Consider the following 115,343-nt stretch of genomic DNA (forward strand, 5'->3'; position numbering starts at 1 on the left):
CGAGGTGATTTTGGATGCTATAGTAGCCCAAAATTTTGGATGTAACAAATTAATTATCGGTAAAAACCACGCAGGCGTAGGGCTTTATTACGATAAAAACTCTATAAAAAGTGTATTCGACACTATAAAAGGAGTCAATATAGAGATAGAAACCATTAGCGAGTTTGTGTACTGCAACGAATGCAAAACGCTTGTTAGTACAAACACTTGTCCCCATGGAAGTCATCACCATATCTCATACAATAGCGAATCGATTCTCGAACTTCTAAAGCTAGGCATACTGCCGCCGGCCGTTTTAGTAAGAAAAGAGATAAGCGCCATCATGCTAAGCGAGCTTTTTCCAAATAGATTTAAAAACCTTGAAAAGCTATATTATAACTTTATACCTTTTTCGGGTATTATGGAAGAGCACAGTGAAAAGGATTTCTATATAGAGCTTATGAAACTTTATCAAACCACATCCTTAACGTAATCAAGATAGAGGAAAAAGGGAAAAGATGGAACTTAGAAAATGTTTTTTAACAGGCTGCTACAGCGGACTATTACCTGAAGCTCCCGGAACATGGGGAACACTTTTTGGTGCTTTTATCGCCCTCTTGATACTACAAGTTTTTCCCCAATCGACTCTTTTTTTGTTGGCTATTTTAATAACGGTAATAGCCGTTAGAGAGATTAACAAATATGAAAAAGAGCACAAAACCCATGATGATAGTATTATAGTTATAGATGAAATAGCAGGAATATGGATAGCAATAAGCCTTCTTCCTAAAACATCTTTGGTCTGGATAACCTTAGCTTTTATTTTTTTTAGAGTTTTAGATATCTCAAAACCGTCATACATAGGTAAAGCGGAAAAAAAATTTAAAGGCGGCCTAGCGGTAATGGCCGACGATCTACTTGCTGGAATCTTTGCCGGACTTTTAACGGGAGTAGTTTACGTACTATGGAGTAATTTGGTGTGAATATAGGATTTGATTATCCTCTCTTTTTTCTACTTTTACTATTGATTCCATGTTTTTTTAGATGCAAAAGAGAAAATATAAAAATATACTTTTCAAAAACAGATTTTTTGCCAAAGTTTTGGCTGCCCAAAAAAGATTTTTTAATAGTTTCGATATTTATTCTTCTTGTCGCTTCACTAACTTCGCCTTTTTTATACTCCTTTATTCAAACCAATCAAAAAAAAGGAAGAGATCTGGTTTTAGCCATTGATGCTAGCGGTTCAATGGGCTTTGATATGGACGGCAAAAGCAAATTTCAAAGAGTTTTAGAACTTTCAAAAGATTTTTTAAAAAAGAGATTTGATGATAATATCGGAGTTGTGGTATTTGGCTCTTTTGCCTATATCGCTTCTCCCGTTACTTACGATTTAAAAGCGCTCAATTTTATACTTGATTATCTTGATACGTCCATTGCGGGAAATAGCACGGCAATAGGAGAAGCTATATATCAGTCCATTAAAGCACTTGAAAAGTCAAATGCAAAAAACAAAGTCTTAATTCTTTTAACTGACGGATATCACAATAGCGGACAGATTTCTCCCAAAGAAGCTATAAAACTGGCAAAAGAGAAAAATATAAAAATATATGCCATAGGGATAGGAGATGAGTTTGATAAAAAACTTTTGCAAAAGATAGCCTCCAAGACAAAAGGCAAAATGTTTACCGCCAAAAATAGTGAAGATTTAAAAAATATATTTGATGAACTAAACACCCTAGAAAAGAGTCCTATAAGAAGCGGCAATTATATAAATAAAAGGGAACTGTTTATTTTTCCGTTATCGATTGCGCTTTTTTTAATATTTTACTACATAATTAAAAATAGAAGGTTAACATGAGTTTTCTTTATCCATGGTTTTTGGCCTTTACACTGCCTTCACTATTACTCTTTTTTTATATTAAGAAAAAGCAAGCTAAAATATATTTCAATGAAAAGATTATTATTGAAAAAAGTGATTCAAAATTTAAACTTTTACCCATTGTTGTCGTACTTATCTTTATATCTTTAGCCAGACCAGTTATAGAAAAAAGTGTTACGGACAATAAATCTCTAAATACTATTTTTATCGCGCTTGATGTCTCTAACTCAATGCTCGCAAGAGATTTCAAACCAAACAGATTAGCGCAAGCAAAAAAGATGATAAAACAGTTTATAAGTATGTCAGATCTTAAAACCTCTCTTATAATTTTCACAACTAACCCTTTGATCATCACTCCTCCAACAAACGACAAAGAGATATCAAAAATCGCTCTAGATAGTATAGATACAAGATATATTCTCTCAAAAGGAACAGATTTTGAAAATCTTTTAAAATTTGTCGCAAATTTTGAAGGTGAAAAAAATCTTGTAATTTTCAGTGACGGAGGAGAGTTTAAAAATAGCGAAGAGCTAATACAACTTGCAAAAAGAAACAAAATCAAAATATTCGGTGTTAAAGTTGCTACAAAAGAGGGAGAACTTATACCAACTGATGAAGGCTTTTTAAAGGATTCTGACAATAGATTGGTAGTGAGTAGATTAAACCCAGATTTTATCAAGTTATCTAAGCTTAGCAGCAATGAGTTTTATGATGAAACAAATTATCTAGATATTTTAGATGGTATTAAAAAAATAGACTCTAAAGATAAAGAAAAAATCTATATAGAGTTATTTTTTATCCCTCTTTTTATAGCCACAATGATCTATCTTTACATTTTTACTACTATCTTTTCAAAAATAAAATTTATAAAAAATCTCCTGCCTCTACTTCTCATAGTTTCACTAAACGCATCGGTTTTAGATGAGTATAAAATAAAAAAAGGTTATGAAAAATTTTACGAAAAAGATTATAAAGAGGCTGAAAAAATTTTTGAAAACCTTAACTATCTAGAGGCAAAATTCGCTCTTGGCATCACCAAAATAAAAGAGGGAAAATTTCCTAAAGCTATAAAAATATTAAAATCCATAAAAACAAAAGATAAAAAGATAAAATCAAAAATATATTTTAATATCGCATACGCTTATGAAAAGATGAGAAATTATGATAAAGCTAAAAAGTTTTATATAAAATCGATGCAGCTTTTTCCAAAAAAGAGTACTTTTAAAAAAATAGAGAATCTTGTTTTTAAAACAAATCAAAAAAAACCGCTTTTACCCTTTTCTAAACAAAAAATCGTCCCAAAAAAAAGTGAAAACTCAAAACAAAAAAGCAAAAATGCCGGCTCGGCTAATATGAACCTTGCTATAAAAAGTTCTAGCGACAAAGGTGGTAAAAAAGCAAAAAATAGTTCCATCTCCTTTAAAAAAACGAAATCTATTCCCGTTAGTTCAAAAGTGTATGAACTTATAAATAAAGGTTACGTAAATGAAAAAAATCCTTGGTAGTATTTTAATTGTTTTAAAAATCTTCGCAGCAAACTATCAGATCGAAATCTCAAAAGAAGATCCATATATCAAAGAGCCGATAACAATCAATCTGAAATTTTTTGAAAAAAAGAAAGAAGAGGTGGACTGGATCAATTTTGAGCCAATAAAAAGTAAAAACTACGATGTAGTTTTATTAAATAAAAAGAGCAGAGATTTCGGATATGAGTTTTTATACCTTGTTTTTCCTCTAAAAGAGGGAGAGATCAAAATAGATTATAAACTTCGCGTAAAAAAAGCGCCTTTCGAAGAGATACAAAACAAAATACTAGGAACAGGCTACGAGCAAACAACTCCCATTGAAGGAACAATTTATACCATAAAGGTTGAACCATCGATTTTAAAGGTAAAACCGGTAAAAAAAGTTGAACTTTACGGCAATTTCCGTATAAAAACTTTCACCGATAAAAAAACGGCCCAAGAGTATGAACCTATATATTATACTTTTAATATAACAGGAACCGGATACCCTCCCCAGATAAAAGATATTTTTCCAAACAAAGACAATCTAAAAATATTAAAAGATAAACCCCTCAAAAAGATAAAATATACCAAAAACGGCGCCCAAATAGACTACACCTTTCAATATGCGATAATATCTGATAAAAGTTTTACAATTCCATCCGTAAAATTTAAAGAGTTCGATTATAAAGAGTATTTAGTTCTAAAGACAAAACCTATTTCTATAGAAATTAAAAAAAGCCAAATCAAAGCAGATAAAATAGACGATCCACCCAAAATAGAGCCATTTTATAAAAGTTTAGTTTCGATTTTAAAATATTTTGCTATCTTTTTTGCAGGCTCTGTTAGTGGGATACTGGTTTATCTGCTTCTTAGAAAAGAAGAGTTTGAAAAAATAATGAAGGCAAAAGATGAAAAAGAGCTTTTAGCTTTTATAACCGTAAAATATCCAAAATGTTTAGAAAATATAAAAAACAGATTAGACGAGGCTATCGTAAATAAAACAGATATAAATCTTTTAAAGATAAAAAAAGAGATAATTAAAGAGATTAGGAAAAAGGGTTGCAAATGATTTTTCAAGATATAAAAAAAGAGATTTCAAAAATTATTGTGGGACAAAATGAGATGATAGAATCGATTCTCATTGCACTCTTGACCCAAGGGCATCTACTTTTAGAAGGGCTCCCGGGACTTGCAAAAACCACAACCGTCAATATCTTAGCAAAAACACTAGGTATCGATTTTAAAAGAGTACAGTTCACTCCCGATCTTCTTCCAAGCGATATAATCGGAGCCCAAATTTATGATATGTCAAAGAATAGTTTTTATATAAAACAGGGACCCGTTTTTACAAACTTACTGCTAGCAGACGAGATCAACAGAGCGCCTGCTAAAGTTCAAAGCGCTCTGCTTGAAGCTATGCAAGAGAGGCAAGTAACAATTGCTGAAAATTGTTATAAACTTCCAACTCCTTTTATCGTTATGGCTACGCAAAACCCCATTGAGCAAGAAGGTACCTACTCTTTGCCTGAAGCTCAGCTTGATAGGTTTATGATGAAAATATTATTAGACTATCCGGATATTAGTGATGAGTTTGAGATCCTAAACAGAGCCGAAAAAAATTTCAACATAGAAATAAAGCAGGTAGCCGACGCAAAGACGATAGAAAATGCAAAAAATGAGGTTGAAAATGTTCATATAGATGATGAACTTAAAAAATATATACTAAATATAGTCTTTTCAACAAGAAAACATCAAAACTTGATGTATGGAAGCAGTCCGAGAGGAAGTATCGATCTCTTAAAAACTTCAAAAGCCAAAGCCTATCTAAAGGGAAAAGATTTCGTTACACCTAAAGATATACTAGAAGTTGTAAAACCTACTCTGCGCCATAGAGTCATTCTAACGTATGAAGCAAGAGCAAAAAATATCACACCAGATTATATTTTAGATGAGATAATAAAAGAGCTGCCGATACCATAGGATTAAGGGCACTTATAATGGATATAGAAACACTTATAATAAAAACTAAAAAAGAGGTTTTTTCAAACTCGGTAGGAGTTTACAGTACAAATGTTAGCGGTGAAGGATACGACTTTTTAGAGCTAAAAGAGTATGATTTTGAGAGTGACGCTAAAAAGATCGACTGGTTAATTTCGGCCAAAATGCAAAAACCCTACGTTCGTGTAAATCAGGAAGAAAAAAGAAGAAATATAGTAGCAGTTTTTCTGTTATCAGGTTCTCTCTTTTTTGGCTCAAAAAGATTAAAAATAGAGACTCTTCTTGAGGCTTTTGCCATTTTAGGCTTTTCATCGATAAAATCAGGAGATATTTTTAGAAGCGGATATATTTTACAAAACAGTATAAAACTATCTTTACCTTATAAAAACATTTTTAATGTGGAAGAAGAGTTATATAACATAGATTCAATAGAGTTAGTAGGTTTAAAGCCTGCCTTTAACTCTATAAACGAACTCTTTTATGCAATAAAAGAGAAATCTTTTGTTATATTTTTAGGAGATTTTCTATATGATATAGATTTAACGCTTTTTAGCCAAAAACATGAAATATTAGCCATTGTAGCAAGAGACAGTATAGAAAAAGGCATCAACAGGGGCGATGAAGCTGAACTTGTGGATAACGAAAACTTTAAAAACATAAGCTATATGCTAAATAGTAAAAATTTAAAAAAATATGGTAAAAATATCGAAAAAGAGCTACAAAAAAATTATATAAAGTTTAGAGAAAACGGGATAGGTTTTATTGAAATTTTTGATAATGATGAAATTTTTATAAAACTTCAACACTATTTTTTAGGAAAATAATGGAACTTTTACCTTTACCTAACTTTTATCACAATTATTTATTGGTACTATTTTTTGGTTTTATTTTCATATTTATTATTGTTATTTCAAAATCTAAAAGACAAAAAAACCTCTACAAGCCAAAACTTAAAAATAAAGAGGATTTGTACAAATTTTCTATAGTTTTACAAAAAATAGCCCCAAACGATAAGGAGGTAAAAAAGTTTTTAAAAAAGATAGAGTTCTACAAATATCAAAAAGAATCCAAAAAAATACCGCATAATATCAAAAAAGAGGCATTAGAGCTATATAAAAGAAAGAAAAAACATCAAGTTAAAATAATAGATTAATTTTTTTAGTATATATCTTTTGTGTAATCTATCTTTAGTCTAACTGTAGAAGATCGTTCATAATTCCGTATCAGCACCAAATAGTTCTTAAAATTGTATCATAACTCAAGAGCACTTTCTAATCTTCCTTCAAAGAATATAGCCAGCTGTGAAAGTATCAGTTACCAGTTTTTGATTGGCATTGTCCATTTTTTCTGAGCATTCTGTATTCCCATATAGAGCAACTTTAATAGTGAATTTTCATTTGGGAATACTCCTTTTGTTTTTGTCAGTTTTCTGAATTGCCGATGTACCGATTCGATGATGTTTGTGGTGTAAATGATCTTTCGTATAGGTTCTGGATATTTGAAATAGTTTGATAGATTCTCCCACTTATTTTTCCAGGAGTTGATGACGATGAGATATTTTTTGCCCCATTTCTCTTCAAGTCTTTCAAGCTGTTCCTCGGCTGCCTCTTTTATCCTCACTTCGTTGCGGGGTTGTCGCTTCGCTCGGACGAGATAGCTTGATATATAAGTTTGAGATCTTTCATAAACTCTTTCTGGTCTTTTGAGGCAACATAGCGTATTGAGTTTCTAATTTGATGAACCACGCATAGCTGTACTTCTGTTTTTGGAAATATTGCATTGATAGCTTCTGGAAATCCTTTAAGCCCATCAACTGAAACTATTAGGATATCTTGAACTCCTCGATTGTTTAAATCTGTTAAAACTTGTAACCGTCCGAGCGTAGTGACAACCCCGCACGAAGGAGGACTATACTCCGTCTTTACCGCTTATCTTCTTCCCTGATAGCAATTCTTTTACTGCTTTTTCAAAATTAAACTTCTCTTCCATGTCAGTCCTTTCTCTTCCTTATTTTATCTAACTATCAGACTAACACGAAATTTCTAACGCTCTCGTTGAATCTTTCTATGTTTAAAGATACAAAATTTATCTATCTATTTCAATACATCATATGTATCGGTTGAACTTCACCGCTTGGCTCGATATCAAAGCTTATTTAAAATTTCAATACATCATATGTATCGGTTGAACGTTTTGCTATGTTGCTTATAATAGAGCCGTCTCTTTATTTCAATACATCATATGTATCGGTTGAACGTCTATATTTACAACCTCTTTGCCGTCTATCTCTTCCATTTCAATACATCATATGTATCGGTTGAACTGAACCTGAACTGATACTAAAAGGCAGTTTTAAAAAATTTCAATACATCATATGTATCGGTTGAACTTTACGACGAGGTCTTGAAAGCCAATATCCATATAGCATTTCAATACATCATATGTATCGGTTGAACTTTAGCGTAGGGTTACAGTCTATATATTCACTTAATATTTCAATACATCATATGTATCGGTTGAACCAATTAAAAGAGGCGATATAAAAGAGTTTGTGGATAATTTCAATACATCATATGTATCGGTTGAACAAATTCGCTCTTCCATCACCTGCCCTTTTCTATTTTATTTCAATACATCATATGTATCGGTTGAACCATATCAATTAAGGCTATCTTGATATTTTCAGGCATATTTCAATACATCATATGTATCGGTTGAACGAGCCGTAAGCGGCATTTGATAAGGATGTCATTCCGATTTCAATACATCATATGTATCGGTTGAACTTTCATAAAACGACAAGCGTGTAGGTTGTTTTTGTAAATTTCAATACATCATATGTATCGGTTGAACTTGTTACAATTCCACCTTCTGCATAAGGGGTTATTATTTCAATACATCATATGTATCGGTTGAACAATTTCATAAAAAAGCAAAAAAAGAGTAAAAATGGAATTTCAATACATCATATGTATCGGTTGAACTATGTTGGAGGCTATCCATATTGATAACAAGATCAAATTTCAATACATCATATGTATCGGTTGAACATTGGGTAATTTCACTTTGCAATTGTGCATCAAGCATTTCAATACATCATATGTATCGGTTGAACTTGGAAGCTTTAAATAATTTTGATGAAGATATATTATTTCAATACATCATATGTATCGGTTGAACCCAAGTTTTTTCCTGCTTGCAATAGACAATCCAAGCATTTCAATACATCATATGTATCGGTTGAACCTCTTTGGAGTTTAGAAACTTTAGCACAGGACCTGAATTTCAATACATCATATGTATCGGTTGAACATAATAAACTATTTTAATAACTCAAATAATTTTAATTATTTCAATACATCATATGTATCGGTTGAACATTAAAGATGTCCAGTCATTATTACCTAAAATCAAATTTCAATACATCATATGTATCGGTTGAACACTATACATAGAGAGTTTCTAACTTTTTTTAAAGAATTTCAATACATCATATGTATCGGTTGAACATAGAAAGTTTGCCATTGCTTACCCTTTCCACATCTATTTCAATACATCATATGTATCGGTTGAACGTTTCTTAAGTCCACCAATACTTGCGCCATATCGACATTTCAATACATCATATGTATCGGTTGAACAAACCTATTCCGATAGTTTTACTGCTGTAAAGACGGATTTCAATACATCATATGTATCGGTTGAACGTAACAAGCAGTACTCCACCAGATAATTATAAAGTATTTCAATACATCATATGTATCGGTTGAACCGTTGGAGACACTCTTGATAAGCTGTTTACTTCAGAATTTCAATACATCATATGTATCGGTTGAACAGTTTTCTTTTTTTCTTTTGTTTTTGTGTAGATGTATTTCAATACATCATATGTATCGGTTGAACCCAAAATTACCTGAAGCTCTCCAGCCTATATAAAACATTTCAATACATCATATGTATCGGTTGAACGGTAACCCTGTCCAAGAAGTAGAGCCAGGTGTGTTATTTCAATACATCATATGTATCGGTTGAACCAGCTTAACAAGTTTAACTGTTTTAGGGATTTATGAATTTCAATACATCATATGTATCGGTTGAACATTAAACGGTGCGCCGTTGCTTTTCAACCATAACCGATTTCAATACATCATATGTATCGGTTGAACGAGTCAGACGATACAACCAATCAACATTTTACAAATATTTCAATACATCATATGTATCGGTTGAACGCACAAACCTCAAAAGAGAAACTTCACCCCAGCATCATTTCAATACATCATATGTATCGGTTGAACTATCACCCCATGCAGCAGCCGGTCATTATTAAAAGTATTTCAATACATCATATGTATCGGTTGAACTTTCTACCACCCCGATAACTTCATCACGGTTATGGTATTTCAATACATCATATGTATCGGTTGAACATTGAGTGGTTAATTGCCAAAGGCTTTATGAAGGTATTTCAATACATCATATGTATCGGTTGAACGAGCCTATTGCAGAGGCTAATCCAGCCGTAACGCTATTTCAATACATCATATGTATCGGTTGAACTTTGGCACAAATGATCATCGTCAAGTGCCATTATGCCCATTTCAATACATCATATGTATCGGTTGAACCTAAGAATACTTAATCCTAATTACAAGAAAATAGCATTTCAATACATCATATGTATCGGTTGAACCCGTACTCTCCGAATTGTTCGGTGGCTAACATAATTATTTCAATACATCATATGTATCGGTTGAACTATAGAGATGAAAATAAAAGGCGGGACCATAAGCAAATTTCAATACATCATATGTATCGGTTGAACCTAAATACCAATGTGAAAAGTGCGGTAGCTTATGGAGATTTCAATACATCATATGTATCGGTTGAACGAGGGGATAGCTTCTAATTAGAGATTAGAAGTTACCTATTTCAATACATCATATGTATCGGTTGAACTGTATCGGTGGGATATACGATACATGAAATGGTTATATTTCAATACATCATATGTATCGGTTGAACCAAATAACACATATTTTTAGACTAACAAGAGACCCATTTCAATACATCATATGTATCGGTTGAACTGAACTGGGCAAAGTTTGTCAAACCGCCTAAAAAAAATTTCAATACATCATATGTATCGGTTGAACTTTCTATATCGCAAGTTATAGGAGCTTCGGTAGGAAATTTCAATACATCATATGTATCGGTTGAACAAGTATCTTTATAAAGACTACATAAAGGATTGGCTAATTTCAATACATCATATGTATCGGTTGAACAAGCAGAATTTAAAGGCGTTGCTGGTTTTTGGTTAAAATTTCAATACATCATATGTATCGGTTGAACAGAATCACAACACAAAAGACCGCCTGCGTTTAAACCATTTCAATACATCATATGTATCGGTTGAACCAGATTTAATTGTTGGTATGTGGGGCGGACTTGATCATTTCAATACATCATATGTATCGGTTGAACACAAAGCTGCTATAAATGGCGCTGGTGCAAACGGATTTCAATACATCATATGTATCGGTTGAACTCAAATATTTTATAGAAGATAGCGAAAAAATACCATATTTCAATACATCATATGTATCGGTTGAACACTAAAAGCAAGAAGAGAATCTATCGAGTTTGAATAATTTCAATACATCATATGTATCGGTTGAACTTATGGATAGCTGGTATAGTAGTGGATATTCTGCTGAATTTCAATACATCATATGTATCGGTTGAACGCAATTGTTCAAGTTGTAGGCGAAAAACTTAAACATATTTCAATACATCATATGTATCGGTTGAACTAATGGGCGGCGATATAGACACAACCTATATCACAAATTTCAATACATCATATGTATCGGTTGAACGGAGATAATTATAGATATATGTATTTGTATGTAAAATTTCAATACATCATATGTATCGGTTGAACTTAAAAAAACCAGCGCTGTAACATCTATAATCGCTCATTTCAATACATCATATGTATCGGTTGAACGTGCAGACAAGCATATTTAAATATCTAAATGACGGAATTTCAATACATCATATGTATCGGTTGAACAGTTACTGATAAAGCAGCTTCGCAAGTCAAAAAACTATTTCAATACATCATATGTATCGGTTGAACAAAAAGGCAAGCAAGAAAAAAAACAGGAGCAAAAGAATTTCAATACATCATATGTATCGGTTGAACACCATAGCGCTATGTAACCAGGGCACGCCTCTTGTTATTTCAATACATCATATGTATCGGTTGAACCCGTTGATTTTACAAACGATACTTACATAGAAACATATTTCAATACATCATATGTATCGGTTGAACAGAATGCTGTCTGAATGTTTGCAAGGCGACAGCGAACATTTCAATACATCATATGTATCGGTTGAACACGCAAAGATAGTCATAAGAGCCAAAACGGACGAGGATTTCAATACATCATATGTATCGGTTGAACGATAAAATCTGTGTGCTGTCTTGCTAAACACATCTATTTCAATACATCATATGTATCGGTTGAACCTTGCACCCCTGCTTCTTCCATCTTTGCCTGAATGAATTTCAATACATCATATGTATCGGTTGAACGATTTTCGATACTGCTGTTCCAGTCGCTGTTTTGTTATTTCAATACATCATATGTATCGGTTGAACGCAGAAGCAAGAAAAGCCGAAAGAGAAAGAGTTAGAATTTCAATACATCATATGTATCGGTTGAACATCAACAATTGTTAATATAGGCGAATAATCAAGGATATTTCAATACATCATATGTATCGGTTGAACGAAAATAATTTAGGTATTTTGCTATTATTCATTTTCAAAAAAAGTCCTAGTCTAGGCCTTTTTAAAATATTTTTTCCAATCATAAAGAAACTTGACAATAAATTGACAAAGAACTTCATCTACAGTCTATTATACCGATAGTTTTTTCAAATTGTCAAAAAAAATCGATTGGAAATCTAAATAAAAATAGATTCGCCGTCAATTTTTTTTGTACCTATTTTCTCTTCGCAAAATGAGGATGCATTTGGAAGCTTTATAATCGAAATATAATCTAACTCTTCATCTATAACGGTTTTTAACTCTTTTATTAACTTTAAAAGATTTGCTGGAGTTATCTCTCCTCTAAATACGCTTTTTTGATGGTGAGAAAGATATCTTTTGCATATTTTAAATACTTTTGCCACTCTATATTTTCCCGCTTCACTCTCTTCATCCGCAATATCATACATCAAAAAAACGTAGTTATACTTATAACTCTTCACTTTTTATCCTTTAGCAAAAATGGAACAAACTCTTTACCCTCTATTAAAAACTTTATAAGTTTATAACCATCAAGCTTGATGGCTCTATTGTAAGAGACGAGACGTTTTAAAGTAGTATGTTTAAACTTCTCGTTAATCCTGTTTTCAAAAGCTTCTAAAAAGATCTTCTTTCCATCATCGTTTAACAGAGCATAATTTAACTTTTTCTCAAAATGTTTTGAAACTTGTAATTTTCTACGATTTACCAACTCAAAAATCGTCTTAAAAACTATTATAGGTTTAAACGCTTCACTCAAATCCAAACTCAAGCTAAACCTTGCCTCTCTCGGTTCGTGCAGATAGCTGATAGATTGATTTAGGTGAGTATGGTAGATTGCGGTAATTGTTTTGGTATATAAAAGAGTATTACCAAAACTTACAAGCGCATTCATTGGATTGTTAGGTGGCCGCTTAACTCGTTTATACATTAGAAAGTCTTTTGGTAAGAAATATTTGAAACTGTCATAAAACCTACTCCAAATTTGCCCTTCTATAAATAGGATCTGCCTTATATGCAACTCCTTTTCAAGTAACTTATCTATGTCCGTTCGCAACCAATCCAAAAAAGGCTTTAACTCTTTATTTCCATGTCGATAATAATGGTATAAAACTTCATATAAATTTTTAGCTATAGCATATACTATCGATTTTGCTATCATTAATCGCTTTTCAACAAAAGCTAAAGATTGTTTAACTGTCAAATCTCCACTGATAAGATAATCTTTAGGATAAAAAGTTCCGCTATACTGCCCATAATAGTTAAAAAAGTGTGCAACGACGCCGGCTCTTGCTAAAAAATCTAGAAATTTAGAGTTTAAACTCACTTCATTGAAAAAGTAAATCTCTCGGACACCCTCTATTGGTATATAGTTCCATCCTTTTTCGTTTTTAAACGCTATTGAATTATCTTTTCTCTTTAACTCACCCATAGATAAAATATATCTTGTTTTCATTCACCATCTCCACCAAAAATAAACCATCCAAGTCCAAAACCTGCTAGAAAACTAAGTAATGTCGTATCTGTATTATGTAGCTTTTCTCTTAACTCATCTATCTCTTTAGATATATCTAACTCAAGCTGTAAACTTCCCTCGCCCCCTTTTAAAACAATATTTTCAAGCTTGATCAAAAATATGTCGATCTGATTAAGGATTTTGGCAACGATTTTTTTATAGATTTTTAATACCTCATCATAAGGCTCATATTTTTTCAAACTTTTATAGACACCTTTAAGTTTCTTAACTTCTTGCATAAATTCTTGCAATACCTGCTCAATCTCACCAAGAATCTCTTTATCACTGTTATAGGTTTGCATAAATTTTCCAGCAAATTTAGTATTTATAAAATCTTTAATACCTGATAAAATCTTCTCAAAGTCCATACTTAGTTGCACATAATCTATGTAGTAGTAGCTCTCATAATCACTCAAATCCGCAATCTTTACTCTATACTCTTCAATGAGCTCTGCCAACTCTATGAAATCATCCATTTTAAACCTCTTCTAAACGAAACAATACTCATAATAAGCACACTTTTTACACTTTTTATTAAACTCGGGCTTCGGAGGCGAAGACTTTGCTATAAGCTTTTCTAGATTGTTTATAACTTCAAGGAGCTTTGCTTCGCTCTTTTCGTTCAAAATCACTTCAAAGCGCTTTTTTTCCTGCCTACTTTTCTCAAAAATCTCCAATCGTCCCTTTTTGACAATCCCCTTTTGCTTGAGTTTATAGAGATAGTAGAGCAATTGCCACTTTGCAGCTTCTAAGTCGCTATCGCTCTTTTTTACCTCGATAACATAATCTTTTGTTATTTTGTCAAGTTTTATACTTTCAAAACTAACCTCATCGACTCTTGTTTCATTGATCTCGTGTAAAACTTTTCCGATTCTTACATCTTCGCTATTGTCTTCAAGGTTTATGCGATTTGCGTGAAGCCAGGCTTGCGTCTTGCAGTGAAAGTAGTAGTTAATGAGAGTACCGGTGATGTTCATGGTCTAAAAACTAAAATATCAAGATCATTTAAAAATTTATAGTGTTTATCATTTGCCGCAACAAGTGTTAGTCCATGTTTGGTACATGTAGCACCTATGAGGCTATCTGCCAACTCCAATGAATGGCTCAAAAAATACTCTTCCATATAATGTGTAGCCTTTGCTGAAATCTCCTCATCTATATAGACCACTTTGATATTCCAAGAAGTGATCATCTTTTGAAACTGCTTCAATTCATGCTTGTTTCGCATATCTTGCAAAAGCTCCATATATGTCACACAAGAGATAGCAAAATCGATTTTATGAAGCATTTCTCTAGCATTTTCATTTCCACGAAAATACCATATCATTACATCCGTATCAACAAGATAATCATATATCAAATCTTCTACCTTTTCTCATCTTTCGTACTATCTCATTTACCTCTTCACTCTGATCACGCCACATTCCAAATGCAATATCCTCTTTCTTTTTTTGCTTATTGAGGCCTATCAACTTCGCTTTAGCTTTACCTCTGTAGGTAATGATAATATCCTCTCCTTTACTTAAAACGTCAAAAATCTCCGCGGTATTAAATCGTAAATCTTTCGCTGTTATTTCCATTTCATCTCCTAAAGTTTATATTTTAAGTATAAACTAATTCCACTCGAGTGTCAAATATCACAAGAAGCCAAACTTTTTATTTTGTTCTTCCATAAACTTATCTCTATCAAACTTATAATCCTCATCGATATACTCCTCAAAATCAGCAAAAAGATATATCCCGCAGCACTCATCACTGAATCTATCGAGCTTTTTGACAAATGGAAGATTAAAAGTAAAAAACTGCATATAAAACCAAAGCTTCGATTTTTCTATCTCCTTTTGCGCGTAATTTTCTATAGCGCTTAGTTCTTTGAGTCTTTGCCAGATCATCTCACCATCCAAATAGCCATCCTCGATATACTCTCTTTCAAAATATCCTCTAAACTCCTCATCAATCTTTAAGCGATATGGGAAAAAGATTGTAATACCACTTGAGCGAATGAGTTGCATTTTCTCATAAATCTCTTTATACTCCAATCTTTGCAAGAGTTTTATAAATTTATCTTTTATAGTTTGCAGCCCGCTATATTTGTTCTTTTTCTCATCAAGTCTTTTAAGCACCACTTCATAACATTTGCCAAAATCTTTTTGCAAAAAATAGTCTCTAACTTCTTTATTTTGCAAATTTACATCGAGTCTATTGTCTCCTCTATAGATATCTTCAGTTTTGTCATAATTGAAAAAATAGGCTCTGCCTTTTCTAAGAGCATTTCTATTTATCCTGCCCAAAAACTGTTCATCGCTATCAAAAGTAGATATATCTTTTAGCCCCAGTTCCATATCGATATCCACACCAGCCTCTATCACTTGCGTGGCTACGATGACGATTTTTTCAGCCATCCTTGTACGCTCAATGACCTTTTGTCGAAAGAGTTTATTGTCATCACCGCTTAGCTCATATACCTCATAGCCATCCAAATCTTTGATATACTCATAAAACTCTCTCGCGCTTCTTTTTTTGATAAACTCCACCAAAACCTTGTTGGCTTCTAAAACTTTTTCTTTAAGTATCTCAAAATCGATTTTACGATCAAGCAGAGAAAAATCTACTTCCACTCTATCTTTAAAAAGAGGATGTATGAAGTATTTACGGCTATCAAGCAGCTCTACAAACTCATCTTTTTTCTCAAGAAGTCTATCGATTTTTGGCAGTGTAGCGCTCATTATGATGATCTTGAGATCCAAAACCTTCGCATAGGCGTTTAAAAACTCCACCATATACCACCAAAGGTTGTTGTCATAACTTTGGATCTCATCGAGGATAATTACGCTTCCATAGAGCTGCCAAAGTGGAAAGTTCGCCTCTTTGCCTATGCCAAAGAGTATCTCAAAGAGATTGACGTGCGTCGTCAAAATCAGCTCATAATGATAAAAGAGGCGCTGTAGATAGGTTTTTTCATAGAGATTAGGATCATTCTCTTCATCCAAAGCAATAGGAGTAATAGAGTTGATAACCGCAAAATCAAGAGAACTAAAAATCTCTTCTATCTTCTCTTTTGTCTGCTCTACTAAAGTATTAAACGGGAAAATATAAAAGATCTTTTTTGGCTCAAGTTTTAGAGCGAGATTGAGTGACATAAGAGTTTTACCTGCCCCTGTAGGCGCTTGGAGATAAAATATGTTTTTGGATTTATCGAGACTCTTTTGGGACTCCAAAAACATCAGGCTTCTTAGCTTATCGATCTCTTTTTCATAGTCTCCTGCTCTGATGTTTCGCACGATCGCAAAATCTTCAAACTCCTCTTTGGCTTTTTTTATATCAAGGAGGCCGAAACTCTCCGTTTTAATATCCGTCATATACTCCAATGTAGCGTAATAATCGGCACTAATAAGCAGCGAATAGATAAGCTTAATAGCTATGAAAGTCTCGATATCAAAGTAGGAAAAATCAAGCTCAAACTCTACATACGCACTTCCCTCTTCTTGAAGTTTGCTTTTTAGCTTTTGCACAAACTTTTCAAAATCATCGAGCTTTGCGTGGTGCTTTGATATGATGAAGCAAAGAGTCGTAAGCAAAAAAAGCTTTTTGTAAAACTCCTCATCCTCCACCTCGCTTGCCACCTCATCTATATATTTTTCAAAAAACATCTTCGCACCCAAAAACGAGTGTTTGGAACTCTTTACATCCATCTTTTCATAGGCTTCTTTAAAATCTTTGTTTCCCATCTTTAGATACTGAAAAGCGGGATTTCTCTTCCCCTCATCATGGGAGACAATAGCATCAAAAATGAGCTTTTTAGCAAACTCCCTATCTTGCAGTTTGAAACTTTCGATGATTTTTTCTAAATCTATCTCTTTTTCTTGGAAGATTTTTTGGAGGTATTTTTTGACTAAGGCTTTGTGCTCTTCAAGCTTTTCTGGTGGTTTGGTTGGGTGGGTGTGGGAGAGGATATTCATTTTTCTAATTTCATAATATGATAAAGATACCATTCATCAGAAATATAATTTTTTATTTTTTCAATTAATTGATCTTTATTCGGATTATTACTAATCATTGCCATAAATATAAGAAACTTATAAAATGGGTATTGTTTTCCATTTTTATAAACTTCATTAAATAAATAAGAATTAATCTTTTTATCTAAAGATATTCTTAATATAAGATTTTTAATATTTTTTGCAACAAAAGCACTATTAGGAAATCCATTAGCTATTTGTTCTTCTAATAGATTATCTACATAATCCTTTTTGAAAAAATAAACTCTAGGTAAAGTAGCTATAACTTGCCTAGATAGAAAAGAATCTTTAATCCATATGTCTCTATTATTTTCTATTAAAGTTAATAATTCATTATCTTCACCATATTTCCCATAAAACCATAAATTACAATAAAAACCAAATTTATTTGTTTGTTCATTAATATATCTTCCTTTGAGACTATTAATGAATATTTGCCCTTTATTATTGTTTGGTATTTTATAATCAACAAGAAACTTTGTTAATATAAATAATGTTAAATCATCATAAAACTCCACATTATGATATAGTGAATATATTGTATCTATTATCTTTTTCGTAAAATTAAAATTGCTTAAAAAATATAATATATGTTGTCGAAAATTAGGCCTACTAATAAAAAGCTCTTTGGCATATTTTATAAAATTTTCCGCTTTAATTTTTCCTGCAATTGTAAAAAAACGTTTTGTAACTTTGTCCCAATTTTGGGAAGATACATTTTTTAAATGTTTTCTAAATAAAATATTAATTTGTTGTCTATCATTTTTCGTTAATGAATTATTTTTTATCTTTTTTTCTATTTCATTAATAAATAAATTTTCATCAACCAAAAAATGATATTTAACTTCATCTTGAGAATAAATATTTGTTTTTGCTAAATTAAGTGCCAAACCTCTACTTTTTAAAATATCATTCATACTACCTAAAAATTTTTTAGCCTCCATTTTATCATTACATCCAATATTTATATCATCCATCCATCGCACAAAATTATCATTTGCATCTTTTTTTAAATACTCATCTAATTCAAAAAGCATAATATGTGCCAAAAAACGAATAGCTTCTAAATTAATAGTAGGTAATCCTTTATAAGAATATGGAAGATAATCGGGTTTCCAAGAAAGTTCTTCAATCATTTTAAATAATAAATCTAGAATAACTTCTTCTACTCTAACATATCCTGACACAATATGACGCAATTCTTTCAATCCAATGTTATCAAAATAATTTGTTACATCCGTTACAACAAGATATGGATAAGTTTCAGAAAATTTAAAAATCTGTTTTTGAAAACTCTTCCATTTTTCTCTCCATGTGTAATCAGATGTATCATGTTGGTGTGGTAATTTTAAATCATGTCTATCTCTTGAAAAAAAAGCTTTTTTACTTGGCTGTTCTAATCCTTGTTCAATTATATAATCAATTAAAACTTGAAAAACTAATGCATCTTTAGGAGTTGGAATCATTAAATGCCGACAAATTCCAAATTTTTTCTCTAATTTATATATTAAAGGTTTATCAGTTTGAAATCTTCCTTCAATAATTTCATATTTTATATGTTCAGCAATTGTTTCAATGTTATAATTAAAATCATAGTAATCATGGATATCATTAATATCTAAACTTCGCATTTGTTTTTTTACTATTTTTCTCCAAGTATCAATAAGCCTTTTCTTAGTAAAGACTTTTTCTAAAACTTTTTTTCTTTGTAATTCAAATCTTTTTGTTATATTCATATTATAAAGATTACCCCTTTCCCCTCATACTCAAAAAACTTTTCACTTCTCCCCTCAACAACCCAACTACTCAAAATCATCTTTTCATATTCATATATCAAAAACTTATCTTTAAGCCTTACAGGCAGATACTCTTCATAAAAGAAGTTTGCACCAAATCGTGGGGCTTTTTTTAAAACCAAATCATCTTTTTTTGCTAAAGAGATGCAAACTAAACCGGTCGTTGCCTCTTTTAGCTCTATTTCTTTAACTTCATCGATATTTGCAAAGTGGTCATTTTTTCCAAGATATGGCACATAGGCAAACTCTTTTTTAAAAAGTCTCTCTTTTAGCTCCCTAAACTCATCACTCTCATTATCCAAAACCAATATCTCCCAAGCGGGATTTTCAAGCCACTGCTCTCTCACGATCAGATTGCCGCCTTGCTCCTCACTTGCATAGCCTACAGAGTTATTAAAAGTGACGATCTTTTTGGTAAAGTATGGCTTTTGAGGGATGATAGAGACTTTGAACTCTTTTAGTTTTTCATAAAACTCCGGTAAATCTCCCTTGCTATTTCCATATCCTTTAAGTCCCAAAATAGAGCCTAAAATACCTAATAGCGCCACTTTATGGATATGAGAATAGGTGAAATAGGTATGGCTATTGACATCAGGCTTTTTGAAGTGTGCGAATCTACCGCTTAAATTAAAACTAATTGCTTTCATTTTTTGCCTCTATTTTTTGCAACTGGCTTTCTATCTCTTCAATTGATGGCAAAGTATTTTTTAGCTCTTTTGGAAGCTCTTTAAAAAGTTTATATTCACTAACTCCTATTGGTTTTTCTATACTGTTTAAAGCATACTCTACAATGGTATTATTTTTTGATTTACAAATGAGTATGCCTATAGTTGGATTGTCATCATCGCTTTTTATCTCTTTATCAACTGCTGTTATGTAAAAGTTTAATTTTCCTGCATATTCAGGCTTAAACTTTGTAGTTTTTAACTCAATCACTACAAAACACTTTATTAGTTTTATGTGATAAAAAAGCAAATCTATAAAAAACTCCTCTCCTGCAATTTCTAGCCTGTATTGTCTGCCTACAAAAGCAAAACCGCTACCAAGTTCTAAAAGAAAATTGGTTAGATGATCCATCAAAGCATTTTCAAGCTCTTTTTCATTATATTTTTCATTCAAACTTAAAAAATCAAAACAATACGGATCTTTTGTAATCTCTTTTGCCAAATCGGACTGAGGAGCAGGTAGCTTTTTGTCAAAATTGTTTATTGCTTTTTTGCTTCTACTGTATAAATCACTTTCTATTTGATGCACTAAAACTGCTCTTGAGTATCCATTTTCAATAGTTTTTTTTACATAAAAGAGTGCTTCTTCAATAGTTTTACACTTTGTAATTATTACAATATTATGACCCCAAGGTATCTGAAAAATTTGGGCAACAACTTGTTGCCCTTTTACCCAGAACAAATACCATTGCTTCATATACTTTAAGTTTCTAACTGAAAACCCCTTTAAATTTGGAAACTCTTGCTTTAAATCTCTACTTATTTGCTCAATTATCCCATCACCCCAAGAAGAGCTTTTTTGTTTATCTACAATCATTTTTGCAATATCCCAATAAAGCCGTAAAAGTTCCTCATTTACTTTTATAGCTGCTTTAATTTGAGCTTGTCTGATCTTGATTTTTATATCACTAATAAATGATATATACTCTTTATCTAACATCTTTTAGCCTTAAAAAATACTCTTTACTTCCCATTTCGTTTTGACTTTGAGTTTATACAAATCTGCATAAACTTCCACTTTGGCTTCTTCTCCCACAAGCTCTTCGATAGTACTGAGATCTACCTCTTTTTTTTGACTATCAAACTTGATATACTCGCTTAAATCCGGTAGATATTTTTCAGTATCATACTCCACAAAAAGAGCAAATTCGTTATCGCATCCATACTTAGAATTGGTAGCAAATCTTGTGACGGCTTGCTTGGCAACTCTTTTAAACTCTGCAAAATCCTCATCTGTATAACCTGTAAAATCATCTAAAATATCTTGGTATTCATCATAGTTTTTAGGATTGATACTAAAGCCATAGAAGTAGTGCGCCTCATCTACCATGATCTTGGTGCCAAGCGTTGATTGATTGACATCCTCTCCGCTTTTTACCTTTTTACCATCGCTAAAAGGACTGAGGATATCTTGAACTTCTACATTGGTATCTTCAAACTTATTAAATCCTTGTCCTATCTGCACTGCTCCGGTTATAGAGATATTTTGCCCCTCTTCCGCAAAAGTCACCCCGAAATTTTTTATATCTGTGCAGCTAAAGAGATTTTGCAATATCTCTTTTGTAGGCGTTTTTTTGTCAAACTTACCAAATAGCTCCTCATATCTCTCTTTTAAACTCTTAGGCCTCAAAGAACCTTTGTCTTCGATATAGCTTTTAAGATACATCACCTTCCTGCCCTCATCTGCCCACATCCTCTTCATAGGATATTTCAAAGCCTTATCACTGCCAAATATCTCGCCTTCGCTTGTGGACTTGGGACGACCTGTAAAATCAGCATTCCAATTGCTCATAATAGCTCTAACGCCTATCACTCCATATGCTCGTTTCATTTCTCATCCTTTTTATAAAACATATTCTCACTCAAAATACCAATCAAAAGCTTATCTTTTCGCACTCTTTCATCCTTATCATAAGCCTCCACCAAAGCTAAAGCGCTATTGAATTTTTTGAAATTGAGAGGTATCTCATGTTTGTAGGCAAAAAAGAGCGTCTCTATCTCTTGCTTGAGCTTTTTAGCCTTGCCCGTTCGTAAAAACGGCTCGATCATATCGGCTCTTTTATCACTCTTTTTGCTTTTATCAAGCAGATATTTAATAATCTGCCCTGCTAATACAAAAAACTCCACACTTTCCAACTCATCCAAACTCTCTATCTTTTGCTCTATATTTTTTAATGTCTCTTTAATATCCATCTTTTCTCCTTCGTAAGCTGCAAGCGATAATTTGAGGTTGAGCGCATCTTTGGCCTTGTGCCACCTATCTTGTTTGAGATGATATAGTATAAAATCATCCCCATACCGCCTATTGATAGCAAGTAGTGGCTTCATCTCACCTCTTTTAAGCGATATCATCGAATCACGAGTGAGATAGATCAGGTTTTGTAGGGTGTTAGGTAGTTTGCTATACACATCGCCATAAAGGTTGTTTTCTAAATTGCCGTTATAAAAAACTTCATCTACTACTTTAAACAGTGTATAAAAATCTTTTATCTCCTCATCCTCGCTTTCACTGAGATAATCTCTTAATATAAAAGGCTTAGGGAGAAGATTTTCGTTGGTAACAATATCAAAGTCGATGATTTCTGCTTGATCGTTGCTGGAGTGTTTGGTGATATAAACTCCGCTGCTATGTCTAGAAGCTTCTTTTTGCAATAGATTGTTTTGGAATTTTAAAAAATCAAAAAGCGCTTTAAAAGTATAGATTTTATCCTTTTTTACCATAAATGGCAGGTTAAAACCTCTGGTTTTGTGCTCCAAATATGGCTTTTTGCTATTTAGCCCCATATTAAAATCACTCAGGCCGTAAATTTGGCCATCAATATTGACTACAGTCTCTATCTTGTTGTAGATTTTAAGCGCATAGTAGATTTGCGCCTCTTTCTCATATTTTCGCAAATCTTCATCGAAAAATATCTTGATATATTCACCCTCTTTGATAAGCTCTTTTTTTTGTACAATATCATCAAAAATAGCCAAAAATCTCTGTTTCTTTTGCTCTATATCTTTCTCTCTTGTGGCATCGAAGATATATTTATGAAAGCTTTTTAAAACTTCTTGCTCCTCTTTTTTTGTAAAGGATGCAAAAGTTTTGAGATTGTCATAGAGTTTGGTGACAAAGTGCTCTTTGTTTGCTTCATTGAACTCTTTTGCCTTGACAAAGAGCGTGAGGTAGTTGTTGTTATGGATCTTCTTTTTTGGAGGATCAATGGCCTTGTTGGAGTTGAGATAGACGCTTACATAATCCCTTCTTGCAAACCACTCATATTCGCTCGCTCTGATATTTCCCTCTAAGTCTTTAAGTCCTATCTCTTTAGAAGACTCTTTGTCTCTTGGCTTTTTGTAGATAAAATACTCTACTCTCTCTTGGCCAATACGCACATAGAGCCCATCTTTGAGCTGGTAATTATCGATAATCGCTTTTTGAAAATCGATATCGAAATTATCTAAAATATCTTTAATCATCCCTCGCCCTTACTACCATTCCAAAACCTAAAGGATTTTTCTCTAATATTCCTACACCGAAACTAAGTCTTGCCAATTTTTGACTAACTTCATCACTATTAAAACCGATTTGAAATCTATTGGCAAAGATCTTTCCGCCTTTATAGTTAAAAACTAGCGGCTTTTGGTTCACTACCTTAAAAAAGCCGACCATATCACTAGGGGCTTTTACGCTTTTTTTAAAAAACTCGATATACTTCTTTTCAAGGTTATCCACAATTCGTTTTTGAAGTAAAAGCGGGTCATCCTCAATAGTCCAGTATCTAATCTTTCCATTTTGATCCGTTATGGTTAAAACAGCCGGGGTGATTGTATATATTTTATCGATATAGCTTAGTTTTAACTCTCTAGATTTAAAACCTTCAATATCAAAATCAAGATTTGTAGTTTTTTTAGAAGCTTTATAAAACTCGCCAACTACCGCCTCTTCTATAGTTCTAAGCGTTAGAGTGTAGATAGCATCTTGTTTATAAACTTTCTCTTTTTTATTTACCGGATATAAACTACCTACAACGTAAGGTTTAAAACCTCTCTTTTCGTGTAGGGCTCTTAATATAGTGGAGTTGTAAAATATATAATTTACATTTTTAGAAACAAAGTTTATATAATCTTTAAAGGGGAGATCTTTTTTCAGGCGAATTTTTATTTTCAGCTCATGTATTTGCATATTTTCTACCGTTATATAGAGATAATTTATTTTAATAATTAGACTTTTAAAGATATATTAAACTAATAACAAAAATAAAAATATTTGAAGATATGAAACGTGATAGGATTTTTTAATATTTAGTCAAACTTACATTTATGGAAGAGCACATAGTGGTAGAAGATTTAAAAAGTTTTTTTAGAGTTTAAATCTTGTTTTGTCAAAAAACGTATCGTCGTGAATGTGTCTAAAGGAAGCTTTGATATATTTCATAACGTCGGGAAATCTCTTTTCCAAATCTGCCACAAACTCTTTCATATTTTCCCTAACATAAGGCTCTTTTATATCAAACCTCATCGCAGGGCACATCTCGTCTCCGATCGCGAAAAAGTTATTTCTCTCCACAAAACCTCTTAGCTGTCGCTCTCTAACTTCTATCAATGGCCTTATAACATACAATCCTCTTTCCGTTTTGTAAATAGGCGGCATACTTCTCATCGCACCGTTATAAAACATATTCATAAAAAAACTCTCTACGGCATCGTCAAGATGATGTCCAAGAGCCAACTTGTTAAAACCGTTGTTTAGAGCGTACGTATAAAGAGCGCCTCTTCTCATCCTTGAAAAAAAGCTGCAGTACGAAGAGTTTTTTCTTATTTTCTCTTTTGCTATATCAAAAATCTCAGTCTCGTAAACCTCATAATCTATACCAAACTCTTCGCAATGCTTTTTTAAATGTTCATAATTTTCCCCCATACCGTAACTGACGGTAACCGCTTTAAAGTAGAAGTTATAAGGAGCTACTCTTTGTATATGTTTTAACGCATGTATTAACGTTAGAGAATCTTTTCCGCCGCTTAAACCGACTAAGACTCTATCTCCATCTTTTAAAAGTTCAAACTCAAAGTTTGTTTTTGCTATCTGTTTGATTAACTTTTTAGTAAATTCCGCTCTTTTCATCATACCATTTTATCAAGCATAGAGATTATAAAATCTGCACTTATTTTTGAAGAACTCTCTAAAAACTTATCAAAATCAAACCCTGCATCCATATCAGCCGCATCACTAATTGCTCTAAGTATAAAAAATGGAACGTCAAAGGCATCGCAAACAACGGCAACAGCTGCTCCTTCCATCTCCAAAGCGTCGGCACCGAAGGTTTTTTTGATCCACTCTTTTCTCTCTAAGTTCGCTATAAACTGATCTCCTGTAGCTATAACTCCCTCTTTTAACAAGATATTTTTCTCTTTTGCCACCTCTTTAGCCAAAAAGAGAAGCTCGGCATCACTCTGGATAAAAACTTTACCCTCAGGTACAAAACCGTATGGATGGCCAAAAGCGGTTATGTCGAGGTCGTGCTGACAAAGCTTGGTTGCCGCTATTAGATCTCCTATTTTTAGCTCATCGTTAATAGCTCCTGCAACTCCACTAAAAAGAAGCTTTTGAGCTTTGAAATGCTGGATCATAACCGAAGCGGTTAAAGAGGCAAAAACTTTCCCTATTTTACTATAGGCGATAACAACTTCCAATCCTTTATATTTTGCCTCATAATATCTATTGTTTGCCACTTCAAAAGATTTTATATCTTTCATATAGGATAGTAACGGTTCTATCTCTTCCGGCATTGCTCCCATAATAGCTATTTTCATCTTAACTCCCAATCTTAATCGATATCGATATTAATTATCCTTCAAGCTCTTTTATAGCCTTTTCCATACTCTTCATATCAGTTACGCTTAGGGTAGGAACTTTAGTTAACCTTCTATTTAGCCCTTTTAAAACCGTGCCGCCAAACTCTAAAAAAGTGTCTGCTTCACTCTCTACATTTTTGATAGATTGTTTATATAAAACAGGTTCTACAAGTTGTCTATCAAGCAAAGAAAGAGCTTCATCTTTACTAGAGTACGGTTTTGCGGTTACGTTTGAGACGACGGGGGATATGAAGTTATCTTTTAAAAATCTATCCAAATATTCTTTTAAAGGCGCTCTTGCACTATCTAACAACGGACAGTGGCTAGCTACCGACATATTTAAAAGAACTGTTTTTCTAGAGCCGGCTTCTTTAAGTTTAGGCTCTATTGAAACTATATCCTCTTTTATACCGGCTAATACTATCTGACCTTCACTATTATAATTTGCCGGCCATACCTTTTTTCCCTCTTCCCTTGCCTCTTTGCAAATCTCTTCAACTTTTTCGTCATCTAGACCCAAAACCGCCAACATTGCAGCCTCTACTCCTTTTGAAGCCTGCTGCATAAATTTCCCTCTATTGTGAACGAGCTCAACCGCGTCTAAAACATCAAGTGCATCGACACTTGCTAATGCGCTAAACTCTCCCAAAGAGTGACCTAAAGAGTATTTAGGCTTTATCTCTACGGAAGAAGAGAAAATCTTTTGAGCAATCAAACTAACAAGCAGTATTGCCGGCTGAGTAAAATCGGTTTGAGATAGTTTATCATTCTCTTCAAACATCAACTTTTTAAAATCTATTTTTAGTCTATCGCTTGACTCTTCAATCAAATCTTTTGCTAGTTTACTATTTTCGTAAAAATCTTTTCCCATTCCGAAACTTTGGCTTCCTTGTCCCGGAAAAAGAAAAATAACGTTTTTCATAACTTCTCCTCATAATCTTTAATCTTTTTTCTAAGAGTATTTCTGTTTAGCCCGAACATTTGAGCCATTTTAAGCTGACTTTTAAATTTTTTAAAACCGGCTTTGATCAAAGGAAGCTCATAAAGATATAAAAACTCTTTATAGTCGTTTTTCGTACCGATCTTTTCGAAAAGAAATTTTTCTATACACTCCATGATCTGATTATCTTCGATATTTTTAATAAAATAGTTGAAAAAAATAGATTTCTTAATCGAATCTCCGTTTTCACTCAAATCAAACTCAATAGATGTTAAATCCATTTCTATTTCTTCAGAAAACACCTCTTGAGCCTCTTGCAAAAACTTTTTTGCCAAAGGCAAAATATCCTCTTTTCTTTCACTCAAAGGCGGCAGATAGATTTTTATAGGAAAAATTCGATCAATAATTTCACTTTTTGTCGTTTGATTTGATGTAGCGATAATTTTACTTTTTTTTGAGATAGAATCTAAAAAATGGAGATTTTTACACTGATCGATATTTAATATTATTACGTCGCTACTTTTTTCACTTATTTTATCGATTTCATTTAAATCTTTTTTGATTATTGAAGCTTTTGGAGAGATATATCTGGCTAATGTCTCTTTACCTGAGCCTTTAGGCCCTTCTATCAAGACATTGATATTTAAACTTTTTAATATATTTGCAGATTTGAGAGCCTCTTTTGAGGCCCTCGAATAAGCTATAAAATTAGCAACAGCCACCTGTACCACATCCGCAAGACTCATTAGGATCAATAACCTGTCCAGTCATCGCCTCTTCCGGAGTCGCTTCTCTTATACCGATAATTTTTACTGTAAAAAGAAGATCTTTTCCGGCTAATGGATGGTTAAAATCTATCACAACCTCTTTATCATTGAAAGATTTTACTGTAACTTGAACTGTTTCACCATTTTCGCCCTGACCATAAAGAGTCATTCCTTCTTGCAAATCTATCCCTGCAAACTGCTCTATTGGAAGAGTTTGTACCGCATTTTCATCTTTTTGTCCATAAGCCTCTTCCGCTTTAACTAATACATCAGCCTCTTCATTTTCGTTCATCTCTTTGATCTTACTCTCAAGACCTGGAATGATTTGTCCCTTTCCAGTAATGAACTGTAAAGGTTTTTGCCCTCTGTTTGAGTCTATTATCTCGTTCGTAGTCGCATCTCTTACTTCATATTCCATAGATACAACTTTGTTATCTGCAATTGCCATTCGTAACCTTTCTTTTCTTTAGTTTAGACTTTTGATTTTATCAAAAATTTCTTGCAATAAAATTAATTTAATATTTTAGACTTTTATTGCAATTTTTTTAAATTATTTTTCGCTATTTTTGCAGCTTTAGTTTTAGGAAACTTTTTAATCAAATTTTCATAAAAGATTTTAGCTTGCTTTTTTTCTCCCAACTTTTCTAAAGATACTGCTGTATGTAGCATCAAAGTAGGCATAAACGAAGATTTTGAATAAAGCGAAGCACTTTTTTTATAATACTTCACAGCGCAATCATACCTCTTTTGATAAAAACAAATCTCGCCGATATAGTAAGAAGAGGTAGCAGGTTTATAATGTTTTTTGATAGAAACCTCAAAATACTCTTTAGCTAAGTCATACTTTTTTTCCCTAAAAAGCCTCTTTGCTTCTTTAAATACGTAGGCTCCACTTTTGGACATCAAAGAGTTTTTTTGTTGCAATTTTTTTATAGAGGTTATTTTTTTATCTATATATGAGTATATACCATCCATCTCTTTTTTAAACTCTTCTTTGCTAATATATGAGTTATTGATGTTGTCTATTAAAGAGGTTAACTCTTTTAAGACACTCTTTATCTGCTCATAATTCTCTTTTTGCAAAGTCACTGTTTTGTTTAAATCCTCACTTAAACTCTTTATCTCGTTTTGAAGTTCATCTTTATCGGACTCTTTATCTTTAAGAAACTTTTCAAACTTCAATCTTAAATTGTTTAGATTCGTATCGACGCCTTCAACTATACTTCTTAATCCTTCAACTTTCTCTTCTAATTCTTGTATCTTTGAAGAATTTACAATGCTCTCTTTTTTAAGTCTCTCTATCTCTTTTTTGTTTTGAAGTATATATTTTTCAGTAGTAGTTAGACCATAGGGAGTTGGGCTATCTAAATTTCCAGCTTCAAAAGCGGATGGTTCATTCGCAAACAGAGAGAGGGAAAAAAGAAGAGATATAATGATATTTTTTTTCATTTTCTTCCCTCATTCACAATTAAGGCAAAAGCGTAAATTCAACTCTTCTGTTTTTTTGCCAGCAAGCTCTGTTATGTTCCGTACATACAGGATTGCTTTCTCCGTAACTAATCAATGTCATTCTATCTTTCTCAATACCTCTAGCAGCAAGCGCATCTCTTACGGTTTTTGCTCTTTTAAGACCTAAAGCATAATTGTATTCGTCGGTTCCCCACTCGTCACAGTTTCCTTCAATTCTTATTTTAAACTCTTTGGCATCCTCACGACTAAAAAGCTTTGCATCAAAATCAACGTTTTCAACCTGATCAGCTCTTATATTGTATTTATCAAAATCAAAATAGATCTTTTTAGCTTCAGACTCTACAGCTTTCATCTTTTGTATTTTTATCTCTTGTTCACTCAAAGTCTCTAACGTTCCGCTCTCTGGAGACACTTCTGAAATACCTTCTCCTTCAGTCACAGTAGTTGCCTGCTCTTCTTGAACCTGCTGAGTCTGCTCTGTTGGCGTTTCTATCTCTACACTTTTTTTTGCACAACCTCCAAAAATCAAAGCAGCCGCAAATAAACCGATCATTAAACTATTTCTCATTATTTCTCCTTCTCAAAAAACTTTTTTTTATTTTACCACTATTTTTCTTAAGTACACCTCTACCTCATCCTTACCAATCTATAGATTGGATTTTACCCACTTTTAAAGGATATAGATAACTTTTATTATAGTTTAGTCTAATTATACCGAGAGCACTTTGATTTTTTAGATGTTTTATGTAAAGTATCGTTTCTCCATCTACGGAAAATCTAGGAAACTGATTGACTCCGGTAGCCGTTAACCTTCTTATATAATCGCTTTTAGTCGAAATCAAATATAGATTGAAAATATTTTTTCCAAACTCATTGTCCGTTTCCCTACTTGAATATACGATATAGTGTCCATATGCCGAACAAGAACTGTTATTTTTTCCGTGATACACAAGTCTTTCAACGGCGCTTCCCTCTATCGATTTTGCAAAAATGTTTGGATATCCCAACCTATCAGATATAAAAACAACTCTTTTGTCGTTTTCTATAAAGTTTCCATTAACATCAATCCCAGGATATCTTGTCACTCTTTTTAATCTTTTCGTTCTCAAATCGTAAATATAAATATCCGGTTGATAGCTAGGCGCCATAGTAACAAGAAGTTTTTTCCCGTCTTTACTAACATCGGAACATACTATCATACCTTCACTAGAGAGAATCTTTTTTCTCTCGCCTGTATATAGATTTACTCTGTATAGAGTCGGTTTTCTCTCGTAAGCCGTATAATAAAAAGTTCTTTGGTTTTTATCACCCCATTTAGGAAAGACATTTAGTCCACCCTTAATAATCGTTTTTTGATACGTTAAAGTATAGTCGCTCACAACAATTTCTGCATTTTTAGCGGAAGTATATTTTGAAAAGATCACAAATCTTCTCATCCAATCGACTGGTGGAGCGCCTATGTAATCATTGATATCACATGCTATTTTATGTGCTAAAAAGGGATATCTTTTGATATCGTTAATTTTATATGTTTTCTGAAAGGCTATCTCTGAAGTTTTAATATTAAAAAGTTTAACTCTAGACAATAAACTTCCATAATCATCAAAAGTAAGTTCAAATCTAACTATCAAATCGTTATTTGGATATTTAGAAAAATCAAAAGATGTATCAAATATAGCTGTTCTATAACTCTCATCCACATTAAAATGAGAAGTTACCTTCAAATCGGCTACTAAAAGTTTGAAAAACTTTTTGTTAATAGAATCGCTAAAAATCGCTGAAGCGTCTTCAACACTAATTAGAGGTTTTTTTTCTACCTCTTTGATTATTTCCATTGTTAAATCTTTTGAAAAAAGAGCGATAGAAAAAAATATCAGTAGTAAGATTCTTACCATTTCGTACCTTTCTTTATGGTTGATGGAGATTAAGTTCAAAAAAAATATATTAACAAATCAAGTAAAAGTATTATATATTAATTTTACTCTTTTGCTTCAAAAAATACCGTTATCTCTTTTTTTCCCTCTTTTGGTTGAGGAAATTTTTTAGTTTTTAAATATTCTAGATATTCTACCAATTCTTTGTTAAAAGTTTCACTACTTGAAAAAAATATAATATTATAATCAAAATTGCCATTAAAATCGATTTTTATCATTACTTTGGCTCTATTGCCGGCGCTCTCTTGCGAAGGAAGCCAATATTTATATAATATTTCATATATTTTAGATAGATAAGGATCATCTTCGCCATTCACAGCTTCTATATTGGACTTTGCTAAAACACGGCTAACGTCTTTTATGTTCATTTTTTTCAAGATCTCTTGCGCTGATTCAGTTCTTCTGATATTTTGACCTTTAAACCTGCTAGGCGGAGTAGAACTTTTTTTGGTAGATTTTACTATCTTTTTTTTACTCTTCTTTGGTGTTTTAATCGTGGAAAAAAGTTTTGCAATATCCACTTCATCTTTAGGACTTTTAGAACCAACTCTTTTTTTTACTTTTTGTTTTTTATTTTTTACCGGTTTTTCACTCTTTTTTATCTTATCTTTTTTCTGTTCTATAATCTTTTTAAATTTTGGCGCCTCTACAAGTGATACCTCTACACTTTTTTGTTTAATAGTAAATTTCTTTAACGTTTCTTGAGTTTTAAGAAAATATAACAAAACAGCTAAAAAAACAGCAATATAAATAGCAATAGATACGGCACCTGAAATTAAAAAAAGCTTTTTGTTATCCATCTGTTACCAAAGACACCTTAGCAAAGCCGGCTTCTTTCACGGTTTTTAAAACAAACATAACATCACCGTAAGACAAAGATTTGTCTGCTCTGATATAAACGGGAGATTTTTTATCATATTTTGAAGCTATTAATATAAAATTATCTGCAAAATTGTTAAAATTGAATCTATCTTTCTTAAGATAAATAATCTTTTTTTTATCTACTCTGATCTCTAAGGACTCACTTTTTTGAAGAACCTTAGTTTTTGAGCCTTTAGGAAGCTCTATAAGTTCTTCATAAATTAACGCAGGAGTAGTAACCATCAGTATAGCAAGCATTACTAGCATCACATCAACTAAAGGAGTAATATTTAAATCCGGTTTTTCTTCCCAGTTAAACATATTACCTACTTTGAAAGTAACAGATCACTTTGCATCTGTATATAAGAGATTAGTTCGAAACCTTTTCTTTTTAAAAATAGATGATATGAATAAGCAAATATTGCTACAAATATACCTGCCGCCGTAGCAACTAAAGCTTCACCTATCGCGGGTGCGATTACACCAATAGATGCCTTTGAAGTACCAAGCATGGAAAAAGCTTCCAAAATAGATATAACCGTACCAAATAATCCTATAAAAGGAGAGGTTGATGCAGCTACTGATAGAAAAGTCAATCCTTTAGTAGCCTCTTTTGTAGCGGCAAATTTACAAAAATCGGCAAGTTCTTTACCCTCTTTGCCTATCTCTTTAAAACATTTTGAGAGAACTGAATCGGGAGAGGGTTTCTTTGCACCCATCATTAACGATTTTAGTGATATATCCTCGTGCTTAATCCATTTTTTTAATGAAAAATATCTATATATAAAGACCCAGTTAATAATGATAAAATACAACGATAGCAGAACTAGTACTGCTATCGTGATAGAGCTACTTCTAGAGAGATAATCTAAAAAAACATCTATAGTATTCATTAAAGATTCTTAGCTGCTTTTTCAATTCTCGCTTCTACAGTAGCTAAAGCTGCTTTATTTTCGCTAGCTTTTTCAACTAATTCTTTGGCCTCTTGTATCGCTTTTGCGATTTCACTTTCAGTATCGCCCGCTAACGCTACGGCGCTATCAACTAACACTGTAGCTTTATTTTCGTCAACTTTTACATGACCCCAGTTTATAACAATAGACTCTTTTTTCCCGTCTGCTTTTTCAAACTCGATAACTCCGGGCTTTAAAAGAGAAAGTAGTGAAGCATGTTTTGGCAATACTCCAAATTCACCCTCTTCACCTGGAAAAGTAACATTTTTTACGTCCCCGTCAAAGATTTGTCCTTGAGGAGTGACGATTTCTAATTTTAATGTTTCCATTAAAATCCTTTATAAAAGCAAAGCAGGAGCTTTGCTTAAGATTTTGCTTTTAATTTTTCAGCTTTTTCAAGAGCTTCGTCAATATTTCCTACCATATAAAATGCGTTTTCAGGAATATCGTCATATTTACCTTCAAGAAGACCCTTGAATCCTTCTATAGTCTCTTCTAAAGTAACATATTTTCCAGGTGCGCCTGTAAATACTTCAGCAACGAAGAATGGTTGAGATAGGAATCTCTCTATCTTTCTCGCTCTTTCAACAATTAGTTTATCCTCTTCACTAAGTTCATCCATACCCAAAATAGCAATAATATCTTGAAGATCTTTATATTTTTGAAGCACAGCTTGTACGCCACGAGCCACTTTATAGTGCTCTTCACCGATAATATTTGGATCAAGCATTCTTGAAGTTGAATCTAGCGGGTCAACTGCAGGATATATACCTTTTTCAGCAATTCTTCTGTTAAGAACAGTTGTCGCATCAAGGTGTGCGAAAACTGAAGCTGGAGCAGGGTCAGTTAGGTCGTCCGCAGGAACGTATACCGCTTGTACTGATGTAATAGAACCTTTTTTAGTAGATGTAATTCTCTCTTGTAGTTTACCCATCTCACTAGCAAGTGTAGGCTGATAACCAACCGCAGAAGGAATACGTCCTAAAAGTGCAGACATCTCAGCACCTGCCTGAGCAAATCTAAATATATTATCGATAAACATCAAAACGTCAAGTCCCATCTCATCTCTAAAATATTCAGCCATTGTAAGACCAGTAAGCGCAATTCTGTTTCTAGCACCTGGAGGCTCGTTCATCTGTCCGTAGCATAGTGCAACTTTATCTAAAACGTTTGATTCTTTCATTTCATTGTATAGGTCGTTACCTTCTCTGGTTCTTTCACCAACACCGGCAAAAACAGAGTAACCTGAGTGTTTAAACGCAACGTTGTGAATAAGCTCCATTATAATAACTGTCTTACCAACGCCGGCACCGCCAAATAGACCTACTTTACCACCTTTTGCATAAGGTGCAAGCAAGTCAACAACTTTAATACCTGTTTCGAAAATCTCTTGCTTTGTACTTTGATCTTCAAATGCAGGTGCACTTCTGTGAATAGACCAGTAAGTTTTTGCTTTTAAAGGTTCACCCTCATCTATAGTCTCGCCTGTAACGTTGAAGATCCTACCAAGAACTTCTTCGCCGACAGGAACTTTGATAGGTCCGCCAGTTGCTTCCACCTCAAGTCCTCTAACAAGACCTTCGGTCATATCCATAGCAATAGTTCTTACTCTGTTATCACCTAAGTGAGCAGCAACTTCCAATACCAGTTTTTTTTCTTCGCCTTCTACGTTAAAACTAACGTTTAATGCTTCGTTAATTGCCGGTAGATATGATTCAAAATCAACATCAACAACCGGTCCCATAACCTGAACGATTTTTCCTTTCATTTCAGACATTCATATCTCCTTAGATTTCTTATTTCATTGCTTCCATACCGCTGATTATCTCTATCAGCTCGGTAGTAATCGATTCTTGTCTTGCTTTATTGTATGAAATTGTCAACTGTTCGACCATCTCTTTAGCGTTATTGGTTGCAGCATCCATTGCCTGCATTCTAGCGCTGTGCTCAGCTGCTAAAGAGTCAATCAAAGAGTAATACATGTTATACTCTAGATATTTTTTGATTAAAGAATCAAGAACTTTTTCACCATCTTCTGGTTCAAGCTCCATCATAGAGTTTGACTCTTTCATCTCTATTTTTGAGATGTCTATAGGCAGGATGTGATCAACTTTCAACTCTTGTACAATCATTGTTTTATATCCGTTATGAACCAGGATAATACCGTCTGTTTCACCCTTTAAATATGCGTCAACCGAAACAGAGATAAATTCGGCTGCCTGCTTATAGTCTGGTGAAGCACTGAGCCCGACTACTTTGTCGTGAAGTTCTATTCCTTGAAATTGGAAATATTCTATACCTTTTTTCCCAATAGCTCTTAGTCTTATCTTTACTTTTTTGTTTTCATACTCTTCGATCAAATTTTTAACTGCTTTTATAGTCTGATAGTTAAATCCGCCACATAAACCTTTGTCAGCGGTTATAAAAATAATATCAATTACCGCAGGCAGTTCTATCTCTTCAAAATATCTTCCCTGTATGCCGCCTACTTTATATTTATGTATAGAATAACTTATCTCCGCTAAAGTATCATTTATGGCGTTAGCAAAGGCTCTAGAGCGTTTTGCTAGTTCCTCTGTTCTTCTAAGCTTTGCAGTGGAGACTAGCTTCATTGCTCTAGTTGTTTTTTGAGTATTTTTAACACTCGTAATTTTTCTTTTTATATCTTTTAAGTTTGCCATTTGGTATCCTTATTCGGCGCTGAATGTTGCCTTGAACTCTACTATTGCCTTATTCATTAACTCTTTTAGCTCATCATCAAGAGCTTTTTTTGTTCTTATCTGTTCAAAAATCTGTGGATATTTAGCCTCTACAAAAGGATACAATTCAGATTCAAATTTGGTTACTTTTTCTACAGGAATATCATCTAAATAACCGTTAGCGCCAGCATATATGATAAGTATCTGTTTTTCAACCGCAAGTGGCGAATAAGGTGGCTGCTTAAGTACTTCAACCATTCTTTGTCCACGCTCAAGCTGCTTTCTACTTGCTTCATCCAAATCTGAAGCAAACTGAGCAAAGGCTTGAAGTTCTCTGTACTGTGCAAGGTCTAATCTTAGAGTTCCAGACACTTGTTTCATAGCTTTTATCTGAGCGGCACCACCAACTCTTGATACCGATATACCAACGTTAATAGCTGGTCTAATACCCGCATTGAACAGATCAGACTCCAAGAAAATCTGACCATCCGTGATTGAAATAACGTTAGTAGGAATATATGCTGAAACGTCTCCAGCTTGAGTTTCGATTATAGGTAGAGCCGTCAAACTACCAGCACCTAAATCATCACTTAGTTTAGCGGCTCTCTCAAGAAGTCTAGAGTGAATATAGAAAACATCTCCAGGATATGCTTCCCTACCAGGAGGTCTTCTTAAAATCAAACTCATCTCTCTGTATGCAACAGCATGTTTTGATAGATCATCATAAATAATCAAAGCGTGTCTTCCGTTATCTCTAAAATACTCACCGATTGTTACTCCGGTATATGGCGCCAAAAATTGTAAAGTTGATGAATCGGAAGCAGAAGCGTTAACAACTATTGTGTAATCCATTGCGCCATGTTCTTCAAGTTTTCTAACAACTTGGGCTACAGTTGACTGCTTTTGGCCTATTGCTACATAGATACAGATAACATCTTGCCCTTTTTGGTTAATAATAGTATCTATAGCAACAGTAGTTTTACCGGTTTGTCTGTCACCGATAATAAGCTCCCTTTGACCTCTACCGATTGGAACTAGTGCATCGATTGCTTTGATACCAGTTTGCAACGGCTCATGAACAGATTTTCTTGCCATAATGCCAGGAGCTTTTTCTTCAACAAATCTAAACTCTGTAGCTTCTATCGGACCTTTTCCGTCAATAGGCTCTCCAAGAGGGTTAATAACTCTTCCTATCAACGAATCACCTACTGGAGTTCTAAGAAGTTTACCTAACCTCTTAACGCTCATCCCTTCTCTAATACCTTCACCCTTACCAAGGACAACCACACCTACTGATGACTCCTCTAAGTTAGCAGCCATACCTTTTTCGCCATTTTCAAACTCAAGCATTTCACCTGCCATTACGTTGTTCAGGCCGTAAACTTTTGCTATTCCGTCGGCGAAAGAGATAACTTTTCCAGTCTCTTCAATGTCGATTTTTATCTCAAAATCTTCAATTCTCTCTTTAATGATAGAGCTAATCTCATCCGCTTGCAATTTATGTGCCACTTTTTCTCCTTTCTATATTGCTTTTAGTATATGTTCTATTATCTGATTTTTAATCCTAGATCTTGAAAAACTTATCTCTATACCTAGGCTCTCAACCTCTACTTTTATACCATCAAATTTATGAGGTACTTTGTGTAAAACAATTTTTGAGCCTACTCTTTTACTTAAAGTGTTTTCAATCTCTTTTAACTCTTTGTCACTTAAGTCAAACTCCGAATAAACCTTTCCTTCAAATTTGTTTTCAACAAAATAGAGTTGTTTTGTTAACTCATCAGAAATTTGAGGAATTAAGTAGACTCTTTTTTTCTCAGCAAGAAGTTTTAAAAAATTTACAAATTTTTTATCTGCATCTTTTAAAGAGTCTATTAGAAGTTCGCCTTTTTTTGTTTCATCAATTTCGGGTGAGAGTAGTATTTTTCTTACATCTTTATCTGCAAAGGCCTTACTTAACTGTTCAAGATATTTACTATATTTTTCCAATTCCTTTTTAGAGGAACTCTCAACTAATGCTTTTACATATCTTTTCGATACCAACTCTACCATTTATGCAACCTTTTTCACTATAAGATTAACGAACTCTTTTTCGTTGATAACAATATTTTTATCTTCAAATGTCTCTTCAAGAATCTTTTGCACAACTTCTCTCACCATTTTTCTCTCTTCAAGTTCGCAGTTTTCATTGAAGATTTTCTCAAGTAGTTTTAGCTCTTCTTCAAGATCGTTTTTAATCTTTTCGCTTAAAAGCATACTCTCTTTTTTAGCGGTTTCTACGATCTCTGCAGCTAATTTCTTAGCATTTTCAAGCTCTTTTTCAGCTCTCTCTTTTTCCTCTTTAGTCTCTTTGAGCTGTGCTTGAACACTCTCTAGTTTCGCTGCTATAGATTCACTTCTGTCTTTGAAGAAGTTTTTAACTCTATCAGCCAAGAGATAATAGATAATAGCAACAAAAATCAAAAAGTTTACGGTTCTCGGCAATATATCCGTAGCACCGCCGCCACTTTCACTTGCAAAAGCGATTGTCCCAAGAGCTAGCACTAAAAACAGTAATTTTGCTTTCACCTTTACTCCTTATTGTAATTTACTAAATTTTGCCTTTAGAGCCTCTCTGAATAGCGGCGCTTGTGAAAGAAGAACTCCTTTAAGCTCCTCCTCTTCACTTTTTAACTTCTCTTTAAACTTTTCATACTCAGAAGCTAGTTGAGCTTTTTTCTCATCTAGTTTCTTTTGAGCAAATTCCTTTGCTTCGTTTACAGCTTCCGCTTTAATCGTAGCTGCTTCAACTTTAGCTTTTGCTATAATCTCTTGAGCCTCTTTTAAAAGCTCTTCTGAACCGCTGCTATTCTCTTTGGCCTTTTCCATGTCTCTTCTTATGCTCTCATCTCTTGCCGTCATAAAACCAAGAAGAGGTTTGTATAGCCATCTGTTTAAGACTGCAATGAGAATAAAAAAGACAACAGCAGTAAAAACCACCAGCCCAAAACTAATATTTAGCATATATTCTCCTTTGTCCCTTTCAAATTGATTGAAATTTTATCATATTAAATTATATATTTTTATTAAACTAATAGTTTTTTCTTAAAAAACTTTGCAAAAAGTAACTTATTTGGTCACTATTTTTAAACACAATTGTTAATTTATTATCTTTGATTTTGTATGAAAGTCCACTGTTTTTCATAGCTTTAGAAATTTCACTTAAGTCTAATCTATCGTTTTTTTCTATTCTATTTTCTCTTCTTTTCTCTTTTCTAACAATATTTTCAACTTCTCTAACGCTTAGTTTTTGGCCGATGATTGAGTCTACTAAAATTTTTTGTTTTTCCTCATCAAGATTTACTAGAACTTTAGCATGTCCCGTAGTAATTTTCTTATCTTTTAAAGCATTCTGAGCATATTTAGACAATGAAAGAAGTCTTAAAGTGTTAGTTATATGTGTCCTACTTTTGTGAACAATATTTGAAAGCTCTTCATGAGTAATTCCATAATCTTCAATTAGCGCTTTATATGAGAGTGCTAAATCGATTGGATCTAAATCCTCTCTTTGAATATTTTCTATAAGCGCTAATTCTCTATATTTATCCTCTTCTATATCGACAATAACAGCTCTAATTTTCTCTAAACCAGCTATTTTTGAGGCTCTGAGTCTTCTTTCACCGGCAATTAGCATAAAACCGTCTATATCTTCTATAACTACAATAGGTTGCAAAAGACCATGTTTTTTGATAGATTCTGCTAACTCTTTTAAACTCTTTTCATCAAATGTTTTTCTTGGCTGATAAGGATTAACTCTTATGGTATCTATGTCTAATTCTAATATCTTATTTTCATCAATATCAATCTCTTTTTCATACGCTTCGGTAACTTCGCTAAGAATAGCTCCGAGCCCTCTTCCTAAATTCTTTTTTCCCATACTACTTTTCCAAAATCACTTTTGCCAACGATTGATAAGCCATACTTCCAGTTGATTTACTGTCATAAAGTATAACCGGTTTACCAAAACTAGGTGATTCGGCAAGTTTAACGTTTCTTGGAATCACTATAAACGATGAGTTTTTTTCATCTTTAAAAAGTTTGTTTTTGAAATGGTGTGAAAGATCGGCAAAAACCTGTTTTGATAAGTTGTTCTGTTTGCTATACATAGTAGGCAAAAAGCCTCTAATAGATAGTTTTGGGTTTATAGTTTTTCTAATAAGTCTTATAGTATTTAGAAGCTGAGCTAATCCTTCAAGAGCAAAAAACTCGCACTGGATAGGAATAATTACAGAATGCGCAGCGCTTAAAGCATTTATAGTCATTGGTCCAAGCGCCGGTGGAGAATCGATAATGATAAAATCGTACTCATCTTCTATTTCGTCTATTTTCTCTTTTAAAACCAATTCTCTTTGTTTCGCCTTAGAACTGTAAAACTCTTTTTCGACCCCTACTAATCCTATATTTGATGGAGCAAGATAAAGATTGTCAACAGAAGTTTTCAAAATTATCTCGGTAAGTTTCTTGGAGCCAATCATAACATGATAGATATTAAATTCATAATCATTTCTGCTATATCCCAAGCTTGTAGTCGCATTTGCCTGAGGATCAGCGTCTATTATAAGTACTTTTTTGTTTTCAAGAGCCAAAGATGCCGCCAAATTTACAGCCGTTGTAGTTTTGCCAACTCCGCCCTTTTGGTTTGCTATAGTTATTATCTCACTCATCTTAACGAATATATCCTTTTATTATTAATCTCTATAGAACCGTCATCACAAAGAATTGCATCTTTTAATGAAACTTTTTTCCCATCAAGATGAAAAGTAAAATTTTTACTCAATTGAAATTCTAACTTATATTTACTAAAAATTTGCTTCCATGAAATCTTTTTTTCTATTTTATATAAAAAAATTTCAACAAGCTCTTTTATCTCTATATCTATATCGAGTTTAGCGAAGTTTTCGGGGCAACTAGCGATATTAAGGCCTATTCCGCATATAAAAACGTCTGAAATTTTAGATGTTATTACTCCTCCGATTTTTCTTTTTCCGATATAGAAATCGTTCGGCCATTTTAACCAGATTTTAGAGCCTTTTTGAGACAAAATCTCTTTTAAAATATAAGAAAAATAAATAGATAAAGATTGAGCGGGCAAATCTGAAGGAAGTTGATACTCTTTTAGAGCAAAAGAGAAAAAAAGATTCCCATCTACCCCTATCCAGCTATTTCCTCTACTGCCAATTCCATTTGTTTGTCTTTTTGCTACAACTGCTACTGGAGGTAACAGTTCGTTTTTTTTTATCTTATCTATAAGATATAGCTGAGTAGATTCAACCTCTTCAAGATATATTGTCTCCAATACCTAATCTCCTTCCCCTTAGATAACTAAAAATATCCATAACTTTTTTAGATGGCGGCTGTACCTTCGCTATCTCCACTTTTCCTCTTTTGCAACCAACTATAGCCCCTTTATCGGTAAACTCCAATATTTTTCCATCTTCGTTTATACTATCACTATCGACCAAGTTTATCTCTTTTAGTTTCAATCCGCTTTTTAGATATATTCCCGGCCAAAAAAAGAAGGCTCTATATTTGTTAAATATGTTTTTGGCATCAGAAAAATCGACTTCACCGTCCATCTTTTTTATCTTCTTACAGTAACTAGCGTCAATATCATTCTGTTTTAATGGCTCAATTTTTCTAAAATTTTTAAGTATGTATGGAGTCAACTCCTTTGCTAAAATAGATAGTTTTTCAAAAAGGATGGGGGCAACGTCATCTTTTTGTATCTCTATAACGCTATAACCCAAAATATCTCCCGTATCTAGACCTTCATCCATAAGCATTGCCGTAACTCCCGTTATCTTATCACCATTTAATAAAGCTTGCTGAATTGGACTTGCGCCTCTATATTTTGGAAGCAATGAGGCGTGAAGGTTGATACAAGGAGATATCTCTAAAATGTTTCTAGGAAGTATCTGTCCGTATGCTGCAACTACTATAAAATCCGGATTTAAATCTTTTATTTTTTCAACAACTTCATTATCTTTTAATGTTTGGGGCTGATATATCGGTATATCATACCCTCCATCTAGCAAAAATCTTTTTACATCCGGTGGAGTGAGTATTTGCTTTCTTCCTACTGGTTTATCCGGTTGTGTAAATACCGATACTACTTTGATATCTCTATCTTCAAGTATACCCTCAAGTATAGCAGTTGCATAATCAGGAGTTCCCATAAATATAACGCGCATGATTTCCCTCTTTTGTTATGAAGTAATGAATAAATAGTGATAGGTAAATTAACCAATAATTTCTTCATTTTTTATAAAAAGTGTTCCCCCTATATGCTCACCTTTCAATAAAAAACTTTTAACATCACTTAAATCAAATCCACTTGCTAAAAACATAGTTTTTCTACGTCTAAGCAAAAAATCAGCAGCTTTAAGTTTAGTAACGATTCCTCCTGTAGCGAAAGAGTAGTTAGGATTGCATTCGGTTGTTAAAAGCTTTGGATCGATTTTTTCAACAACTTTTAAAAGTTTCGCATCTTCGTTTTTCTTCGGATCTTTATCATAAAATCCATCTATATCGCTAAGTATAACCAACATATCCGCATCAAAATAGAAAGCCGCATGTGCCGAGAGTTGATCGTTATCCCCAAAAACCAATTCTTCCGTTGCTGTGACGTCGTTTTCATTTATAATAGGAATAATTTTATGTTTTAAAAGAACCTCAATAGCATTCTTAGCATGCTCGGTTCTTTTTCTACTATCAAAATCATCGGCACTTAAAAGCATTTGGGCACAAAGAGTATCAAACTTTTCAAATTTTTTTTGATATGCTTTCATTAAAAGAGGTTGTCCGATAGCTGCCAAGGCCTGTTTATTGGGAAGCTCTTTTTTATCTAATTTAAGCTTCGTATATCCAGCGGCAACTGCACCCGAACTTACTAAAATAACCTCCATTTTTCCATTAAGTTCGGCCAAAAACTCTACAAGATTTAACATTCTCTCCTTGGCTAATCTATTATTTTCGCTTAAAACGGCACTGCCGACTTTAATCACTACTCTTTTCACTCTTTCTCTCCATTTTTATCATATCATTTAAAGCAAATATCAAAGGTTTTATATTGATATTAGCAACTGCAGATATTGGAAATATAAAATATGGTTGGTTTCTATCAATATTTTCTCTATCTTGTAAAAAATATAGATACTTATCATCAAGTCCATATATATTTTCGCCGCCCGGCTCTTCTTTTAAATCTTTTATAAATTTCTCAATTTTTTGATTTGCTTCTTCAATATCCATAGAGTCTATTTTAGTCAAAGCTATAGCATAACTTCTTTTACTTAAATGCTCACTAAATTTCAAAAGCTCTTTTTTCAATATTTTATATTGGGTTAATAGCTCTCTGTAGCTTGATATATCTATCATAAAAAGCAAAGTCTTGGTTCTTTCTATATGTTTCAAAAACTTCAGCCCCAAACCTTTTCCTTCACTTGCACCTCCAATGATTCCGGGAATATCTGCCATCACAAAACTTGAAAACTCATCTACATCCACCACACCTAGCTTAGGCGTTAACGTAGTAAACTCATAATTGGCAATTTCAGGTTTAGCGTTTGAAACTACGGATATAAGCGTAGATTTTCCTACGTTTGGAAACCCTACAAGTCCTACATCGGCTATTAGTTTAAGTTCAAGTATTATATCTCTACTCTTTCCAGGAAGTCCAGGTTGAGCATACGTTGGTCTTTGATTTGTCGGACTTTTAAAGTGCCAGTTCCCTTTTCCACCTTTTCCGCCTTCTAAAAAAAGAACCCTATCTCCATCTTTTGTTAAATCTAGAAGCAGTTCTCCCGTTTCGGCATCTCTCACTTCTGTTCCTGGAGGAACAACCAAAACAAGAGGCTGGCCATTTTTACCATGTTTTTTTCTTCCCTCACCGGGCCTACCGTTTTGGGCTTTTAAAACTTTTTTTCCTTTAAAGTGAGAGAGAGTATGTGTATTTTTATCTACTACAAAATATATATCTCCGCCTTTTCCGCCGTCCCCTCCGTCAGGACCGCCCTTTGGCATAAATTTTTCTCTTCTAAAACTTACAGCACCTTGTCCGCCTTTACCGGAACTAACCGTCAGTTTTACACTGTCAATAAACATAATTTTTCCTTGGAATTAGTAATTGGGAATTGGGAATTAGAAGAAATATGAAGATTAGGAATCAGGAATTAGAAATACCAATTCCTAATTCCAAATTCCTAATTACTATGATTTTGGGCAAAAGCCCAAAATCATGCGGGATAAACAGAAACTTTTTGTCTCTTTTTATCTTTTCTTTCAAATTTTACGTAGCCGTCTATAAGAGCGAAAATAGTATGATCTTTTCCCATACCAACATTATTTCCTGGGTGAACTTTCGTTCCTCTTTGTCTTATGATAATATTTCCGGCTCTTACAAACTCTCCACCGTATTTTTTCACTCCCAGTCTTCTACCGGCACTATCACGGTTATTCTGGGTACTACCTTGACCTTTCTTGTGAGCCATAAATTACTCCTTAAGCTATTTTTGTTATTTTTACTCTTGTAAAATCTCTTCTAAAACCTCTTTTAAGTTTAGAGTCTTTTCTTCTTCTCTTTTTAAAGATTATAATCTTCTTTCCTCTACCTTCGTTGATCACTTCGCCCTCTACTTTAGCCCCTTCAACGAAAGGAGTACCAACTTTTAGTTCACCGTCGTTTATAGCCAAAACCTCTTTAAATTCAACTTTGGTTTTCGGCTCAAGACCCATTTTGTCAAAGCATATAATATCACCCTCTTTGACTTTATACTGCTTGCCGCCGTTTTTTATGATTGCATACATCTTCCAACCCTCTTGCGTTTTTTTAGCCTTTTAGACATTTTGATGGCGAATATTATCAAAAACTAGTTTAAGTTATGTTTAAATTAAAGCTATAGCTTCTATCTCAACAAGAGCGTTTTTAGGTAATGTTTTAACTGCTACGGTACTTCTTGCAGGTTTATGAGTTCCAAAAAATTTAGCGTAAATCTCGTTTACCTTCGCAAAGTCATCCATATCTGCTAAAAAAATCGTTGTTTTTATAACTTTATCTAAAGAACTGCCCGCAGCTTCCAAAACATTTTTAAGATTAGTCAGCACTTGTTCAGTTTGAATCTCTATATCATTCTCTCTCATCTCACCTTCTGGAGTAAGAGCTATCTGTCCCGATGTGTAAATAAAGTTACCAACTTTAATAGCTTGAGAATACGGCCCTATGGCTGCAGGTGCATTATCAGTCTGAATATACTCCATCTTCTTTTTCCTTTATTTAGCTTTATTAAACTATAAAATTTTATCAAAAAACGGAACAATTTCAATAAAAAAACAGAAGATAAAACAAAATAGTAGTTCGATCTCTCAATACTCTTCCAAATAAAAAAAATTTATAAAATCAAGATAAAAATAAACTTTTTATGATAAAATAAACTAAAATCCAACATTATAAAGGACTTGCCATGGAGTTTTTAAACTTTTTAGATACTATAAAACTGCCTTTTGAGCTGCCGATTCTTCTACATCCGGTTACGGTACATTTTGCAATTACGCTTCCTATCATTATACTTATACTAGAAATCGTTAATCTTTTTATTAAAAGGCCTTATCTAAATATAATAACATCAAGTTTTCTATTTTTCGTTATTTTCATATTTACAGCAGCTTTTTTCGCAGGTAAAGCAGACGGATCTCATGCATTTTCACTTTTGTCTCCAGAAGGTCAGGAAGAGCTAAAGCTTCATAAAACGATAGGTATGTATCTAGTTTATGCAACTGTGTTTGTATTTTTATTGAAGCTTCTATCTATGGCTATAAAAAAAGATGCAGCACAAGCGGTTTACATGGTTGCCTTATTAGTTTTTATAGGCATTACTTTGAAACAGGGAAAAGATGGAGGAGAACTAGTTTACGAATATGGAGCTAACGTAGAAGCCATATCTAAAATGGATGACAAAATTATGGAGCTTGAAGATAAGATTGATGAACTTGAAACAAAACTCAAAGAGTGTTCTCCAGCAAAAGAGGAGAGTCAGCAAAGTACAGCCCAAGAAGTCAACTCGCAACCAACCAAAACAGAAACGGTTGAACAACAAGAGTCAAACGCTACTTTAACTGTACAGTCAGAAAATATAGATCAAAACGCAACGACAGACAACAATACTACTCACTAAAAGATGGTTTCGGCCATCTTTTAGAAACATCTTAAAATCTCTTTGAATACTTCATAAAGTTTTATAACTTCTTCTTTGCCACATCTTTCGTTTGGAGCGTGGATGGTATCGTTTACTACTCCAAACTCTACCGTTTTAACTCCAAATTCACCAAAAAATCTTGCGTCACTTGTTCCACCCGCCGTAGAGTATTTAGGTTTTATTGAACAGATTTTTTGGATTGAGCTATCTAGTAGTTTTACTATTTTGCTGTCTGGATCCGTCATAAACGGTTTTGCGCTTTGTGAAAGCTTAAGTGTATAGTTTGTTTTATCAAAATTTTTATACATAAACTCTTCTACATCTTTTAAAGTAGTTTTAGTAGAGTTTCTTACATTGAACATCATCTTAAGTTTTCCTGGCGTTACGTTCGTAACTTCCATACCGGCTCTAATATCGGTAATAACAAATTTACTAGGTGCAAAAAAGTCATCTCCATCATCAAGATTTGTTCCCGCTATATTAGGAAGTATTTTTGCTACGGCATGTATTGGGTTTACGGCTTTTTCCGGATATGCCGCATGTCCTTGTTTACCTATCACTTCTATAACGCCGTTAATGGAACCTCGTCTGCCGATTTTAATAGCATCTCCAAATACCTCTTCACAAGTAGGTTCAGCTACTATAGCAAAATCTGGAATCAACTCTAGTTCTTTTAGTTTTTTTAACGCAAGCAGAGTACCATACTTGGCTTCACCCTCTTCGTCACTTGTTAAAAGCAAAGACAAAGTACCATTAAATTTTTTTGTCTCTTTTACAGCTTGTACGAAGGCCGCGACGCCACTTTTCATATCTTGGGCACCTCTTGCGTATATCTTTCCATCTTTTTCTATCGGCACAAAAGGATCACTCTCCCATCCAACTCCTGGAGGAACCACGTCTACATGCCCTCCAAAACAGAGATGCTCCCCATCACCGAATTTTTTATATAAAAAAAGATTTTTTACATCTTCTTTGTTTATCCATATAGCTTTAAAATCTTTTAAGTACTCTCTTATAAAATCCAAACTTCCATCGTCGTTAGGAGTAATAGATTTAAATGAAAGAAGTTTTTTAAAAAGCTCTATCACATCCATCATTTCCCTTTTTAATATCGGAATCTATCTATCATACATAAATAATCTTCAATATTTTCAAATCTATGGTTTCCACCATACTCTACTACAACTTTTGCACCTATAAAAAAGTTTAGAGTCTCTTGATAGTTTAAAATCTCATCTTTGCTGTGAAGTAAAACCAGATATCTTGATAAATTAACTTTATCTACTTTTAGATTTATTAGCTCTTTTATATACTCTTCTTTCCAAAAAAATTCCATACCGTCGCAAAATTTGCTATTTTTCCCTATATAAGGATATAAAGTTATATACGGTTTTAAAGAAGGATTTATAAGAACTGCTTTTTTATCAAACTTTTCGGCTAAGTAGATAGCATAAAATCCGCCTAACGAAGAGCCTACAATCAGTTCTATATCGTTTTGATTTATCATGTTAGATAAAAAATCTATAGCCTCTTTTGGCGAAACAGGAAGATTTGGAGCTAAGATCTTTTTTTCTCCAAAATATCTTCTTAAAGCATCACTTTTATTTCCCTTGCCGCAGCTTTTAAAACCGTGAATATATAAAATCACTTTCTATTTTTACCTATTAGGGTTTTCATAAAAGATATAATTTGTAGAGTAGTCGCTAAACTCAAAATAGACTTTTTTTTCTCCGGAATCAACTTTATAGTTAAAATTCTCATCAATATATCCGTAACCGTACCTGTAAGGCCTAGGTCTATTGTCGCTAGTACCATAAGCTGTGGATATTTTGTCTATCTGTATAAATCTCTTTACTAGTTTTCCTCCGCTATACACATCCAAAACACCGTTGGTTCCAGTCCAGTTGACTATGGCTCGTCCTAGTTTATTTTGAGTCTCTTGGGTACAACCCGCAAAAAAAAGTATCGCTAAAACAGAACTTGCCAATAAAGCTTTTTTCATTTCAACCTCTTTTAAGTTTTTTGGTATTATATCATAAGAGATTGACTAAATGATTTAATAGTTAAATAGTTGTATAACAGGTTTATGTTACAACATTTAACTACTCAACTAAATCTAACTCTTTTAGATATTCAACTATCTCATTATCAAACTAAACAGTAAAGGAGCGATATGAGCGGTTGGACATGTTCTTATCAGATAGGCGAATATTGTGATTTACTCAAAAAAAAGTGCGATCCTGGCGACAAAGGATGTGTACTATATGGAAAAGCGATATTTAGCAATCCTCAAACACCTTCAAACGAGGCCGTAAAAAGAAGAGAAGAGATTGAAAGAAAAAGAAAAGAGAGAGGTTACGAATAATTAATTTGAAAATTTGAAATAGCTATAAACTCTTTTTTTATAAAATATTATTATGAAAATGATTATTATAAACAATAAAAGGATTAAGTATGAAGAAGTATTTGCTTTTTTTGGCCTTCTTAGCTTCAACTTTTGCAAATCATAAATTTGCCCCTAACGAAGATTGTAAATCATGTCACCCGCTGATATTTGAAGAGTTTCAAAGTAGTATGCACGCAAACTCCACTATCTTTAAAGATCCTATCCATAAGGCCGTTTGGGATATTCACCCCGCAAAAAAGAAAGAGTCCTACGACTGTGCAAAATGCCACACTCCAGCAGCGGATAATTTAAAAGAATTAATAACGCCAAAAAACGGCATATTGCCCGATAAAAACAGTAAAACTCAAAACGAAGCTATCTCATGCGCCTATTGTCACAGAATAAAAGAGATAAAAGAGGGGCTTAAAACAAACACAAACATAATCTCAAAAGAGCCAAAAAAATATTTTGGAACTTTAAAAGATCACATAAAGTCTCCTTATCATGAGATTGACACCTCAAACCAAAACTTTTTAAAAGGTAATGTCTGTATGGGTTGCCACTCTCATAAAAGAAACAGATTTGGCCTTAACGTCTGTTCAACAAATGAAAATAGAGAGATAGAGAACGCAAACTGCGTTAGCTGTCACATGCCAAAAGTCAAAGGTTCCGTTTCTACTTTAAGAGAAACAAAAACGCACACCTTCCATGGTTTTGCCGGAACTCATGCTCATAACGATAAACTAAGAAAATATATAGATATTGAGTTTTTGCCAAAACTTAGAGATTTTGAAATAGCAGTAAATTCCAAAGTCCCTCACGATCTTTTGCTTCATCCTTTAAGAGTCGCGTTTTTAAAAGTATCTGTTATAAGAAATGGAAAAAAAGTTTTTGAGAAAAAAGAGACTTTTGTAAGAGTAATAGGGGCCGACGGAAAACCCACACCTCCTTGGCTAGCAAAAGAGGTTGTAAAAGACACGATGATAAAAGAGAATGAAAAGAGAGTCTTAAAATATGGCTTTAAACTACAAAAAGGAGATAAGATCGTAGCCGTATTAGGATACAAGTTGGTAAAACCTCCGATGGTTAAAAAACTCAAACTTGAAAATGTGGAAGTTGCAAATAAACCGTTTATATTGAAAAAAGAGGTGTTTAAATTTTAAACTTATAAACAAGGAGACAAAAATTTATTTTTACTTTGTCTCCTTCTTTCTAATAAAAAAATATAAACTTGTGGCAAATATCGATCCCAACCCGTCAGATAACATATCTTTTTGAGCGTCCCAAATATCTCCTTGAGCACTCACATAATCTAGTCCCGCTTCAGGGTCCATATATATAACCGCTAACCACTCAATGATCTCATATATGGCCGCAACCGTAAAAATAGAAAATATAGGAAACAAAAACATAATAACATTTGAATTAACGAGTTTTTTTCTATCTAAAAACTCAGCTATTGCATAAGCGTAAAAACCCACGCTAAAATGGGCTATACGATCATAATTGTTTCTCTCCCAGCCAAAAAGATTGTTGACAAAATCAAAAGGAACGTCTTTAAAAGTATAATGTCCCCCTATAGTGTGCATATAGATCCATATACTCATCAAAAAATAAGCGATATTTGAAAATCTAAATTTTTTATATGTAAAAACTAGAGGCAACACTACTAACAATACCGTTAGATTTTCCGCTATCCAAACGGTCTTATCCTTGGGATTGACAGAACAAAGTAAAAACAAAACAACATATATAATTAATAGAATATGTGGAAAAAATTTTTTAATTACACTCGAATCTAAAACTATCATCTAAATCCTTAGGTAAAATCAAAGTTCTAAAATTTTCATCTCTTGCTTTTTGACACAACTTTGCTCTTTCTTGTTCATCTATAACATATATTTGCGCATATTCGACATTAAAAACAGGCTTACCTTTTTGAATAAACGGAGTTAAGAACTCACACTCATTAAACTCATGGCACTGCTCATTTAATGCAAAATCGAAATAATCCACTAAATCGTTTATTTGCATTAAATCATTTTTTAAACCTATAGAAAGCCCTCTTAAATGCGCTTCCTGCGCCAAAAATTTGTTATATTCCAACTGATCTTCATACGTTAATCCAAATCCCGTATTATTTATATAGCTATCTACATTATCTGGTTCAACCCCGTCACACCCTTTATTTTTAGCGATATCCAATCTCTCCTGCATAATCTCTCTTACAGTAGAATTTCTAATATCTAACCATTTTTCACCTTCCCAACCATCCAAATCGTTTCCAATAGCCTCTTTAGGAAATTTATAAGCATCTTCTCTCCAATTTTCATAACTACCTGCACTAAAATAGCAAATAACCTTTTTCCCTTGATTATGCAATGTTTCTATAATTTCTTCGCTAGTATCAAATAAATCGATATCATATAACTCTACATTATAATCTAAGTTAATTGTACCTTGTAGTTGCCAATGCCAAGTTGTATTTACATCCGGTCTGTACCAATCAATCTCTGGGTCGCTCTCAACGCTTCCGCCTCCTCCACATCCATAGAGAAAAATTATCAAAATAAGAGCCGTCAAAATCCTCATACTATCTTTCCGAATCTTTTTATTCGATAATTAACGAGTAGTAAGTTTAAATAAAATCTACTTAATATACTATTTTATCCAAAATAGAGATTATAAATCTTTTCAATTTTATCTTTAAGTAAAGTCAAACTAACGTTTCTTCCAACTCTAGCAAACTCTTTATTATCAAAAAATATAAGAATCGCGGGAGCACTAAAAATATTAAACTTGCTTCCAACTTCCGATACATCGGCTATATTTGTCTCAAATAGAACAACTTTGGGAAATTCTTTTGAAAAAAGCTCTTCGATTTTGGGTTTCAAAACTTCGCATACGTTACAATTTGGTGCACTCACATAAAGCAAAACTGCATCATTTTGCAAAATCTCTTTTTCAATATCCTGTAAATTCTCAAGTTTTTTCATTTGATTCCTTTATAAAATAGTGGCATTAGGAATTTGGAATTGGGAATTAGTGGTAATAATTCATTGAAAATGGTTGAGTAGTTGAGTTTTTGAATTGAATTTTATAAATTATTTTAACTACTCAACATATTTAACACTTTTAACCAATAACCCAATATACCAAATAATCTAATTACTAATTCCTAATTCCAAATACACCAATATACTAATAAACATTAACTACTTTTCCCTCCTCTTTTATATACTCCAAAAACTGTTTATATATCTCCTCTTTACTCAATGTAGTGCTATCTCCTATACAGATAAGTTTTCTTTTAGCTCTCGTTATAGCCACATTTAATCGCCTTAAATCTTTCAAAAAACCTATTTTGCCCTCTTCGTTGCTTCTAACAAAACTGATAATAATAACTTCTTTTTCTCTTCCTTGAAAACCGTCAACACTTTTAACTTCAGTTAAAATCTCATCTTCACTTAAAACCTGTTTTATTCTCTTAACTTGAGATAAATATGGAGATATTACGCCAATATCCTCTTCTTTCATCCCCATATTTAACAACTCTTTTACCAAATCAACTACTATCTCTGCCTCTTTTACATTCTCATAACTTGTTGATCTATCCGGTAAGCTCTCTGCAGCTTCTATACCTTTTGTATCTAAAAAAACCAAAGGCTCTTTAACATCTAAAATATCTTCATATTTAGTTGGCTCTTTTAACTCAAAATCTGCCAATGTATGATTTTTTACACTTTCATCGGCAACCAACTCACCGTTATAAAACATCTTATTTGAAAAGCCCATTATTTTTTCATTCATCCTGTATTGAACTTTTAACATTTTTGATAGATTTTTATGAGACTCTATCAACTTTTCAAAAAGCGAAATTTTAAGTTTTTTAGCCTCCTCACTGACTACTGTTGGAGGGAGCTGTTTATGATCTCCAGCTATAATGAATCTATTTGAGCGCATTATAGGAATTAAACTAGAAGGGATTATCTGTTGACTTCCTTCATCAATCACTGCCACATCAAACTCAAAGGATTTGAGCATTTCGCTCATAACCATTGAGTTTGTAGCCAAAACAACGTCGCAAGTTTTTATAATCTTTTTATAAGCCTCCTCCTCTTCAAGTCTCAAAGAGCTTACTAGCGACTCTATTTTCCTGTCATATTTTATCCACTTTGCCATAGACTGCATAGTCTGAACACTGATACCTCTTTGGCTTTTTCCCCTAGCAGCAAGCGTTAAAATCCTATCATAACTCATTCCCCTGCTTCTTGCTTGTGTCGGTTTGCTAAACTCCTCTCTTTTTTTGACTAACAGCGCTACTTCTTCCCAACCCTTTTTTATCGCTTCAGCTTCGAAACTCTTTTCATATTTAGCATGGATTGAAAACTCTTCAAGTTCGGACAATATCCTAGCAGGATGACCTATCCTTACTAAAGAGATATCTTTATCGGCTAGTCTTTGTAGCATATTGTCAACCGCCGTGTTGGAATCGGCTACGGCTAAGACTCTATTTTTTCTCTTTACTTCCTGTAAAATTATCTCTATAAGTGTACTAGTTTTTCCGGTTCCAGGAGGTCCATGTATCAAAAATAGTTCCTTGCTTCCAATAGCAAAACTAACTGCCTCTTTTTGCGATCCGTTCAAGTTTTGGTTGAAAACTTCGAAGTCAGATTTTAAGGATTGTGAGGGCTCTTTAAGACCTAAAGCTATGTTTCTAAGATATCTTTTTCTCCCACTAGCGTCTCTTAATTCTTCAAGATTCTCTTCCATTCTTTTAAATGTTATATCGTTTATATATAGATCTATTCTGATTCCAGGCAAATAGACCCATTTAGGAGGATTATTTTCAAAAGCCACCGTAATAAAATGTTTTTTAACTTCACTAACCGTTCCTGTTATATCGCTTTTTAAAGGTTCGCCTCTACTTATTAAAACTATATCGCCTGAACTGATTTCTGTATCTATAGATCTGTTTCTTCCAAACTTAACAAAATAAAGATTTAATCTTTTAGGCTGTTTTTGTCCTTTTAGATCTAAAACTGCCCTTCCGAAAATCTCTCGCTCATATCCGCTAAAACCTTTTATCTCATTTATTTGCTGAGATATTTCGGCAACCCTTTCAAGCTCTATAAGATATTTATTTTCCTCCACGAACTGATGTATACTTTTTATCTCCTCCTCTTCTTCACGTGTAGGTATAATGTTTTTAGGAGGCTTTATCTTTACTCTCTTTTTTAAAACTATAAGAGTATAACCGTTTGCATGATATGTGGTTTTTATATCGCTCTTTTTTAGTTTAAGTTTTTTTAGTTGTTTTATAAACTCTTTATCATCAGTAACTTTTGGTAAAATTATCAGTATACTCAATTTAGTTCCTTTAGGGCACCTCTAAAATTAGTTTGAGTATTATTTTATTACAAAGGCGGAATTTATGCAAAAAAACATTTTCGTTGCGGCATTTGAAGATTTTATGACAACAAAATTTCTAACTTTGACGTTAGCACCCTTTTTTATAACTTTGCTTATCTTTTCAGGTCTAATTTTCGGAGCAGGAAGCGAATTTTTCGATATACTAAATCAACTTAGCCAAAATCCGGATGCTATCAACGATCCCCAAATCAAAGAGTTTGTACAAGAATACCCTATAATCTCGACAATTGCGGGAAGTTTTATTTTCCACGCAATAACGGGAGTTATTTTTGGAATATTGGGAACAGGACTTGCGATTTTGGCATCTACGGCCGTAGCGCTTATCATAGTAGGTTTCTTTACGCCTATAATCGTAAAAGAGATTCACAAAAGACACTACTCTTACATACCAAAAGAGGGAGGAGTAGATTTTATCTCATATATAGTATTGAGTGTTAAATCTATCTTGAAATTTATAGCTGTTTTTTTTATATCAATATTTTTATATTTTATACCGCTTTTAAATCTCATAGCTTTAAATATCCCTTTTTATTATCTCTTTTCATCTTTGTTGACTCTTGATGTGGGAGGAGAGATCTTAACCAAAGAGGAGCTTCAAAGAGTACTGAATGAGAGAAAAAAGGAGATTTTAGGATCAACGTTTATCTTATATCTAATATCTCTAATCCCTTTTGCGGGTATGCTTTTGCAAGTATATTTCGTTTCTGTTTTAGCTCACCAATTTTTTAGAATAAAAGCCGACTTTTTAGATAAAAAACCGAAAGAGACTATAGAGGCCGAAATAGTGGAGTAAACTATATTCCCTTTTCAAGACCTATTAATATCTCTTCGATATCTATATCGTAGATCTTAAAACCTTTATATTTTTTCAAAAGTCCGGATTTTGCATTTTTTAGCTCAACAGGATCCACACCGTTATGAATGGAGGCGGCGGCCTCTATAAAAGCTCCCAAGTGATCGGCAACTTTTATCAAAGAGCCGTCAACACCGTTATAACTGTCTGTATTGTATTTTTTTATCATAAGCTCTTTATCTTCCACTTTTTCCAAAACACCATCAACAAATATTCTGTCGCTAAACTCATCTTTTATAAAGTACCCCATCTCTTCTCTAAGATAAGGAGGCAAAAGAGGAAGAAGCCTCTCTTCAATAACTCTCTCTTCATACTCTTTTAAAATCTTATCAAGCCCTTCTACTCCATATTTAACCGGGCTTATGATATCTCTCGTAAGAGCTTCGGCTAAATCGTGAAATAAAGCGGTAAAAAAATTGTTGTAAAACTTTTTATCACAAGCGCCGTACTCAATACTTAAAAGATATGTTAAAACAGCTACAAAAAACATATGTCCCAAAACGGAGGTTTGAGGGATTCTTGGAGTTTTTGCCCACCTTTTTTGAAATCTAAGCATCGCACAGATTTCAAGAAAACTTTTGCTTTTTATACCAAGTTCTAGTCTCCTAACACCCGTCAAATCCAGATAATCTTCAACTTGAGAGTCGATTTTCTCTTTTATCTCTTGTACACCTACGGCTTTTGGATAAAAATCGTAAATGATCCCAAACTCCCATCTACTAGCCAAAAAGTGAGCCGCGTTTAGCACCCTTCTCTCTAACTCCTGCGGATTGGAAGAGATATAATCTTCAAATTTGCTTTTTACTTTGTCATCAACAATCTCAAACAAAACTTTTTTAACATATTCATCAAGCTCTTTTTTCTTATGTTTTTGAAGATAATGAAACACAGGAGGCTTTAGATCCGTTACTACGGCTCTATACATAAACTCTACCACACCATAATCAATAAGCCTTCGCCAATCTATAGATACTGAGTTTTCACTCTCCTCTATTCTACCTAAAAGCCAGGCAATAACCATTTTATGAGACTGTTTATCAAGTTCTACAAAATCAACCGGTCTTATCTGATCGTTCCATCTGTCAATGCTTGCAGTAGAAAAAAGAAGATATAAAAATTTTGGATTTATCATAAAAGTTCCTTGGTGACTCTACTTAAAAACTTTTATCTCAATCTCGTCAAAAAATGTTTTTGCATCGGCTTTTGTCAAAATTCCAGCCCCGCCGCTGTGGGTTATAGTACTATCTTTAATATCGGCTATCTTTTTTCCGTTTAAAAAAACTTCAATCTCATCGTCGCAAAAAACAACTCTTAATCTTTGCCAACCATCTTTAAGATCAATTTTTTTAGAGTATATCTTTTTAGATTCGCCGTTTTTTAAGGCCTTGAGTATAAATTCTTTGTTTAAAGGATCTATCATAGCTATATAGTAGTTTTTTCTATCTCTCATTCTCCATATAATCGCTCCTCCTTGATTCTCTCTTCCCTTATCGGCTTTAATTTTCGCTTCAATAGCGCCGTTTAAAAAATATACATCTTTGGTATATAAAAGATTAAACTGTTCACCACTGCTTCCTCTTGGATATCTCATATATACACTTTTTCCCTCAACCACTTCCCAGATACCAAGACTTTTTTGGCCTGTAGCGCCCATCATCCAACCTTCGGGAATATCTCCTATTTTTGTTGACTCAAAATCCTGTTTTAAAACCTCTTTTACCTCTTTACACTCACTTGCAAACAGCAAACTAACTGTCATAATAAGCAAAACCCACTTTTTCATAACACATCCTTACTCTATTTACGAATTTTAAGAACCACTTCACCGCTGTTTACGGGAATTTTGAAAGTATAAACTCTTTTTGAACTTACTACCTCATAACCGTCTTTTAGCTTTTTTATTTTAATAGGCGGTTTAGAAAAAGTAAATCTATATTTTCCTCTATCGCTTAAAAAGACTATTTTATTATCTTTATACCAAAAGTACAATATCGGATCTTGATAGTATCTAAGTATCCCCTTTTTCTTAACAAAGCGCAATTCTAACTTGTAAACGTTATCTTTGATAGGAGTTATTTTATATGATTTTAGTCTATATTCTCCATCAGCAAATCCGCCTATAAAGTTATATGTAGCATAAGTTTTATCTAATATTTCAAAATCTAAGCTAGTTCTTTTTATCTCATCCTCAAAAGCTTTATAAATCTCCTCATTTGCGAAAAGATTAAAAATGATTAAAAATAGCAACAAAAATCTCATTTAAAACTCTTTTTTTGTTTATTAGTAAAGCTTAATTACATATATATTCTTAAAAAAATTTTATATTTTTACTTTATAAATTTTAATTGTAACTTCTCACCAAAATAATTTTTTTAAATCATAATTTTTTATTCGCTTTTATACAAATTTTCTTAAAATTTTCATATTGATTATGAGTTTTTACTCAACAAAATAAAGCCTTCTTGAACCAATTTTTTTATATTATATTACTATAATTTTAATGTACCTTTTAATGTACCATTATTTTGTGAGAAGATGATATTATTATGAGGTTTTTGTATAAAAAGAAAAAATTATAATACACTATTTTTTAGGCTCTATTCACTTTACTTGCTAACTTATATCATAAACTTCAAGCAAATGCTTGAAGTTATAGACTTTCAAAAAATCCGCTATCTTCTAACATTACAATTGCACTTTTAACGCTTTGAACAGCTTTATCAAATTTCTCTTTTATTTTTGGCTCGAGTTCTATCTCAATAATTTTATTAACCCCTTTAGCGCCGATGACGCATGGTACGCCAATTGTAACATCTTTATGTCCATACTCACCATCTAAATAGACACAACTTGGAATTACTTTCTCCTCATCACTTAAAATCGCTTCAACCATAACTGAAACTGCTCTTCCCGGTGCGTAAAATGCTGAAGTTTTTAGATATTTTACAATCTCTGCTCCCCCTTGTTTTGTCTTTTGGATAATATCTTCCATATCCTCTTCACTTAAAAGTTGTGGCAAAGGAACGCCGGCTATACTTGTTATTTCTGGATACGGTATCATATCTTCACCATGGTTACCTATTACCATAGGTCTAACTTGACTCATACCAAAACCTATCTTTTGATATATTTGATAAGCCATTCTTGCTCTATCTAATGCTCCACCCATACCAATTACTCTATTTCTCTCCCATCCTAAAACTCTAAACGCCACATAAGTCATAACATCTAAAGGATTTGAAACTACTAAAACTATAGCATTTGGAGAATACTTCTTTATATTTTGCGCTACCTCTTTTACAATCTTTGCATTTATATCAAGTAACTGCATCCTTGTCATATCTTTTTTTCTTGGAACTCCTGCAGTAATAACAACCACATCACAATCTTTAACTTCTTCAGGTTTTACTACGCCTCTAACAACTGTTCCTCTTGGAGAGTAGTTTGTAGATTGGCTTATATCTATCGCTTTTCCTATAGCAACCTCTGGAACAATATCATATAAAAGTATCTCATGACAAGTACCCGTAAACGCAAGTGAATAAGCAGCAGTTGCCCCAACTGCTCCCGCTCCTATAATCCCAACTCTTCTTCCTACCATTCTTCCTACCATATCACCTCCTTTTTAAGCTTTTAATCCAAATGTAAATTCACCTTTTTTTACTCTATCAATGAGTTCAGGCAAAATATCTTCATACTCTCCAACTATTCCAAAATCAGAGTTTCTAAAAATAGGCTCTTTTGGGTTATGATTTATAGCAATTATTGTCTCACTCTCTTTCATACCGGCTAAATGCTGAATCGCTCCACTAATACCTACGGCAATATAAACTTTAGGTCTAACTGTCTTTCCAGTTTGGCCAATCTGCCTTGCATACTCTGCAACACCTTCATCAACCATTACCCTACTTGCAGCCCATTCAGATTTTATCCCTTTTTCTTTTAAAATCTTATCTAACTCTTTTACAAGCTCCATTCTATCACTACTTGTTCCTCTTCCACCTGATACTATAATATCTGCTTCAAATAGACTTTGTAGTCCTCCTTCTCCTCTTACAGTTTTTACAATTTTTGTAACAAAAAGCTCATCACTTAATTTTGGTTTAAACTCACTAATTTTTCCTTCTCTTTTTTCAACCTTTTGTGGAACAGGAAATGTTCCCGCTCTTGCAGTAGAGATTTGAGGACAGGTAAAACCTAAGATAGTTGCAAGCTTAGATTCTCCAAAAGTTGGTCTAATAGACTCAAGTAATGGAGCATAAACAAATTTCTCTTTTGTCTTTTTATCTCTATAGATATGTTTTCCAATTTTAAGCTCTGTACAATCAGCAGTAACTCCAGAATCTGTTTTTACCCCTATTCTTGGAGCAAGCTCTCGCCCTGCAGTAGTAGCAGCAAATAGAGCAATTTCTGGATTTTTTTCTTTGATTATTTGGTAAAAAATCTCTGCAAATGGTAAAATCTGATACTCCTTTAACCTATCATCTTCTACAACTATTACTTCATCGCTTCCATAACTAATTAGTTCTTTTGCCAAAGGTTTTACATCTTTTCCTATTAAAACAGTTATTACTTTTGTATCTTCACCCAACTCTTTAGCTAAGCTTTTTGCAGGAGTTAAAAGCTCTAATGAGCTTCTTGCAATTTTGCCATTTGCAACTTCAGCCCAAGTAAGAATTCCTCTTGCACCATTTCTAAAATCAACTACCTTTAAACTCTCGTCAATTTTTTGCTCTTTTTTCTTTTTTTCCTCTTTTTCTAAAACATTTTTTCCTTCTTTAAACTTCTTGATAAACTCATCAACCACCTCTTTTTCATTATGACCACTTACTATTTTTGCAGGAGCTCTTTCACTTTTAATATCCACAACTTTTGCAACAATTGTAGGACTGCCACTTAATCCAACTTTCTCTTCACTAAGTCCAATATCAGCTATATTTAAAATATTTATCTCTTTTTCTCTTGCTTTTATAGTTCCTGCAAGTGATGGTCTTCTTGGAGGAATACCTGTTGGTGTAAAGCTTAAAACACATGGAATTGGCACTTCCAATATCTGATAGCCACCCTCAATTATTCTTTTTGCCTCTATTTTATTATCTTTTAAATGAGTACTTTCAATAAATGTAGCTTGTGGGACAACTAAATTTTCCGCAACTTGAGATGGTACATGAGCCGTATCCCCATCGCTTGTTTGTCTTCCTGCAACAATAATAAAATCTTCGTTAGCCCCTTTTCCATAACCCAAATGTTTAATAAGTGTTGCTAAAGCAAGTCCTGTTGCATATGTATCAGAGCCTGCAAGTTTTCTATCACTCAAAAGATAGGCTTCATCATAACCCATTGCCAAAGCTTTTTTTAATGACTGTTCAAATGCAGGAGGTCCCATAGAACAAACTATAAGTTTTGCTTCTGGATTCTCCTTTTTTAGCTGAAGTCCAGCTTCTAAAGCAAATTGACAATCTTTGTTTATCATCGATTTTGCTTTTGTTCTATCCATCAAACCATCTTCACCCATTCTCATCTCAGAGGGAACGGGTACTTGTTTCATTAAAGCGATGATTGTTAATGCCATCTTTACTCCTTATTGCTTTTTTATTCGTAAATCGTAATTCGTGAATCGTAAATTGTGAATGGCAATTTGTAATTTAAATTTTTGGTTTAATGAAGAGTGAGTAAGTGAGAAAGTTAGTAAGAAAATCTAACTCTTCACTCTCCCCAATCACCATACTCACCTAACTTCTATTTACATATAGTTATAATCTGGTCCATCTCCTCCATAAGGCACACTCCATATTATCTCTTCATTTACAGATTTTATATCGCATGTTTTGCAATGAACACAGTTTTCTGGATGAAACCTTACCTCTTCCTTTCCCTCTCTATCGATATGAAGCTCATATACTTCCGCTGGACAAAAGTGAACACATGGCGCTCCATACTCTTTTATATTTAATCTTTTAAAACGCTCTTTATCATTTACTTTCAGATGGCAAGGCTGCATCTCATCATGCTCAGTTTTTGAGTAATAAACGTCTGTTACTTTATCAAAAGTTAAATTTCCATCAAATTCAAGTTTCTCTTTGAATCTATCTTTAAAAGACTCCCCTTTAAACTCTTTTAAACTTTTTGTTGTTTCACTATCAGGCTCAAGTTCTGGAACAAATACGCTTGCTCCTTGAGTCAAAAGCTGTATTCCCATCTGAAATCCACCAAATAACATCCCTCTTTTCATAACTGCTCTAAAATTTCTTGTAGGATATAGCTCCTCATAAATTAAAGAGCTATTAACCTCTCTTTCATACACTTTTAATCTATCAATTGAGGTATCGCCTAAAGAGATAGCATCTGCAGCAACTCTGCCTGCAATATTTCCTGACTCAACTGCCAAATGCACCCCTTTTAACCTTGCAGTAGTTAAGAATCCAGCACTATCACCAACTATTAAAAGATTATAATCATAATATCTTGGGATTGAGTTCCATCCACCCTCAGGAAGTGTTTTTGCGCCAAACTCCAAAATTTTTCCACCCTCTATAAATTTTTTTACTTCTGGATGAGTTTTCCATATCTGCATTAGTGCATGGATATCTGTCGTTGGATCTTCATAATCAAGTCCAACTACAAGTCCTAAAGCAACTCTATTTTCAGTTAGTCCATAGATAAATCCTCCTCCAAATTCAACTCCATCTTTTAAAGGATATCCAAAGGTGTGATAAATCTCTCCCGGTTTTATTCTACCTTCTGGTACACTCCATAACTCCTTAACACCCAAAGAGTATATTTGAGGTCTGCTTTTTTTATCAAGTCTTAATCTTTTTATCGCTTTTTTGGCTAAACTTCCCCTTGTTCCCTCTGCTAAAATTGTAACTTTTGCTTTAACTATTGTACCCTCTACAAAATTTTCCATTCTTTTGCCGTTATGATCAATACCTGTGTCTTTCATTTTAGCGCCCACCACTTTGCAATTTTCATAAATAAGCTCATCAGCGCTAAAACCCGGATAAATCTCAACTCCTTTATCTTCAGCTATTTTTGCTAAATATCTACAAATCTCTCCAAGTGAAGCTATGAAGTTACCTTCATTTGACATATATGGGGGATGAAAAGGGAGTTTTTTTACACTTCCATCATCTTCCAATTTCATAACAGTATCTATATCAACTTTACTATCAAATGGAAGATTGTTAAATTCTTCTTCACTGAGTAGTGATTTTAAAGTTTCCGGTTTTATCACAGCTCCTGAGAGTATATGCGAGCCAACATTTTTCCCTTTTTCTATAACCATTATTTTTAACTTATCACCATTTTTTTTCATCTGATTTGCCGCCGATATAGCAGCACTAAGCCCAGCCGGTCCCGCTCCAACAATGAGAATATCGGTATGTATAGTCTCGCTCATATCGCCTCCTATAAAAAATATGCTTTTTAATTAGATAACTTAAATTAATTTAATTTATAATTATTATTGATGTTTTTTTAGAAAAAAAAAGGAATATGTGTAGTTTTTATACATTTTTTTTGATGAAGTTAATCAATTTTTTTTAAAAAGTTAGGAGTATAGAGTAAGTAGGATTAAGAGTTAAGTGTTAAGAGTTAAGTTGTTATTGGCAAATTTTGGAATTGGAAATTAGGAATTTGTATTAAATGACTATCCACATTTCCTAATTCCCAATTCCAAATATCACTACAATTCAACAACAGTTGCTCCAAAACCTCCCATACTTGGAGGAGCATCGCTAAATGACTTTACTCTTGGATGATTTTTTAAAAACTCTCTAACGGCGCGTGCCAACTTTCCACTTCCTACCCCATGATAGATCAAAACTTCGTCAAAACCGGCCAAGAGAGAATCTGATAAAAATTTATCGGTTTTTTCCAACGCTTCGTCTACTCTAAGCCCGTGCAAATCTAGTTTAACCGATAATTTCTTAGGCTTACTTACGCTAACTTTTGGAGCCTGAGTTTTCTTTTTAACAGGATTTATTCTCTTTAACTCGTTTAAAGGAACTCTCATCTTTATCCCGTCAAAATCCACATAAGCCTCTTTAGCTTTTAGACTTAAAACGACTCCTCTGTTTTTTCTATATTTTACGCTATCGCCCACTTTTATATCTTCACTTATCTTTTTCTCTTTGATTTTAGCCTCTTTAGCTTTTTGGTGAGCCTTGTTTAAAAGCCTGTGGGCATCTTTAGTATCTTTGGCCTTGATAGCAGACTTTGCATCGCTTATAGCCTCTTGAAAAATACGAGAAAGTCTCTCTTTTTCTTCTTTTAATTGAGTAAATAGAGAGTGTCTCTCATCTTCTAGCGTTCTTCTCAAAAACTCGACTCTCTCAATCTCTTCTTGCAGTTTAGAGTTTTTCTTTCTAAGCTCTCTTTCTAGTTCGCTTCCTCTCTCAATCAGCTCACTCAGTTTTGCTTGATCTTCACCGTACTCTTCTATAGCTCTTTTGACGATATTTAACGGTATGCCATATCTTTTTGCGGTCTCAAAAGCGTAACTTTTTCCTATGATTCCTTGTAAGAACTCATAAGTTGGCGCACCTTTTTCCTCATCGTAAATTGCCGCTACTAGTTCCACTTCATCATAAGCTGCCATTAAAGAAGCCAATCTTTTATGATGCGTGGTGATAGCTATCTTGATATCTCTTTTCATCAGCTCTTCTAAAATAACCTTAAAAAGAGTAGCGGCCTCGTCGCTATCCGTTCCCAACTCTATCTCATCCACTCCTACAAGAGCCTCTCTTTTTTGAAAAAGCCTGCTAAACTCAAGCATCCTTCCAGCAAACGTAGAGATATCGTTTTTGACGTTTTGGGGATCTTCTATGATAGGGATTATCTCTTTAAATCTTCCTATTCTAGAACTTTTAGGATCAAGTTTCATCGGCAAAAGATATTTTGCCAAATATGTCGCGGCTAAGATAGATTTTAAAAGCATAGTTTTCCCACCGGCATTTACTCCGGTAATAATCAAAACCTTTTTACTAAAATCTACGCTTATAGGCTTTGGATTGGCAATGGCTGGATGGATAAAATCTTTTAAAACTATTTTATCGTCGTTTTTTGGCAAAATGAAAAAAAGATTTTTGGCTTTAGCAAAATTGACTCTTGCTTGATAATGATCAAACCTATCAAAAGCTCTGTTAATATACTCTATAAATTTTATCCATCTTAAAAAAACGGTACTGATCTTCTTTGCCCACTCTAGTCTAACCTCTTCTATCTGACTAATTATAGCGGCTTCTTTCTCTTTTAATTTGGTTATGGCTTCTGGTGCTACGTAAAAAAAACCTCCACTGCTTCTTCCTACGACCGTCCCTTTTAAAACATGATTGAATCCACCTCTTACAAGCAGTGTCTCCTCTTCGTTGACGTAGTGAATCTGCCTATCAACAAGATAGCCTTGTAGTTTGTTTGAGTTAAGAAGAGCTTGAAGTTTTTGACGAATCTGCTCTTTGTTCTGTTTTAGAGCCATCTGCAAAGATTCTAATCTATCGTCTATACTGACTCTTAATTCGCCTTTTTCGTCAAAGTAACCCTCGACCTCTTTTATCTCCTCGGGTATATTGATAGAGTCTATAAACTCTTTTATCTTTCCTTCGAACTTAACTCTTTTTAGATATAAAAAATATCTAAAAATCTTAACAAACTCAAAAATCTCTTCGAGTCTCAAGACTCCCTGTTTTTTTATATGCAAAATCTCAGTATCTAGAGTTTTAACGCTAACGGGAGCTTTAAACTCATACTTTTTTAGCTCATTAATAAAATTAAAATGAAGGTTTATATCCCCTTCTATAAATAGAGGCTTTTCTCTAGCTAAAAAAGATTTAAACTCATTTATAAAATCGACTAAATCTAACGCTTTTACTAACTCCAATCACCATTCCTTATCACAACTTCTTCTATTTTTAATCTTCCATCTTTTTTACTATTTATAAACCTATTCATATACACTACATCTATCTTATACTTTTCGTAAAGGGTTTTAATAAACTCCGTATCTGAGTTACTCTCCATCACAAAACAGCCTCTTTTATCGAGCTTGTTAAAAACTTCATACAATCTTTTTTGCTCCTCTTCCAAAAACGCCATATCTGTATATGAGGTAAAATTGGAAGTTTCATTTAAAGGATAATAAGGCGGATCAAAATAGATAAAATCCTCTTTTTTAGCGTACTCTAAAACTTTACTAAAATCTGCTACTTCTATAGTGGCGTTTTGCAAGGCATACGAAGCGTTTAATATAAGTTCTTCATCATAAATTTTAGGCTCTTTATATCTTCCGATAGGAACATTGAAAAAACCTTTTTTGTTGACTCTATAAAGTCCGTTAAAACAGGTTTTATTCAGATATATAAACCTTGCTGCTCTTAAAACTTCATCTAAATTTTTAAAATCATCTTTTCTATCCCACTCCCTAACCTCATAATAAAACTCTTTTGAGTGATTTGTCTGAAACTCTTTTAATCTTTTTAACAACTTTTCGGGACTATTTTTTACGACTAAATAGCTATTTATTAACTCTTCATTCTTATCAAATATAAATATCTGTTTATCTCTTAATAATCCTAAATTAAAAAGTTCAAAAAAAAGAGCTCCACCTCCAACAAACGGCTCAAAATAGTTATTGAAATTTTTTGGTATTAAAGGTAGCAGTTGCGAAACTAGTCCTCTTTTACCCCCTACCCATTTAACGAAAGGTTTAGCAACTATCTTTTTTTCCAACAACTTAACCATTATTGTTCAACCCTACACAAATCTATAGGTACTACAAGCCCTTCATATTTGGTTTTTTCTTTTCCAACAAAAACGAGTGTACCGCTGACGAAATTGAACTTATCGTTTGTTACGTTTACATCTTTGCATATCAAAACTTTTCCGTGGTTAAAACTATAAAGCAGCTTTTCGTGAAGTTTTCTCTTTTTATCCTGATACAAACTATACCCTAAGATCAAAATCCATCCAAGAAGCAGCGAAAGTACAATAGACACTTTCAATCTTTTTGTAAGTCCGGTAAAAAAATATACAACTACTCCTATAACACCAAAAATTAGAAGCAAAAATATAACAAGATACAAAAACGCCACTACTTCATTCCTCTTAGCTGATAAGTAATATCTCCGGCACCAAACCCCACAATTAAACCTTTGGCTATTTTTGCTATATGATTTTTATCCTTAAAAAGAAGGATTTTTTTATCCTCTTTTTTTACAAAGTCGGCAAATATCGGGTTGTATCTTCTGAAATATTTTTCAAAATCTATTTTTATCTCATCCTCACCGGCACTCCAAACTGGTAAAATAACAAGTTTTGTACTTCCTTCAAAACACTCTACAAATCTATGAAGATTATCAACGGTTCTAGAATATTTATGGGGCTGCCATATAACGGTAATCTCATCAATACCTTTTAATTTTGCGTACTCTTTCAAAGAGCTCATCGTCGCTTCGATTTCGGTAGGGTGATGCCCGTAATCGTCTATCACGATAAAAGAGTCCTCTTTTTGGACGATATCAAACCTCTTTTTTATACCTTTATAACTTTTTAGATTCTCTTTTATCTCATCTAAACCTATCTCGTTCATAGCGGCTAAAATAGCTAAAGACGCATCCAAAGCTATATGTTCTCCAAAACCCCAAACATCAAACTCGCCAAAATCTCTTAGCTCAAACCTGATATAAGGTTCGTCATCTTTTAAAAAATGCTTCTTTACTTTGATATCTTTTTTAGGATTTAATCTTATCGCTTCTAGATCAAGATTTTTCAAAAAGAGATCATCATCATTTATAACTCTTATCTTCGAAATTTTTAAAAACTCTTTGTAGGTATCGTAAAAAAGATCTAGATTATGGTTATAAAACTCCATATGTTCAGGTTCGGCATTTGTAACTATACAAAGATAGGGGTTTGTGTTTAAAAAGCTGGCGTCACTCTCATCCGCTTCAAAAACTACGATGTCGCTTTTTGGATTGTATCTTACGTTCGATTTAAAATCTTTCGATTCGGCACCTATTATAGCATTTGCATCTTTTAAGACAGAAGCCAAAATGGCGCTTGTTGTACTTTTACCGTGAGCTCCGGCAACGGCGTAAACCTTTTTACCTCTAAGTATCAAAGGAAGAGCCTCTCTTCTAGATAGAGTCTTAATACCTCTTTTTTTAGCCTCTTGAAGCTCTACGTTTGAGCTTTTAACGGCGGCAGAGTAGATAACTATATCTTGGTCTTTGATATTCTCTTTTTTTTGAGGAACATCTACTTTGATTCTAAGTTTTCTTAGAGACTCAGTAATAGGTCCTTCAAACATATCAGACCCGCTTACTTCATACCCTTCAAAATGTAAAAATCTTGCAAGTCCGCTTAGCCCTATTCCGCCTATGCCTATAAAATGTATTTTCACTGACTAGCTCCGGATAGTTTTTCTATTTTTTTCAGCTCTTTATTTATCAAATCTCTCTCACTCTTTAAAAACTCTTCGCCTTTTTTCGTAAATTTGTCAAAAAATAGGCTGTTTTCATCTAGTTTTTCATGATCTACGTAATTTTGTATAAATTCATCTAAAGAGACTTTTTTTGCCGTGAGACCAAGAGCCAAAAACATTCCCCTTTGAAGAGACTCATCTCCTATAACGTAAGATAAAATCAAAAAAAGTTCGTTTGCACCTTTATACTCTTTTCTATCCCATCTCTCAAGAGCATGCTCATATATGGCTCTAGCGGTATAGAGATCACTATCTTTGGATATATCAAAAACTTCGCCTTTTGTAAGCATATCCGCCAAAGTATCAAAAGCCTTCTCCAAGATCTTTTGATAAAGCAGATCTATATCTTCTTCATCCATATCAAGAGCCAAGTAAGTATCTAAAACATCATAAAGCTTGACTATATCTTCATTTTTCAACGCCTCTTTTTTCTCTTTTTCCAAATTTGCTAAAAAATCTTTATCCATTTTAAGTCTTGTTAAATTTGCTTCCATTAAAACTTTTCTCCTTTCATTGCCTCTTTAAGTCTTTGTAACGCCTCTTTTGTTTTTTTCTCACTATATACAAGAGCAATTCTAACATATCCTTTACCTATTCCCTCTCTACCCAAAAAAGAACCGGGCAAAACTTTTACGTTATACTCTTTATAAAGTTTTTTAGTAAATTCTAAATCATCTCCTACTTCCAACCAGAGATAAAAAGTAGCCTTTGGAGGTAAAACTCCCAAAATCTCTTTTGCTAGTTTAAAATTTTTTCTATATATGTCTCTATTTTTAACCACGTGAGTCTCATCTCTCCAAGCTTTTGTCGCAGCCATCTGCAAAGGCAAAGGAGAAGCGCAACCTACATAGGTTCTATAGCGCATATAGTCTTGTAAAATCTTTTCATCTCCCGCTATAAAACCGCTTCTAAGTCCGGGCGCTGAGCTTCTTTTTGAGATAGAGTTAACTACTAAAATATTTTTAAATTCACTGTTTCCAACCTCCAAACTAGCTTCCAATAGCGACGCTGGAGGAGCAAAATCGTATATTTCGCTATAACACTCATCGTTTAATAAAACAAAGTTATATTCTAAAGCGGCTTTTACCCACTCTTTGAGCTCATCCATCTCCATAACCGAACCTGTGGGATTATTGGGAGAGTTTATGATGACAAAATCTACCTCTTTTAAAGTTTTTTCGTCAATTTTAGGTTTAAAACCGTTCTCTTTGGTTAGATTTAGATAAAAAATCTTCGCGCCACAAGCTTTCGCCGCACCTTCATATATCTGATAAAAAGGGTTTGTAAAGGCCATTTTCGGAGATAGTTTCTCCTTTAGTAAAAATTGAGGAAAATTAAAAAGCACCTCTCTAGTTCCAAAGGTCGGTATGATTTGAGAAAATTTCAGTTTTAGAGAGTATCTATTTTCTATAAACTCTAATATTGCCTCTTTTAAAACATCTTCTCCGGCACTTTTTGGATATTTGTTCAACAAAGAAGCATTTTTGCACAGCTCATCCTGAATAAATTTAGGAGTTTCAAACTGAGGTTCCCCTATAGTCAAAACTATAGGATGGCAACTTTCGTTGGGCTCTATATCTGACAAAAGCTCATTGAGCTTTTCAAAAGGGTATTTTTCAAATCTCATTTTTCTTCCTCAAAACAGATTTTTTTCTTTACAATTTTACCGTCTCTTTTTATCTTAAGTTGCGCACACTTTTTAATAAAAATCAACTCTAGTCTCAAATCGGCTAGATTTTTTACACTCTTCTCATCAATCTGAACTATTTCATCCCCTTTCTTAAGACCTGCTTTGGATGCGGCGGAATCTTTTGAGACTTTATCTACTACCAATGTTTTATCATCTTTTAGATAGACTCCTAGTTTCTTCTCTTTTGGAAGATCAATATGAGGCGGATAGAGGATAAAATCGGCAATTTTCGGTTTTAGTTTGTCATTTTGCAAAACTATCTTATAGTCTTTGACTCCTCTTCTTTTTATCCTATCTGGTATCCCATAACCAAACCTAAGATGCCCGTTTCCGGCTAAAACCACCATCTGAAAATCGGGGTGGGATTTTAAAAAATTTGCAATATTATCGGCCATCGTCTCATCCCAAAGTACTTGAGCGTAAAAAAAGTTTTCAAAATTTTTAAAACTCTTTTTTGCGTGAGCTTCATAAATCTGTCTCATATACTGTCTATAAACCAGATTTGTAAAATCCATTGATTTGGGAAGTTCTTTCATCTCTTTTTTTGTAAGAGCGTCTATACCCTCTTTAGCCACCTTTTTACTTATCTCTTTTCTTACGTTTAAAGCTACAATCTTGATCCTGTGCTTTTTAGCGTATAAGATAATAGGTCTATATAGATTGTAATCATACTTCCATCTTTTAAAATACTCGGTTTTTTTCAGCATCTCTTTTTCGCTTATTTTGCCATCGATAAACAGATCTAGATACTTTTGAAACGGTTGTTGGAACATCTCCATACCGATAGCCACTTTTTTGCCGGATTCATAAAGAGCTTTAATGATCTTTAACTGATTTACGTGGTTGGAATATAGAGTATGATTTTCTCCTACAAAAATAACTTTTGAATCTTTTATATTATCTATAAGATTATCAAAATCGTCTTTTACGTCCACTTTGACTATATTGGTGGCTCCATCAAGATGATACTCTGCACCCTTTTGAGAAGGCTTGATATATCTTTTAAAATTTTTTCCTTCAAAAACCACTACGGAGTATTTTCCAAGATGTTTTAAGAGTCTGATATTTCTTTGGAGATTTCTATCGCCGTCAAAAACTAAAACAAATCTCCGTTCATTTAAAGGATTTCTAAAAACTTCGACTTTAGAGTCCCCCTCTTTTTTAAAATCTATAGCAAACTTTTTTAAAAAAGGAGTTCTCCCCAATATAAACAGATCGCTCTTTTCCATCACACTATAATCAACATCTTTAGAACTTTTAACGTTTTTGAAAAGTTTCAGAATCGATTTATACTTTTTCTTATCGTCACATATCACTATAAGATTTTCGCTTCCTAAAACTTCGGATATTACCGGCGGTATCTCAAAAGATTGAAGTTTCCTAAAAACTTGATACTCTCTATCCACAACTATTTTTACAGGAGCAAAATCCGTATATAAAGAGTGTTTTGTCTTTTTAGAATCTATCAAAAACTTTTTACACTCCTTTTTAGAGCATACCCAAACCGGCAAATCTATATCATACTCATTTGAAACCAGATCAAAACTGGTTTTATATCGTTCATCCTCAAAAGAGAGTTTGATGTTTCTTAGATGAAAGTCAAATGCGCCTTTTCTATATACCCACTGCAAAAAAAAGTCCTCTAAATCTTTGTTAGAGACTTCTGAAAAGATTTTTTTTAGGTCGTTAAAAGTAGCCTCTTTGAATCTATACTTTTTTAAAAGCTCTCTAACTCCTTTGTTAAAATCTTTTTCGCCTATATAGTTTGATAACATATAAAAAAAGAAAGCCCCTTTTCCGTAACCTACCGCATTTTTATCCTCATAAGTTTTATATTCGAAATCGGCTAGCGTTATTTCGTTATCTTTATTTACGTAAGAGTCGTATTTGATGAGTATATTTTTTCTATATTTCGATCCTTCGCCTCTATTTTTGGCATAAAGCATATCAGAATAGTAGGTGGTAAGCCCCTCTACCCAGTTACCGATTTTTGGAGAGTAAACATAGTTTCCGAACCACTGATGGACTATCTCGTGTCCCAACGACTCGTTCAATACAAAATCTTTGTTGATAATCGGCTCTCCTATTACACTCATCGTAGCCATAGAGTAGCCGCCAGGGTAAGGAATCTCTACTATATTAAAAACAGGATATGGCAAAAATCCGAAAATCTTTTTATAGTAGTCAAAATACTCAAAACTTTTATCGATATATTTTTGACTCAAAAAAGAGTCTTTTTTATAAAAATATGTGGAGATCTCAAGCTCTTTTCTCTTTTTGGTATCGACTACAAAATCTTTGGAAGCTATGATATATAGGTTTTTTAAAGGTTTGTCAAAAACGAATCGATCCTCTTTTTTTGAAGTATATTGCATTATCGGGATATATTTGCCAAAATCGACTTTTACATTATAAGTACATCTTTTCTCAACTTTCGGATACCAACTATCAAGAAGCATCAATGTGCCCATTATCGGTCTAGTTTTATAACTAAACTCTATTTCTAAAGGCTTTTTTGAAGTTTTTAAATATTTTGGATAGTCGCTCAATAACAAACTACCGTTTTTTATACTACTTATCTTGGCTTTTGTAGGATCTAACTCTATAGATTTGTTAAAGTCCAAAAAAGCTTTTCCAAAAATTTTGCCATTTTCAAACTTAATATCAAGCTCGTATCTGCACACTGAAGCCCATATGAAAACTGGCAAAAACAGAAATATAAACACTCTCATACCAATCCTTTATTAAACTATTTTGGCATTTCGAACTTCTGGACTATAAAATCTCCATCAGAATTAAAATATAGATAAAATAGTCTATCTTTTTTAACACTAAGTCCTGCAAGATACCTTATGGCCAAATTTGCCTCGAAAGATGCTACCAACATAACTATAGGTGCTGCAATCCCCGCCGGAGTTCTATCAGTTACTTTGAAAGCTTTGAAACTGCTCTTTTCAAAAAAACATACCTGGCCGTTGAACTCTTCTACACTTCCATAAATCCAAGGAACTCCACTCTCTTTGCTAAACTCGTCAATTTCGGCTCTTGAGTGAAGATTGTCGGTACAGTCGATAATCAAGTCATACTCAAAAGATCTCTTTTTAAATTCAGTAAAACTTTCCGTAAACGCTCTAGCCTTTACATAAGGGCATCTATCTTCTATAAGTTTTGCCAAGACTTCGGATTTGTACTTACCTTCATCTTCTACTTTAAAAGCTATCTGCCTGTGTATATTGTGAACTGAAACTTCATCAAAATCTACAAGATATAACTCTCCAATCCCGCTTGCGCCAAGAGCAATACCAACGGAACTTCCAAGTCCACCGCAGCCTATAACCGCAACTTTTTTATCTTGCAATGAAACCTGAACTTCCTCTCCCCAAAGCTGTATCTGTCTTTTAAAATATTCTTGCATTTTTAATCCTTCCAATCCAAAATGATTATTTTATACAGTTATTCGCATATCGTTCTACCGTTCACAGTTGCTCTAAACCCCCAAGCTTTTTTACACTCCTTTATATATTCTTTATCGATATCACAGATAAGCAGCTCCTCTTTATCGGTAAGAATCGACTCTATTTTTCCGTTTGGATCAACACACATACTCTCGCCATAAAAGTTCCATTTTGTTTTTTTATCTAAATATTCTCCTATTCTATTTGCTCTTAAAATATAATGATTTCCAAGATATGCCCTGGTTTTTAAAATCTCTCTCCATCTTTGATTGGATTCGAAAGTAGAAACAGTAGGAAGAAGTACTACATCCACGTTTTTTTTAGAGAACTGATCGAAAAAGTAATTAAAATGAAGTTCAAATCCACCTATTACGCCAAACTTTACGCCATCTATCATAAAAGTAATGGGAGGTTTTAAACAGTCTGTAGGATTTGCAAAAAACTTTTTTTCGTTCCAGTGTTTATAATCTATAAGTATTTGCTGAAGATAATATTGAGTCTTTTTAGGAAAAAATATAGCTACATTTTTGTAAGCTTTTTCCTTTTGAATCGTAACAAGCGGTGCAACAATAGTAAGTTCATATTTTTTCGCCAACTCTTTTAAATTTTTTATCTGGTGCAAACTCTGTTCTTTGATCATACTTAGCGGAGTCTTTTCAAGCTCTTTAAAAAATCTATTTAAAACATACTCGCCAAGCAACAAAAGTTTTACATCTTTTAGTTTACACGCTCTAAGGTAGTAGTCCAATCTATTCGAGCTCATTCCAAGATAGGCCGTTTGTAGTACCGCTACTTTCATATAGACTCTCTTTATTTTCGATTTAAAAAATGAGTTTACCGTTAACTTTATACTTCCTTACTCACCGTTTTGCGTCTCTTTTTCAACCTCTTCAATCTCAAGCTTCGCGTTTTCAAGGAGCTCTTGCGCCTCTTTTAAAGCTTTAATACCCTCTTTATAAAGTTTAACGCTTTCAGCAAGCGTGATTTCGGGATTCATCAAAGACTCTAACATTTTTTTTGCATACTCAATTTTTTCTTCAAACTCTTTACTTGTCATATCTTTTCCTCGATTATCGCGTTTATATAGTCACTGAACTTATCTACTTCAACCAAAAAGGAGTCATGACCATAATCGCTTTTTACTTCATAATACTCAGCAAGTTCACACTTGCCAACCTTATCCATAGCTTCTTTAATCTCTTTCATCTCTTCTGGCAAAAAGAGTATATCTTTTTCAAAACCTATAAGATAAAGTTTTGATCTGACAACTTCTAATGCCTCTTCCAAAGAGTCAAAACCTCGACTTAAATCGAAAATATTAATCGCCTTGGTTATATAAAGATAACTTAGCGGATCAAACCATTTAGAGAAGTTGTAACCGTTATATTCTAGATATCTTTCTACTTCGAATCTTCCAAAAAGCTCGTATAAACCTTCATTAGCCACATAAGCTCTGCCAAATTTTCTATCCATTGAGTAGTGACTCAAAAAACTTATATGTCCGGCCATTCTTCCTATAGCAAGTCCGCTTAATCCTTGCTCTTTTAGTTCTTCAGGTTCATAGTTTCCATCTTTAAACAAAGGGTCTCTTAAAATTGCTTCTTGAGCTACTTTATTGAAAGCTATAACCCAAGGTCTTGTTGCGTGAGTGGCCGCTAAAGAGATGATATGTTTTGCCAACCCCGGGAAATCAACCGCAAATCTAAGCGCTTGCATACCTCCCATCGATCCGCCGATTACTGCGTGAATTTTATCGATTCCAAGTTTGGAAAGAAGTATGCGTTGAGCTTTTACCATATCTTTAATAGTTACTACGGGAAATTTGAATCTATAAGGTTTGTTATCGGGATACATAGGTGACAAAGGCCCAGTAGAGCCAAAGCAGCTTCCTATTACGTTTGTACAGATAACGAAAAACTTTGTAGTATCTACTGCTTTGCCGTCGCCTATTAATGAATCCCACCATCCAGGTTTTCTATCTCCCTCATATCTTCCTGCGGCATGATGAGAACCGCTAAGAGCATGACAGACCAAGATTGCATTGCTTTTTTCTTCGTTTAGTTCACCATAAGTTTCATAAACAATCTCATAAGGCTCTAAGATCCTTCCGCTCTCTAAATATAGTGGATTTGTAAATTTAGCTTTTTTTGTAGTTATTTCCAATTATAACCTCATCCTATTTTTGAAAATTGCCCTATTATACCCAAGAGCGGTTAATAAAGAGATAAATTATCTATAAGAAATCGAAGTTTTGAAGTTAGTATAAACCCAAAGGGTTTATACATGATAGTTTGGCGCCTCTTTTGTGATAGTTACATCGTGAACATGAGACTCTTTCAGACCGGCTGAAGTGATCTCAACAAATTCTGCTCTCTCTTGAAAATTTTTTATATCCTTAGCACCTACATAACCCATAGATGATCTAAGACCACCAATAAGCTGGTGTACTACGTTGGAAATTTTTCCTCTGTAAGGAACCATTCCCTCTATACCCTCAGGAACAAGTTTATCAGCAGCGGTTCCTTCTTGAAAATATCTATCAGTACTTCCTTTCGTCATAGCGCCTATACTTCCCATCCCTCTGTATGTCTTATATTGTCGTCCCTGATACATTACTACTTCTCCAGGACTCTCTTCGGTTCCAGCTAATAAACTTCCTATCATAACCGAACTAGCCCCAACAGCCAAAGCTTTGGCCACATCTCCCGAATATTTTATACCGCCATCAGCAATTATAGGAACATCATACTCCATAGCAACCTGGGCACACTCGTCAATAGCGCTTATTTGAGGAACACCAACTCCAGCTACGATTCTTGTAGTACATATACTACCCGGACCTATTCCAACTTTTACAGCATCAGCCCCAGCTTCAATCAAGTCGGCCGTAGCCTCCGCAGTAGCTACGTTTCCAGCAATAACATCTATCTCTAAAGTATCTTTTATGGCTTTTAGAGTATCGATAATTCCTTGAGAATGTCCGTGAGCCGAATCTAAAACTAAAACGTCAACTCCCGCTTCAACCAAAGCACGAGCACGTTCAAGCTGATTTACTCCTATAGCCGCTCCAACTCTTAATCTTCCGTAAGCATCTTTATTGGCGTTTGGATACTCGATCCGTTTTTTAATATCTTTGATAGTGATAAGTCCTTTTAGATATCCTTCATCATCAACAATAGGTAATTTTTCTATTTTATGTTTATGCATAATTTCAGCAGCCTCTTCAAGAGTGGTTCCCTGTTTCGCAGTCACAAGAGGAGCTTTAGTCATCACTTCACTAACTTTTTTCGTATAGTCTCTCTCAAATCTCATATCCCTGTTAGTTAAAATTCCTAAAAGTTTTTTGTGCTGATCAACTACGGGAACGCCGCTTATTTTATACTCGCTCATCAATTTTTCCGCATCTTCTAAAGTAGCTTCAGGATGTACAAAGATAGGATCTATGATAACTCCGCTCTCGCTTTTTTTAACTCTTTTTATCTCTAAAACTTGTGACTCTATATCCATATTTTTATGAATTATTCCTATACCCCCTAGTCTTGCCATAGCAATCGCCGCTCTATGCTCTGTTACAGTATCCATAGCAGCGGAAACCAAAGGTATATTTAAAGTTACATTTTTAGTAAGTCTAGTTCTAATATCTACCTCTTTAGGCAAAACTTTTGAATGTTTGGGAACCAAAAGTACATCTTCAAAAGTTAAGGCTCTTTTTCTGATTCTCATTTTCTCTCCTCTAAGTTCGTTTCGTAACTTAACTCTCTATTTATTATCTACCAATACACTAATATACCAATAAACCAATTACTAACCTACTACTAAACTATTTCAACGCTCTTTCCAAACTCATAGCGCCATCAAAAACAGACTGCTCGTCAAAATGTTTTCCTATTAGTTGAAGCCCAACAGGAAGCCCTTCTTTAGTTTCGTCAACAGGCAAACTTATAGCAGGGAGTCCAGCAAGATTGACCCCTATAGTATATACGTCGCTAAGATACATCTCAAGAGGACTCTTTTTACTTCCAAACTCAAAAGCAACAGTTGGAGCAACTGGTGATAGTATAAGATCTACCTCTTCAAAAACTTTTTTATACTCATCTTTTATCAAGTATCTTACTTTTTGCGCTTTTATGTAGTAAGCATCGTAATAGCCGCTAGATAGTACAAATGTTCCAAGAAGGATTCTTCTTTTTACCTCGTCTCCAAAACCTTCGGTTCTAGTTTTTTGATACATCTCTTTTAAACTTTTTGCTTCGGCTCTAAATCCGTATCTAACCCCGTCATATCTACTAAGATTAGTACTAGCTTCCGCCATTGCGGTAATGTAATATGCCGCAATGTCGTATTTTGCATCCATTAAAGAGACTTCAACTATTGTATGTCCCTCTCTTTTTAAAGCTTCTATTGCTTTATCATACGCCTTTTGAACTTCATCGCTCGCATCTTTAATATAGTTCGGAACAATACCTATTTTCATTTTTCTGTTAGGATTTAAATTTGGCGCTACCGGAATATGCTCTATCTGAGCACTTGTGCTGTCTTTTGGATCATATCCCGCTATTATGTCATAAAGAAGAGCGGCATCTTCAACATTTTGAGTCATAGGACCTATCTGATCTAAACTACTACCGTATGCGGCAAGACCATATCTGCTAACTCTTCCGTAAGTAGGTTTCATACCTACGATTCCACAAAAAGCAGCAGGTTGGCGTATACTTCCTCCAGTATCGCTTCCAAGAGCGGCAATAGCCACTCCGGCAGCTACTGCAGCGGCACTTCCACCACTACTTCCTCCAGGTACTCTAGAGTGATCTTTCGGATTTAGAGTTTTTCCGTAAAAACTGGTTTCTGTAGAACTTCCCATAGCAAACTCATCCATATTTGTCCTACCAAATGGCGAAAGTCCGGAACTTTTTAACTTTTCTACAACTGTGGCGTTATAAGGAGCAACATATCCTTGCAAGATTTTACTTGCACAAGTGATACTCCATCCCTCTACCTGAATATTATCTTTTATAGCTATAGGAATACCCTCTCCTGCTTCTTTTACATCAATATATGCATTTATATCTCTGGTCTCTTCAATTTTTTCAACCAAATCTTTTTTAAGTTCTTTTAGTTCATCTTTATTTAACCGCAAAGCCTCTTTTAAAGTAATCAACTCTTCCTCCTATATCTGTTTACAAAAAATATCCCCATACCCGTTATTACTACAAAAAATAGTATCGCCAAAATTATCGCTTCAGCCGAAACCGGTTTAGTTAGATCCATCTATCACCTTTTTACATCTATCACAAAGTCCGTTATCCTCTAAAGCCTTGTATTTCCAACATCTCGGACACTTATGCATTGCAGCTCTTCTTATATCAAACTTCTCTTTACCAACCTCGAAACTTCCCAAAATCTCCTCGCCTATCTCTTTATCCACGCCGCTAACGATAAACCAGTCCTCTCTTTCAGTCTCAGGAAGGCTCAAAACCTTGTTACTATTAGTTGCTATAACAAGTTCAAGAGAGTTTTTAACGATTTTCTCTTTTTTAAGACTATCTACTATTTCATTGAATTTTCTTCTCGCCTCAAGCATAAACTCTTCATCAAAATCACTTTCAATTTTAGGCAAAGAGATATATTCGAAGTCAAAAATATCTTCTTTGTTATCTTTTAACACTTTCGGCGCATGCTCTACTATCTCATCAGCCGTATATGTCAAAACAGGTGCAATAAGTCCTAAAAGCGATCTTGCAATCAAAGCCATAGCGCTTTGACTAGCACGCCTGTGAGGATCATCAAGAGCGTCACAATAGAGTCTGTCTTTACAAACATCTAGATAAATTCCGCTAAATTCGTTAACGATAAAATTATTTAACAGATTGAAACCTTTTGAAAACTCATAATTTTTAAAATTATTCTCAACCTCATCCAGAATCTCTTTTGCCTTTTTAAGAATCCATTTATCTAAAACTCCAAAATCTTCTATAATACTCTCAAGATCGTTAATATTTGCCAGCATAAATCTAAATGTATTTCTAAGTTTTCTATACTGCTCGGCAATCTGTTTTAAAATGTTTTCGCTTATTTTGAGATCGCTTTGATAATCGCTCATCGCTACCCAAAGGCGTAGGATCTCTACACCGAATTTTTTGGCAACATCTTGCGGAGCAACAACGTTGCCTTTGGATTTACTCATCTTTTCACCCTTCTCATCAACCGTAAATCCATGGGTAAGGATCGCTTTAAAAGGAGCTTTATGCTCTATAGCAGAACTTACCAACAAAGAGCTTTGAAACCATCCTCTATGTTGATCACTTCCCTCAAGATAGAGTTCGGCTGGATATCTCCCGCAATCATATTTTCCACTCTTTAAAACCGCATACCAAGTAGAGCCGCTATCAAACCAAACATCTAAAATATCGTTTACTTTCTCTAGATCTTCCGGATTGAGACCGCTTCCAGGGTATAACAGATCTTTTATCTCAAAGGAGTACCAAGCATCCGCTCCAAATTTTTCAAAAATCATTGCTATATAGTTTAAAACTTTCTCATCTAATACGACTTCTCCCGTCTTTTTATTTCTAAAAAAAGCTATCGGAACTCCCCAGTCACGCTGACGGCTTATGCACCAATCCGGTCTATTTTCTACCATCGATTTTAGTCTATTTCTACCCCACTCAGGATAAAACAGTGTTTTTTCTATCTCTTTTAAAGCCAACTCCCTTAAACTCTTTTCTTCTCCTTTTGGAGCTTTGTCAACAGCTATAAACCACTGTTTTGTAGCCCTGAAAATTACAGGTTTGTGTGTTCTCCAGCAGTGAGGATATGAGTGTTTTATCTCCTCTTTTAATAAAAGCTTATCTCCTAAAAGCTCTAAAATCTTATCATTTGCTTCAAAAACGTTAACCCCTACAAACTCCTGAGGGTTAGGCAAAAGATTTTCTCTTATAATAGTTTCATCAAATCTTCCCTCATCATCGACAGGCATTATAATCTCAAGGCCATATCTAAGACCAACTCTATAGTCATCCTCACCATGTCCCGGAGCCGTATGAACTGCTCCTGTTCCGCTATCCATGGTTACATGTTCACCAAGAACTATTTTAGATTCTCTTTTGTTAAGTGGATTTTCGGCAAAAAGCCCTTCCAAATTTTTTGCTTCAATCTCTTTTTTAATATCCCCTTTTACCACACCTTTTTCTTTTAAGTTTTCATACAGTTTTTCGGCAACTATATAGCCGTCCTTAGTTAAAACATACTTCTCTTGAGGATTTAGAGCAACTGCTACGTTTGCAGGAAGTGTCCAAGGAGTAGTAGTCCATATAACTATAGCGGCCTTATCTTCTTCTATATTTTTTAGCGCTTCATCCTTTAGCCAAAAGGCTACGTAAATAGAAGGAGAAACTTTGTCCTCATACTCTACTTCAGCTTCTGCCAAAGCAGTTTTTGCCGCCCAACTCCAGTAAACCGGTTTGTTCCTCTCAACCAAAAGACCTTTTTTGGCTATTTCGCATAATGCTCTGTAGATGTTTGCCTCAAATGTAAAATCCATAGTTAAATATGGCTTTTCCCAATCGGCCACCACACCTAATGACTTAAACTCCTCTTTTTGTATCTGAACAAACTTTTTTGCGTGTTCTCTGCAAAGCTCTCTAATTTTCGTTTTTGGCAAAGACTCTTTTTTCTTAGTTCCTAGCTTTTTTTCTATCTGCTGTTCTATAGGAAGTCCGTGACAATCCCAACCCGGAGTAAATCTCACCGCATTACCGCTAAAATAGTTGAATTTGACTATTATATCTTTTAAGATTTTATTTAGCGCATGTCCAATGTGTATATGTCCGTTTGCATAGGGAGGTCCATCATGAAGCGTAAATAGTTCTCTATTTTCTCTGTTTTTTATCATCTTTTTATAAACATCTTTTTCAAACCAACTTTTATATCTTTTAGGTTCGTTTTGAGGAAGATTTCCTCTCATCGGGAAAGTGGTTTTCGGTAAAAGAAGAGTATCTTTATAATCCATATATTTTCCTCTTTAAGAATATTTTAAAATATGCTTATTTTACAAAAAATGTAATTAAGAAGCGCTGAGATTTGGATATAATATTGAGTAATGAGGATCACCCACCAATCTAAGGAATAAACCATGAAAAACATATTGATAACCGTAGGAAAAAATTTAAAAGAGAATCAGGAATTTATTGAATACATCAAAAGAGAATCCTACGCAAAATTTGGAATAATCGATTCACTAATCTTTTTAGAGGATAACGACAAAGATCTTTTTATAGAAATAAGTGAAGCTTATCAAAAATATAATAATATTTTAATAGCGACAAACTCTTCAACTTACCCTATAGTTAGCAAAATAGTAGCTACTATTTTTGACGATACTCTTATTGCGGAAAATAATATTTTAATACCTTCTAAAAGCCAAAAATTTGAAAAAAACTCTTTTTTAATAGAAGACGAACGAAAAATTAACGTTATAAAGGTTGAAGAACTTAAAAAACTTCCTCCAATTTTTTTAGAGAATAGAGTCGAATATGCTGTTTTAAATATTTTTAATATCGATTTAAATGAGATAGAAAAAAAGCTTTCCAATCTTGCAAATACGTATGAAATTAATCTAACATATACCGAAGTTACGAACAAATGGATAAGAGTTTACGCAAAAAACTCTAAATTTGGCGATCTTGCAATGTTTGTGCAAAATGCAAAACTACTTATGCCAAATAATCTTGTAGTAGCAGAAAATATTTTTGAATACCTAATAGAAAGACTTAGCGCAACTAAAAAGCATATAACCTTTGCCGAAAGTTGTACAGGAGGACTTTTAGCCTCAATGCTAACAAAATTTCCCGGAAGTTCTAACGTTTTTAAAGGCTCTTTGGTTACTTACGCAAACGAGATTAAAAGTGCATGGCTTGGAGTAAAAATAAATACATTAAAAGAACATGGAGCAGTTAGCGAAGAAACCGTACGGGAAATGCTTAAAGGGGCTTTAAAAGTTAGTGAAAGCGATTTTGCATTGGCTATAAGCGGTATAGCCGGTCCCGGAGGCGCCACTCCTACAAAACCCGTAGGTACTGTAGTAATAGGCGCAAAGAGCAAAGACAAAGAGATAGTGGAAACTCTTCATTTTAGCGGTGATAGAAATTATATACAGTTTCAAGCTTCAATGTATGCTATAAAACTTCTATTTGATATTGCTCAAGAGGAGCTTTTTTAGAATTTTGGAAAAAATTTTTGAAATTTTTTCCAAAAAAGTATTGACAAATGAAATTTTTTTGCTTATAATTTCACTCACGTTTGCAACGGAAAGCCCGAAAGAGGGACTCTTAAAGCACTTTGACCCGTTAGCTCAGCTGGTAGAGCATCTCCCTTTTAAGGAGAGGGCCGTTGGTTCGAATCCAACACGGGTCACCACTTAAGCCTTTAGCTAAGATTTTAGTTTTAGCTAAAGGCTTTTTTTCGCTATGACCCCTTCATCTAGTGGCCAAGGATGCCACCCTTTCACGGTGGTCACAGGGGTTCAAATCCCCTAGGGGTCGCCATATATCGGTCGCTTAGCTCAGTTGGTAGAGCGCTTGCCTTACAAGCAAGTGGTCAGTGGTTCGAGTCCACTAGCGACCACCATAAGACTTTTTTTTGACAACTGCTTGTCAAAAAAAGCAACACACTAAGAAGCTTTTTTGTTTAAGTAGAGCTTAAGCGATTGCATAGAAAAAAAGCGGTTAAATGCTGTATTCTTTGGAGCCGTAGTTCAGTTGGTTAGAATGCCGGCCTGTCACGCCGGAGGTCGCGGGTTCGAGTCCCGTCGGCTCCGCCACTAATACTTCCTTACTCTTAAAAATCATTATGTCTTAAAAGTTGTTACTGTAGAGCTCTTTTTTTAAACTTACAAGAAATAGATCTCATTATAAAAAAGCTGTAATTAACTCTTTTATTCTTTCAAATAGCGACTCTTTTTTATTTTTTTCGATTGCAATATCCAATATCACATCTTTTTCCGTAAAATCTTTTTTTACAATCCTTGCTTCAAAATTTTTCAACAGATACTCCAGTTTGGAAAAATTCTCATAACGAGTGCTGACTTTTAGATTTTCATACTCTATATATTTTTCAAATTCCGCGCTCAAAACAGCTTCGGTTACAGCTTTTGTATAGGCTTTGACAAGTCCTGAAGCTCCAAGTTTTATTCCTCCGAAATATCTTACGATAATGACGGCACAATTTATGAGATTTTGGGAAGTTAAAACATTTAGCGCAGGCTTGCCGGCCGTATTTTTAGGTTCACCGTCATCACTCTGGTTTTCCACAATCTGTCCATCTTTAAGATATCTATAAGCCCAAACATAGTGTATAGCTTTTGGGTGCTCTTTTCTTAGTTTTTCTATAGTTTTATAAAAATCTTCATAATGCACTAAATATGTTAAAAACTTTGACTTTTTTATCTCATAACAGATAGAGATCTCTTTTTTAAGTACTCTCATAATCCTCTTATAAAGTCTTTTAAAATTTTTTCATGATCAAAAACAAGTTTATCAAACAAAATCTCTTCTAGTTTATAGACCATAGCTTTTTTTGCGTCATCACTTCCAACCGGAACTCCCATCGCGTTACAAACAAATACGCAAGAAGCGGTATGAAACCTTGGATCTCTATCTGGAGCGCTATAAACACCTAAAAGTCTCTCTATATTTACATCTAATAGAGTCTCTTCTTTCATCTCTCTTATCAATGCCTCTTCAACACTCTCGCCCACATCTACAAAACCGCCGGGAAGAGCAAGACCTAAAGGTGGATTTTTTCTCTCAATCAAAACTATTCCTTCAAACCTGTCTTTGTTAAAAATTTTAATTATCCCATCTACCGTTAAAAAAGGAGTTTGAATGTTCACATTGTCTCCTTCAAATTTTTAAGTACTTCATCATTTTATCGCTCGAGCAATTTTTTCAAACTGTTTAAAGAGTTAGTATTTAAAATATCCTCTTTTTCACACCACCCTCTTCTTGCTTGATAAATACCGTATTTCATATAATCGAGTGTAAAAATATTGTGCGCATCAGTTGATACGGCCATTTTTATCCCCATATCTTTTGCCATTTTAACATATATGTCGCTTAAGTCTAACCTCTCAGGCTGGGCATTTATCTCAAAAAAACAACCGTTTTGTTTTGCATAAGTAAAAACCTTTTCAATATCAAACATATACCCTTCTCTCTCTCCAATAAGCCTTCCTGTAGGATGTGCCAAAATATTAAAATAGGGATTATCCATAGCTTTTAAAATTCTCTTAGTCTGTTTCTCTCTTGAGAGATTGAACTTAAAATGAATAGCTCCAACCACTATATCGAGTCTTTTTAAGACCTCATCACTCAAGTCCAAAGTTCCATCTTCCAAAATATCTACTTCGATACCTTTTAGGATAGTGATGTTTTTAAGTTTCTCATTTATTCTTTCGATCTCTTCAATCTGTTCCAAAACTCTCTTTTCATCTAATCCTTTCGCTACAGTTACCCTTTTTGAATGATCGGTAATAGCAATATATTCGTAACCTCTATCCATTGCGGCTTTTGCCATCTCTTCTATACTGTTTTTGCCGTCCGTATATTTAGTATGGATATGAAGGTCTCCTTTTATATCTTCTAAAGTTACAAGTTTAGGAAGTTTGCCCTCTTGAGCTGCCTCTATCTCGCCTCTATTTTCTCTAAGTTCTGGTTCTATATAACAAAGACCAACACTTTTATATAACTCTTCCTCACTTTTACCGGCAACTCTTTGCGATCCCTTAAAAACCCCGTATTCATTGATTTTAAGACCAAGTTTTACGCCAATCTTTCTTATCGCTATATTGTGAGCTTTGGAACCTGTAAAGTAGTGCAAAGCGGCTCCGAAACTATCTTCGGGAACACTTCTTAAATCGACCTGCAAATTTGATTTTAGTATAACGGTGCTTCTAGTAGGCCCCTTTGAAACAATCTCCTTAACACCTTCATATTTTACAAAATGATTCGTAACTTCATCCCAATTTTTTGCCGCTATCACAATATCAAGATCACCCACTGTCTCTTTTTTTCTTCTATAGCTTCCAGCCACTTCAATGAAGATAATACCTTCTATCTTCTTTAGATACTCTACCAAATCTTTAGCATAATTTTCGGCAACATCATATCTAAATCTCTCTCCCACTTTTTTAGCAAGTTTTATACCCTTTAATATCTTTTTAACCAAAGTCGGACCAAAACCAGGAAGTTTTTCAATCTCTTTACTGCTAGCGGCTCTTTTAAGATCTTCCATAGATTCAATATGCAATTTTTCATAAAGTGTTTTAATCCTTTTGGGACCAAGCCCTTCGATGGCCAACATCTCTACAAGATGAGGCGGTATCTCCTTTTCAAGTTCCTCCAATTTTGAAAATTTTCCTGTAGTTGTAATTTCTCTTAAATATTCGCTCAAATCATGGCCGATACCCGGGAGTTTTGTTAGATCATATCCCTCTTTTACTAAATCCGATATAGATTTTCCAATATTTTCTATAGTTCTAGCCGCATTTCTGTAAGCCCTGATTTTAAAAGGATTTTCTCCTTTTATCTCCAAAAGATCGGCCGTTTTTTTAAAAATTGCGGCAATCTCAGCGTTTGTTACAGCCATAAAATTAGCCTTTATGGGGATTATAAAAAATTATAGTAGATAAAAATAAAAATATAGTTTAAATCTAAATTATTACTTATTAGACTTGATATAAGCACCTAGTGCCATTATCAAAAAACCGGCACCAAAAAGCATATATGAAGAGCTTTCTTCCACTTCAACACAACCTATAGAGAGTTGATTAAAAGCTATAACCATCATTGCAAAACCAAGAAGATAGAGAAGTTCACCCTTACTACATTTCTTACATCCCATTTCTACCCTCTACTTTTTTTGATATTATATCTATTGGTATTTACTTAATACTTAAAAGAGGATTATAATGCAAAAAGCGAAAATATTGCTTTTAGAAGATGATTTGAACTTAAGCGAAACTATAAAAGAGTATCTAGAAGATGAGGGATTTGAGGTGGATACAGCATATAACTCGGATGAAGCTTATGAAAAGATATATGAAAACAGTTATGATATTTTACTTTTAGATGTTATGGTACCGGGGATAAACGGTTTTGAGATTTTAAAAAAAGTTAGAAAAGAAAACAATATCCCAGCTATTTTTATAACTTCTCTAAATTCTGTTGATGATCTGGAAAAAGGGTATAAAAGTGGATGTGACGACTATATAAGAAAACCTTTTGCTTTAAAAGAACTCAAACTAAGAATAGAAACGCTCTTAAAAAGAGAGTTTGACACAAAAGAAAATCTTGTAAAAATCGATGATAATTTTATTTTCGATCTAAACAGTTCGGAACTATTTAAAGATAACAAAACAGTTCCTCTAAACCAAAAAGAGAAAAGACTATTAAAACTCTTTCTAAAAAATAAAAATCGCGTTATTTCTCATGAGGAGATATACAATAATCTTTGGGATTATGAAGAAACTGCAAGCGATAGTTCTCTAAGAACTTATATAAAAAATCTCAGAAAAATTTTGGGAAAAGATAAAATATTAAGTATAAAAAAGCATGGATACAAATTTATTGCCTAGCGAAAAGAAATCTTTAATATATTTTTTATCATTATATATCTTTTTAGCTATTATTATCCTATCACTAGTATCTACTCTGTATTACAATTTTCAAAAAAATCTGATGTTTTCCCAGATAAGGCCCAAACTAACAGAATATGCAAAAGATGTGATATACAGATTAAAAGAGATGCACCAAAGTTTGGGAGAAGATCTTCACTATCCCAGATATAGCGGATTTAAATCGGCTATATATGATGCAGATCATGTAAAAATATTCTCTTTGCTAGAAAACAATAGTGTAAAGCTTGACAAAGTTATCTATAAAACCGGTAAAAAGATACACTTCATAAAAGAGCCAGATGCCTACTATCTAGGAACTAAATATGTTGTTATAGAGGTTGAAGACAACGAAGAGTGGCTAAAAAACACTATAAAAAACATCTTTATTTTCGGTTTTCTGTTTTTGATATTTATGGGATTTATAGGATATTTTTTGACAAAACTCTTTTTAAAACCGATGAAAGAGAGTTTTATGCTGCTAGATAACTTCATAAAAGATACTACCCACGAGCTAAATACTCCTATTAGTGCAATTTTGGCCAATATAGAAACGATAGATAAACACAAAATAGACGAAAAACTACAAAAAAAGATAAACCGTATCGATATAGCGGCTAGAACTATCTCAAATATTTATCAAGATTTAACATATCTTATACTTCATAAAAAAATAAGTTCAATCATAGAAAATGTAAATCTAAAAGAACTTTTACTGCAGCGTGTATCTTACTTTAAAATTTTGGCACAATCTAAAAAAATTGATTTTGTACTAAATATAAACGAAGATATATTTATTGAGGCGGATAAAAAGAAGATGGCAAAACTGATAGACAACATTCTTTCAAACGCTATCAAATACAACAGAGTTGGCGGTAAAATATATATAACATTAAAAGATAGATATCTAAGTATCAAAGATACCGGTATAGGAATACCTAAAGAGAAAATAAAAGATATGTTTAAAAGATATAAAAGATTCAATCAAAGCGAAGGAGGTTTCGGGATAGGCTTAAATATAGTATATATGATTGCAAAAGAATTCAGTATCGATATTGAGATAAAATCAAAAGAGAAAGAGGGTACGGAGGTAATTTTGAGATGGTAAAAATTGTTGGTATTTTACTTTTACTTGTAAGTTTAGGTTTTGGAAATATTTACGAAAAAAACTGCGTAAATTGCCACAAAATCTTCGGCCCAGACCTGAAAAAACTCTTTTTTGCGTATCTTCTTAAATACAGTAGCGAAAAAAGAGTCAAAAAAGCCCTTTATGAGTATCTAAAAAATCCCAATCCCAAAAAATCTATAATGCCAAAAGAGTATCTAAAACTAAAAGGGGTAAAAAAGAGAAGTAAACTCTCTGATAAAGAGCTTAAAAAAGCTATAAATATCTACTGGGAAAAATATAGAGTAATAGGAAGAATAAAATAGTACTCTCCACAATTATTTCACAATTATCCTCTATACTACTCGTAATAAATCAAAAAGGAGGTTGAGATGAAAAAGTTCATAGCACTGTTTCTAACAGCAATGCTTGGTATAAGTTTCATAAGTAGCGCAGCTTTTGCAGACGTAGCGAAAGGACAGAAGCTTTATCAAAAGAAGCTTAAAAAGCCATGTAAAATGACAGGTGCAAAGTTTGCTGCAAAGCATACTCAAGATGAGTGGGAAGAGATATATGAATCCGGCAAATTTAAAGAGGAGATTCATAAAATATGTCCGAAAGTAAAGCCTGAATCTATAAAAGATAGCTGGGTTAAACACCTTTTCGATTTTGTTTACGAGTATGCAAGCGACAGCGGAAACGTTCCAAGCTGTTAATTAAAAAGGGAGAAGGAAGAAGGTAGAAGGTGGTAAATGAGCGAGGGTAAGCCGAAGGCTTAAAACGATAACTGCTTATCGTTCGTGCCCGAGCGAAAACAGCGACTATATGCGAATCCGAAAAGCAAGGTCTTTTCATAATGAGCATAGGAGCTGTTGGTTTACCTTTTACTAACACTAAACACTTACTAACACTAAACACTATAAAAGGAGTCAACTATAAACAAACCCTTTCAAAAATAGATAAGAGAGGTGTTACGCAGTTACACCTTTCATAGCCAATTCCTCGTGAAATGGCATTTTGTTCTTTAACAGCGTAAATAGCAGACGAAGCAATTTGTTGCCCACAGCGACAACAGCTTGTTTGAAGGTTTTGCCTTCTTGACGTTTCTTTTCATAATAGGCTTTGTATTTGGGAAGGCATCGAATCACTCCTATCGCCATCTGCCAAAGGGTTCTTCGAAGCGAGGCGTGTCCCCTTTTGGAGATATGTCCTTTGCTATCAATGGAGCTACCACTTTGACGGATGGCTGGGTCAAACCCAATAAAGGCACAAAGCTGTTTGACTGAAGCGAAACGCTTGATAGAGCCAATTTCAGCAACAAAGTTTGTAGCCGTAGTAGTCCCAATACCAGGGATGGAAGTGAGGGTGTGGATATCATCATCGAGCCTTTCTTCCTTCACGGCTTCTTCGATGGCTTTTTCGAGAGTTTCAATCTCAGATTGGACATGCTCCAATCTTCTGATTTTTGATTGGAGTACTGTTTCTAGATGGGGATTGTTGATGCCTATAGAGTTTTTAGCCAAAGCAAGAATCTCTTTGGCTGAGAGTCTAACTTTGTTGCCACTGGCTTTGTCTAAAATACGCTGAATCTTCTTCTCCTTCAAGTTCCTAACGCGTTTGCGTGAAGGAGCTTGCAGGAGCAGATGCAAGATGCTCCGGGTAAAGATATTGGTGTTCTTTGAAAGTTCTGGAAAGAGCTGATCGACCAAGGCTTTGATGTCTGTTTTGAGTTTGGCTACCTCTTTACTGAGAGCTTCACGCTCTCTTAGAAGAGGTCGGATACTTCTTAAAGCGTCCAGATTTGCAGGCTTCAACGAAGCATGGTGCATCGAGGCAAACCGGGCGATGGCCAAAGCGTCCTTGCGGTCGGTCTTGCTCTTTCTCAGTGTAGAGGATTGGATGTGGTGTTTGAGCAGTGTGGGATTGATCACACTGCATGTAAACCCTTGTTCTAGCAAAAAAGCGAGCAAGGGAAGATGGTAGATGCCGGTTGATTCCATCACGATAAACAGAGAGTCTTTGGGCAAAGGAGTAAGATGCTTCATAAGTGCATCGAGCCCCTCTTTGTCCATTGTGAATCTATCGTGATGGAGTTTGCCACTTTTTCCATCTAACAGTGTGGTATCGAAACTGCTTTTGGAGATATCGATTCCAAGAAACCAACGCATTCCAATCCTCCTTTCAAATGAAAAAAATATAAGCTCAACAGATAAGCAGGCGCCTGCTTTCATCCTGTCTCCATCGTGACAGGGGCTTAGCGCCCAATCAACCTATTGGGATTGTAAGCAGGTGACAAACTCCTTTGAGATTTGCCCTCCTTCCATGGGCAGTGATCTATATAAAATGGGGTCTTACCTGCTTATCTCTTGAGCTATTTTAGCAATTTTATTAGTAGGAGGATAAGATGAAAAAGTTGGCAATTTTAGGATTGATAGCTGCAGGTGCTATTAGCTTAATGGCTGCGGACGGTGCCGCGTTATATAAAAAATGTGCCGGATGTCACGGAGTAAAGGGTGAAAAAAAAGCTTTAGGAAAATCTGCGCCTATTGGCGGATGGGAAAAGGATAAACTTGTTGAGGCTTTAAAAGGGTATAAAGCAGGAACAAGAAATGTTTACGGAATGGGCTCTCTTATGAAAGGCCAAGTGGCATCTTACAGCGATAGTGACATTGAAGCTGTTTCAGAATATATTTCAAAATTTAAATAATCAAAGGTTCGAAGTCCAACTTCGAACCCTCTATACAAATCTACTAACCCACTGTATAATCTGCTGGGTTTGCATAGCTCCTGAAATCCTATCAAGTTCTTGACCGTTTTTGAAAGCAATCATAGTTGGAATACCTCTAATGCCAAATTGTGCACTTAACTGAGGATAATCTTGGGTATTTACTTTAACAAATCTAGCCTTTAAAGGAAAAGTCCTTGCAGCCTCCTCAAAAGCGGGAGCCATCATTTGACATGGTCCACACCAAGGCGCCCAAAAATCAACAATTACGAGAATGTCATTTTTTGATATATGAGTCATAAAAGAGTTTGGTTCAAGATTTACGGGGTGTGTATCTAAAAGATTAGCTCCACATTTTCCACAAACAGCTTTATTATAATGCTCTTTTTTAGGAAGTCTGTTTACACTTAAACAGTTTGGACATACTATATGGATAGTCTCACTCATTTTGATTCCTTCAAATATTTTTCTCTATTGTAGCAAAGTTTACAAATTTTAAATATAACTTTAGTTGCAAAACACAAAAATTATCTAAATGAATTTATCTTATAATTATTATAAAAATATTTTATAGGAGTACTTTTTGAGATATCTACTTCTCATTCTACCTTTTTTACTATTTCTGATTTATACTGTTACTAAAGGGGAAAAAAGTGTATTCAAAGAAAATATTATAAAAAACGAACGCAGTATTACAAAAAGTGAAAAAGAGTATTTAGAAGAGCTTAAAATCATAGATACTCCACAATATTTTGAACAATATACAATAGACGTTATAAACAACGGTTCAAATATTCTAAACTATCCATCAGGTGCAATGGACGGCGGTTATGTTTCAAAAGAGGATGCAAAAAAGATAGCTGCATATATGGCAACTTTGCAAGGTTTTAAGCCATCTCACCCTGAATGGGTAAAAGAGGGGGCAATGCTCTTTTATGGAAACTGTGTTGGCTGTCATGGAGTTGAAGGCAAAGGGCAAAAAGGAGCTTTTCCTGACCTTACTAGAAGACCTCTTTTGGGTATCGAACTAAGAAAGAAAAAGATTTATGAAAAACTAAAAAAAGAGTAACAAAACTCACTCTTCTTGACACACAATAATACTTTTTTAAATCCCATTTTTGGTACAATAGAAAAAATGCCAAAGGATTTAAAATGGCAAACTTTACTATAGAAGAGGTCTACAGAATTTTTAAGATGAAAGACGAAAAGCTCCCATATAGAACTTGGCTACATAAAAAACGTAAAAAACTAAAAGCAAAAAGTGAAGAGAAAAAGAGAGAAAAAAATCCAAAAAACAACGGCCATATCGATATATATGCTTAATATGAGGATTTTTTTAATCCATTAATTGATATAATCTTAAAAAAATATATAAAAGGACGAAAATGAACAGAGTTCTTATCATAGGTGCCGGAGGCGTAGGTAGAGTCGTAGCACATAAATGCGCCTTAAATAAAGATGTTTTCAATGAAATTACATTAGCAAGCAGAACTTTGAGCAAATGCGAAGAGATTAAACAAGAGATAAAAGATAAATGGAATCTAGATATCAATGTTGCCAAAGTAGATGCAGATAATCTAAACGAACTTATAGATCTTATAAATCTTGTTAAACCAAATCTAGTAATAAACGTAGCTCTTCCTTATCAGGACCTTACCATAATGGAAGCCTGTATGGAAACAAAAGTCGATTATCTCGATACTGCAAACTACGAACATCCAGATACCGCAAAATTTGAATACAAAGAACAGTGGGCTCTGCATGAGCCTTACAAACAAAGAGGTATAATGGCTTTGCTTGGAAGCGGATTTGATCCGGGGGTTACCAACGTTTTTGTTGCATACGCCCAAAAACACTATTTTGATGAAATTCACTATATTGATATACTCGATTGTAACGCTGGAGATCACGGATACCCTTTTGCAACCAACTTCAATCCCGAAATAAACATACGTGAAGTTAACTCAAAAGGAAGATATTGGGAAAACGGCAAATGGATAGAAACAGAACCTATGGAACTTAAAATGGTTTGGAATTATCCTGAAATTGGACCAAAAGATAGTTATCTTCTGTATCATGAAGAGGAAGAGTCTTTAGTAAAACATATAAAGGGTTTAAAAAGGATAAGATTTTGGATGACATTTAGCGAAAGTTATCTAACACATCTAAAAGTTTTAGATAATGTTGGAATGACAAGAATAGATCCTATAGAAGTAGACGGATGCAAAGTGGTACCTTTGCACGTTTTAAAAGCTCTTTTGCCAGACCCTGCAAGCCTGGGCGCTAGAACAAAAGGAAAAACGAACATAGGAGTAGTCTGCGAAGGTATAAAAGATGGAAAAAGAAGAAAAGTTTATATCTACAACATCTGCGACCATCAAGAAGCTTACAAAGAGGTCTATAGCCAGTGTGTTAGCTACACTACAGGGGTACCTGCAATGATAGGCGCAAAAATGATTTTAACAAAAAAGTGGTATAAACCGGGAGTATGGAATATGGAACAGTTCGATCCAGATCCATTTATGGAAGAGCTTAACAAGCAGGGACTTCCTTGGACTATCTTAGAAATGGATCCAGATGAAACTAGGGAAATTAAACAGTAAAACAGTTTATAAAACGCCTATAAATCCACTCTAGATTTTAGGCGTTTTATAATCCTATAGTAAAATTTTTTTTAGTAAAAAAGATTATTTAAACACTAAAAAATAACAAATACATTATTCATAATTTTAAAAGAGACCGTTCATAATTTTGTGTCACCGATAGTTCATAGGATTATATCATAGCTCGAGAGCTTTCTCGAGTCTTCCTTCAAAAAATATAGCCAATTGGGAGAGAGTAAGACTCCAGTTTCTAATTGGCATTGTCCACTTTTTTTGAGCATTCTGAATACCAAGATAGAGCAGCTTTAAAAGGCTGTTTTCATTGGGAAACGCTCCTTTTGTTTTAGTAAGTTTTCGAAACTGTCGATGGACAGATTCTATGATATTTGTAGTATAGACGATACGACGGATATCTTCAGGATATTTGAAATAATAGGAGAGATTTTCCCATTTATTTCTCCACGAGTTGATAACAATGGGGTATTTTTTGCCCCATTTCTCTTCAAGCCGATCCAATTCCGTTTCGGCAGCCTCTTTGGATATTGCCTGATACACTTTTTTAAGGTCTTTCATGAACTCTTTGGAGTCTTTAGAAGCTACATATTTAAGGGAATTTCTTATTGTCCTCGGCTTCGCCTGCGGGGTTGTCGCTTCGCTCGGACGATGAATAATGCAAAGTTGCACTTCGGTCTTAGGAAATATTGCATTGATAGCCTCTGAAAACCCTTTGAGTCCATCCACTGATAATAAGTATATCTTCGACTCCTCTATTGTTTAAATCTGTTAAAATAGATAGCCAGAAATTGGCACCTTCAGACTCTGATAGATAAAGTCCCAATATCTCTTTTTTGCCTTCCAAATTTACTCCAAGAATAGTATAAACAGCTTTATTAACATATTTACCATTATCTTTGATTTTATAGTGTATTGCATCAAGCCAAATGAAAGGATATACTGCCTCTAATGGTCTTTGCTGCCACTCTTTTAACATTGGAATAATCTTATCTGTAACAGCACTAATAGTGGCTTTGGAAAATTCAATACCATAAAGTTCTTTAATATGCTGGGCTATCTGGCTATAGGAGTTTCCAAGAGCATAGAGTAATAGTATTTTCTGCTCTATTTGATCGCTCATATAAGTTTGATACTTTTTAACGATTTGAGGTTCGAATGTCCCTTTTCTATCTCTTGGAACCACTAGTTCAAACTCGCCAACTGAACTCTTCATTGTTTTTGAAGATTTGCCATTTTTGCGGTTTTTTATCTCTTTAGCTAGATGTGATTCAAGTTCTGCTTCTAAAGCAGCCTCTGTGAGTTGTTTAATAAGTGGTGCAAGTACTCCATCTTTGCCATCTATTTTTGCTCCAGCCTTGATAGCCTCAAGAGCTTCATTCAAATCTAAGTTTTCCATATTGTGTCTCTCCTTTAGATTATTTTATTCTATCGGATTGACACAAAATTTCTAACGCTCCCTTTTAAAAGGTATTAGTTTTTAATTTTGGAAAAAAATCTATTTTATATAACTATATCTTCCACTCCTTCGAAATCTTTTAAAATCTTATCAAGACTCTTTTTAAATTTTTCAGCTTTTTCAAATTTATCTTTAAATATTTTTTCGGATGCAGGAAAACTTTGTACCAACTCTTCATAAATGGAGAGTTTCGCATCTGTATGTTTTTTTACTATATCAAAAAATTTCTCCAAAGACTTTTTGGAAGTTATAGCTCTCATTATATCTCTAAGCATTCTTTTTCGCTCTCTTATCTGCACATCTTCATCAAACTCAAGCCCTATTACTTTGATATCAAGTCTTGAAAAATAAACACCGCAATTTACAGGAGCCAACATCATCTTCTGAACGCTTTGGATAAAACCTTCATCTTCGATATTTTCGTCGCACTCGTTTTCACAGTTAGTTTTTTTAAAATCTTCAAACTCTTTTTTCAAATCATCAAAATTTATTTCCATATCTTTTTCCTTTCTAAAATAATTGAATGCTCTGAAAAATTACTAAATTTCGCTCAAGCGAGTTGCAATTTTTCCTTTGAGGAACGCTTGAAAATTTTATTAAAAAGTACGAACGCAAGCGCCCCTTCGGGGTTGAGCGCACTTTTTTAGCCTAAAGGCTAACATAAAATTTTCAAGCTAAAATTACAAAGCATTCGCTTAATTTGTAATTTTTCAGAGATATCAATTATATAAATTCAGTATTGTTTACAAGCTCAAACAACTTTGCATCGTCAATCGACTCTTCATTTTCACTTATAATAAACTCTAATTTGCCATCTTTTTTATAACTAACCAACAAAAAATCCTCTTTGCCGAAATATATAGCAGCTTTTTTTTGGTATTCGGGCATAAAAACAGTAACCTCAACTTTAGAGTCGGGTAGGTTTGAAATAAAAAAGTCAAAATCCTCTTCGTTTATATTGATTCCTATAGTCATCAAGTTTTTAGAAATAATCTCTTTGTTTACAACATTTATAAATTTTTTCCCAAACACATCTTTACCAGCTACTGCAATAAGCTTTTTACCGTGAATCTCTTCTGGTCTCATTAAATCATTCTCCCTTTTTCGATTAACCTTCAAAATATCTTAACTTATTCCCCATAAATCTTTTGCTTCTTGTTCCTCTATCTTACATCTTTGACACAGTTTTTCTCCGCCTAAATATGTAAAAAAGTTACCGCAATCGTCACATCTGACTATATTAAAGCTCTTTAATGTTTTCTGCTTCGATTCAAAAAACTCTTCCGTATCAAAATAACTGCTTAGTTTTATGCTTTTCTTTTCACATACATCGTGGCAAAGATGACATTTTACACAAAGCATAGGATCAAAATATATTTTTGAAAATCTACTATCCGTATTTAGTGCCGCTGTTGGACAAATTCTATAGCATATTGAACAGTTATCGCAAGTATCGTCAATAGTTTTATCGGAGATAAAGGTTAAATATTCGTTTTCAAGATATTTATAATTTTTAGGAGTTTCAATCTTTTTTAAAACAGTAAATAAAACTTTTCTTTTATCCGGTATGTTTTTCTCTCTTATGGCTTTTATCTGATGAGTAGGTAGCTCGACTTTGGGATTTTCCAAAGCCTTAACTTCATCTTCTACCTCTTTTACCGCTCCAACAACACCTTTAAGGGTAAAGATATTAAAAAACTCTCTTCTATCTGTCTCTTTATCGACAATTTTGCAAAGATTTTGCGCTTTTATCTCTTTATCAGAAATAGTTGATAGCACATAATTTGCTTCATCGATGTTTTCTAAAATTTTTGGAAAACACCTCTCTTTTATTTCACACTCTTCACAATGTCCTAAATCTAAAACAAACTCCTTAATGAGAGCTAAAGATATTAAATATTCTACATTTAAAGCACTTAAACAGACAAAGTTTGTTTTACAGCTTATAACAGTCTCGTCACTTTTTAAAAAATCAAAGAAAAACTCCGGCATACTTAAATTTGTTAGTTTCAAAGCTTCAACAGGACATACTCCGACACATGCACCGCAAGAGATACACTTATCTTGATAAATTTCTAATGCACTCTCTTTAGTTATTATCGCATTTTCTGGACAAATATATTCACAAAATTTACATTCACTAAATTTTGAATAATACCTTACACAACTGCTTGGATCTACCTTTATCTTCACCGAATATTCCTTAAAACCTCTGTAAATTACAAACTGATAAAGTTTATTTTAGTGTTAGCGTTTAAATAATAAATACGTATACGACAAAATACTGCACTATCACTTATTTAAATATTCATAATCTTCCAATAAAAACTCTAACGCTAATTTTGCGGCATCTTTATAAAAAGGTGTTCTTGCTTGTTCTACAACATTTATAAAGTAAAGTGGTGCAAAGGCTAAAAGATGATCTTCCAAAAATCTTTTTTGTTCCTCTTTTAACTGTTTTACAGCTTCTATATCATTATCTTCTTCAGCCTTTTTTTGAGCATCAATAAGTATCTTCATAAATTCTAGTTCAACACCTATATGATCAGGACTAACAACCCTTGCACGGTCTAAGTCAACTCTATATCCATAATCATTATAAATCTGAACTACTGGATTTGCTCCACCTGTTTCTATCATTGCGTCTTTGCGAGTATAAAAAGTTTCATAAGGTATCAGATGCATTATGGCAATGTCGGTAAAATCTACGTTTAAAATTTCGTTAATAAGCTTGTACCTACTGAGGGTCTGCCTTTTATCCCACTCAAAATAGTTTGGAAACAACTCTTTAATGTTATCAATTTTTTCTATTTTAGAAAGAGTATGCTCATCCATCTCTTGAATAAAGATTCTAGAAATTAAAGAGTATAATGAGCTTCTTTTTTCAGTAATACTCATCTTTATCCTTCTTAAAAAATACTATAATATATAATTATACTATCAAAACTCAACTTTAAACCTGTTTATGGGAGTAAATAATATGAAAAAAAAGATATTGATTTTATTTTTGCCATTTATTCTTTCCGGTATGGAAGGCGAAAAAATCTATACTAAATATGGTTGCTACGGCTGCCATGGCATAGATGCAAAAGGAAACTCAACATTTCCTAAACTTATAGGAAAAAGCAAAAATTACCTGATAGAGAGACTAAAAGGTTATAAAAACGAAACTATAAACTCAAATAGAGCCGATATGATGAAACCGTATGCGAAAAATCTTAGCTATAAAGATATTGAGCTGATTGCAGAATATTTAAGCAATTTAAAAGATGAAAAAAAGAAAAAATATTATGAAGAGTATGATTTAAGCGATGCTATGTAACAACAAGGAGATTATACCTCCTTGTTGCCTTTATACATCGGATTGAGATAAGCTTTTTCACTAAGCGGAACTGCAGGTCTTGGCATATGCATAGGCCTTCTGTATTTGATGTTCTCGTTTAGAGGACGAGTCAGTTTATCTCTCCAAGCTTTATAAGTCTTGAAGTTATTTTCATAATTAACATAAACATCACCAAACTTATCACCCGGTTTTGCTTTTTCAATGATAACTTTTTGATGCCATGCATGGTTACCGGCAATTGGATCTGGATGTACCGGAGCTACGGCATTTTGCCATGCACCTGTAAGACCGTCCCACCAGATATTGTCAAGGTCTTTATTGATCTCTTTAAATTGCCAAGAATCTTTTCTCTTCTTTACTCCCTTATCTATACCCTCTTTCGCTCTCATTTTCCCGATTTTACCGTCCATACTCATCTCATATAGAGGTGCGCCGACACCCATTACTCCTAGTTTATGTTCAAATCCAGGTATCTCTACCGCATTTTTAAGTTTCCATCTACCTGCATGATGGCTGCAAGCTAAAACTCCAGGTCTTGTAGCTTCAGTTGGCACCGCCATCCCAACAAAATATCCGCTCTCCAGTCCGCTAACAGTATCTACAATTCTAACTCTTATCTTATCGCCCCTTTTTATTCCGAGTCTTTTTGCGTCGCTTGTATGAATCCATACAGGGTTATGGTTGACGCTTATCTCCATTAAATGTTTAGAGTTTACACTTCTTGTATGGATCATATAAGGGAGTCTATAGATGGTATTAAGCGCAAACTCATTTTCACCTTTCATATAATCATGGTGAACATGAGTAACGAGATGAACCATCTCTTCTCTCTCTCTTTTGTTTCTTGGATAGATAGGTATCGCATACTCAGCCCACTGATACTCTTTCATCCAATCAACAAAGAAATCAAGTCTCTTATCCGGAGTATGGAATCCTTGATAGATTTTTCCATCTATTTCAACTCCTATAGACTTTTTGTGACCATGACTTTCTACCCAAAGAACTCCCTCATCATCTTTAGTAACTTCTGATTTGTGATATTTATGTCCATGAGAGTAGTAATACTCCCCATCGAATTTAACCTCTTCTTCTTGAGGTTTATAAATATTTGTCTCTTCGGTAAATGCACCTCTATCTCTCATAAACTCATAGCACGGATATTTGCTGTTTGGATATGCAGCTTCCGCCGCTTTTTTTAGATTTGGAAGCAGATTAAACGCTGCTTGATAAAACTCAGGAATTGTTACAGGTCTATTTGGATCTTCTTTGCTTGCCCAATACTTTTTGATACCTAAACTTCCATCAGGATCCACATACCTCACTATTAAATTTGCCCAAAACTCTATCTCTTCCCAAACTTCGCCAAGACCGGCTTTCATATGTGCTTCTAGTGTTGCTCTTGTCGGATCTTTTGGTTTCCATCCCATCTTTTCTAGTGCAACACGAAGAGCTGGTTGTCTAAATGCTACCCACTTTTCAGGCTTTGTTGGCTCACTTTGCTGATCATGTCTTTCACCTGCCAAACCTGTAGGCAGTACATAGTCACAATACCAGTTTGTTTCGCTCCAAGTAGGTGAAAGGTTAAATGTGAGCTCCATTAAATCTTCTCTTTTTAAGCACTCTATCCATCTAAATCCATCAGGATTTATCCAAACAGGATTGTACATCCTTGGAACCCATACCGCTAGCCTATCAGGTATCTTAAACCCTTTTGCCTTCCATTTTCTTTTCCACTCCTCATCCATCAATAGATGCGGCAAAATATAACTTAACTCATAAGTTGCCAATGGATACTCAGGCGGCCAAGGATATTCATTCCAAACATCAACTTTTTCAGGTTTCTTACCGTTACTAACCGTAGCGTCAAACCATTTTCCGTTAACACTTGCTTTATGCCAATGGTGCCAAGAAGTACCGCCTACATCCCCTCTTAAAGCACCTCTTAGAGCAAGAACTAAAAATCCGCTTCTTGTATTCATCCATCCGCCTCTATGGCCGATTGTTCCTGCTCTCCAAAGATATGTCGCAATTTTATCTTCGGCATCTATAACCATTTCAAAAAGCTGCTCTAACTTATACTCTTGTCCTTCAAGTCTACACTCTTTTACTACAAACTCTAATGTATACGGAGAGTATAGCTCTTTTAGCATTGCAATAAAACTTTCATAACTATCGTCTGCAGGCATTTTTGAAATATAACCTCTATCAACCATAAGTTTTAAATACTCTTTATCTTTCATCAACTTTTTCCAGTTGACCCAGTTTTTAACAAATTCATGATCAACCAGATCTTCTCCGTTTTTACCTTTTTCATTCAAAATTCTGTTTGCAAGGTAAAGATACAAGGCGGCTTCTGTTCCTGGCCATGCCGGAATCCAAAGATCTGCCATACCTGCAGAGTTTGATAATCTTGGATCTATAACAACCATTTTAGCACCGCGTTTTCTTGCATCTGCTATCAAACCGGCACTCTGTTGAAAATAGTGACCAGCATCAGCAGCGTGACTAGATTGCAAAAATATAAGCTTTGCATTAGCCCAATCAGGTGAGTTTCTGTCATCGTTTGCCCACTGAATTGAACCTTGTCTTGCACCAGCACTACAAATATTAGTGTGAGAATCATATCCATCAACACCTAAAGTGTGAGGGATTCTGTTACCAAAACCGTTTTCGTTAGGTCTTCCAACATGGTAGATGAACATCTTTTTAGATATCTCATCACCACGTCTTAGCATATCGGCAAGTTTTTTACCGATATCTTTCATTGCATCATCCCACGTCACTCTTACCCATTTACCTTCTCCTCTTTTACTTCCCGGTGCTCTTTTAAGAGGAAAAGGCACCCTGTCAGGATCATACATCTGTGACCATGTCCCGTAACCCTTCGCACAGTTTCTTCCTCTACTTGCGCTATGAAGAGGGTTACCCATATATTTTTTAACAACCAAACTCTTTTTATCTACCCAAGCTGTCAAACCACATCCAGCTTCACAGTTACTACAAACGGTAGGTACAATTATATAGTTGTTAACTTTAATTCCATCAGGATTATCTGCACTTTGAACACCTTTTCTGTTTATACCCCCTCTTTTCCAATCATCACCGTCAAGCTCTTTAAAATCATCCCACTCTTCAAGTGGCGGATAAAACTGCAAAGTTTTTGGAGTATTTGTAAACGTCGTTCCATCTGCCATAGCCGGAACTTCGACTATAGTGCTAAACACACCTTTAGCAACAGCTGCTCCTGCTATCGTTGCAGCGGTTCCTTTTAAAAAATTTCTTCTACTTTCTATAAACATATCTTTTCTCCTTAACTAAGAGGTAGTAGTTGTGGGATTATAAGCCAAACATGTTTAGTTATATAAAGACCCACTATTGCTGAAAAACTTGCAAGATAAAGTAAAGAGCCGTTTCTGTTTTTCAAACTAAAATATACCAAAGCCATAGGAATGATGAAAGCTATCCACTGACCAGTCCAGAATAGAGAATGATATACTCCATTATCTTTTACGTAAGCGATAATAGCCGCAACTTCTTCTGCCTTCATATGACCAAAAAAGTATTCGCCCATATAGATTGTAAAACTCAAAAACGCACTTGAACCCAAAATGATGGCTAAGTCTCTTTTGACTTCATAGCTCCATTTTCCACCAATAAGTAAAAATACGGCACTTCCACAAAGCAAGGCGGCAAGCAGCATCTGAATCAACTCGGCAGGTGTTTGCCAAAGTTCTCTTGCAGTTGATTCACCCATAATCGTTGCGGTATACATAGTCACCGGAATCGCTAAAACAACTGCAAATTTCAATAATGGATCGTAAAGATTTTCAAGTTTACACTCTTTCTTTAAGATATATTTTTTAACAACAATAAGACTCATAACAAATATGATACCTGTAAACAGCGTTGCCATCCAAGCACCAACGGTTATTGCACTAGTAAAGTGAGGATAGAAAAAGATATGCCACATTCTAAAAGGTTGATGCAAGTCTAAAAGAGTAAAAAGCAAAAATATATTTAAAAATACAAATGAGACTATCGGCATCCAAATCTTTACTTTTTCACCTACGACGTTGCTATACCTAGCAAGAAGGTACGCACCGACAAATACGACTCCCGTTCCTATACTTTTTGCCCACATATTTAAAGTAATCATCCACCCCCAAATAACTTGAGGAATAGGTACGTCCAAAGTTACTATCGCATTAGTAGCCGCTACTGTATGTTCAACCATTAGTGACCTCCTATATGGTCTAAATGAGTTATATTGTTAAAAAGATTGTATCCCTCTTCTCTTTTGCTAGCTAGTGGATTAAGCTGAACTTCTCCACCTCCAACATAAAAATGTTTAGGATGAGTATTTTTCTCAGGTTTTCTAACTTTTACTCCACCATCTTTTTGATGAGCCATAATATATCTACTAATATGGCTTGTAGGATCCTCTATATCCCCAAAAATATTTGCTTCTACAGGACACGCAACAACACAAGCCGGCATCATTTCACTTGCGATTCTATGTGCACAATATGTACATTTGTCAGCCGTATTGGTTACTGGATCCATATAGATAGCTCCGTAAGGACAAGCCATCATACAACCGGCACATCCAATACATCTCTCTTTGTCTATATTTACGATACCGTTTTCTAGATAATGTAAGGCGCTTACCGGACATATTCTCTCACAAGGTGCATCTTCACAGTGATTACATCTAAGAGGCGTATATGTTCTTTTCGTTTCAGGATATACACCTACATCGACATACTTGACTCTAAGTCTCCAACTATGAAGCGGTACCTGATTTTCCACTTTACACGCAACCTCGCAACCTTTACAACCCATGCAAAGGTTTAGGTCAACCAAAAAGCCTAATTTCATATGCACTCCTTTTAGTTTAGTCAAGCAGTTAAAATAGTCAAAAATCTTAAGTAGCTAATAAATATCATTCAACCCCTTAACTACTTCAACTATTTAACTACTCAACCAAATATAAGTTTAACTTTTTAAAAGCATAATCTACGATAAAATATCGAAATTACCGCTATTTTGTAGCTATATATAGCTTAACATCACAAACTTAATCATAAATAAAATTAATGTATTTTTGGTATATAAAATGTAAAATTGAAAAAAAAAAGATGTATTTTTATTCTAAAAATAAAACATATTTAAATGTATGATAAAAAAAATTGAAGAAAAAAGTTTTGCGAGAATTATTATAAAAATCTTAAATTCAGCTCAAAGTCTAAAAGAAAAAATTGAACCTTTTCCATATTCGGAATCGATTTTTAATTTTGAGCCATGAAGCTCAAGAATATACGACACTAGATATAGCCCAAGCCCCATAGAGTTATCCCAACTGTTCCTTCTTGCTCTATAAAATTTTCTAGTTATCTTTTCTATGTCCTCATTTTTTATCCCTATTCCTTTGTCAATAACTCTAATCTCACCCTCTTTTATCTCAACTTTTACATCCGTTTCAGAATATTTTAAAGCATTATCTATTAAGTTTATTAAAACCATCTCGATCATTGTTTTATCGGCAATAACTTTATAAGGCTCACATTTTATAACGATTTCTCTATTTTTATATTTATCTTTCATAAGTTTTACCGCATCTTTTACTACATAACATATATCAAATTCGCTTTTTTTAGGTTCTAAATCGTTATTTTCAAATTTTATAGCAATTGATAATCTATCTATCATATTGGATATTTTGTTACTTGCATTGTAAATTTTTTCTAAAAATTTTCGTCTGAGCTTCTCATCCATGCTATCATCTTCTAAAAGAGCTTGAGTATATCCGTTTATAATTGCCACCGGATTTTTAAATTCATGACTTATAGCAGAAATCAACTCGCTTCTTTGTCTACTAATCTGCTTAAGTTTTTTTGTAAACTTCTCTTTTTTCTCTTCTCTTTTTTGAAGCTTCTTAGTTAGGTTGCGCAGATATTCTCCAATCTCTTCAAACTCTTTAGCAAAATTTACTTTCAAACTTTTTTTATACTCTTTTTTTGCAATTGAATCTAAGAAGTTTATAATCTTGTTTATCTCCATCTTTATTTTTTTACTCAAAAAGTATGAAACACCTAATGAAAAAAGTATGAAAAAACCAAAAACCGCTAGAAATTTTAACCAAAGAGCATAAAAGTTGTTTTGAATAGTTTTTAAAGTAATGGCAGCTCTAATATAAACAGGTTCACTATTTTTATAGCTTTTTTTCGCTACATACAAAAGATTTTCTTTAAGAGTCGAAGAGTACCTTATCGAACTACCCCAACCATTTTCTCTTGCTTCTTTAATTTCCGGGCGATTAGCATGATTTTCCATCTCATTTTTATCAAAATCGCTTTCTGCTATAACTTTTCCCCTACCGTCTATTACAGTTATTCTTTGATTTGTCAATGATTTGATGTTTTTTACCAGTCCATCAAGATTGTTTGAACCAGTTATCTGAGATTCAATAAGTATAATACTGTTTTGTAATGTTTTTTGATAATGCTCTATCTCTATATTTTTAAGTGCAAAATAACTAATTGTAGATACAACAAAAAAAAGAATAGATAACAGTAAAGTTAAATGATAAAAAAATATTTGATTTAATCTAAGCATAATCTAACCTATCTTATACCCCACGCCTCTTATTGCTTCAATATAATTTTTCTTTTTTTTGGGATCAATCTTCTCTTTAAGTCTCTTTATTGCTACATTTACAGTTTTGTCTTGATGAATCTCATCTTTGTTCCAAACATTTTCAAGTAAAAATTCTCTACTTAAAACAATATTTTTGTTTTTAATAAATGTATATAAAAGGTCAAACTCCAGCTTTGTCAAATCAATCTTTTCCTCTTCTATAAAAACCTCTCTTTTGTTGAGATCTAGTTTTATATCTCTAAAATAGAGAATATTTTCAAATGTTTCAGGTTTTACTCTTTTCAAAACCGCCTTAACTCTTAAAACAAGCTCGTTCATATTGAAAGGCTTTGTGATATAATCGTCGGCCCCTCTTAAAAAACCTGTCTCTATATCAATATCTGCATTTTTGGCAGTTAAAAGAATTATAGGAGTTTCGACACCTTTATTTCTTAAACTTTTAACAAATTCACTCCCCTCAAGCCCAGGAAGGTTTCTATCTACAATCATCAAATCTACGTCTTCTTCTTCTAAAAAACTTTCCACATTTTTTGTGGATAAAAAACCTTCTACTTCATAACCCTCTTTTGAGAGTTTATACTCAAGTAGTTCTAAAAGGTCTTCTTCATCTTCGATAATAACTATTAAAGGTTTTTTCATATTTCTCTCTATACTCCACACTCAGCATTAATTATTAAAAAATCTCGAGTCTTCCGCCTTTTTTTGCAAAGATAAGAAGTTTCGCAACCTCAACCGCTCTATCTGCCGTTCTTTCAAGCTTTCTGCAAGTCGATAAAATATTTAGATAATCTATAAGTTTGTTTACATCTTCACACAGATTTGAAATTAGCTCTTTTTCAAAAAGTTTGAAAATCTCGTCTGTTTTACTCTCTTCTACTAATGTTTTTCTATACAAATCCTCTATCTCTTCGATATCACTCTCTTCAAGCATAGCCAAAGCAAATTCAAGAGCCTCTATAGCAGTCTCATGAAGCTGCAATATATAAGCGTCAACATCTTCAAATCGTATATCATTTTTTATATGGGTAGAGATATTTTTTGCATAAGTTTTTGCATAATCTCCGATTCTGACTATCTCGTTGGTCAGTTTTATATATGCAATAAGCTCTCTTAAGTGAGTTGCTTCAGGTCCAAACAAAGCTATTGTTTTTACTATCTCGTTATCTATCTCTCTTGCCTCTTCATCCAAGGTCTTAACAAGCTGCAAAACGGACTCAAACTCTTTGATATCTTTTCTCTCAAATGAATCTAAAGCAATTTTATGAGCATTTAAAACTTTACCGGCAACATCCGTAACTAAAGTGTTGATATGGTCTAGTTTTTCCTGGTAGTTTTTTAGCATTTTAACCCCTGATTAATTAATCTTTTTAATGTTTGACGGATTATAAAAAAAAAGAGTTACTCTTTGGTAACAAAGATTTTTACAAAAGTAACCATTTTGTAATTTAATAATTATACTATTTCAATGTCAAGAAAGAGTTGAGTAGATGAGTGGTTGAGTAGTTGAGTGGTTAACCTACTTAACCATTTTAACCTTTTTAACCACTTAGCTAAAATTTATTACTCAGCCTTTATTAACTATTTTAACTATATATTAAAGGAGTCTAAATGCTAAAAAAAGCAGCATTTACTGCTATTGGCTTGGCTATAATATCTGGCAGTGTATATGCAGATAGAATCAGCGGTGCGGGTGCAAGTTTTCCAGCGCCTTTATATTACGACTGGGCTTATGATTATCATAAAGCTACAGGAAATGAAATAAACTATCAGTCAATCGGCTCTGGCGGCGGTATCAAACAGATAAGCGCTAGAATAGTAGATTTTGGTGCAAGCGATAAACCGCTTAAACCAAAAAAACTTGATAAAAAAAGATTATACCAATTTCCGGCGGTAATCGGAAGTATCATTGTTGTTTACAATCTTCCTGAAGTTAAAGATATGGAGTTAAAACTTGAGAACAAAGATATAGCAGATATCTTCTTGGGTAAAATAAAATATTGGGATGATAAAGCTATAACTGAAGATAACCCTGGCATTAAACTTCCACATAAAAAAATCACAGTTATACACAGAAGCGATGGTAGTGGAACAACATTCAACTTCTCTTACTTTTTAAGTCACGTAAGTCAAGACTGGGCAAACCAAGTAGGTGTAGGGAAAGCTCTCGATTGGCCTGTAGGCATTGGCGGAAAAGGAAATGAAGGCATATCAAATCTTTTAAAACAGACACCTTACAGTATAGGATATGTTGAGTATGCATATAAAAGAAAAAACAACTTTAAAGCGGCAACTATACAGACAAAAAGCGGTAAATGGGTAAAGCCTGTAGAAGAGAATTTTAAAGCAGCCGCAAAATACGCTTCTTGGAAACCCCAAAACCACTTTTATCAAATACTTGCACTGCAGCCTGGTGACAACAGCTACCCGATAGTTGCAGGAACATTTATCTTACTTCCTAGAGAAAAAACGGAAACTAATAAAAAAGTTGTCTCCTTTTTTGACTGGGCATTTAAAAATGGTGATGAATCGGCAAAAAGACTCGGATATATACCTCTTCCAAAAGAGACAAAAGATATGATCAGAAATTACTGGAAAGAGAATGGAATTGAACCAAAATCAAGATAATTTAAGTTATTAGAGACTTCTGAAAAATTACAATTTGAACGAAGGCTTTGAAATTTTAGCTTGAAAATTTTATGTTCGCCCTTAGGCGAAAAAAGTGCACTCAACCCCGAAGGGGCGCTCGCGTTTGCACTTTTTAATAAAATTTTCAAGCGTTAGTTTTACTAAAAATTTCAACTCGCCTGAGTGAAATTTGGTAATTTTTCAGAGTATTCACTAAGTAGTTGAATGGTTGAATTTTTACTTATTCAGGTATTTTAGCTATTATAGTATCTTAATAAATTTTACTAAATATAAAAGGAGAGCAAAATGAAAAAAATTACACTTTCTTTTGTAGCAGCAGCATTAGCGGCATCCGTGGCAAGCGCATCAACAATAACACTTTATCAAGATAAAGATACGGGCGCAATATATACAAAACCTGGTCCAAACAGAGTAGAACTTGGTGATTTTGTAAGCGCAAAAGAGGTTTATGTTCAAAATGAAACGATAAAAAGTAAAATGAGCAAAGCTTTAAAAGGGACTAAAGTAAAGTCAAAAGTAAAAACTCTAAAATTTAGCGGAAAACATTACCTTGGTTATACGTTTACTAACGACAAAACATCCGCCAATAAAGACAACAGTGAATTTGAAACTAGAAGAAACTATTTACAAGTTAAAGCATACTGGAATAAAAAAGATTATATGAGACTAACTTTAGATACATTTCAAAACGTGAATGAAACTGACGGTAAAGATAAAAACAGTTGGGAAGTTCGCGTAAAATATGCTTACATATATCTAGACAATATTTTGCCGTATACCGGTGTAGAATTTGGTCAAGTACATAGAACATGGATAGACTGGGAAGAGCACCATGGATGGCTCTATCGTTCTATATCTAAAACATTTATTGAAGATAGTACGGCTGCAGATTTAACTAATTCTGCTGACCTTGGTATCAATTTCAAAACAAAAATGGACTATTTTAGCTCTGAAATAGGAGTTTTCAACGGTGAAGGATATCATGGTGACCACTCTGGAACTGAAATGTCTTATGAATGGCGTTTAACTGCCAATATTCTTGGAACAGGTAAAAAACATGTTCATCCAACAGAAAATGAATATTTTGATCTCTCTTTTACGGGTCAATACAACAACGACAATAACTATAAACCTGCAGATTCAAAAGGTACTCCTTCTATAAAGAAATGGTGGGGTATTCATGCCGTATATAACCAGCCAATGTTTTTGATTGCAGGTATGTATGTTGACTCTTCTTCTAGTACATACAATAAAGGAAAAGGTAGAGGTACCGGCTATACAATCAACGGTGAATTTCGTCCTGCTAAAAAGTGGTCTGTTCTTGGAAGATATGACTATTGGAAAATTGAAAATGACGCATATAGTCATGCAGGCGAAGACAAAAGCCAATATTTAGCGGGCCTAGCATACAAGTACAATAAAAATGTAAAATTTATCGGAAACATAAAATCTTATGATGCAGAAGATATCGACGGGAAAAAAGCTACCCAATATATGTTTACGGCAGAAGTAAAGTGGTGATTTATTACTTATCAGTCTAAAGTCTGTAGTCTTAAAAACTATAGGCTTGCGACTGATAATGAAAATTTCAAGCATTTACTGTAGGCAATCTCTTTCTTACTCCTTTAACTTTGCCTGCACTAAGTGTTTTTACTGCTTATGTAATCTTTTTGTAACCAAAAGAGAGTAAAATCCCCTAAAAAATTAAAGGGATGTCGTGCAAAAAATAGTAGACAAGAGTTTCGAATACTTATCCAAACTCTCTGCTCTATTAGTCTTAGTAGTTTTAGTCACAATTTTTTGGGTACTTTTTGAAGAGGCAAAACCCGCGATAGAAGCCTTTGGAGTTGAATTTTTAACAAACTCAAAATGGGCTCCGAACTTGGAAATATTTGGAGGAGCTCCCGCAATTTTTGGCTCAGTAGTTTCTACATTTTTAGCAATGATTATAGCTACGCCTATAGCTATAGGAATCGCTATATTTTTAACCGAAATAGCTTTTGAAAAACTTAAAACGCCTATTGGGACTGCTATAGAGATGTTAGCGGCAATCCCTTCTATAATCTACGGCATGTGGGGACTTTTTTATTTCGCACCGATTATTCGAGACTGGTTTGGAGGAAATGGATTAGGGCTCTTAACTGCTGGGATTGTACTTTCTATTATGATTTTACCTTTTATGGCCGCTATCACAAGAGATAGTATGAACACCACGCCCGATATTCTAAAAGAGTCTGCTTATGCTCTTGGAGCTACCAAATGGGATGTTATAAAAGATGTTGTCATTCCTTATGCGAAAGCCGGAATCATAGGTTCTATCATATTGGCTCTTGGTCGTGCAATCGGTGAGACTATGGCCGTTACATTTGTTATGGGCAATGTACACAAAATTCCGGACTCTATAGTCAATGCCGCTACGAGTATTCCTGTAACACTAGCGAACGAGTTTACTGAAGCTGATGGAGATCTGTATTATGCAAGTCTATTTTATCTAGCACTAATTCTTTTTGTTATCAGTTTTGTAGTTATAGCCACCGCAAAATTTTACTTTTTAAGAAAAATTAGGAAAGAGAGATGATAAAAAGAAAGATAATTAATAACATAGTTTTAGTGCTATCAACGCTATCGGCTCTAATAGGCCTATTTTTTCTTTTTTGGATATTGTGGACATTGATTTCCAAAGGTCTGGATGCTATGAGTATGAAAATTTTCATATATGACACGGCACCTCCTGGACGTGAAGAGAGCGGTCTTAGAAACGCAATAGTGGGACAACTTATTTTAGTAGGAGTAGCTTCGGCTATAGGTATTCCTCTAGGGATTTTAGCTGGAACCTATTTGAGTGAATATGGTAAAAACTCTAAATTTGCAAATTTTATAAGAGATATTAGCGATATTATGATGAGTGCACCCTCTATAGTCATCGGCGCTTTTGTATATGCTATTTTAGTTGCTCCCGTGGGACACTTTAACGGATGGGCCGGAGCAGCAGCTTTGGCAATTATGATGGTTCCAATTGTTCTTAGAACTACGGACGATATGCTAAATCTTGTACCTCAGCAACTTAGAGAAGCTGCCTATGCTCTTGGAGCGCCTAAATATAAAGTTATCATTCAAATTGTCTACAGAGGTGCTAAAGTAGGCGTCATCACAGGTGTTTTGCTCTCAATCGCAAGAATTGCAGGTGAAACGGCCCCTTTACTATTTACCTCGTTTAACAACAACTTTTTTACTACAAACCTTAACGAGGCAATGCCGTCACTTACTGTAACTATGTTTAACTTTGCTACTAGTCCTTATGAAGATTGGATAAATCTTGGCTGGGCAGCAGCATTTATCTTAGGTGTTTTTGTTTTATCTGTTAATATTTTGGGAAGATTAATTATCAAAAAAAGGAAGGTTAAATAATGGCCACTATTTGCAAAATCAAAGATGAGTTAGAAATCGATATAAAAAACTTAAGTTTTTATTATGCTAAAAGTGATAAACCAAGTCTAAAAAACATATCTATGCCTATTGCAAAAAACAGAGTTACCGCTCTTATAGGGCCTAGCGGTTGCGGTAAATCAACACTCTTGAGATCCCTAAATAGAATCCATGACTTATATCCCGGAAACAGATATGAAGGTGAAGTTATATTTGAAGGTAAAAACATACTAGATAAAAATATAGACCTAATTGATTTGAGAGTTAAAATAGGAATGATTTTTCAAAAACCAACACCTTTTCCTATGAGTATCTTTGATAATGTAGCCTACGGTCTTAGACTCCAAGGTATAAAAAACAAAAGTGAACTTGAGGGAAGAGTTGAAGAAGCTCTAAAGGGAGCGGCTCTTTGGAACGAGGTAAAAGATAGGTTAAAAGAGGACGGAAATGCTCTCTCAGGCGGACAGCAGCAGCGTCTATGTATAGCAAGAGCAGTTGCGGTTAAACCTAAAGTTTTACTTTTTGATGAACCAACATCAGCATTAGACCCGATATCCACACAGGCAATAGAAGAGTTAGTAATTGAGCTTAAAAAAGATATGACAATAGTTATTGTTACCCACAATATGCAGCAAGCGGCACGTATCAGCGATTATACAGCTTTTATGTATCTTGGAGAGCTTGTAGAACTAGGTGTTACCGAAGAGTTTTTCGTAAATCCAAAAGAACAACTCTCTGAAGAGTATATCACCGGCAAATTCGGTTGATAATATAGAGCTATTTGGCTCTACTCTCCAAAAAACCTAATACTTCATATTTTGACACATTTTTATTTGTAGAGCCGTAATAATCTCTTTTTTCTATAAGCTGGCTCATAGTAGCATAATTTTCTTTCCAAAGACCAAGCCTTTTTTGTTTAGCATACTTCATAGCTCTTTTTAGTCTCATCTCAAACATTGCCAATAAATAAGGATTAGTTGCATCTAAAAGAGCGTAACCGTTTTTAACCATTAGATAATTTAACTCTTGATCGCCATTTACTACAGGCCAGATATATTCAGGCCCTTTTTGAGCATTATTTATCTTTATATACTTTATCTTACTTCCAATCGGCATATGCTCCAAAAGATAGTCCATCGCTTCGGTATGAAGTTTTTCTCTCTCTTTATAGGAAACTTTTTTATTTTTATAGTTTACATTGGCAAACAGAGCGATACCTGCAAGCTGAGCCCTTTTCGTAACACCGTTTTGCTCTATCAATATCATATTTTCACTAAGTATCTCTTTTATAACCGCTTCCCTTGCAAACAAAAAAAGATTTAATAAAACCAATAGTAAAAGAACTTTTTTCATATCACTCTCCTTTTTTTTTTATTGTATCAAGAATGAGTTAATTATATATTAATCTCTGTAACAAAACTATCTATAAGCTCCAAAGGAGTTATGTCAAAATAGAAATTTTTCACTTCAAAACACCCTTTTGCTAACTCATTTGGATCTTTTAACAAGGTTTTCGGCTCTTTAAAATCTTTTGGCCAAAACTTGAAAGTAGGAGCTAAAGAAACTACTTTTACTTTACTTTTTTTTGCCGCTAAAGCTATAGCATAAGAGCCTACCTTATGAACCAAGCCAAAATCCCCTACCCCATCTGCTCCAAAAAGTACAATATCAACATTCTTTACAAAAAATGGGGCTGCCGCATCAGTAACAAGCGTAGTTTTAATCCCCTCTTTGCAAAGTTTTTCAGCCAGTTCTACTCCCTCATTTTTTGGTCTTGACTCGCTGCAGATTACCTCAAACTCAAAACCGGCTTTTTTCGCTTCTAAAAATGAGTTATAAACTAAAGAACTAAAAGAGTGTGTTAAAATGGTTCTATTGTCTTCAAAACATTTCAGAGAATTTTTAGCAACTTTTTCATTCGCCTTTTTAAACTCTTTTTCAAATTCTTTACAATATTTGATTATCTCTTCATAATCTAGCTCTACAAACTTACTAAATATATTAGCAAAATTGTAAATAGAAGCCATCATAGGCTGAACACTCATTAAAAATTTCAAAGCATTTTTAATATCCTCTTTTTTGCATCTTTTTATAGACATCTCCTTTATTATTTTAATAGCCATTAAGGTTAAAAAAGTAGCACCGTTTTTATTGTCATTCTTTATATTTTCAATCTCTTTTTTCCACCACTCCATTTTTTTTCCTAAAAAAGATAATCTAGTTGTAACTATTATATCTATTTTATATCTATTAAGCTAAACTACGCAAAAAACTAGGAGTAAACATGTCTGAATTGAAAAAGTTTAGATTTATAAACAAAATAGAGGGTTATTCATATATCGTTTTACTTTTTATTGCTATGCCGTTAAAATATATTTTGGGCTATGGGATAGCTACTAAAATTATCGGCGGACTTCACGGAGTCCTTTTTATAGCTTTTATTTATCAGCTTATAGTTGCCGCTAGGAGTGTCCCTTTTAGTAAAAAAGAGGCTACTAAGTTTTTTATACTCTCATTGGTTCCTTTTGGAAGTTTCTATACAGATAAATTGCTCTTTGAAAAAGAGCTCAAAAAGATAGAGCCTCTAACTATCAAAGATTTTTAATTTTAGATAGATAGCTATATTTCATATCCAGTTCAAAACTTTCGTTGGTAGGGTACTCCCTACCAAAAACCTCTTTCCATAAAGAGTGATCCTCCATACACAGATAAAAATATACTCTACCGTGCCACTCTTTTAAACTCTTGTATGCAAACCTAAACATATCTTTTTTTATATCTATAGGATACGAGAGTTTTCCGGCCGCATCTACCAAAGGCATTTGAAGTATTTTTGATTTAAATGAACGCTCTCTTAACTTTTTAATAACCGGTTTTATGAAAGTAAGAGTTCCTAAAGAGACCAGAGCAACTCTTTTTGGATCGAAATTTTGCACTAGATATTTAAAAATATCTCCATAATCTTTTTGCCAATCTTTATAATAAATCATAGGATGAAAATGAAAACCTACAAGACGACCTTTGTCGTGAATCTTTTTAGCAGCTTTTAATCTATTTTCCAAAGAGGCTGTCAGTCTCTCCTCCTTTTCTATGATAGTTTGGGGATTTAAGCTCCAAGTGGCAATGATATTTTTCGGATAGTCGTTTTCAAGTAAATATTTGATATTATCACTTTTTGTTTTTAGCTCAAGTATCACATTTGGATATTTTTTAGCAAACTCAAAAAGAGCATCTAAAACACCACCTCTGTTTCCCCACATCAAAGAATCACTCGATTGGCCTGTACCTATATGGTATATTTCGTTTAGATCAAGATTTAAAGATAGTAGTTTCTCTTTTAGATTCGTATTGAAAGTTATGGTATCTTCGTTGTAAAAAGATTGAATAGAACAGTAACTACAATCAAACCCGCAAGACTCAACCATATCAAGGGTCCAAAGATTGCAGCAGCGAGTCTTAGGACTTGCAACCGGACACATTCCAAAACCAAGTTTTTTATCAATACGAGTAAATCTGATTTTATGAGTTTTTTCCTTATCTATTTCAAAATCTTTGTAAGTTTTGGGCCTGTTTTTTATCTCTTCATATCTTTTTATCAACTCTTTTGCTACTCTTTTTTTATCTTCAAAATCGACCCATAATTTTTCCACTGGCTCTTCTTGCCACATATTAAGATCGATCGCTATATCCACAATACGCTTTAGTTCTTGAGAAGAAAAACGGTACTTAAAAGTTTTTGCTTTTATAAAATCTTTCTGACTTTTAGGAAGATTCTCAAAAAGAGTATTTTTTATCTTTTTTTCAAAATCATAAACTTTCATATCTCACACCTAAGAGCCCTATTTACCACGATCTTTGATATCTCTTCACTATCTACAATGATATTTTCGATATCTAGTTCATGTTCAAGTATCTCCTTTTCCTTTTCGTCACTAACAACTACTACAATATTTACATGAAAATCAAATCTGTTAATGATATCGCAAATAAGTCTTTTTTTCTTAAAATTTTTTATCGCAACTACAACACTGCATGCCCTTTCAATACCTACTTTTTCTAAAATCTCCTTTTTAGCGGCATTTGCCAATACTATCGGCTCCTTATTTTTAAGTCCTTCTTGTACCAGATGATAATCATGCTCTAAAACGATGTACTCTACCTCCTCTCTTTTAAGCTTTTTAATAACACTTTTCCCAAGAGGACCATAACCTACAATTACTATATGGTTTTGGAGTTTTTCAGCCTCAATATTTACTATCTCTTCAGGCTCTTTTGAAAAAAAGTCTGCTATATTTTTTAGATTTTGCAATATAAAAGGAGTTATTATCATAGAGAGTATGACTGTTGCAGTAAGTATCTGAGCAACTTCATTCTCTAAAAGTCCCTTACTTTTTGAGATCTCAAAAACAGCCAAAGCAAACTCACCAACCTGCATAAGCGCCAATGCTACTTTCAAAGCAGTCCTGCTTTGACTTTTGACTCTGATGATAACATATATAAAAAAGATCTTGATAGCCAAAATAGCCGCTAATAGTAGTAAAATCTTATACAAATTTTTAAATACAAAAAGAGGATCTATATGCATTCCCACCGTTATAAAAAAGAGCCCAAGCAACAGATCTCTAAATGGAGCAATATCCGCCTCCATCTGATATTTAAAATGGGTCTCAGCGATCAAAACTCCGGCTATAAAAGCTCCCAAAGAGTAAGAAAATCCAAGCAGATGGGCGAACAAAGAACTAAACAAAACTATAAAAAGTATAGAGCTTATAAAAAGCTCTTCACTCTCAATTTTACTTACCCAAGTTAAAATCCTTTCAAATAAAATACGTCCAAAAAAATACATTGCTATCAAAAGAATAGTTGCGCTTATGCCGATCTTAAAAAGCTGTGAAATTATGTGTCCGCTATTTCTAGAAAAGACCTCTATCATCAGCATTATAGGAATTACCGCAATATCTTGAAAGATCAAAATCCCAAGAGCTTTCCTTCCATACTGCTTGTTTATATCACCTGTGGTATTTAACATCTTAACTACAATTGCAGTTGAGGATAAAGAGAGGGTATATCCTACAATCATAGCGGTTTGTAAAGAAAAACCCAACAAGTATGCCAATAGACTAAAAATGGTTCCTACAATAAATACTTCGGCAAATCCGAAACCAAAAACATACGACTTCATCTTTAAAAGATATCTAAAAGAAAACTCCAAACCTATCATAAACATCATAAAAACTATACCGAGCTCTGAGATATGGGAAAGAAGCGAAATATGCTCAGTTTGTAAGGAGAAAATTTTAGAGATTATAATCCCGGTTAATATATAGCCTATAATCGTAGGTATATTGAATTTGGCCAATACTATATTTAAAACAAGAGCTATAAATATGGTTAAAATAAAACCCTCTAATATCAAATCCATAAAATTCCTTAAGTTATTATAAAATTTTCTTCAAATTATACTTCAAA

115 protein-coding genes, 4 tRNA genes, 2 pseudogenes and 1 CRISPR repeat array (1 of these 122 only partly in view) are annotated in these 115,343 nt (G+C 33.9%); of the genes and pseudogenes, 32 read left to right on the forward strand and 89 right to left on the reverse strand.

The genetic code is table 11. From position 1 onward, the window contains the following. The 8 genes in view from NIL_RS06630 to NIL_RS06665 are tightly spaced (at most 25 nt apart) and all read left to right on the forward strand, a layout consistent with a single transcriptional unit that may run on beyond the window. Positions 1-472 carry the final stretch of a sulfate adenylyltransferase gene (locus NIL_RS06630; protein ID WP_187647026.1) on the forward strand. The gene continues 722 nt to the left of window position 1, outside the view, so only the last 472 of its 1,194 coding nucleotides appear in the window; the start codon falls outside the window, past its left edge; the stop codon is at positions 470-472. 25 nt (positions 473-497) lie between these two features. Then, the gene (locus tag NIL_RS06635; RefSeq protein WP_187647027.1) at positions 498-962 is read left to right on the forward strand and encodes a phosphatidylglycerophosphatase A family protein; all 465 of its coding nucleotides are present in this window, start codon (positions 498-500) and stop codon (positions 960-962) included. Beyond that, positions 959-1,837, forward strand: a complete 879-nt coding sequence (locus NIL_RS06640) for a vWA domain-containing protein (protein WP_197972057.1) — start codon at positions 959-961, stop codon at positions 1,835-1,837. The genes NIL_RS06635 and NIL_RS06640 overlap by 4 nt, the downstream gene beginning before the upstream one ends. Beyond that, a complete protein-coding gene (locus NIL_RS06645; protein ID WP_187647028.1) occupies positions 1,834-3,363 on the forward strand; it encodes a DUF6340 family protein in 1,530 nt (509 codons plus the stop codon). The genes NIL_RS06640 and NIL_RS06645 overlap by 4 nt, the downstream gene beginning before the upstream one ends. Continuing rightward, a complete protein-coding gene (locus NIL_RS06650; RefSeq protein WP_187647029.1) occupies positions 3,344-4,435 on the forward strand; it encodes a BatD family protein in 1,092 nt (363 codons plus the stop codon). The genes NIL_RS06645 and NIL_RS06650 overlap by 20 nt, the downstream gene beginning before the upstream one ends. After that, complete coding sequence (locus NIL_RS06655; protein ID WP_187647030.1) at positions 4,432-5,346, forward strand: AAA family ATPase; 915 nt, start codon at positions 4,432-4,434, stop codon at positions 5,344-5,346. The genes NIL_RS06650 and NIL_RS06655 overlap by 4 nt, the downstream gene beginning before the upstream one ends. A 17-nt stretch (positions 5,347-5,363) precedes the next feature. Then, complete coding sequence (locus NIL_RS06660; RefSeq protein ID WP_187647031.1) at positions 5,364-6,188, forward strand: DUF58 domain-containing protein; 825 nt, start codon at positions 5,364-5,366, stop codon at positions 6,186-6,188. Further along, positions 6,188-6,517, forward strand: coding sequence for a hypothetical protein (locus NIL_RS06665; RefSeq protein WP_187647032.1), 330 nt, complete (start codon positions 6,188-6,190; stop codon positions 6,515-6,517). The genes NIL_RS06660 and NIL_RS06665 overlap by 1 nt, the downstream gene beginning before the upstream one ends. A gap of 98 nt (positions 6,518-6,615) precedes the next feature. Here NIL_RS06665 and NIL_RS06670 read toward each other — a convergent pair. The 41 genes and pseudogenes from NIL_RS06670 to NIL_RS06870 all read right to left on the reverse strand — a co-directional run. Beyond that, positions 6,616-7,235: pseudogene (locus NIL_RS06670) on the reverse strand (IS256 family transposase); the annotation flags it as partial. Between the two features lie 224 nt (positions 7,236-7,459). Beyond that, a CRISPR array of direct repeats spans positions 7,460-12,169; the repeat unit is 30 nt; unit sequence ATTTCAATACATCATATGTATCGGTTGAAC. A 176-nt stretch (positions 12,170-12,345) separates the two neighbouring features. Beyond that, positions 12,346-12,651, reverse strand: a complete 306-nt coding sequence (gene cas2, locus NIL_RS06675; RefSeq protein ID WP_246434419.1) for a CRISPR-associated endonuclease Cas2 — start codon at positions 12,649-12,651, stop codon at positions 12,346-12,348. Further along, positions 12,648-13,643 (reverse strand): type I-B CRISPR-associated endonuclease Cas1b, encoded by a 996-nt coding sequence (cas1b, locus tag NIL_RS06680; RefSeq protein WP_187647033.1) that lies wholly within the window; start codon positions 13,641-13,643, stop codon positions 12,648-12,650. Before cas1b ends, cas2 begins: the two co-directional genes overlap by 4 nt. Further along, complete coding sequence (locus tag NIL_RS06685) at positions 13,640-14,179, reverse strand: hypothetical protein (protein ID WP_187647034.1); 540 nt, start codon at positions 14,177-14,179, stop codon at positions 13,640-13,642. Before NIL_RS06685 ends, cas1b begins: the two co-directional genes overlap by 4 nt. Before the next feature lie 12 nt (positions 14,180-14,191). Beyond that, complete coding sequence (locus NIL_RS06690; protein ID WP_187647035.1) at positions 14,192-14,680, reverse strand: CRISPR-associated protein Cas4; 489 nt, start codon at positions 14,678-14,680, stop codon at positions 14,192-14,194. Then, positions 14,677-15,063 (reverse strand): type II toxin-antitoxin system VapC family toxin, encoded by a 387-nt coding sequence (locus NIL_RS06695; RefSeq protein ID WP_187647036.1) that lies wholly within the window; start codon positions 15,061-15,063, stop codon positions 14,677-14,679. The genes NIL_RS06690 and NIL_RS06695 overlap by 4 nt, the downstream gene beginning before the upstream one ends. After that, positions 15,053-15,283 carry a type II toxin-antitoxin system Phd/YefM family antitoxin gene (locus NIL_RS06700; protein ID WP_187647037.1) on the reverse strand — a complete coding sequence of 77 codons (231 nt, stop codon included), beginning with the start codon at positions 15,281-15,283 and terminating at the stop codon, positions 15,053-15,055. The genes NIL_RS06695 and NIL_RS06700 overlap by 11 nt, the downstream gene beginning before the upstream one ends. A gap of 57 nt (positions 15,284-15,340) precedes the next feature. After that, on the reverse strand, positions 15,341-17,662 hold the full coding sequence (cas3, locus tag NIL_RS06705; protein WP_187647038.1) for a CRISPR-associated helicase Cas3': 2,322 nt from the start codon (positions 17,660-17,662) through the stop codon (positions 15,341-15,343). Continuing rightward, positions 17,659-19,458, reverse strand: coding sequence for an RNA-directed DNA polymerase (locus NIL_RS06710; RefSeq protein WP_187647039.1), 1,800 nt, complete (start codon positions 19,456-19,458; stop codon positions 17,659-17,661). The genes cas3 and NIL_RS06710 overlap by 4 nt, the downstream gene beginning before the upstream one ends. After that, the gene (cas5b, locus tag NIL_RS06715) at positions 19,455-20,165 is read right to left on the reverse strand and encodes a type I-B CRISPR-associated protein Cas5b (protein ID WP_187647040.1); all 711 of its coding nucleotides are present in this window, start codon (positions 20,163-20,165) and stop codon (positions 19,455-19,457) included. The genes NIL_RS06710 and cas5b overlap by 4 nt, the downstream gene beginning before the upstream one ends. Further along, a complete protein-coding gene (locus NIL_RS06720; protein ID WP_187647041.1) occupies positions 20,152-21,183 on the reverse strand; it encodes a PDDEXK nuclease domain-containing protein in 1,032 nt (343 codons plus the stop codon). The genes cas5b and NIL_RS06720 overlap by 14 nt, the downstream gene beginning before the upstream one ends. A 9-nt stretch (positions 21,184-21,192) precedes the next feature. Beyond that, complete coding sequence (locus NIL_RS06725) at positions 21,193-22,074, reverse strand: type I CRISPR-associated protein Cas7 (RefSeq protein WP_187647042.1); 882 nt, start codon at positions 22,072-22,074, stop codon at positions 21,193-21,195. Further along, positions 22,071-23,705, reverse strand: a complete 1,635-nt coding sequence (locus tag NIL_RS06730; RefSeq protein WP_187647043.1) for a hypothetical protein — start codon at positions 23,703-23,705, stop codon at positions 22,071-22,073. The genes NIL_RS06725 and NIL_RS06730 overlap by 4 nt, the downstream gene beginning before the upstream one ends. Continuing rightward, a complete protein-coding gene (gene cas6 / locus NIL_RS06735) occupies positions 23,698-24,411 on the reverse strand; it encodes a CRISPR-associated endoribonuclease Cas6 (protein WP_187647044.1) in 714 nt (237 codons plus the stop codon). Before cas6 ends, NIL_RS06730 begins: the two co-directional genes overlap by 8 nt. A 177-nt stretch (positions 24,412-24,588) precedes the next feature. Then, positions 24,589-25,350 (reverse strand): tRNA 2-thiocytidine biosynthesis TtcA family protein, encoded by a 762-nt coding sequence (locus NIL_RS06740; protein WP_187647045.1) that lies wholly within the window; start codon positions 25,348-25,350, stop codon positions 24,589-24,591. Beyond that, entirely contained in the window at positions 25,350-26,039 is a 690-nt protein-coding gene (locus NIL_RS06745; protein ID WP_187647046.1) for a 5'-methylthioadenosine/adenosylhomocysteine nucleosidase, read from the reverse strand. Before NIL_RS06745 ends, NIL_RS06740 begins: the two co-directional genes overlap by 1 nt. Positions 26,040-26,073: 34 nt before the next feature. Then, positions 26,074-27,003 carry an ACP S-malonyltransferase gene (fabD, locus tag NIL_RS06750; RefSeq protein ID WP_187647047.1) on the reverse strand — a complete coding sequence of 310 codons (930 nt, stop codon included), beginning with the start codon at positions 27,001-27,003 and terminating at the stop codon, positions 26,074-26,076. Beyond that, a complete protein-coding gene (locus tag NIL_RS06755) occupies positions 27,000-27,767 on the reverse strand; it encodes a sigma 54-interacting transcriptional regulator (protein ID WP_187647048.1) in 768 nt (255 codons plus the stop codon). The genes fabD and NIL_RS06755 overlap by 4 nt, the downstream gene beginning before the upstream one ends. Continuing rightward, complete coding sequence (locus NIL_RS06760) at positions 27,730-28,236, reverse strand: FKBP-type peptidyl-prolyl cis-trans isomerase (RefSeq protein WP_187647049.1); 507 nt, start codon at positions 28,234-28,236, stop codon at positions 27,730-27,732. The genes NIL_RS06755 and NIL_RS06760 overlap by 38 nt, the downstream gene beginning before the upstream one ends. Before the next feature lie 83 nt (positions 28,237-28,319). Beyond that, on the reverse strand, positions 28,320-29,237 hold the full coding sequence (locus NIL_RS06765) for a tetratricopeptide repeat protein (RefSeq protein WP_187647050.1): 918 nt from the start codon (positions 29,235-29,237) through the stop codon (positions 28,320-28,322). Between the two features lie 19 nt (positions 29,238-29,256). Then, complete coding sequence (locus NIL_RS06770; protein ID WP_197972059.1) at positions 29,257-29,826, reverse strand: OmpA family protein; 570 nt, start codon at positions 29,824-29,826, stop codon at positions 29,257-29,259. 70 nt (positions 29,827-29,896) lie between these two features. Beyond that, positions 29,897-31,153, reverse strand: a complete 1,257-nt coding sequence (tolB, locus tag NIL_RS06775) for a Tol-Pal system protein TolB (RefSeq protein ID WP_187647051.1) — start codon at positions 31,151-31,153, stop codon at positions 29,897-29,899. A gap of 83 nt (positions 31,154-31,236) precedes the next feature. Then, positions 31,237-31,992, reverse strand: coding sequence for a TonB C-terminal domain-containing protein (locus NIL_RS06780; RefSeq protein WP_187647052.1), 756 nt, complete (start codon positions 31,990-31,992; stop codon positions 31,237-31,239). Next, entirely contained in the window at positions 31,985-32,374 is a 390-nt protein-coding gene (locus NIL_RS06785) for a biopolymer transporter ExbD (protein WP_187647053.1), read from the reverse strand. The genes NIL_RS06780 and NIL_RS06785 overlap by 8 nt, the downstream gene beginning before the upstream one ends. A gap of 5 nt (positions 32,375-32,379) precedes the next feature. After that, positions 32,380-32,946: a MotA/TolQ/ExbB proton channel family protein gene (locus NIL_RS06790; RefSeq protein WP_187647054.1), complete on the reverse strand. Its 567-nt coding sequence runs from the start codon at positions 32,944-32,946 to the stop codon at positions 32,380-32,382. Next, the gene (gene atpC, locus NIL_RS06795; RefSeq protein ID WP_187647055.1) at positions 32,946-33,335 is read right to left on the reverse strand and encodes an ATP synthase F1 subunit epsilon; all 390 of its coding nucleotides are present in this window, start codon (positions 33,333-33,335) and stop codon (positions 32,946-32,948) included. Before atpC ends, NIL_RS06790 begins: the two co-directional genes overlap by 1 nt. 35 nt (positions 33,336-33,370) lie before the next feature. Beyond that, positions 33,371-34,774, reverse strand: a complete 1,404-nt coding sequence (gene atpD / locus NIL_RS06800) for a F0F1 ATP synthase subunit beta (protein ID WP_187648609.1) — start codon at positions 34,772-34,774, stop codon at positions 33,371-33,373. A 28-nt stretch (positions 34,775-34,802) separates the two neighbouring features. After that, positions 34,803-35,687 (reverse strand): ATP synthase F1 subunit gamma, encoded by an 885-nt coding sequence (gene atpG, locus NIL_RS06805; protein ID WP_187647056.1) that lies wholly within the window; start codon positions 35,685-35,687, stop codon positions 34,803-34,805. Positions 35,688-35,696: 9 nt separating this feature from the next. After that, a complete protein-coding gene (gene atpA / locus NIL_RS06810) occupies positions 35,697-37,214 on the reverse strand; it encodes a F0F1 ATP synthase subunit alpha (RefSeq protein WP_187647057.1) in 1,518 nt (505 codons plus the stop codon). A gap of 12 nt (positions 37,215-37,226) precedes the next feature. Beyond that, positions 37,227-37,757 carry a F0F1 ATP synthase subunit delta gene (locus NIL_RS06815; protein ID WP_187647058.1) on the reverse strand — a complete coding sequence of 177 codons (531 nt, stop codon included), beginning with the start codon at positions 37,755-37,757 and terminating at the stop codon, positions 37,227-37,229. Beyond that, positions 37,758-38,273: a F0F1 ATP synthase subunit B gene (locus NIL_RS06820; protein ID WP_187647059.1), complete on the reverse strand. Its 516-nt coding sequence runs from the start codon at positions 38,271-38,273 to the stop codon at positions 37,758-37,760. A gap of 9 nt (positions 38,274-38,282) precedes the next feature. Continuing rightward, positions 38,283-38,708 carry a F0F1 ATP synthase subunit B family protein gene (locus NIL_RS06825; RefSeq protein ID WP_187647060.1) on the reverse strand — a complete coding sequence of 142 codons (426 nt, stop codon included), beginning with the start codon at positions 38,706-38,708 and terminating at the stop codon, positions 38,283-38,285. A 67-nt stretch (positions 38,709-38,775) separates the two neighbouring features. Further along, on the reverse strand, positions 38,776-39,621 hold the full coding sequence (locus NIL_RS06830) for a ParB/RepB/Spo0J family partition protein (RefSeq protein ID WP_187647061.1): 846 nt from the start codon (positions 39,619-39,621) through the stop codon (positions 38,776-38,778). 1 nt (position 39,622) lies between these two features. Beyond that, entirely contained in the window at positions 39,623-40,408 is a 786-nt protein-coding gene (locus tag NIL_RS06835; protein WP_187647062.1) for a ParA family protein, read from the reverse strand. Next, positions 40,405-41,040, reverse strand: coding sequence for a biotin--[acetyl-CoA-carboxylase] ligase (locus NIL_RS06840; RefSeq protein WP_187647063.1), 636 nt, complete (start codon positions 41,038-41,040; stop codon positions 40,405-40,407). The genes NIL_RS06835 and NIL_RS06840 overlap by 4 nt, the downstream gene beginning before the upstream one ends. Further along, positions 41,021-41,935, reverse strand: a complete 915-nt coding sequence (fmt, locus tag NIL_RS06845; RefSeq protein WP_187647064.1) for a methionyl-tRNA formyltransferase — start codon at positions 41,933-41,935, stop codon at positions 41,021-41,023. Before fmt ends, NIL_RS06840 begins: the two co-directional genes overlap by 20 nt. A 48-nt stretch (positions 41,936-41,983) precedes the next feature. Further along, positions 41,984-42,760, reverse strand: a complete 777-nt coding sequence (proB, locus tag NIL_RS06850) for a glutamate 5-kinase (protein WP_187647065.1) — start codon at positions 42,758-42,760, stop codon at positions 41,984-41,986. After that, positions 42,741-43,847, reverse strand: coding sequence for a GTPase ObgE (gene obgE, locus NIL_RS06855; protein WP_187647066.1), 1,107 nt, complete (start codon positions 43,845-43,847; stop codon positions 42,741-42,743). Before obgE ends, proB begins: the two co-directional genes overlap by 20 nt. A 131-nt stretch (positions 43,848-43,978) precedes the next feature. After that, positions 43,979-44,233 (reverse strand): 50S ribosomal protein L27, encoded by a 255-nt coding sequence (gene rpmA, locus NIL_RS06860; RefSeq protein ID WP_187647067.1) that lies wholly within the window; start codon positions 44,231-44,233, stop codon positions 43,979-43,981. 10 nt (positions 44,234-44,243) lie between these two features. Beyond that, the gene (rplU, locus tag NIL_RS06865; protein ID WP_187647068.1) at positions 44,244-44,549 is read right to left on the reverse strand and encodes a 50S ribosomal protein L21; all 306 of its coding nucleotides are present in this window, start codon (positions 44,547-44,549) and stop codon (positions 44,244-44,246) included. Between the two features lie 78 nt (positions 44,550-44,627). Beyond that, on the reverse strand, positions 44,628-44,999 hold the full coding sequence (locus tag NIL_RS06870) for a RidA family protein (protein WP_187647069.1): 372 nt from the start codon (positions 44,997-44,999) through the stop codon (positions 44,628-44,630). A gap of 203 nt (positions 45,000-45,202) precedes the next feature. Between NIL_RS06870 and NIL_RS06875 the strand changes: the two genes are divergently transcribed. After that, entirely contained in the window at positions 45,203-45,913 is a 711-nt protein-coding gene (locus tag NIL_RS06875) for a DUF2231 domain-containing protein (protein ID WP_187647070.1), read from the forward strand. A gap of 20 nt (positions 45,914-45,933) precedes the next feature. Here NIL_RS06875 and dapE read toward each other — a convergent pair whose 3' ends face one another. From dapE to NIL_RS06890, 3 genes are read right to left on the reverse strand one after another with little or no spacing between them, the layout of a single operon-like run. Then, the gene (dapE, locus tag NIL_RS06880) at positions 45,934-47,028 is read right to left on the reverse strand and encodes a succinyl-diaminopimelate desuccinylase (protein ID WP_187647071.1); all 1,095 of its coding nucleotides are present in this window, start codon (positions 47,026-47,028) and stop codon (positions 45,934-45,936) included. A gap of 11 nt (positions 47,029-47,039) precedes the next feature. Next, a complete protein-coding gene (locus NIL_RS06885; protein WP_187647072.1) occupies positions 47,040-47,582 on the reverse strand; it encodes a YqiA/YcfP family alpha/beta fold hydrolase in 543 nt (180 codons plus the stop codon). Between the two features lie 9 nt (positions 47,583-47,591). Further along, a complete protein-coding gene (locus NIL_RS06890; protein WP_187647073.1) occupies positions 47,592-47,936 on the reverse strand; it encodes a hypothetical protein in 345 nt (114 codons plus the stop codon). A gap of 171 nt (positions 47,937-48,107) precedes the next feature. Between NIL_RS06890 and NIL_RS06895 the strand changes: the two genes are divergently transcribed. Both NIL_RS06895 and NIL_RS06900 read left to right on the forward strand, forming a co-directional pair. Next, positions 48,108-48,299, forward strand: coding sequence for a hypothetical protein (locus NIL_RS06895; RefSeq protein WP_187647074.1), 192 nt, complete (start codon positions 48,108-48,110; stop codon positions 48,297-48,299). An 89-nt stretch (positions 48,300-48,388) separates the two neighbouring features. Continuing rightward, complete coding sequence (locus NIL_RS06900) at positions 48,389-49,483, forward strand: multiheme c-type cytochrome (RefSeq protein ID WP_187647075.1); 1,095 nt, start codon at positions 48,389-48,391, stop codon at positions 49,481-49,483. A gap of 30 nt (positions 49,484-49,513) precedes the next feature. Here NIL_RS06900 and NIL_RS06905 read toward each other — a convergent pair whose 3' ends face one another. The 4 genes from NIL_RS06905 to NIL_RS06920 all read right to left on the reverse strand — a co-directional run bounded on the left by NIL_RS06905 (position 49,514) and on the right by NIL_RS06920 (position 53,690). Continuing rightward, a complete protein-coding gene (locus tag NIL_RS06905; RefSeq protein WP_187647076.1) occupies positions 49,514-50,131 on the reverse strand; it encodes a DUF2238 domain-containing protein in 618 nt (205 codons plus the stop codon). After that, a complete protein-coding gene (locus NIL_RS06910; RefSeq protein ID WP_187647077.1) occupies positions 50,103-50,912 on the reverse strand; it encodes an endo alpha-1,4 polygalactosaminidase in 810 nt (269 codons plus the stop codon). Before NIL_RS06910 ends, NIL_RS06905 begins: the two co-directional genes overlap by 29 nt. 74 nt (positions 50,913-50,986) lie before the next feature. Continuing rightward, complete coding sequence (locus NIL_RS06915; RefSeq protein WP_187647078.1) at positions 50,987-51,316, reverse strand: thioredoxin family protein; 330 nt, start codon at positions 51,314-51,316, stop codon at positions 50,987-50,989. Between the two features lie 205 nt (positions 51,317-51,521). Next, positions 51,522-53,690 (reverse strand): IGHMBP2 family helicase, encoded by a 2,169-nt coding sequence (locus NIL_RS06920; RefSeq protein ID WP_197972060.1) that lies wholly within the window; start codon positions 53,688-53,690, stop codon positions 51,522-51,524. A gap of 64 nt (positions 53,691-53,754) precedes the next feature. Here NIL_RS06920 and NIL_RS06925 point away from each other — a divergent pair, with 64 nt between their 5' ends. Next, entirely contained in the window at positions 53,755-54,546 is a 792-nt protein-coding gene (locus NIL_RS06925) for an EI24 domain-containing protein (protein ID WP_187647079.1), read from the forward strand. 1 nt (position 54,547) lies between these two features. On the opposite strand, the gene NIL_RS06930 is transcribed toward NIL_RS06925, so the two are convergent. The 20 genes from NIL_RS06930 to ileS all read right to left on the reverse strand — a co-directional run bounded on the left by NIL_RS06930 (position 54,548) and on the right by ileS (position 80,237). Further along, the gene (locus tag NIL_RS06930) at positions 54,548-55,738 is read right to left on the reverse strand and encodes an HD domain-containing protein (RefSeq protein ID WP_246434420.1); all 1,191 of its coding nucleotides are present in this window, start codon (positions 55,736-55,738) and stop codon (positions 54,548-54,550) included. An 18-nt stretch (positions 55,739-55,756) separates the two neighbouring features. Further along, on the reverse strand, positions 55,757-56,389 hold the full coding sequence (locus NIL_RS06935; protein WP_187647080.1) for a 3-keto-alpha-glucoside-1,2-lyase-like domain-containing protein: 633 nt from the start codon (positions 56,387-56,389) through the stop codon (positions 55,757-55,759). 14 nt (positions 56,390-56,403) lie between these two features. After that, positions 56,404-56,865, reverse strand: a complete 462-nt coding sequence (locus NIL_RS06940; RefSeq protein WP_187647081.1) for a hypothetical protein — start codon at positions 56,863-56,865, stop codon at positions 56,404-56,406. A 391-nt stretch (positions 56,866-57,256) separates the two neighbouring features. Further along, a complete protein-coding gene (locus NIL_RS06945; protein ID WP_246434421.1) occupies positions 57,257-58,219 on the reverse strand; it encodes a malate dehydrogenase in 963 nt (320 codons plus the stop codon). Between the two features lie 12 nt (positions 58,220-58,231). Then, complete coding sequence (locus tag NIL_RS06950) at positions 58,232-60,178, reverse strand: FAD-binding protein (RefSeq protein ID WP_187647082.1); 1,947 nt, start codon at positions 60,176-60,178, stop codon at positions 58,232-58,234. A 171-nt stretch (positions 60,179-60,349) separates the two neighbouring features. Further along, positions 60,350-62,005, reverse strand: coding sequence for an electron transfer flavoprotein-ubiquinone oxidoreductase (locus NIL_RS06955; RefSeq protein ID WP_187647083.1), 1,656 nt, complete (start codon positions 62,003-62,005; stop codon positions 60,350-60,352). 285 nt (positions 62,006-62,290) lie between these two features. Beyond that, a complete protein-coding gene (locus NIL_RS06960) occupies positions 62,291-64,483 on the reverse strand; it encodes an endonuclease MutS2 (RefSeq protein ID WP_187647084.1) in 2,193 nt (730 codons plus the stop codon). After that, a complete protein-coding gene (locus tag NIL_RS06965) occupies positions 64,474-65,343 on the reverse strand; it encodes a DNA adenine methylase (protein ID WP_187647085.1) in 870 nt (289 codons plus the stop codon). Before NIL_RS06965 ends, NIL_RS06960 begins: the two co-directional genes overlap by 10 nt. Beyond that, positions 65,343-65,693, reverse strand: a complete 351-nt coding sequence (locus tag NIL_RS06970) for a hypothetical protein (RefSeq protein ID WP_187647086.1) — start codon at positions 65,691-65,693, stop codon at positions 65,343-65,345. Before NIL_RS06970 ends, NIL_RS06965 begins: the two co-directional genes overlap by 1 nt. Next, entirely contained in the window at positions 65,693-67,003 is a 1,311-nt protein-coding gene (gene murC / locus NIL_RS06975; RefSeq protein WP_187647087.1) for a UDP-N-acetylmuramate--L-alanine ligase, read from the reverse strand. Before murC ends, NIL_RS06970 begins: the two co-directional genes overlap by 1 nt. Beyond that, complete coding sequence (locus tag NIL_RS06980; protein ID WP_187647088.1) at positions 67,000-67,578, reverse strand: hypothetical protein; 579 nt, start codon at positions 67,576-67,578, stop codon at positions 67,000-67,002. The genes murC and NIL_RS06980 overlap by 4 nt, the downstream gene beginning before the upstream one ends. Continuing rightward, positions 67,578-68,711, reverse strand: a complete 1,134-nt coding sequence (locus NIL_RS06985) for a succinyldiaminopimelate transaminase (RefSeq protein ID WP_187647089.1) — start codon at positions 68,709-68,711, stop codon at positions 67,578-67,580. The genes NIL_RS06980 and NIL_RS06985 overlap by 1 nt, the downstream gene beginning before the upstream one ends. Continuing rightward, positions 68,708-71,506 carry a ChaN family lipoprotein gene (locus tag NIL_RS06990; protein WP_187647090.1) on the reverse strand — a complete coding sequence of 933 codons (2,799 nt, stop codon included), beginning with the start codon at positions 71,504-71,506 and terminating at the stop codon, positions 68,708-68,710. The genes NIL_RS06985 and NIL_RS06990 overlap by 4 nt, the downstream gene beginning before the upstream one ends. Before the next feature lie 17 nt (positions 71,507-71,523). After that, positions 71,524-72,189, reverse strand: a complete 666-nt coding sequence (locus tag NIL_RS06995) for a HesA/MoeB/ThiF family protein (RefSeq protein WP_187647091.1) — start codon at positions 72,187-72,189, stop codon at positions 71,524-71,526. Between the two features lie 38 nt (positions 72,190-72,227). Further along, positions 72,228-73,028, reverse strand: a complete 801-nt coding sequence (locus NIL_RS07000; protein WP_187647092.1) for a carbon-nitrogen hydrolase family protein — start codon at positions 73,026-73,028, stop codon at positions 72,228-72,230. 57 nt (positions 73,029-73,085) lie between these two features. Next, positions 73,086-73,286 carry an exodeoxyribonuclease VII small subunit gene (xseB, locus tag NIL_RS07005; RefSeq protein WP_187647093.1) on the reverse strand — a complete coding sequence of 67 codons (201 nt, stop codon included), beginning with the start codon at positions 73,284-73,286 and terminating at the stop codon, positions 73,086-73,088. Continuing rightward, complete coding sequence (gene metX / locus NIL_RS07010) at positions 73,283-74,392, reverse strand: homoserine O-acetyltransferase MetX (protein ID WP_187647094.1); 1,110 nt, start codon at positions 74,390-74,392, stop codon at positions 73,283-73,285. Before metX ends, xseB begins: the two co-directional genes overlap by 4 nt. A 114-nt stretch (positions 74,393-74,506) precedes the next feature. Continuing rightward, positions 74,507-75,952: an IMP dehydrogenase gene (guaB, locus tag NIL_RS07015; protein WP_187647095.1), complete on the reverse strand. Its 1,446-nt coding sequence runs from the start codon at positions 75,950-75,952 to the stop codon at positions 74,507-74,509. Positions 75,953-76,049: 97 nt separating this feature from the next. Beyond that, on the reverse strand, positions 76,050-77,387 hold the full coding sequence (gene gatA, locus NIL_RS07020; protein WP_187647096.1) for an Asp-tRNA(Asn)/Glu-tRNA(Gln) amidotransferase subunit GatA: 1,338 nt from the start codon (positions 77,385-77,387) through the stop codon (positions 76,050-76,052). 96 nt (positions 77,388-77,483) lie between these two features. After that, a complete protein-coding gene (gene ileS / locus NIL_RS07025; RefSeq protein WP_187647097.1) occupies positions 77,484-80,237 on the reverse strand; it encodes an isoleucine--tRNA ligase in 2,754 nt (917 codons plus the stop codon). Between the two features lie 123 nt (positions 80,238-80,360). Here ileS and NIL_RS07030 point away from each other — a divergent pair, with 123 nt between their 5' ends. The 5 genes from NIL_RS07030 (at position 80,361) to NIL_RS07050 (ending at position 82,046) form a co-directional block, all read left to right on the forward strand. Next, on the forward strand, positions 80,361-81,446 hold the full coding sequence (locus NIL_RS07030) for a CinA family protein (RefSeq protein WP_187647098.1): 1,086 nt from the start codon (positions 80,361-80,363) through the stop codon (positions 81,444-81,446). Positions 81,447-81,567: 121 nt separating this feature from the next. Beyond that, positions 81,568-81,643: transfer RNA gene (locus tag NIL_RS07035), tRNA-Lys, on the forward strand. 52 nt (positions 81,644-81,695) lie between these two features. After that, a tRNA-Glu gene (locus NIL_RS07040) sits at positions 81,696-81,771 on the forward strand. Between the two features lie 6 nt (positions 81,772-81,777). Then, a tRNA-Val gene (locus tag NIL_RS07045) sits at positions 81,778-81,853 on the forward strand. Positions 81,854-81,969: 116 nt separating this feature from the next. After that, positions 81,970-82,046 (forward strand) — tRNA-Asp (locus NIL_RS07050). A gap of 88 nt (positions 82,047-82,134) precedes the next feature. On the opposite strand, the gene NIL_RS07055 is transcribed toward NIL_RS07050, so the two are convergent. From NIL_RS07055 to NIL_RS07070, 4 genes are all read right to left on the reverse strand, one after another. After that, a complete protein-coding gene (locus NIL_RS07055) occupies positions 82,135-82,710 on the reverse strand; it encodes a YigZ family protein (RefSeq protein WP_187647099.1) in 576 nt (191 codons plus the stop codon). Further along, complete coding sequence (locus tag NIL_RS07060) at positions 82,707-83,117, reverse strand: NUDIX domain-containing protein (RefSeq protein WP_187647100.1); 411 nt, start codon at positions 83,115-83,117, stop codon at positions 82,707-82,709. Before NIL_RS07060 ends, NIL_RS07055 begins: the two co-directional genes overlap by 4 nt. A 35-nt stretch (positions 83,118-83,152) precedes the next feature. Further along, positions 83,153-84,871, reverse strand: coding sequence for a DNA polymerase/3'-5' exonuclease PolX (gene polX, locus NIL_RS07065; RefSeq protein ID WP_187647101.1), 1,719 nt, complete (start codon positions 84,869-84,871; stop codon positions 83,153-83,155). 72 nt (positions 84,872-84,943) lie between these two features. Continuing rightward, positions 84,944-85,126: a hypothetical protein gene (locus NIL_RS07070; protein WP_187647102.1), complete on the reverse strand. Its 183-nt coding sequence runs from the start codon at positions 85,124-85,126 to the stop codon at positions 84,944-84,946. A gap of 67 nt (positions 85,127-85,193) precedes the next feature. Here NIL_RS07070 and NIL_RS07075 point away from each other — a divergent pair, with 67 nt between their 5' ends. From NIL_RS07075 to NIL_RS07090, 4 genes are all read left to right on the forward strand, one after another. Further along, positions 85,194-85,859, forward strand: coding sequence for a response regulator transcription factor (locus tag NIL_RS07075; protein ID WP_187647103.1), 666 nt, complete (start codon positions 85,194-85,196; stop codon positions 85,857-85,859). Between the two features lie 103 nt (positions 85,860-85,962). Continuing rightward, entirely contained in the window at positions 85,963-87,006 is a 1,044-nt protein-coding gene (locus tag NIL_RS07080) for a sensor histidine kinase (protein WP_197972061.1), read from the forward strand. Next, positions 87,000-87,329 carry a cytochrome c family protein gene (locus tag NIL_RS07085; protein WP_187647105.1) on the forward strand — a complete coding sequence of 110 codons (330 nt, stop codon included), beginning with the start codon at positions 87,000-87,002 and terminating at the stop codon, positions 87,327-87,329. Before NIL_RS07080 ends, NIL_RS07085 begins: the two co-directional genes overlap by 7 nt. A gap of 66 nt (positions 87,330-87,395) precedes the next feature. Next, positions 87,396-87,719: a cytochrome C gene (locus NIL_RS07090; RefSeq protein ID WP_187647106.1), complete on the forward strand. Its 324-nt coding sequence runs from the start codon at positions 87,396-87,398 to the stop codon at positions 87,717-87,719. 255 nt (positions 87,720-87,974) lie between these two features. On the opposite strand, the gene NIL_RS07095 is transcribed toward NIL_RS07090, so the two are convergent. Beyond that, positions 87,975-89,234 carry an IS110 family RNA-guided transposase gene (locus NIL_RS07095; protein WP_187647107.1) on the reverse strand — a complete coding sequence of 420 codons (1,260 nt, stop codon included), beginning with the start codon at positions 89,232-89,234 and terminating at the stop codon, positions 87,975-87,977. A 173-nt stretch (positions 89,235-89,407) separates the two neighbouring features. Between NIL_RS07095 and NIL_RS07100 the strand changes: the two genes are divergently transcribed. Further along, complete coding sequence (locus NIL_RS07100; RefSeq protein ID WP_187647108.1) at positions 89,408-89,710, forward strand: c-type cytochrome; 303 nt, start codon at positions 89,408-89,410, stop codon at positions 89,708-89,710. A 30-nt stretch (positions 89,711-89,740) separates the two neighbouring features. Here NIL_RS07100 and trxC read toward each other — a convergent pair whose 3' ends face one another. Continuing rightward, complete coding sequence (trxC, locus tag NIL_RS07105) at positions 89,741-90,175, reverse strand: thioredoxin TrxC (RefSeq protein WP_187647109.1); 435 nt, start codon at positions 90,173-90,175, stop codon at positions 89,741-89,743. Between the two features lie 136 nt (positions 90,176-90,311). On the opposite strand from trxC, the gene NIL_RS07110 reads away from it, so the two are divergent. The 3 genes from NIL_RS07110 to NIL_RS07120 all read left to right on the forward strand — a co-directional run bounded on the left by NIL_RS07110 (position 90,312) and on the right by NIL_RS07120 (position 92,331). Then, positions 90,312-90,797 (forward strand): c-type cytochrome, encoded by a 486-nt coding sequence (locus NIL_RS07110; protein ID WP_187647110.1) that lies wholly within the window; start codon positions 90,312-90,314, stop codon positions 90,795-90,797. An 83-nt stretch (positions 90,798-90,880) separates the two neighbouring features. Next, a complete protein-coding gene (locus tag NIL_RS07115; protein ID WP_187647111.1) occupies positions 90,881-91,051 on the forward strand; it encodes a hypothetical protein in 171 nt (56 codons plus the stop codon). A 44-nt stretch (positions 91,052-91,095) separates the two neighbouring features. Beyond that, positions 91,096-92,331 (forward strand): saccharopine dehydrogenase family protein, encoded by a 1,236-nt coding sequence (locus tag NIL_RS07120; RefSeq protein WP_281389217.1) that lies wholly within the window; start codon positions 91,096-91,098, stop codon positions 92,329-92,331. Between the two features lie 177 nt (positions 92,332-92,508). Here the strand turns inward: NIL_RS07120 and NIL_RS07125 are convergent. From NIL_RS07125 to NIL_RS07145, 5 genes and pseudogenes are all read right to left on the reverse strand, one after another. Next, positions 92,509-93,742: pseudogene (locus NIL_RS07125) on the reverse strand (IS256 family transposase). Positions 93,743-93,846: 104 nt separating this feature from the next. Next, positions 93,847-94,299: a hypothetical protein gene (locus tag NIL_RS07130; protein ID WP_187647113.1), complete on the reverse strand. Its 453-nt coding sequence runs from the start codon at positions 94,297-94,299 to the stop codon at positions 93,847-93,849. 226 nt (positions 94,300-94,525) lie between these two features. Continuing rightward, entirely contained in the window at positions 94,526-94,888 is a 363-nt protein-coding gene (locus NIL_RS07135; RefSeq protein ID WP_187647114.1) for a hypothetical protein, read from the reverse strand. Positions 94,889-94,927: 39 nt separating this feature from the next. Beyond that, complete coding sequence (locus NIL_RS07140) at positions 94,928-95,995, reverse strand: 4Fe-4S binding protein (protein WP_187647115.1); 1,068 nt, start codon at positions 95,993-95,995, stop codon at positions 94,928-94,930. Positions 95,996-96,094: 99 nt separating this feature from the next. Beyond that, positions 96,095-96,700 carry a TorD/DmsD family molecular chaperone gene (locus tag NIL_RS07145; RefSeq protein ID WP_187647116.1) on the reverse strand — a complete coding sequence of 202 codons (606 nt, stop codon included), beginning with the start codon at positions 96,698-96,700 and terminating at the stop codon, positions 96,095-96,097. A gap of 82 nt (positions 96,701-96,782) precedes the next feature. Between NIL_RS07145 and NIL_RS07150 the strand changes: the two genes are divergently transcribed. Beyond that, on the forward strand, positions 96,783-97,124 hold the full coding sequence (locus NIL_RS07150; RefSeq protein ID WP_187647117.1) for a c-type cytochrome: 342 nt from the start codon (positions 96,783-96,785) through the stop codon (positions 97,122-97,124). Between the two features lie 11 nt (positions 97,125-97,135). Here the strand turns inward: NIL_RS07150 and NIL_RS07155 are convergent, their stop codons facing one another. The 6 genes from NIL_RS07155 to NIL_RS07180 all read right to left on the reverse strand — a co-directional run bounded on the left by NIL_RS07155 (position 97,136) and on the right by NIL_RS07180 (position 105,144). Beyond that, positions 97,136-100,444, reverse strand: coding sequence for a molybdopterin-dependent oxidoreductase (locus tag NIL_RS07155; RefSeq protein ID WP_187647118.1), 3,309 nt, complete (start codon positions 100,442-100,444; stop codon positions 97,136-97,138). An 11-nt stretch (positions 100,445-100,455) separates the two neighbouring features. Next, complete coding sequence (gene nrfD / locus NIL_RS07160; RefSeq protein WP_187647119.1) at positions 100,456-101,379, reverse strand: NrfD/PsrC family molybdoenzyme membrane anchor subunit; 924 nt, start codon at positions 101,377-101,379, stop codon at positions 100,456-100,458. Continuing rightward, positions 101,379-102,023 (reverse strand): 4Fe-4S dicluster domain-containing protein, encoded by a 645-nt coding sequence (locus NIL_RS07165; RefSeq protein WP_187647120.1) that lies wholly within the window; start codon positions 102,021-102,023, stop codon positions 101,379-101,381. The genes nrfD and NIL_RS07165 overlap by 1 nt, the downstream gene beginning before the upstream one ends. Before the next feature lie 360 nt (positions 102,024-102,383). After that, positions 102,384-103,760, reverse strand: coding sequence for an ATP-binding protein (locus NIL_RS07170; RefSeq protein WP_187647121.1), 1,377 nt, complete (start codon positions 103,758-103,760; stop codon positions 102,384-102,386). Positions 103,761-103,763: 3 nt separating this feature from the next. Next, positions 103,764-104,441 carry a response regulator transcription factor gene (locus NIL_RS07175; protein ID WP_187647122.1) on the reverse strand — a complete coding sequence of 226 codons (678 nt, stop codon included), beginning with the start codon at positions 104,439-104,441 and terminating at the stop codon, positions 103,764-103,766. A gap of 34 nt (positions 104,442-104,475) precedes the next feature. Further along, positions 104,476-105,144 (reverse strand): phosphate signaling complex PhoU family protein, encoded by a 669-nt coding sequence (locus NIL_RS07180; protein ID WP_187647123.1) that lies wholly within the window; start codon positions 105,142-105,144, stop codon positions 104,476-104,478. A 266-nt stretch (positions 105,145-105,410) separates the two neighbouring features. Between NIL_RS07180 and pstS the strand changes: the two genes are divergently transcribed. The 5 genes from pstS (at position 105,411) to pstB (ending at position 110,641) form a co-directional block, all read left to right on the forward strand. Further along, positions 105,411-106,427 carry a phosphate ABC transporter substrate-binding protein PstS gene (gene pstS / locus NIL_RS07185; RefSeq protein WP_187647124.1) on the forward strand — a complete coding sequence of 339 codons (1,017 nt, stop codon included), beginning with the start codon at positions 105,411-105,413 and terminating at the stop codon, positions 106,425-106,427. A gap of 306 nt (positions 106,428-106,733) precedes the next feature. Next, the gene (locus tag NIL_RS07190) at positions 106,734-107,969 is read left to right on the forward strand and encodes a putative porin (RefSeq protein ID WP_187647125.1); all 1,236 of its coding nucleotides are present in this window, start codon (positions 106,734-106,736) and stop codon (positions 107,967-107,969) included. 196 nt (positions 107,970-108,165) lie between these two features. Further along, entirely contained in the window at positions 108,166-109,026 is an 861-nt protein-coding gene (pstC, locus tag NIL_RS07195; RefSeq protein ID WP_187647126.1) for a phosphate ABC transporter permease subunit PstC, read from the forward strand. Next, positions 109,023-109,856 carry a phosphate ABC transporter permease PstA gene (gene pstA / locus NIL_RS07200; protein ID WP_187647127.1) on the forward strand — a complete coding sequence of 278 codons (834 nt, stop codon included), beginning with the start codon at positions 109,023-109,025 and terminating at the stop codon, positions 109,854-109,856. The genes pstC and pstA overlap by 4 nt, the downstream gene beginning before the upstream one ends. Continuing rightward, a complete protein-coding gene (gene pstB, locus NIL_RS07205) occupies positions 109,856-110,641 on the forward strand; it encodes a phosphate ABC transporter ATP-binding protein PstB (protein WP_197972062.1) in 786 nt (261 codons plus the stop codon). The genes pstA and pstB overlap by 1 nt, the downstream gene beginning before the upstream one ends. Positions 110,642-110,651: 10 nt before the next feature. Here pstB and NIL_RS07210 read toward each other — a convergent pair whose 3' ends face one another. After that, on the reverse strand, positions 110,652-111,227 hold the full coding sequence (locus tag NIL_RS07210) for a thermonuclease family protein (protein ID WP_187647128.1): 576 nt from the start codon (positions 111,225-111,227) through the stop codon (positions 110,652-110,654). 41 nt (positions 111,228-111,268) lie between these two features. Next, the gene (locus NIL_RS07215) at positions 111,269-112,069 is read right to left on the reverse strand and encodes an eIF2B alpha/beta/delta subunit family protein (RefSeq protein WP_187647129.1); all 801 of its coding nucleotides are present in this window, start codon (positions 112,067-112,069) and stop codon (positions 111,269-111,271) included. Positions 112,070-112,158: 89 nt separating this feature from the next. Between NIL_RS07215 and NIL_RS07220 the strand changes: the two genes are divergently transcribed. Further along, positions 112,159-112,479, forward strand: a complete 321-nt coding sequence (locus tag NIL_RS07220; RefSeq protein WP_187647130.1) for a DUF3817 domain-containing protein — start codon at positions 112,159-112,161, stop codon at positions 112,477-112,479. Here the strand turns inward: NIL_RS07220 and NIL_RS07225 are convergent. Together NIL_RS07225 and NIL_RS07230 are read right to left on the reverse strand one after the other, a co-directional pair. Further along, positions 112,466-113,695: an SPL family radical SAM protein gene (locus NIL_RS07225; RefSeq protein WP_187647131.1), complete on the reverse strand. Its 1,230-nt coding sequence runs from the start codon at positions 113,693-113,695 to the stop codon at positions 112,466-112,468. The two genes, NIL_RS07220 and NIL_RS07225, sit on opposite strands and share 14 nt — an antisense overlap. Next, positions 113,692-115,296, reverse strand: coding sequence for a cation:proton antiporter domain-containing protein (locus tag NIL_RS07230; protein ID WP_187647132.1), 1,605 nt, complete (start codon positions 115,294-115,296; stop codon positions 113,692-113,694). The genes NIL_RS07225 and NIL_RS07230 overlap by 4 nt, the downstream gene beginning before the upstream one ends. Between the last annotated feature and the right edge of the window lie 47 nt (positions 115,297-115,343).

Origin of the sequence: Nitrosophilus labii, assembly GCF_014466985.1 — a bacterium.
GTDB classification, from domain to species: domain Bacteria; phylum Campylobacterota; class Campylobacteria; order Campylobacterales; family Nitratiruptoraceae; genus Nitrosophilus_A; species Nitrosophilus_A labii.

What these genes read in the sequence shown, in the direction of transcription:
- NIL_RS06635 (WP_187647027.1), top strand. Translation starts at nt 498, where the DNA reads ATGGAACTTAGAAAATGTTTTTTAACAGGCTGCTACAGCGGACTATTA.
- NIL_RS06645 (WP_187647028.1), top strand. Translation starts at nt 1,834, where the DNA reads ATGAGTTTTCTTTATCCATGGTTTTTGGCCTTTACACTGCCTTCACTA.
- NIL_RS06650 (WP_187647029.1), top strand. Translation starts at nt 3,344, where the DNA reads ATGAAAAAAATCCTTGGTAGTATTTTAATTGTTTTAAAAATCTTCGCA.
- NIL_RS06655 (WP_187647030.1), top strand. Translation starts at nt 4,432, where the DNA reads ATGATTTTTCAAGATATAAAAAAAGAGATTTCAAAAATTATTGTGGGA.
- NIL_RS06660 (WP_187647031.1), top strand. Translation starts at nt 5,364, where the DNA reads ATGGATATAGAAACACTTATAATAAAAACTAAAAAAGAGGTTTTTTCA.
- NIL_RS06665 (WP_187647032.1), top strand. Translation starts at nt 6,188, where the DNA reads ATGGAACTTTTACCTTTACCTAACTTTTATCACAATTATTTATTGGTA.
- cas1b (WP_187647033.1), bottom strand. Translation starts at nt 13,643, where the DNA reads ATGAAAACAAGATATATTTTATCTATGGGTGAGTTAAAGAGAAAAGAT.
- NIL_RS06685 (WP_187647034.1), bottom strand. Translation starts at nt 14,179, where the DNA reads ATGGATGATTTCATAGAGTTGGCAGAGCTCATTGAAGAGTATAGAGTA.
- NIL_RS06690 (WP_187647035.1), bottom strand. Translation starts at nt 14,680, where the DNA reads ATGAACATCACCGGTACTCTCATTAACTACTACTTTCACTGCAAGACG.
- NIL_RS06700 (WP_187647037.1), bottom strand. Translation starts at nt 15,283, where the DNA reads ATGGAAATAACAGCGAAAGATTTACGATTTAATACCGCGGAGATTTTT.
- cas3 (WP_187647038.1), bottom strand. Translation starts at nt 17,662, where the DNA reads ATGAATATCCTCTCCCACACCCACCCAACCAAACCACCAGAAAAGCTT.
- NIL_RS06710 (WP_187647039.1), bottom strand. Translation starts at nt 19,458, where the DNA reads ATGAATATAACAAAAAGATTTGAATTACAAAGAAAAAAAGTTTTAGAA.
- cas5b (WP_187647040.1), bottom strand. Translation starts at nt 20,165, where the DNA reads ATGAAAGCAATTAGTTTTAATTTAAGCGGTAGATTCGCACACTTCAAA.
- NIL_RS06720 (WP_187647041.1), bottom strand. Translation starts at nt 21,183, where the DNA reads ATGTTAGATAAAGAGTATATATCATTTATTAGTGATATAAAAATCAAG.
- NIL_RS06725 (WP_187647042.1), bottom strand. Translation starts at nt 22,074, where the DNA reads ATGAAACGAGCATATGGAGTGATAGGCGTTAGAGCTATTATGAGCAAT.
- NIL_RS06730 (WP_187647043.1), bottom strand. Translation starts at nt 23,705, where the DNA reads ATGATTAAAGATATTTTAGATAATTTCGATATCGATTTTCAAAAAGCG.
- cas6 (WP_187647044.1), bottom strand. Translation starts at nt 24,411, where the DNA reads ATGCAAATACATGAGCTGAAAATAAAAATTCGCCTGAAAAAAGATCTC.
- NIL_RS06740 (WP_187647045.1), bottom strand. Translation starts at nt 25,350, where the DNA reads ATGAAAAGAGCGGAATTTACTAAAAAGTTAATCAAACAGATAGCAAAA.
- NIL_RS06745 (WP_187647046.1), bottom strand. Translation starts at nt 26,039, where the DNA reads ATGAAAATAGCTATTATGGGAGCAATGCCGGAAGAGATAGAACCGTTA.
- fabD (WP_187647047.1), bottom strand. Translation starts at nt 27,003, where the DNA reads ATGAAAAACGTTATTTTTCTTTTTCCGGGACAAGGAAGCCAAAGTTTC.
- NIL_RS06755 (WP_187647048.1), bottom strand. Translation starts at nt 27,767, where the DNA reads ATGAGTCTTGCGGATGTGGTACAGGTGGCTGTTGCTAATTTTATAGCT.
- NIL_RS06760 (WP_187647049.1), bottom strand. Translation starts at nt 28,236, where the DNA reads ATGGCAATTGCAGATAACAAAGTTGTATCTATGGAATATGAAGTAAGA.
- NIL_RS06765 (WP_187647050.1), bottom strand. Translation starts at nt 29,237, where the DNA reads ATGAAAAAAAATATCATTATATCTCTTCTTTTTTCCCTCTCTCTGTTT.
- NIL_RS06770 (WP_197972059.1), bottom strand. Translation starts at nt 29,826, where the DNA reads ATGAGAAATAGTTTAATGATCGGTTTATTTGCGGCTGCTTTGATTTTT.
- tolB (WP_187647051.1), bottom strand. Translation starts at nt 31,153, where the DNA reads ATGGTAAGAATCTTACTACTGATATTTTTTTCTATCGCTCTTTTTTCA.
- NIL_RS06780 (WP_187647052.1), bottom strand. Translation starts at nt 31,992, where the DNA reads ATGGATAACAAAAAGCTTTTTTTAATTTCAGGTGCCGTATCTATTGCT.
- NIL_RS06785 (WP_187647053.1), bottom strand. Translation starts at nt 32,374, where the DNA reads ATGTTTAACTGGGAAGAAAAACCGGATTTAAATATTACTCCTTTAGTT.
- NIL_RS06790 (WP_187647054.1), bottom strand. Translation starts at nt 32,946, where the DNA reads ATGAATACTATAGATGTTTTTTTAGATTATCTCTCTAGAAGTAGCTCT.
- atpC (WP_187647055.1), bottom strand. Translation starts at nt 33,335, where the DNA reads ATGGAAACATTAAAATTAGAAATCGTCACTCCTCAAGGACAAATCTTT.
- atpD (WP_187648609.1), bottom strand. Translation starts at nt 34,774, where the DNA reads ATGAAAGGAAAAATCGTTCAGGTTATGGGACCGGTTGTTGATGTTGAT.
- atpG (WP_187647056.1), bottom strand. Translation starts at nt 35,687, where the DNA reads ATGGCAAACTTAAAAGATATAAAAAGAAAAATTACGAGTGTTAAAAAT.
- NIL_RS06815 (WP_187647058.1), bottom strand. Translation starts at nt 37,757, where the DNA reads ATGGTAGAGTTGGTATCGAAAAGATATGTAAAAGCATTAGTTGAGAGT.
- NIL_RS06825 (WP_187647060.1), bottom strand. Translation starts at nt 38,708, where the DNA reads ATGCTAAATATTAGTTTTGGGCTGGTGGTTTTTACTGCTGTTGTCTTT.
- NIL_RS06830 (WP_187647061.1), bottom strand. Translation starts at nt 39,621, where the DNA reads ATGGGAAAAAAGAATTTAGGAAGAGGGCTCGGAGCTATTCTTAGCGAA.
- NIL_RS06835 (WP_187647062.1), bottom strand. Translation starts at nt 40,408, where the DNA reads ATGAGTGAGATAATAACTATAGCAAACCAAAAGGGCGGAGTTGGCAAA.
- fmt (WP_187647064.1), bottom strand. Translation starts at nt 41,935, where the DNA reads ATGCGCGTTATATTTATGGGAACTCCTGATTATGCAACTGCTATACTT.
- obgE (WP_187647066.1), bottom strand. Translation starts at nt 43,847, where the DNA reads ATGTTTATTGACAGTGTAAAACTGACGGTTAGTTCCGGTAAAGGCGGA.
- rpmA (WP_187647067.1), bottom strand. Translation starts at nt 44,233, where the DNA reads ATGGCTCACAAGAAAGGTCAAGGTAGTACCCAGAATAACCGTGATAGT.
- rplU (WP_187647068.1), bottom strand. Translation starts at nt 44,549, where the DNA reads ATGTATGCAATCATAAAAAACGGCGGCAAGCAGTATAAAGTCAAAGAG.
- NIL_RS06870 (WP_187647069.1), bottom strand. Translation starts at nt 44,999, where the DNA reads ATGGAGTATATTCAGACTGATAATGCACCTGCAGCCATAGGGCCGTAT.
- NIL_RS06875 (WP_187647070.1), top strand. Translation starts at nt 45,203, where the DNA reads ATGGAGTTTTTAAACTTTTTAGATACTATAAAACTGCCTTTTGAGCTG.
- dapE (WP_187647071.1), bottom strand. Translation starts at nt 47,028, where the DNA reads ATGGATGTGATAGAGCTTTTTAAAAAACTTCTTTCATTTAAATCTATT.
- NIL_RS06890 (WP_187647073.1), bottom strand. Translation starts at nt 47,936, where the DNA reads ATGAAAAAAGCTTTATTGGCAAGTTCTGTTTTAGCGATACTTTTTTTT.
- NIL_RS06895 (WP_187647074.1), top strand. Translation starts at nt 48,108, where the DNA reads ATGAGCGGTTGGACATGTTCTTATCAGATAGGCGAATATTGTGATTTA.
- NIL_RS06900 (WP_187647075.1), top strand. Translation starts at nt 48,389, where the DNA reads ATGAAGAAGTATTTGCTTTTTTTGGCCTTCTTAGCTTCAACTTTTGCA.
- NIL_RS06905 (WP_187647076.1), bottom strand. Translation starts at nt 50,131, where the DNA reads ATGATAGTTTTAGATTCGAGTGTAATTAAAAAATTTTTTCCACATATT.
- NIL_RS06910 (WP_187647077.1), bottom strand. Translation starts at nt 50,912, where the DNA reads ATGAGGATTTTGACGGCTCTTATTTTGATAATTTTTCTCTATGGATGT.
- NIL_RS06915 (WP_187647078.1), bottom strand. Translation starts at nt 51,316, where the DNA reads ATGAAAAAACTTGAGAATTTACAGGATATTGAAAAAGAGATTTTGCAA.
- NIL_RS06925 (WP_187647079.1), top strand. Translation starts at nt 53,755, where the DNA reads ATGCAAAAAAACATTTTCGTTGCGGCATTTGAAGATTTTATGACAACA.
- NIL_RS06930 (WP_246434420.1), bottom strand. Translation starts at nt 55,738, where the DNA reads ATGATAAATCCAAAATTTTTATATCTTCTTTTTTCTACTGCAAGCATT.
- NIL_RS06935 (WP_187647080.1), bottom strand. Translation starts at nt 56,389, where the DNA reads ATGAAAAAGTGGGTTTTGCTTATTATGACAGTTAGTTTGCTGTTTGCA.
- NIL_RS06940 (WP_187647081.1), bottom strand. Translation starts at nt 56,865, where the DNA reads ATGAGATTTTTGTTGCTATTTTTAATCATTTTTAATCTTTTCGCAAAT.
- NIL_RS06945 (WP_246434421.1), bottom strand. Translation starts at nt 58,219, where the DNA reads ATGGTAGGAAGAATGGTAGGAAGAAGAGTTGGGATTATAGGAGCGGGA.
- NIL_RS06950 (WP_187647082.1), bottom strand. Translation starts at nt 60,178, where the DNA reads ATGGCATTAACAATCATCGCTTTAATGAAACAAGTACCCGTTCCCTCT.
- NIL_RS06955 (WP_187647083.1), bottom strand. Translation starts at nt 62,005, where the DNA reads ATGAGCGAGACTATACATACCGATATTCTCATTGTTGGAGCGGGACCG.
- NIL_RS06965 (WP_187647085.1), bottom strand. Translation starts at nt 65,343, where the DNA reads ATGGTTAAGTTGTTGGAAAAAAAGATAGTTGCTAAACCTTTCGTTAAA.
- NIL_RS06980 (WP_187647088.1), bottom strand. Translation starts at nt 67,578, where the DNA reads ATGGAAGCAAATTTAACAAGACTTAAAATGGATAAAGATTTTTTAGCA.
- NIL_RS06985 (WP_187647089.1), bottom strand. Translation starts at nt 68,711, where the DNA reads ATGAGATTTGAAAAATACCCTTTTGAAAAGCTCAATGAGCTTTTGTCA.
- NIL_RS06990 (WP_187647090.1), bottom strand. Translation starts at nt 71,506, where the DNA reads ATGAGAGTGTTTATATTTCTGTTTTTGCCAGTTTTCATATGGGCTTCA.
- NIL_RS06995 (WP_187647091.1), bottom strand. Translation starts at nt 72,189, where the DNA reads ATGCAAGAATATTTTAAAAGACAGATACAGCTTTGGGGAGAGGAAGTT.
- NIL_RS07000 (WP_187647092.1), bottom strand. Translation starts at nt 73,028, where the DNA reads ATGAAAGTAGCGGTACTACAAACGGCCTATCTTGGAATGAGCTCGAAT.
- xseB (WP_187647093.1), bottom strand. Translation starts at nt 73,286, where the DNA reads ATGACAAGTAAAGAGTTTGAAGAAAAAATTGAGTATGCAAAAAAAATG.
- guaB (WP_187647095.1), bottom strand. Translation starts at nt 75,952, where the DNA reads ATGAGAATCAGAAAAAGAGCCTTAACTTTTGAAGATGTACTTTTGGTT.
- ileS (WP_187647097.1), bottom strand. Translation starts at nt 80,237, where the DNA reads ATGGATTATAAAGATACTCTTCTTTTACCGAAAACCACTTTCCCGATG.
- NIL_RS07030 (WP_187647098.1), top strand. Translation starts at nt 80,361, where the DNA reads ATGAAAAACATATTGATAACCGTAGGAAAAAATTTAAAAGAGAATCAG.
- NIL_RS07055 (WP_187647099.1), bottom strand. Translation starts at nt 82,710, where the DNA reads ATGAGAGTACTTAAAAAAGAGATCTCTATCTGTTATGAGATAAAAAAG.
- polX (WP_187647101.1), bottom strand. Translation starts at nt 84,871, where the DNA reads ATGGCTGTAACAAACGCTGAGATTGCCGCAATTTTTAAAAAAACGGCC.
- NIL_RS07070 (WP_187647102.1), bottom strand. Translation starts at nt 85,126, where the DNA reads ATGGGATGTAAGAAATGTAGTAAGGGTGAACTTCTCTATCTTCTTGGT.
- NIL_RS07075 (WP_187647103.1), top strand. Translation starts at nt 85,194, where the DNA reads ATGCAAAAAGCGAAAATATTGCTTTTAGAAGATGATTTGAACTTAAGC.
- NIL_RS07080 (WP_197972061.1), top strand. Translation starts at nt 85,963, where the DNA reads ATGTTTTCCCAGATAAGGCCCAAACTAACAGAATATGCAAAAGATGTG.
- NIL_RS07085 (WP_187647105.1), top strand. Translation starts at nt 87,000, where the DNA reads ATGGTAAAAATTGTTGGTATTTTACTTTTACTTGTAAGTTTAGGTTTT.
- NIL_RS07090 (WP_187647106.1), top strand. Translation starts at nt 87,396, where the DNA reads ATGAAAAAGTTCATAGCACTGTTTCTAACAGCAATGCTTGGTATAAGT.
- NIL_RS07095 (WP_187647107.1), bottom strand. Translation starts at nt 89,234, where the DNA reads ATGAAAGCAGGCGCCTGCTTATCTGTTGAGCTTATATTTTTTTCATTT.
- NIL_RS07100 (WP_187647108.1), top strand. Translation starts at nt 89,408, where the DNA reads ATGAAAAAGTTGGCAATTTTAGGATTGATAGCTGCAGGTGCTATTAGC.
- trxC (WP_187647109.1), bottom strand. Translation starts at nt 90,175, where the DNA reads ATGAGTGAGACTATCCATATAGTATGTCCAAACTGTTTAAGTGTAAAC.
- NIL_RS07115 (WP_187647111.1), top strand. Translation starts at nt 90,881, where the DNA reads ATGGCAAACTTTACTATAGAAGAGGTCTACAGAATTTTTAAGATGAAA.
- NIL_RS07130 (WP_187647113.1), bottom strand. Translation starts at nt 94,299, where the DNA reads ATGGAAATAAATTTTGATGATTTGAAAAAAGAGTTTGAAGATTTTAAA.
- NIL_RS07135 (WP_187647114.1), bottom strand. Translation starts at nt 94,888, where the DNA reads ATGAGACCAGAAGAGATTCACGGTAAAAAGCTTATTGCAGTAGCTGGT.
- NIL_RS07145 (WP_187647116.1), bottom strand. Translation starts at nt 96,700, where the DNA reads ATGAGTATTACTGAAAAAAGAAGCTCATTATACTCTTTAATTTCTAGA.
- NIL_RS07150 (WP_187647117.1), top strand. Translation starts at nt 96,783, where the DNA reads ATGAAAAAAAAGATATTGATTTTATTTTTGCCATTTATTCTTTCCGGT.
- NIL_RS07155 (WP_187647118.1), bottom strand. Translation starts at nt 100,444, where the DNA reads ATGTTTATAGAAAGTAGAAGAAATTTTTTAAAAGGAACCGCTGCAACG.
- nrfD (WP_187647119.1), bottom strand. Translation starts at nt 101,379, where the DNA reads ATGGTTGAACATACAGTAGCGGCTACTAATGCGATAGTAACTTTGGAC.
- NIL_RS07165 (WP_187647120.1), bottom strand. Translation starts at nt 102,023, where the DNA reads ATGAAATTAGGCTTTTTGGTTGACCTAAACCTTTGCATGGGTTGTAAA.
- NIL_RS07170 (WP_187647121.1), bottom strand. Translation starts at nt 103,760, where the DNA reads ATGCTTAGATTAAATCAAATATTTTTTTATCATTTAACTTTACTGTTA.
- NIL_RS07175 (WP_187647122.1), bottom strand. Translation starts at nt 104,441, where the DNA reads ATGAAAAAACCTTTAATAGTTATTATCGAAGATGAAGAAGACCTTTTA.
- NIL_RS07180 (WP_187647123.1), bottom strand. Translation starts at nt 105,144, where the DNA reads ATGCTAAAAAACTACCAGGAAAAACTAGACCATATCAACACTTTAGTT.
- pstS (WP_187647124.1), top strand. Translation starts at nt 105,411, where the DNA reads ATGCTAAAAAAAGCAGCATTTACTGCTATTGGCTTGGCTATAATATCT.
- NIL_RS07190 (WP_187647125.1), top strand. Translation starts at nt 106,734, where the DNA reads ATGAAAAAAATTACACTTTCTTTTGTAGCAGCAGCATTAGCGGCATCC.
- pstA (WP_187647127.1), top strand. Translation starts at nt 109,023, where the DNA reads ATGATAAAAAGAAAGATAATTAATAACATAGTTTTAGTGCTATCAACG.
- pstB (WP_197972062.1), top strand. Translation starts at nt 109,856, where the DNA reads ATGGCCACTATTTGCAAAATCAAAGATGAGTTAGAAATCGATATAAAA.
- NIL_RS07210 (WP_187647128.1), bottom strand. Translation starts at nt 111,227, where the DNA reads ATGAAAAAAGTTCTTTTACTATTGGTTTTATTAAATCTTTTTTTGTTT.
- NIL_RS07215 (WP_187647129.1), bottom strand. Translation starts at nt 112,069, where the DNA reads ATGGAGTGGTGGAAAAAAGAGATTGAAAATATAAAGAATGACAATAAA.
- NIL_RS07220 (WP_187647130.1), top strand. Translation starts at nt 112,159, where the DNA reads ATGTCTGAATTGAAAAAGTTTAGATTTATAAACAAAATAGAGGGTTAT.
- NIL_RS07225 (WP_187647131.1), bottom strand. Translation starts at nt 113,695, where the DNA reads ATGAAAGTTTATGATTTTGAAAAAAAGATAAAAAATACTCTTTTTGAG.
- NIL_RS07230 (WP_187647132.1), bottom strand. Translation starts at nt 115,296, where the DNA reads ATGGATTTGATATTAGAGGGTTTTATTTTAACCATATTTATAGCTCTT.